Below are 115,343 nucleotides of genomic sequence, written 5' to 3' on the forward strand. Positions count from 1 at the left end.
AGCTAACTTGGTAGAAGAACCCGTTGCAGAACTAACTACCGTAAAAGCTTACCCCAATCCTTTTCAGGATAAAGTAATCGTAATTTTTACTTTACCCGAAACGCAAGCGGCTACCGTGCGGGTACTCGACAGCCAGGGCCGGGAAATTAATACTTTGTTCCAGCAGGAAGCCAAAGCCAACCAAACCTATCAGGTAGAGTGGCAAGCCGGTAAACAAGCCAGTGGCATGTACTTGCTGCAACTGCAAACCCCTACGGAGCAAAATACCCAGAAACTACTCTTAACCAGGTAATTTTTTTAAAATCTTACTTTGTTTAAAGCCGGCCCGGACACCTCGGACCGGCTTTTCTATGCAGGGGTCCTATCTATTTTTAAATTAATCTCCTTTAAAATTTTTACCCGGCAGAGGCATAAATACCTAAACTTAGGTATTGTGCTGGGCTTAGCGAACCGCTATATTTATCTGATTTATAGGGAATTTTAACCCACCCGTTAACCTGCTACCGGCCCCAAACATTTTGGTCAGTCGTTTACCTGCCGTTTTTTTAAAAAATATACTATGAGAAAACTACTTCTTACCCACTTGCTTTTACCTTTCAGATCCAACCGCCCGGGTAGTTGGGTAATTTTCTTTTTTTTAAATTTTAACCTGGTTTACCTGGCTTCGGCGCAAAATATTCTGTGGGAGAAAACCCTGGGCGGACCAGGTTCCGAGTACCTGAGTACTATCCGGTTAACCCGCGATGGCGGGTATATTCTGGGCGGAACCTCTAACTCGCCCGTTTCGGGGGATAAAACAGACCCGCGGCGGGGCGAAACCGATTACTGGATAATAAAGTACCATGCCGATGGCACCAAAGCCTGGGATAAAACGTACGGGGGCCATGGCGGCGACGGTTTACGATCTATCCAGCAAACGCAGGATGGCGGTTACATTCTGGGCGGCACTTCCGGTTCCGGCAATACCGGCGATAAAAGCGAAAAATCACGCGGGCAATCGGATTATTGGATGATAAAAATAGATGCCCAAGGGAAAAAGCAATGGGACAAAACCTACGGCGGCAGCCAGACCGATCAATTAGTTGCTATCCAACAAACCCCCGATGGCGGTTACCTGGTAGGCGGCGATACCTATTCGAACGTTAGCGGCGATAAAACTTTACCCAGTTTCGGTTATACCGATTTCTGGGTGTTAAAGCTAGATGCCGCCGGTAACAAGGTTTGGGAGAAAACGTTCGGGGGAAAACTTTTCGAAAGGTTTCGAGCTATTACGGCTACCCCCGATGGTAATTTTATTTTGGCCGGCGATTCGGATTCGAAAGTTAATGGCAATAAAACAGCTCCCGGCAAAGGCCAGGAAGATTATTGGCTAATTAAAATAAAACCCGATGGCACTAAAATATGGGAAAAAGCTTACGGCGGCAGCGACGGCGACAATCTGGCTACTTTGCAGCCCACGCAGGATGGCGGTTACATTCTGGGCGGCTGGTCTACTTCGGGTATTTCGGGCGATAAATCAGAAGAAAATAAAAGCATTGATTCCTTTGTGCAGGATTATTGGGTGATAAAAGTAGATGCCGAGGGTACCAAACAATGGGATAAAACCCTGGGGGGAGATGAAGCGGACCAATTAACAACGCTGCGCCAAACCCAAGATGGCAGTTACCTGGTAGGCGGAATTTCGGAGTCGGCCAAAAGTGATGATAAATCGCAATCCCAAATTGGTGGAGAAGGCACGGCCGACTTCTGGGTTGTAAAATTAAGCGCTACGGGTAAATTTATTGCGGATAAAACAATTGGCGGCAGTAAACGCGATATATTATGGGATTTGCAACAAACGCCGGATGGTAACTTTTTATTAGGTGGTTCTTCGGATTCACAAAAAAGCGGCAATAAATCGCAGAATAGCAAAGGAAATACCGATATCTGGCTGGTGAAAATAGACGATAAATTTAAAAAAAATCAAGCTATTTCCTTTCCGCCGCTTTATAACCAGGTATTAGCAAAGGCTCCGATAACCCTTTCGGCGAAAGCTAACTCCGGGTTACCGGTCAGCTTTGAAGTACGGTCGGGAGCGGCCACTATCCAGGGCAACCAGCTTACCTTAACTGGTCCCGGTCCGGTAAGAATAGCCGCGCTCCAACCCGGCAACGCAACGTATAATCCCACCGAAACTATTCAGACTTTTACCGCCACCCTGAACGGCCGGCAAGCCGATTATACTTTCGGGGGCAGCCAGGCCGATACGCTGGCCAGTGTAATTGCTACCCCGGACGGCGGTTACCTGCTCGGCGGCACTTCTAATTCAGGAGCTAGCGGCAGCAAAAGCCAGAACGCCCAAGGCAGCACCGACTACTGGATCGTAAAAATAAACAAAGCCGGCCAGAAACTCTGGGATAAAACGTACGGCGGTAAAGACCAGGATAAACTCACGGCGCTGGTAGCTACCCCCGACGGAGGTTACTTACTCGGGGGCTCTTCGGTATCGGGCCAAACCGGTGATAAAAGCCAGGCTGGTAAAGGCAAATCTGATTACTGGATTTTAAAAATAAATGCCACCGGCGAGAAAGTGTGGGATAAAACTTATGGCGGCCGTGAAACGGATCAGCTCGCGGCCATTATCGTTACCCCAAAAGGTTACTTACTCGGCGGCAGTTCTGCTTCGGGCACCTCTCCGGATAAAAGCCAGGCCAGTAAAGGCCTAATGGATTACTGGGTTCTGGAAGTGGACCACGCGGGTAACAAGCTTTGGGATAAAACCTATGGGGGCAGTAAAACCGATAAACTAGCAGCCTTGCTGGCCAGCCCGGCCGGCGGATTTCTGGTGGGCGGCAGTTCGGCCTCGGAGGTTTCCGGCGATAAAAGCCAGCCTGCCCGATCTTTAACGGATTACTGGGTTATCCGGATTAACGAGCAGGGCACTATTGTTTGGGATAAAACGTACGGCGGTAGTAAGGTGGCCGACCGGTATGTAAAAGGAGATTTCATTGAATCGGCTAATTCTTACCTGAGCGCTCTGGTACCTACCCCTGACGGCGGCTATCTGGTGGGTGGTTCTTCCAGCGCCGTTAAAGGTTTTGAAAAATCAGAAGATAACATTGAACCCCGGTACGAGGCTCCGGATTACTGGGTACTAAAAATAAACAGCCAGGGCGAAAAAGTTTGGGATAATACCTACGGGGGCGAATCGTATGGTAGTTCTTGGTTAAGCGCCATCGTAGCCGCGCCCACTGGCGGCTATTTACTGGCGGGCACTTCCGACCTCGGCAAAGGCCGGGATAAAACCGAAACTTCCATTATCGAAGATTTCTGGATAATTAATATAAACGAGCAAGGCAAAAAATTAACCGACCGGACTATTACTGGCAGTTACTTAGATTATTTATCGGCAGCAGTTAAAACTCCGGACGGAAACTTTTTGCTCGCGGGTTATTCCGAGTCCGAACCAGGTGCTGATAAAAAAGGGGCTAGTCTGGGTGGTACCGATTACTGGTTGGTACAGGTAAGTTCCACCGAAGTACCCGATCCGGGAGTGCTGGCCTGGGATTATACCATTGGCTGGGAAAACGGGGAACAATTAATGGATGTAATCCGGACCCGGGACGGTGGTTACCTGGCGGCGGGCACAACATTCTCCATCGATGAGTATTTTGGGGGTAAAATTGATTATTATCTGGCCAAAGTTAATAAAGCTGGCGAATACCAGTATACCACCACCATTGGGGGCACCGCGAACGATTACCTGAACCGGGTGATTCAAACCCAGGACGGAGGTTACCTTCTGGCCGGTACTTCGCTTTCGGGTATCAGCAAAAACAAAACCCAGGCGAGCCAGGGCAAGCAAGATTACTGGCTGATAAAATTAGATACGTTGGGTAACAAGCAATGGGATAAACGTTTCGGCGGCAGTGGCTCCGATGATCTGCGGAAAGTAGTACAACTCCCCACCGGCGAGTACGTGCTCGGCGGCACCAGCAATTCCTCCACCAGCGGCGATAAAAGCCAGAGCACTCAGGGGGGCACCGATTACTGGTTACTAAAAATTTCAAAAAACGGGAATAAAATCTGGGACAAACGCTACGGCGGCAGTGCCAACGAAACCTTAGGCAGTTTTGTGGTTACCGAGCAAGGCGGCTTTTTACTGGCTGGCACTTCCCAGTCGGGTAAAAGCGGCGACAAAACCCAGGCCAACCAAGGCAGCACCGATTATTGGCTGGTAAACACCGATGCGGCCGGCAACGTGCTGTGGGATAAAGCCTACGGGGGCAGCGGCGCCGATCAGTTATTTTCGCTTAGCCGCCGGGGCAATAGCTATTTTCTGGCCGGTACCAGCCGTTCGGGCAAAAGCGGCGATAAAACGCAGGCCGGTAAAGGCGGTAATGATTACTGGATTTTAAAAATAAATGCCACCGGCACCAAACTTTGGGATAAAACCTTTGGCGGCAGCGACGACGATGACCTGCGGGCCAGCACTTTCACTAACCAAGGTTTGTACGTAATAGCCGGTACCTCTTATTCCGAAATGAGCGGCGACAAAACGCAAAGCAGCCGGGGTGGCAGCGACTATTGGGTAGTAGCCGTAGACGATGCCGGCAACCCAGTATACGACCAGCGGTTTGGCGGCACCGGCAACGAAGAACTGCGCGCCGTTTTGCAAACCCGCGACGGTGGCTTTTTGCTGGGTGGCTTTTCCGATTCTGGTCAGAGCGGCGACAAGAGCGAAGGCAATTACAGCTACTCCGAATTTTACCTCGGCGGCGAAAGCACCGATTTCTGGTTGGTAAAAGTAGCGCCGATAGCCCGCAATTTAGCAGCCAGCCGGCAAACCAGCAGGGTAGAAGAAACCATTGTTCTGGATAAACACCATCCGCTACAAGCTTACCCCAATCCTTTCCGGGAGAAAGTAACGATCAACTTTATCCTTCCGGAAACCCAACCGGCTACTGTTAAAATACTCGATGGCCATGGGAGAGCCGTTACTACTTTGTTCCAGGATAAAGCGCAAGCCAACCAAACGTACCAACTAGAATGGCAGGCGGGTAAGCAAGCTAGCGGTATGTACCTGCTGCAACTGCAAACTCCTACGGGGCAAAACACGCAGAAACTGCTCTTAACCCGGTAAGTTTTTTTAAATTTTTCTATTTCCCCAGGCCAGCCCCGGGCATCTCGGGCCGGCTTTAAACCTTCCCTGAGAAGAGAATGCAACTGGCAAAAAGTTGTATTTAAATCGGGGAAACTTAATCGAAGCCATGCTCCGAAAATAGTTAAAATTTAAAAAACAGCTCCCCTCAGCCGGAACAGCACCCTTTCATAACCCGTTTAACTACCTGAAAATACCTAAACCTAGGTATTGTTTGTTGTAGTATATAACCATATTATTGTAAAACTGGTATATATTCTTCCGTAAATAGCAACTAACGGTTGTTGTATTTCTATAAAAGACCAGCCCTGGTTGTTGCGTACACCATACCCTTAAAACTCCTTTTACCTCTCCCCTTTTATGAGAACACGTTTTACTTCCTTTACTCTTTTTCTTCCAGCATGGCTTTTTTTTAAAAAATGGGCCAGCCTAGCGCTCTTCCTTGCCCTCTGGTTAAGTCTTTCTTTCTTAGCCCAAGCGCAAACCATTGAATGGCAACAAACCATTGGCGGGAGCCAGGAGGATCAATTAACTATTACGCAGCAAACCAGCGACGGCGGCTATATCTTAGGGGGCACTTCTTATTCCGGTAAAGGCGGCGACAAATTCGAAAATAGCAGAGGCAATCTAGATTATTGGATTGTTAAGCTCGACTCTACAGGGAAAAAACAATGGGACCGAACCTTTGGTGGCAACGATTACGATCATCTCATGGCACTACAGCAAACGAGTGATGGGGGTTATATTTTGGGGGGATCTTCCAGATCCAACGTCAGCGGGGATAAATCGGAAAAAAGTCAGGGGGAAGCAGATTATTGGATAATCAAACTAAATCCGAATGGTCAAAAAATGTGGGATAAAACCTTAGGTGGGAACTTTACTGATTTACTGGTTTCTGTACAACAAACCCACGATGGGGGGTATATCCTGGGCGGTTCTTCTTATTCGGCTAAAAGCGGCGATAAATCCGAAGGTAGCAAAGGTAGCGATGATTACTGGATTGTTAAGTTAGATGCGGCGGGTAAAAAGCAATGGGACAAGATTATTGGTGGCAGCGATTACGACCGGTTAAGAGCATTACAACAAACCCCGGATGGGGGCTATATTCTGGGAGGCACTTCTGGATCCAATAGCAGCAGTGATAAATCCGAAGATAGCCGAGGAGGTAATGATTATTGGATAGTAAAGTTAACTGCGGCCGGTGTAAAACAATGGGACCAAACATTTGGCGGCAGCAGTGACGACTATTTAACGGCACTACAACAAACCCAGGATGAGGGCTACATTGTAGGCGGGGAATCAAGATCTGATAGTAGTGGGGATAAATCACATGGTCGTAAAGGAAATACTTCTAACTCGGACTACTGGATTTTAAAGCTAAAAGCTGATGGGACTAAAGATTGGGACAAAACCTTTGGGGGGAGTAATTCTGATGCATTAACCTCCATTCAACTCACCAATGATGGGGGGTATATTCTGGGGGGTAGTTCGGATTCTCGTATTGGTGGAGATAAATCCGAAGATAGAAGAGGAGGAGCTGATTATTGGATTGTAAAGTTAACTGGAGCCGGTAAAAAACAATGGGACCAAACCCTGGGCGGAACGGGTTATGATATATTAACCTCGGTAGAGCAAACCCAAGACGGCGGCTATATTCTGGGAGGCTATTCTGGTTCTGGTATAAGTGGTGATAAAACAGGAGCCTCCAGAGGCAATACAGATTACTGGGTAGTGAAACTGAAAGCCGGCAGTAATAAGCCCCAGAAAATCACCTTCGCTGCTATTCCTCCTAAAACTGTTTACGATAAACCTTTTGCGCTGCAAGCCACCGCCAGTTCCGGATTGCCCGTTATCTTTCGGGTAATTTCGGGGCCGGCTACCATTAAAGGCAACCTAATTACCCTTACGGGCGGTGGTACGGTTACCATCGAAGCTTCCCAGCCCGGCAATGCCGAATTTAGAGGCGCTCCGGAAGTTATTCGCTCGTTTCTGGTGGATGTAGATTATACCCGCCTCTGGGATCGTACCCTGGGTGGTAGCCATGCCGATAAACTAAGCGCCATGATTCCTACGCCTGATGGGGGTTACTTACTCGGCGGCACTTCCAACTCCAGCAGCACCTGGGACAAAAGCCAGTCCCGTCAGGGGGGCACCGACTTCTGGATCGTAAAACTCGACAGTAGCGGCTACAAACTCTGGGATAAAACGTACGGGGGCGCAGCTAACGATAACCTACAGGCTCTTGTAGCCACCCCAGATGGCGGCTTCTTACTGGGCGGCACTTCCGCCTCGGGCAACACTGGTGCTAAAAGCCAACCTAGCCGAGGGAAAGAAGATTACTGGGTCGTAAAAATAGACAGTAGCGGTACCCAGCTTTGGGATAAAACTTACGGCACCGACCAGAGTGATACCTTTACGGCCCTAATTATCACTCCGGATGGAGGTTACTTACTCGGCGGGTATACGGGTGGGGGCATTAACGGCGATAAAACTGAAGCCAGCCGCGATACTACCGGCACCCCTTACGTATACAACGACTTTTGGGTATTAAAGCTCGATAGCCAAGGGGCAAAACAATGGGATAAAACCATCGGGGGTAAATCCGTAGAATTGCTGGGCGGACTAATCAATACCCCCGGTGGCTACTTACTCGCTGGTAAGTCCAGTTCCAATAGCAGCGGCGATAGAACCGCGCCCAATTATTACACCATAGATGGCGGCCGTTCGGATGTGTGGGTAGTAAAGATAAATGAAGGCGGACAGATTCTGTGGGATCGGGCGTATGCGCACGGTATTTTATACGATAACTACCAAGCTAATATTTTTGCGACCACCGATGGCAACTACCTGGTGGGGGGTTACACCTACGACGATGATTTTGGCGTGTATTCGGTATTTAAAATAACCCCGGCCGGAGAACAACTTTGGTCAAATGCCTATGGGCAGGGAGATTACGCTACCAACCTTCCCATGTCCATGGTAAATACTCCGGATGGGGGGTATTTGCTGGCGAATACCAACGGCGACTATTCTTACAGCGGTTCCTATTGGCTACAAAAAGTGGATAAGGACGGCAATAAAATGTATACCAAATTTTTCGGGAATGGGAAGTACAATGCTAGTGAGAACTACTTAACTGCTTTACTCGCCACTGCGGATGGTAGTTACTTGCTAGGTGGGTATTCTAATTCAAACCAAAATGCCGTTAAAAGCGAAACCAGTAAGGGTGATTTTGATTATTGGATATTGAAAATTAAAGAAGCCGACATGCCGCCGGTAACAGATACTAGCTGGAACTATCGCTACGGGGGCAGCTGGCACGATAAACTAACTTCTACCATCCGCACTTTTGACGGCGGGTACGTAGCCGCCGGTTATTCCCGCTCGCCGAAGAACGGCGACAAAACGCAGTCGCGCATTGGCCTGGAAGATTACTGGCTGTTGAAAACCGACCAACAAGGTAAAAAGCTCTGGGACAAACGTTTCGGTGGACCGCGGCACGACTTTCTTAACCAAGTTATTCAAACCAGTGATGGCGGCTATTTACTTGCTGGGAGCTCAGACTCGGGTATCGGGGGCGATAAAACTCAGAACAGCCAGGGTAACCGGGATTACTGGGTAATCCGGCTGGATAAGAACGGCAATAAACTGTGGGATAAACGTTACGGCGGCTCGGGTTACGATGAACTCCGGCAAATCAAACAACTGCCTTCGGGTGGTTACCTGTTGGCCGGTTACAGCAATTCGCCCGCTAGCGGCGATAAGAGCCAGCTGAGCAAAGGCGGCATGGATTATTGGATCGTGCAGATTGACGCGAATGGAGAAAAACAATGGGATAAAACTTACGGCGGCTCCGCCGATGATTACCTGCAAGATGTAGCGTTCACCAGCAGTTTGGTGCCCGATACGGGCTATCAACCGGACGGAGGTTTATTTTTAGGGGGCAGTTCTAACTCCGGTCTAAATGGCGACAAAAGCCAGGCAAGCCGGGGGGGCCACGACTACTGGATTATCCGCGTGGACAGTACGGGTCAGAAAGTGTGGGATAAGCGTTATGGCGGTACAGGCCAGGATAAGTTCTTTGCTTTTGGTAGTAATAGTTTAACGAGTGCTGGCATTAGATTAGCCGGAAACAGCGATTCTCCGAAGAGTGGCGACAAAAGTCAACCCAGCAAAGGTGGCACCGATTACTGGTTAGTAGTAATAGATGCAGCAGGAGAGATAGAAGAGAGTTTAGGCAGCATAAGAGGGGATTACACCTACGGCGGCAGTGGTCGGGAGGAGTTGCGTTCTTTAAGCTATGTCTATGATCAGGATTACTTAGAAGATGGATTTATGCTGGGCGGTACCTCGTACTCCGGCAAGAGCGGCGACAAAAGTCAGGAGAGTCAAGGCGGTGCGGATTACTGGGTAGTGCGCGTTGATATTTACGGCAGAAAGCTGGCCGACCAGCGCCTGGGCGGCAGCGAATCTGATGAACTACGCGCTGTAGTGCAAACCGGTGAAAACCAATTCCTGTTAGCCGGTCGTTCCGAGTCCGGGGTAAGCGGCGATCGTACCCAGCCCAGCCAGGGCCAGAGTGATTACTGGCTCATTCATACTACGATTGGCACCGAACCACTCGCCACCGAAAAAGCCGCTGCTGTAGCGGCTCGTGCGGAAACTGCTATTCAGAGAACTGCTCTAGATACTTTAGCAACCAACTTCGTGGCTTACCCCAATCCGTTCCGGGAGAAAGCAACCGTCCGCTTCTCGGTAGAAACTACCCAACCCGTGAGTTTGCAAGTGCACGATAGCCAGGGCCGGCAAGTAGCTACTTTGTTTCAAGGTCAGGCGCAAGCGAAGCAGCCGTACACAGTAGTATGGCAGGCTAAAAACCAGGCTGCTGGCTTATACTTCCTCCGCCTGCAAACTGCCGGCAAAGTACAACACCAGAAAGTACTGCTGGCTAAGTAATTTTTTTAAATTTTTCTATTTCCCGAAAGCCGGCCGGAGCTACTCTGGCCGGCTTTTGTATTTTTTATAAAGAAATACTTAGCAGAAACTAGCCTTGCAAATCTGTAAAACTTAAGCGGAACCCATATCAACGAAATACAGCATTTCAGTAGTACTTCAAATTACCCCTCCTATCAGAGTCTAACTTTATAGTTATAAATCAACTTGAACACCCTTATTAAAATACCTAACCTTAGGTATTGCTTGCTGTATCATATAACCATACTATTGTAAGAGGGGTATACTCTTTAGCAACAGGTAACCCCATGCTGTTGCACGCCCATCCAAACTACTTTCTGGTTGTTGTTTATTTTAAGCCATTAAATACATTTTGCTCCTATGAAAACAAACACTACTTTCTCCCTTTACTGGCTTTCAGTGTTTTATTTTTTTAAAAATTGGCAGCGATTCACCTTCTTCCTACTTGTTTACTTGTGCTTTACTCCTTTGGTGCAAGCTCAAATTATGGAGTGGAACAAAACCTTTGGAGGAAATAAACCGGATAATCTTAGTTCGCTGCAATTAACCCAAGATGGCGGCTATATCTTGGGTGGCACTTCGTTTTCTAATAAAAGCGGGGAAAAAACCGGAGGCAACCGCGGACAAAACGATTACTGGGTAGTGAAGCTGGATGCAGCCGGTAACAAACAGTGGGATAAGACCTTGGGCGGTAGCAGCTACGATAACTTAACTACTCTGCAGCCAACCCAAGATGGGGGCTATATTTTGGGCGGTTCTTCTGATTCTAAGAACAGTGGTAATAAATCGGAAAACAGTAGAGGCTCTGAGGATTATTGGATCGTAAAGTTGGATGTTAATGGCAATAAACAATGGGATAAAACCTTTGGGGGCAATCAGCGTGACTATTTAAATGCCGTGCAACAAACTAGTGATGGTGGCTATATTTTGGGTGGCTACTCTTTTTCATCCAAGAGCGGTGACAAATTGGAGGATAACAAAGGTGATTCCGATTATTGGATAGTTAAAATAGATGCGCGCGGCACCAAGCAGTGGGATAAGACCTTGGGCGGTAGCAAGTATGACTATCTTACAGCGCTGCAGCAAACGCAGGATAATGGTTATTTGCTGGGGGGATATTCTGATTCAGGGAAAAGTTTCGATAAATCACAAGCTTCTAAAGGCTATGAGGATTTTTGGATAGTAAAGCTAGATGGTTCCGGTAATAAACAATGGGATAAAACTATTGGTGGCGATGGAGGAGAACAATTACAATCACTCCGGCAAATGCGCGACGGTGGGTATATTTTAGGTGGAACTTCTTCTTCGGGAAAAGGCCGTGACAAATCCGAAGAAAGCAAAGGTTATAATGATTACTGGTTGGTTAAACTTAATATAACCGGCAAGAGGCAATGGGATAAAACCTTTGGCGGTAGCAATACCGATGATTTAGTTTCCCTGGAGTTTACCAGTGATGGGGGATACTTGCTAAGCGGTTATTCTTATTCGCCTACAAGCGGTGACAAATCGGAAAATTCAAAAGGTTCCTGGACAATAGCGGTAGACGCCGCTGGCACAAAGGTCTGGGATAAAACCTTTGACTTTGATTTTCCCGTACGACTCGTTCCGGCTGGTGGTTATATTGCGGCCGGTAGCAGCAACGTGAGTAGAGTAGATTACCAAATAATAAAGCTAAACCTGTCGCAACAGGTTCAAACCATTGCTTTTACTCCTATTCCGGATCAGCCGTATAATGCGGATCCTTTTGCTCTGAAAGCTAAGGCAAGTTCCGGCTTGCCGGTTACTTTCAGTTTGGTTTCGGGTCCGGCCACCTTAAAAGACAGTATCCTTACCATTGCCGGCGAGGGTGCCATTACCGTAAAAGCTATTCAGGCGGGTGATTCTACCTATTTTGCTGCCCCGGACGTAGTGCAAACCTTTAAAGTAATCGATAGCCGGAAAACCCAGACGATTACTTTCCAGTCTATCCCCGGTAAAACAATTTACGATAAACCTTTCACCCTACTAGCTACAGCTAGTTCAGGCCTACCGGTTAGTTTCCGGGTAATATCGGGAGCCGCTACAATCAAAGGCAATACCGTTACTTTAACTAACCACCGGAGTGGCACGATTACTATTGAAGCCTTGCAACCAGGTAATGAAAACTATAAACCAGCACCGGCAGTTACGCAAACATTCGGTGTAGTAGCCCCTTTTACCAAAATCTGGGATCGCACCATCGGAGGAAACAAATCAGATGGGCTAAGTGCCATGGTTCCTACCGCCGATGGTGGGTACTTGCTGGGCGGCACTTCGGATTCAGACCAAAGCGGTGATAAGTCACAGGCTAATAAAGGGGAAGTCGACATAAATGGGAATCCTACAACCGATTACTGGATCGTAAAGGTGGATGCCGCGGGTAACAAAGAGTGGGATCAAACCTATGGTGGTAACAGCTATGATGGTTTAACTTCTTTGGTACAAACCAGTGATGGCGGTTACTTGTTAGGCGGAATATCTAGTTCTAACAAAAGTGACGATAAATCCGAAGATAATAAAAGCACAGGTTCGTATGACGGCGACTATTGGATTGTAAAGCTAGACGCTACCGGAAAGAAAATGTGGGATAAAACGATTGGTGGTAATAGCTATGATGAATTAAAAACCGTCCGGCAAACCAGCGATGGCGGCTATATCTTAGGCGGAACTTCTACTTCTGACATAAGCGGGGATAAGACAAAAGCAAATAAAGGGTGGAAGGATTACTGGATCGTAAAACTCGATGCAGCGGGCAACAAACAATGGGATCAAACCTATGGCGAATTTTATGTTTATGATGGTCAAGTATATGGAGGAACTAGTGAATTGACCACCGTGCAACAAACCCCGGATGGCGGCTATATTCTCGGGGGATCTTCTACGCCGGAAGATGAAGAATATACCAAATTTTGGCTAATAAAGGTAGATGCGAGCGGCAACACACAATGGGCAAAACGTATAGGAGGAGGTAGTGAAGGGGATTATCTTACTACCTTGCAACAAACCCAAGATGGTGGCTATATTCTGGGGGTGGTACACCTTCTTACGGAAATAGTGCCGGTGGAGACAAATCGGAAGATGGCAAGGGAGGCAACGATTACTGGGTGATTAAGCTGGATAGTAAAGGCAACAAAGAATGGGATCGAACAATTGGCGGAAGATACCAGGATCAATTATCCGATATACAACAAACCCCCGACGGCGGGTACATTTTAGGTGGTAGTTCTTTGTCGGGCATCAGTGCAGATAAATCGGAAAACAACTATGGCGATTATTTCGTCTTCCAGGGCGTTGTTCAATATTCCAACTCCGATCTCTGGATTGTGAAGCTAAACGCTACCGGTGAAAAGATATGGGATAAAACCATTGGCGGCACTGGAAATGAAGGTTTAGCTTTCCTGCAACAGACTGGCGATGGCAGCTATATTATAGGTGGTAGTTCTGCTTCCGATGTTAGTGGCGATAAATCCGAAGATAATAAAAGCACAGGTTCGTATGACGGCGACTATTGGATTATTAAAATTCAAGAAAACCAGCCTGTTACGACTGCCTGGAACAGGCGCTACGGTGGCAGTGGTACGGATAACCTTACCTCCACCATTAAGACCCAAGATGGCGGCTACTTAAGCGGCGGCTACACCAACTCCGGGGTAAGTGGCGATAAGTCGCAGAACTCGCAAGGTAAGAACGATTACTGGATTGTGAAATCCGACAAAAATGGCAAGAAACTCTGGGATAAACGTTATGGCGGCTCCGGTGAGGATTACCTGAACCGGGTGATACAAACAGCTGACGATGGTTACTTACTAGCGGGCTCTTCTTTTTCGGGCAAGAGCGGCGACAAGTCCCAGGCCAGTAAAGGTAACCGTGACTACTGGCTGGTGAAAACCGATCAGCTGGGCAACAAAGAATGGGATAAAACCTACGGCGGCTCCGGCGAAGAGGAACTCGTCAAAGTCATTCAATTAGCTTCCGGTGAGTACGTGTTAGGCGGCTTCAGCAACTCCCCTATCAGCGGGGATAAAACCCAAGCGCCTCAGGGTAGTTCAGACTACTGGCTCGTCAAAATTTCCAAAAACGGTACTATCATCTGGGATCAACGCTATGGTGGTTCTATGGAAGAAAAGCTAGGGAGCTTTATCGAGACTCCGGATGGCGGCTTCTTACTCGGAGGATCTTCCTTGTCCGGGAAAACCGGCGATAAAACGCAAAGTAGCCAAGGAGCGATTGATTACTGGGTGGTAAAAACGGATAAACAGGGGAGATTAGTCTGGGAGAAAACCTATGGTGGCAGTAAAGCGGATCAAGTTTACTCGGTAGGTATGAACTCCGCTAAGAACTACTTTATTTCCGGAACGAGCAGTTCGGGTAAGAGTGGCGACAAGACACAAGCCAGTCAAGGCGGGAAAGATTACTGGTTAGTTACTTTAGATGAGAATGGCAATAAGCTGTGGGATAGAACCTATGGCGGAGACAAGGATGACGAACTCCGGGCCAGTACTTTCACCAGTAAAGGACATTACATACTGGCGGGCCACTCCTCCTCCGAGGCAAGCGGCGATAAAACCCAGGACAGCCAGGGCGAAAGTGATTACTGGGTCGTAGCCGTAGACGAGCAAGGCAATAAAGTACAAGATTTACGCTACGGCGGCAGCGGTACGGAAGAACTCAGAACCGTAACCCAGACCAAGGATGGCGGCTTACTTTTAGGTGGCAGATCTAACTCGGGGGTAAGTGGCGATCGTACCCAACCTAGTCAAGGCAGCACCGATTACTGGCTCGTGAAAGTTGCGCCCACCCCTAACTCCTTGGTAGCTGCCAGAACCGCTTCTCTTTTAACAGAGGTAACCGGTGCCGCAGCGCCACTGGGCAACTTCCAAGCTTATCCCAATCCGTTCCAAGACAAAATAACCATCAGCTTCTCTCTGGAAACTACCCAATCCGTACATTTGGAAGTCCTCGACAGCCGGGGCAGAAAAGTAGCTACTTTGTTTCAAGGCCAGGCTCAGGCGAACCAAGTTTATCAGATAGAATGGCCCGCTAAAAACCAGACTAGTGGCTTATACTTGCTGCGTCTGCAAACACGAAATAAAATCCAGCATCAGAAAGTGCTCCTCACCCAGTAAGCATTTCCTTGATACACGCCTCGTTCAGCTACTTTGTGTTTGGCAGAGGCGTGTATTACTAGAAAATACAACTTATAAGGGAGAGCCCCCTAAGTTTTTTTAAAAAAGAGTCGAAATACTAGCCATAAAAGCCATTTTAACTTAGCTTTTAAGATCCACATCGGCGTATACTTTCTTTTCTACACAATTTAAGACACAACGGTATCCGGGTTAGGTGGTTATCCAGGTTTCCCAACTTCTCCGTAAGGCCTACCAACCCGAAAGAAAAATTTGTTAAAATTGAGGAAAGCTTATTATTGGCGGGTTGTTTTTTCCGTTTGGTTAGGAAGTATCTTTTTGCTTGTAGCCTGCCAGCCGGGCAGTGAGCGACCCGTAACGAATAAAAATACTTTAAACAATTGCTTACCTATGAAAGCTACCTTTATTCGTCAGAAAGTATTGGCCAACCTGCCTTCGGGCTCTGGTATGGAAGTAATCGATCATCAGCTATTTGTTATCGGCGACGATTCGCCGTTGCTGTACCAATTGCAAGCCGATACCTGGGAACAAAGGGCTACCTATCCCTTATTTCAAACCAATTATTTTGCTACTGGCCGCATTCCCAAACCGCTGAAACCTGATCTGGAATGCCTGGCAAGCTTAAATTTTAAAAATAATACTTATTTACTGGCTTTTGGTTCGGGATCTACGGCGATTCGCCATACGTGTTATCAAATACAATTATCTTCTGCCCCGGAAAAAAGCCCTGTTATTCAGGCTATATCGCTGCCATCTTTATACGAAGCCTTGCAAACCGATGTAGCCGTAACGGCGGGAGGTATTTTAAACCTGGAAGCCGCCGCCGCCTCTCCGGAACATTTGTACTTGCTGCAACGGTCGGTAAGTAACGGGCCCGATGCTTTGCTGATCTTTGCGCTGCCTGCGTTTATGGCTTACCTACAGCAGCCAACGGGGCCCGTGCCGGCGTATACCGTTATCCGGTTTCAATTACCGACGATTGATGGTTTTAAAGCCGGCTTTTCCGGCGCCAGCTATTTCGATGATAAAATATTTATAACGGCTTCCGTAGAAAATACAGACAACGCCTACCTGGACGGGGAGGTGCTGGGTAGTTTTATCGGGTATATTCCCGTGCTGCAAGCCTCCCATCCAAAAGTACATACTACCCGCCTGCAGGATAGAAGCGGCCAATTTTACCCGGGCAAAGTAGAATCTATTAGCATTATCCGGAAAAGTGGCAACCATCAATACCGGGCCTTTGCCATCACCGACAACGACAATGGCCAATCGGAGTTGCTGGAACTGGAACTCACCTTACCCTAATCGGCAAAATTTATCTTTGTCAGAAATTATAAGGCTACGTACGCTGTACCAAGCAGTAAAATTTAAAAATTTCAAGACTTTCGCCAAAACATTAATGCAAACCTTGCCCAAAGGCGGGGCTATTGCTTGTGTTTACATCCCTAACGTAAGGTATCTTTTGGCGGAAGGCCTAGTTTTACTTATGTCCGGTTCGGCTATAGGTACTACCCAAAAATAAACTGCTGATAGTAGTATAAGCCAAAACTACTCTCCGGAAAAAACAAAGGTTATTGGTTCTTTCCGGAGAGTAGCCCCACTACTTACTCGACTATTACTTTTGCTTGTTTGCTGCCCGAAGTACCCTGCGCTTTTACGATATAATACCCTTTCTGTAATCCATTTATTGGCATGGTAAGCGCGCCTTTGCCCTCATAATTGGTCTGTAAAGTAGAAGTGTGCACTACTTTACCTAAAGCATTATACATAACCAGGCTAACTTGTTCATTCTGAGTAAAATTTTCGAGCGTTACCTGTAGGTTTGTTCCGGACCCAGGATTCGGGTACACGTTTAACTTTATGCCGGCCGGTTTGCCCGGTTCCGGATTTTTCAGAGCTGCCGGCCCACTAGCCGTTCTGCCGGCGGAATTTACTACCTGAAAGGCAATAGATAAAGCACTACCCGCCGTACCACTCGCGCTGGTTCCGGAATAAGGCGTGGCTTTTAAAGTATAGTTTCCTAGTTTTGGGACCCAGGCGTTATAGTTAGAATTAGATTCGCCAAAAACCGCATAAGGCGCACTGCTTTCTATTTTAATTAAACTTTGCGCTCCGGTTAATTCTGCTTTTACACTGCCTACTGCGCTGGGGCTGGTATTAACCCGGATATTTAAATTTTTGGCAGGCAACTTCGCTATATCCAGGGTGGCGCCATCATTTAGCGTTTGAATATCTTTATCGCTGTCGGCGTTGATTAAGGTAAAGCTTACTACGCCCTGGCTGCCCGTGCTGGTACCCCCGACGGTTATATTTACGCAGAAGCTGGCGCTGCTGTAAGTAGTTCCGCTGCCGGTACTTTTGGCCGTAACGGTGGCCGAGTAACTACCAGCGGCCAAGCCCGAGGTGTTAACAGTAGCTTCTACATCTATCCCGGTTGGGAGGGCAGTACCGCTGCTATTTTTTGTAATAGTTAACCAGCCCGCATTAGAACTTAAGCTGTAGGTTTTTTGATTTTCAACGGTATACAATAGGTTTTTAACAATTATTGTGGCGCCGGAACTTACCGATTTACTAAAACACTTGGCCGTAAAACCAAATTTGTAAGGTGTATGGCGGGTAAAAGAAGCAGTATACGTTTCCCGGCGTTCATCGCTTACTAATTTTTGTGCACCATGCGAAATAATTAATTTAGTACCCACCACTTTTGCAGAAACGCCAAAGTAATACTTAGGCAAGGTATACTGCGTCGCATTAGACCAGGCACCGGAACCGCCGTTGGCATCGGGATTAAACACAAATACGGTTTTTTGCGCATCATCGCCCGAGCCTTGACCACCCACCTGGTAAATTTTTCCGTCAACCGGGAAAGTACCCATCTCGTTGTGCGAACGGGGGGCCGGTAAATTGCTCAGGCGGGCCCAGGAGTTATTTACCGGATCGTAGGCGTGCACGTAGTTTAGTTCGGTAGCGCCGCAATCATGCTTTACCTGCCCGCCAATGGCGTATATTTTCCCATTTAGCACTACCGTACTAAAATGATTCCGGGCCAGGGGCATAGGCGCGCTTTTATTTTCCCATCTGGTGCCGCTAGGGTTTGCCCGCCATTTATCTACATCCAGAGTTAAGTGATATTTCGTCTGGTCGAGGCAGATAGTAGGGGAAAAACCGCCAAAAACGTGCAAGGTACGGCCTACTAAGGCCGCCCCACCACCACCCAATGGCAAAGCTCTGCCGGTGGCCGGATCGATTAACTGCGGACCATTTAGCCAACGGTTGTTGGTTATATCGTAAATAATTACCTGGCTGGTAACTGGCCCATTGGTATCTACGGCCCGGCCACCAATGTGCCAGATTTTATCGTCAACCAACACCACGCCCTGGTGACTTACTTTTTTTCCGGAGGGAAAAGAGGCTCGTAAAGTCCATTTGTTAGTAGCCGGGTCGTACACTTCGCTGGTTTGTTCCAGGTTAGGAAACTCCCCGAAGCCGCCAAAAATGTAAATTTTATTTTTATACAAAACACTGGGGCACTCCGACCGCTTTTTAAGCGCATCGGCCCGGCGAGTCCATTGGGCAAAAGAAGAATTTGCTTGTAAAATCAACCAACAGGTAAGTAAAAAAATAACGCGAAATGGAGGGAGCCGCTTGCTAAGGGATCCTGTCAGGTAAACTTGTTTCATAATAAAAAATTAGTGATTGGTAATAAGTTGGTAGTAAAAATTAAAACTCAGACGATATAGAACTCTACTGCCATTAAGGATTAACACAGTACAACAACTGCAAACACCGCTAACAAGAATTGTTGCTGGATACAGATCAGGAGCGCAACACTAATAATACAATCAAAGTTATATATTTAATTTCAGTAATTCGACAGAATTATTATTTAATTTATAATAATTATATTTAATTTAATAAAAGTAGCTATTAATTATAATAATTCTGTGTTTCGTTGTGTATATTCCAACAAAACCTTTGTTCAGGTCGTAGCGGATTAGGATTACCTGGGTCCATTGATTTATATTGAATATCAAACTCAAACTTCATTTTATTTTCTTGTACTACATTCCGCAGGTTTACCTTAACCTTTTCAACTGTTTAAAGCCTAGTTTTTTAAAAAAACCTTCCTAAAGAATATTTGCCATTGTTTTTTTAAAAATTAAGCTCTTTTGTATTACATTTCCGATTCCAGTTCATTAAACTGCTACACCCGCACTATGATTATCGAAGCCCGTGCTTATGCCAGAGCTGCCATTGTAGGTAACCCTTCGGATGGCTATAATGGTAAAACAATCTCCTTGATTGTAAAGAATTTTGGCGCCCATATTTTACTGTACCAAACCCCGGAACTGGTCATCGAACCGCAACCGCAGGACATTAATCAGTTTAAAAATATTTACCAGCTGCAGGACCAAATAAATTTAACGGGCTACCACGGCGGCGCGCCTTTGCTCAAAGCAGCCATTAAAAAGTTTGTAGAATATTGCCAGCACGAAAAAATAAAGCTGGAAAATAAAAACTTTACCATTCGCTACAACTCCTCTATTCCGCGCCAGATTGGGCTGGCCGGCAGCAGTGCCATTGTTATTGCTACTTTGCGGGGTTTAATGCAGTTCTACCGGGTACAAATTCCGCAAGAAATATTACCGAACCTGGCCCTGGCTGTAGAAACCGAAGAACTAGGCATTAACGCTGGCTTGCAAGACCGCGTGATTCAAACTTACGAGGGCTGTGTGTACATGAATTTCGATAAACAGATTATAGCCGAGAAAAAACATGGTTTGTACGAACCGCTTGACCCGGATTTACTGCCAAACTTATACATTGCTTATAAAACAGAATTAGGCAAAGTATCGGGCAAAGTTTTAAACGACATTAAAACCCGTTACGATAAAGGCGATCCGCACGTAATAGATACGCTAAACCGCATTGCCAGCTTAGCCGATGCGGGTAAAAAAGCCTTATTGGAGCGCGACTACACGACCTTGCACCAACTCATGAACGAGAACTTCGACCAGCGTTGCCAGATTATGAAAATCAGCGACAGTAACATGGAGTTGGTAAACACGGCCCGTCAATGCGGTGCTTCGGCTACTTTCACTGGCTCGGGAGGTTCGGTTATCGGTATTTACCAAAACGACGACATGTTGAACAAATTAGTAGCCGAAATGCGTAAAGTAAACGCCCGCGTGATTAAACCAACGATTGTTTAGGGGTTGCAGGTTGGAAGGTTTAAAGGTTGGAAAGTTAAAAGGTTGAAAGGTTACAAGTTGCAGGTTGAAAATAAATATTAGGTAAAAAGTTCTTCTTTGGAGGGGGTTGGGGGAGGATAAACAAACGAACCTATCTCATAAAACTCAAAAAATTAAAATTTTTAAATTTTTCACTTCCATGGACCATCGACTGTGGACCGTGGACTAAGAACTATCGACTAAATTAAAAACTTATGGTAAAAAAAGCAGTAATACCGGCCGCTGGTTTCGGCACCCGTTTTTTGCCGGCCACCAAGGCCCAGCCGAAAGAAATGCTACCGATTATTGATACGCCGACCATCCAGTACGTGGTGCAGGAAGCCGTTGATTCGGGCATTGAAGATATCTTGATTATCACGGGAAAAGGCAAAGGCGCCATTGCCGACCATTTCGACCGCAGCTTTGAACTGGAGCAACGCTTGCAGGAGAAAAACGAAGAAACCCAGTACAAAGAAATGCGCCGTTTATCCGAAATGGCCAACATTTACTTTATCCGGCAAAAAGAAATTAATGGCTTGGGCGATGCCATTAACCACGCCCGCAACCATACCGGCGACGAACCTTTTGCGGTGCTGCTCGGCGATACGGTTATCGATTCCATTATTCCGGTTACCCAACAGCTGATTGATATATACCAGCAATACCAGGCTACCGTAATTGCCGTGGAAACGGTGCCGCACGATAAAGTAAACCGCTACGGCATTGTGGGCGGCCAATCTATCAGCGATTCGATTATGGAATTAAACACCTTAATCGAAAAGCCCGCCGTAGAAACGGCGCCTTCTAACCTGGCCATTGCCGGTCGGTATATTTTAACCCCCGAGATTTACCGCTCCCTGGATGCCACACCGAAAGGTAAAAACAACGAAATTCAGCTAACCGATGCCATGTTGCATTTACTTTCTACCGAAAAGGTTTACTCCTGTTCCATCGAAGGCAAACGCTACGACATTGGCAACAAGCTCGATTTTTTAAAAACCAACGTGGAATTCGCCTTAAAACGCAAAGAATTCGCCGCGCCATTTTTAAAATACCTCCAGGAAATTGTGCGCAGCCACGAGTCGCTGCATAAGTAAGTTTTTTTGTTTAGGCGCGTGGCGCAGCTTGGCAATTGGTAGCTTGTTTTGATAGAGTTATAAGAATAAGCTAGAACGCGTACGCGCCAACAATTTCTCTTTTTTTCCATCATTTAAGCGCAGCAGGTTACCAAACTTGTTGCGCTTTTTTATTAATCTCCCACCCGATATAAACAAATTTTAAAATTTAGAATTGCTTAACCTGGCAACAATAATCCGGGGACCACGCCAGCCACTAAAAAATTTAAAAAAATGCCATAAAATCCGCTAAATAACTGATTACTTGTATCTTTATATTAAACTCTAACAAGTAACCCACCATGATTAATCCAACTATCGACTTCAGTTATCCTTCCATCCGCCGTCGGCTGTTGAGCTACTCCGTGGACTTGTTTATTGTAATTTGTGTGTTTATGCTGGTGGGAGTAATAATTGATTTGGCAGGCACAGCCCCGGATTGGCTGCGCGGGTTTATTTTACTTTTTATGCTGTTTTTATACGAACCCGTTTTTGTCTCGATCTTTGGCGGCACCCTGGGCTATCAGCTATTCCGGATGCGGGTGGTAAATGAAAAAACGTATGAAAACCTGCCCTTTCTACTGGCAGTCTGGCGCTTTGTAGTGAAACTCTTTTTTGGTTGGCTGTCTTTTTTAACGGCTACCTTTAATCCGCGCCGCAGAGCCATTCACGATTTATTCGCTGGCGCTTTAATGGTTCAAGTTGGTTAAGCCCTTTTAACAGACTATCTTTACTTAGCCAAATTCTGATTTTTGTAGTTTAGTTACTATAACAATCCAGGCCGCCTACTTAATTCTGGTTAAGTGAAAAGTGTACTTGGGATAACCTTCCTGACCGCCTTCCGGATGATTAGTGGTAACAAACACCATTTTTTGGGGCGTTAGTAAAGTAATTTTCCGGTGCACCTCGCGAGTACCGCTATAGTTTTTCAGCTGAAGATCAGGAACCCGGATTAGAATAGAATCTTCTAATTTCCAGGTACCCGATCCCCGGAAAACGGCCATTTTATCGCTGCTCTTCCAGCGGCCATTTTTTTCTATGGTAAGAACCGAGGTAGCCTTGTTCCCCGATGGAGATCCGTTTTCGCCTACCGTTGTTTCTACTAATTGCCATTTACCAATTAGCAAACTTTTATCAATCCCTGGACTTTGGGCCTGCGCGTAAGCAAAAGCCAGAAATAAGAAAATAGCAAGAATTACTGACCGGGTATTCATAAGTTTTAAACTTTTAAATTAAGATGTATAAACAGCAATGATCCTCTCCGGGAATGACTTTAAGCTATTGCCGACCCACCTTAGCTGGCAGGTGCAAACTGTAATTCGGCCGCAGCGGCGCGGTCCAGGTACACGAGGGCATCCGGTAAAGTTTGCAAAATGCTGGCGGGAACCTGGTTGGTCACTTCCCCTTCCAGCGATTGCGCAATGATGGAAGCTTTTTTACCACCCGCCGCAATTAAGATCGGAATGCGCGCTTCCTGAAAATGTTTCAGGCCCAAGGTTATGCCATTGGTTAAAGGCGTTGGTTGTTTAAAGTATTTCTGACCGACCGTGATAGTCATTTCGGCCAGAGGCGCGTGGTGGGCGTACAAATCAAACGAAGTACCGGGTTCGTTCAGGCCAATGTGCCCGTTTAAGCCAATGCCTACCAGCATGATATCCAGCGGGCCGTTTTGTTGAATAAAGGTATTTACGCGTTGGCATTCCTGATCCAGATCGGCGGCTTTGCCGTTGAACACCATGACTTTTTCGGGTGCTAAGTCTAATGGATCAAATAAATTTTGTTGCAAAAAATACCGGCAACTGCCTTCGTTACTTTCATCCAGTCCAACCCACTCGTCTAAACCAATTAATGTACACTGGCTTACATCCACTTGGCCCGCCCGCACCGCTTGCACCAGGTACCGCAAAACGCCGGTCGGCGACTCGCCCGAAGGAAAACACAACAAGGCATTTGGTTTTTCCTTTACGTACTGGATGATGTACTCGGCGACAGCTTTCGACAAATCATCGAAATCATGCTGGATCATTATAATCATAGCGGGCTTTTATTTTACCGGTTAAACCTGATTAAATTATCAATTTACGTTTAATCCATTATTAAGTACAGATTACAACCAAGTTATAAATTTTGCCCGAATAATGTAGATCCGGAACTTTAAAGTACGGCGAAAAGGAAAATTTTTAAATTTTTTAAAAATTGAGTTAATTTTCAGGTGTCAGGTTACCCCAGTTTTTGCCGCAACTCGTAAGTAGCCCGTAATTTTTTCACCAGCCTTGCTGATTCGGTAAAGTTTAAGGTTTGCGCCCCATCCGAAGCGGCTTCTTCGGGCTTTTCGTGGGTTTCGTAAATAATGCCGTCGGCACCGGCCATTACGGCGGCTAAGGCCATGGGCTCAATATAATCCCGGATACCAATGCCGTGCGACGGATCCACGATAACGGGTAAATGCGTTTTGTCTTTTAAAATCGGCACAGCGTTTAAATCCAAAGTATTGCGGCTGGCCGTTTCGTAAGTCCGGATGCCGCGCTCGCAGAGCATGAGTTTTTCGTTACCCCCTGAAAACACGTACTCCGCCGAATACAGTAATTCATCGATGGTGCCGGAAATGCCGCGTTTAATCATCACGGGTTTATCCACTTTGCCCAGTTCGTCGAGTAAATTAAAATTTTGCGTATTGCGGGCACCTACCTGGTAAATATCGGTATAGTCGTACATGGGCGCAATTTGCGATACCTGCATCACTTCGGTGACAATTTTAATGCCGTGTTCCTGGCATTTGGCGTAGAACATTTGTAAACCGTCAATGCCCAAACCCCGGAAGGAATACGGCGAACTACGCGGTTTAAACACGCCGCCCCGCATCACCCGCACGTTGTTGGCTACCAAATGCGCAATGGTTTTTTCTACCTGTTCTTCGGTTTCGATGGAGCACGGACCGGCCATTAAAGTAAAGTTACCTTGCTTTATTTCCACGCTATCACCCAGGTCTACCACCGAAGGGTTTACTTTCCACTTCCGCGAAACCAGTTTATAATCATCCGACACAATGTGCAGGTCTTTAATACCGGGCATGTGGCCCAAGCTACGGATATCAAACTCCGCTTTGCCAATGCCAATTAGGTAATCGCCCCGCTGGGTTTTTACCGGGGTAACTTTGTAACGAAAGCTTTTAATCTTTTCGATAATGGCTTTTCTATCCGCTTCAGCAACTTGGTTTTGTAATTGAATGATCATGTGTTTAGTCAATAGTCCCTGGTTCACGGTCGATAGCCGATAGACTAGGTGGGTTAGTTAGATGAAATTTGTAATCTGATTTTTTAAATTTTTCTCATTTTAGAGAAAGCTGAAGAGCTAATATTAGTGACATAATAAGTTAAATCTTCAGGAAAGACTTAGAGCGGTCATTCAGGAAGAACCTATTTGGCTACGCAGCTAATCCGTTACTACCAGAAAAGCCCAGTCCGGATTAGCTTCCCGGATGAGTGCTTCTTTTGCTTCACGGCTTAAATCCTTGATTTCTTTTTCTCTTTCAATGGCCATAGTAGCATTTGAATATCGTTCGTAATACACCAATTTATAGCAGTAATATTTGCCGGCAAAAGTTTCCGGGTTTCCCCGATTTTGGTAATGCTGTTGTAAGCGCACTGTTAAGTTGTTAGTTACGCCGGTATAAAGCACCGTTTTCCGGGGATTAGTCGTAATATACCCAAAGTAATTCCCTTGCATCTGCCTGGACCCTTATTGCTGCGTAGCTAAATAGTTTCCTCCTGAATGACCCGCTGAGGTATTATGTTTATTACACTGCTATTAAGCCATCGACCATGGACTATGGACCATGGACTATTGTCTAACTAAATATCTCCTCGCCAGATTTAATCAGGTAGATAAAATCGCGGATGTTTTCCTGCAAGCCGGTGGGTTGCTGAATAACTTTGATAAAAGCGCTACCGATGATGGCGCCTTCGGCGTAGCGGCAAGCCAAATCGAACGATTTCTTATCGGAAATCCCAAAGCCGATCAGCTTCGGATTTTTTAAATTCATCTGTTTGATCCGCTCAAAATAAGCCAACTGGTTATCAGTGCCGGCTACGGTATTACCCGTGGTGCTGGCCGTGGAAACCATGTAAATAAAAGAATTAGTAAGCGCATCAATTTTGCGGATGCGATCCTCGGAGGTTTGCGGCGTAATCAGGAAAATGGCGCTCAGGTTATACCGTTCGAAAATAGCCTGGTATTCTTCTTCGTATTCGATCAAAGGCATATCCGGAATAATCAGACCATCTACCCCTACCCGGGCGGCTTCGCGGCAAAAGTTTTCGAAACCATACTGCAAAACCGGGTTTAAATAGCCCATCAGAATAATGGGCAAAGTAACGGTATCGCGTACGTTGTTCAGTTGCGCAAACAGTTTTTTAATGGACATGCCATTGCGCAGAGCTACCGCGTTACTCTGCTGAATAGTCGGGCCATCGGCCAGGGGATCGGAATACGGCATACCAATTTCTACTAAATCGGCGCCAGCTTCCTGCAGAGTTTGCAAAATTGTGGTGGTGGATTCTAACTCCGGAAAACCCGCCGTGAAGTAAACGTTTAAGTTTGGACCCGATTGATTTTTAAAAAGTTGGGCTATTTTATTTTCCATCTTGCTCGTCGAGGTAATTAATAATGGTTTGCAAATCTTTATCGCCTCGGCCGGATAGGTTTAATACCACAATATCGTCGGGCTTTAATTGCATGTAATGCAAAGCGGCAATGGCGTGTGCCGATTCAATGGCCGGAATAATGCCTTCCATGCGGCTGCATAATACAACGCCCTGCATGGCTTCTTCGTCGGTGATGGCGTAAAATTTAGCGCGGCCGCTGTCGTATAAGTGCGCGTGCATCGGCCCAATACCCGGATAATCCAGACCCGCCGAAATAGAATGGGGTTCTACAATCTGGCCGTCTTCGGTTTGCATGAGTAAGGTTTTACTTCCGTGAATAATACCCAGAGAACCCAACACCGAGGTGGCCGCGGATAAACCCGAGTTTACCCCGTGCCCGGCGGCTTCTACGGCTACCAGATTTACGGCCGGTTCGTTTAAGTAATGATAAAAAGCACCCGCCGCGTTGCTGCCACCACCTACGCAAGCCACCACGTACGTCGGGAATTCGGTACCTTCTTTGTAAAGCAATTGCTGCCGTACTTCGGCGCTGATGACCGCCTGAAAACGGGCGACCATATCGGGGTACGGGTGCGGACCTACCACCGAACCAATAATGTAATGCGTGTCTTCGGGGTTACTGATCCAGTCGCGGATGGCTTCGTTGGTAGCATCTTTTAAGGTTTGGCTGCCGGAAGTTACCGGTATCACTTTAGCACCCAGCAACTTCATGCGGGCCACATTGGGCTTCTGGCGTTCGGTATCAATCTGGCCCATGTACACAATGCATTCCAAACCGGCTAGGGCGCAAACCGTAGCGGTTGCTACGCCATGCTGACCGGCACCCGTTTCGGCAATAATGCGGGTTTTACCCAGGCGTTTGGCCAGTAAAATTTGCCCGACGGTATTGTTTATCTTGTGCGCGCCGGTATGCGCCAAGTCTTCGCGTTTGAGGTAAATTTTGGTGTTAAATTTTTCGGAAAGACGCTTGGCGTAATACAAAGGCGTCGGCCGCCCCACGTAATCGCGCAGCAGCTCATCTAATTCTTCCTGAAAGCTGGGTTCGTAGATGATATCCAGGTATTTCTGACGCAGTTCTTCTACGTTCGGGTATAACATTTCCGGGATATAAGCGCCACCGAACTTACCATAATACCCACGTTCATCAACAGAAAAATCCATATTTTTTTGGTTACAGGTTACAAGTTGCAGGTTACAAGTTGATTTTACTTAGTTTAAAGGTTGGAAGGTTTTAAAGTTGAAAAGTTGATCTTGTTCTTTGACTTAAAATTCCAGGAGTCCCCACTTCTTTTGTCATTCAGGAGGAACCTATTTGGCTACGCAGCAAGAAAGCTCCTCTTGAAAATCACTTAACTTACTTTATTTATTCTCCCATTACGCCTCTCTTACAAACCCACATTCTTTTTAAAATTTATTATTATCGAAACGCTTTTAGCATTTTTTTCACTTTGGAAATATTTTTTAAGCCGGGTTCCAGTTCAAACCGGCTGTTGATGTCGATGCCCCGGAGTTGGGGCCATCGGCCGGCCTTAATCGCGGGAGCATGTTCCAGATCCAGGCCTCCACTCAGGAAAAAAGGCGTATTTAAGTGATACTGCTCCAATATATCCCAATTAAAAGTAATCCCGTTGCCGCCGTGTTGCTGGCCTTTGGTATCAAACAAATAATAATCGCAGGTTCCCTCGTAAGGTTCTAAAATTTTAAAATCAAAAGCATCGTCCAGCGCAAAAGCTTTTAAAACTAAAAACCCAGCTTGCTTTAATTGACTACAAAATTCCGGGGTTTCGTGACCGTGGAGTTGCACCGCTTGTAAGCAAAACTTTTTCGTCAAAGTTCGGATGTTTTCCAGCGATTCATCCACAAACACGCCTACTTTTTGCACGGTTGCCGGCAGGTGTTTGATGTATTCGGGATTTAGTTTTTCGCCGGCGTACCGCGCCGATTTCCGGTAAAATATAAAACCAATGTAATCGGGTTGCAAGGCTACTAACGCCCCAATGTTTTCGGGCTCCCGCATGCCGCATACTTTTACTTGCAAAGTAGTAGGTTCCGTTTTTAAGAAAGTCGACACGGGAATAGCAGTCATTTTTTAAAATTTTAAAAATTTTTAAGCGAAGGCCGGCTTGGCGGTTTTTAAAGATTCAATGAGCGCGGCTAAAGTTTTTTCGGGTCGGCTGGTTTTCATAAAAGCTTCGCCCATTAAAAAACCGCGGTAACCGTAAGACCGCAAATCCAGAATGGTTTCGGCCTGGCCAATGCCGCTTTCCGAAACTTTCACGAAGGTATCGGGAATGAGCGCGGCCAGTTCTTTGGAAGTGTTGATGCTGACCGTAAAATCTTTTAAGTTCCGGTTGTTCACGCCAATGGCATCTACCTGGTCGGTTAAGGTGCGTTCCAGTTCTTCGCGGTCGTGTACTTCCAGTAAAATTTCTAAACCCAAAGATTTCGCGAAAGTGGCTAAGCGCGTTACTTCGTCGGCTTCCAGAATACCGGCAATTAACAAGATAACATCCGCCCCAATGGATTTAGCTTCAATAATCTGGTACTCGTCGATAATAAAATCTTTGCGTAAAATCGGGCAGAAATTATACTTCCGCGCAGTAGTTAAATCTTCGTTTTTCCCGCCGAAAGAAGGCGTATCGGTGAGCACCGATAAAGCCGAAGCGCCGGCCTGCATGTAACCAATGGTGGTACGCTCCACGGAAGCGTGCCCGTTAATTACCCCCAGCGAAGGCGATTTGCGCTTAAACTCCGCGATAATGCCGTGCAAGTCTTCGCGCAGCAGATACTTGCGGAAAGACACGGGCTGCGTTTCGAAATAAATGCTTTGCTCCAGTAATTTCACCGGAAACAAAGCTTTGCGTTCGGCCACTTCCTGTCGTTTATAAGCGGCAATTTGTTCGAGTATGTTCATGTTGGTTGCAGGTTGTTGGTTACAAGTTGCAGGTTACAGGTTGCGCTTTTATCTAATTTTCTAGTTTCTTAGCTCCCCGCCTAAGCTTAGGAGGGGTAAGAGGTGGTTGATTTTTTAAAAATTTTAAATTTTCGTAATTCCTGATCCTCCCCCTACCCTTTCCAAACGGGGACTTTTTACTGGATTTACGTTAGCCATTTTAGTTATGAATCTAGCATCTAACGTCTATTTTCTAGTGTCTTACATTTCAAATCCAACTAAGCTATCAACTTTTTAAACGACTCCAGGGCTTTGCCGGATTCTAATGATTCGCGGGCGGCAGCTACGGCTTCGTCAATCGAGAAATCTTCTTTCATTAAGTACAAACCCATAGCGGCATTGGCAATTACAGCATTGGCCTGCGCCGTGGTTCCGCGATTTTCCAGTACGTCGGTGAAAATTTTGGCCGATTCTTCTACGGTTTTGCCCCCGGCTAATGCCTCTTGTTTTACTTCTTTAAAGCCGATTTTTTGCGGAGTTAAAATTTGTTCGCCGTTTTCGGTTACCACTTTAAACGAGCCGGTTAACGAAATTTCGTCGTAGCCATCCAGGGCATGCACTACCATAAAGTGCTTGTCGGTTTGCTGGTATAAATAGGCGTACAAGCGCAGCAGTTCCAGGTTAAAAACCCCTACCACCTGGTAGTCGGGCTTAGCCGGGTTTACCATCGGGCCCAGCATGTTAAAAAACGTTTTTAAACCTAATTGCTTCCGGATAGGTCCTACGTGGCTCATGGCCGGGTGAAACGCGGGGGCGTGCAAAAAGCAAATATTCGAAGCATCGAGTTTGCGGCGCAAGTAATCGCTATCGGGGGTAAACTGGTAACCGAAATGCGCCATGATATTAGACGACCCGCAAACCGAGGATACCCCGAAATTGCCGTGTTTGGCTACTTTATAACCCGCTCCAGCTACCACAAACGACGCCAGCGTTGAAATATTAAAAGTGTCTTTGCCGTCGCCGCCGGTACCGCACATATCAATCACTTCATGCGTGCCCAGGTTGGGTTTAATGCAGAGTTCCAGCAAAGCATCCCGGAAACCTTCCAGCTCATGCACGGTAATGTTGCGCATCAGGAAAACCGTTAAAAAAGCGGCCATCTCGGACTGGTTGAACCGGCCCTGCCCTAAATCCACTAAAACGTTGTAAGCCGCTTCTTTGGTGAGCGCTTTCTGCTCGAATAACTGCTGTAGTATTTCTTTCATATCCAGCTTTTTTTAGGCGTGATAGAACCTTTTAACCAGCTGCGCATCAGGCTTTCGCCGTGTTCGGTTAAAATAGATTCCGGGTGAAATTGTACGCCTTTCACGTTGTATTGCTTGTGCCGCAAAGCCATAATTTGGCCGTCGGCATCGAGTGCGGTTACTTCCAGTTCTTTCGGCATGGTGGCAGGCACTACTACCCAGGAATGGTAGCGGCACACTTTAAATTCAGTGGGCAAACCCCGGAAAATGGTTTCGTTTTTAGAGGTAATTTTAATATTAGTAGCCACGCCGTGCATGGGCTCGGGCAAATTATATAATTCAGCGCCAAACACTTCGCCAATCGCCTGGTGGCCCAAACAAACGCCCATTATTTTTTTCGTCGGCGCATATTCCTTAATTAAGTCCATCATTATCCCGGCTTCGGAAGGCACGCCCGGCCCCGGTGACAGCAGAATGCTGTCGTATTCTTCTACGTCGGCCAAGCTGATTTTATCGTTCCGGTACACCTCCATGTTCATGCCGTAGCCCAGCTTTTTTACCAGCTGCACCAGGTTATAAGTGAACGAATCGTAATTATCTAAAACTAGTATTTTCATGGTAAAGGTTGCAAGTTGCAGGTTACAGGTTGCAAGTTGTGAATTACAAATTGCAGGTTGTAAGTTATTTAGTTGTTATTAGGTTGTCGGTTTTTTAAATATTTGCTAAAAGCTGCTAATTGCCGGGATAACTGAATCAATTCATCGTATTTATTTTGGTAATAAGCATCGTCTATCATTTTAAGTTCTTTTAAAACATACAGCTGGTTTCTTAGTTCCCCCGCCGATCCTTTCGCATATTTTAAAAATCGGATAAAATCGGCATTGTTGTCGTATTCAAATCCTTCCGCTATATTATTGGAAATAGACATAGCAGCTCGTTGCATTTGGTCCCGGGTACCGTAATCTATTTTTACATTTCCTTCAGCAAACATCTTATAGATATCAATCGCAATTGAAATTGCCTGTTGATATATTTTCAAATCTTCAAACCTTTCTACTTTTGCCATCTCCTAAAATCAACTTGTAACCTGCAACTATATCGAAGCTGCCTTTTCCATGGCGGAGCGGAGGGCGGCTAGTTTGTGGTGTACTTCGTTGAGTTCGGATTCAGGGTTAGATTTGGCTACCACGCCGGCGCCGGCCTGATAATGCAATTGGTTGCGGGTACTCAAAAAAGACCTAATCATGATGGCGTGGTTAAAGTCGCCGTTAAAGCCGATGTAGCCGATGCAACCGCCGTAATAACCGCGGCCGGTGGGTTCCAGTTCGTCGATAATGGTCATGGCGCGGTACTTGGGGGCGCCGGATAAAGTACCGGCCGGAAACGTATCGGCTACCATGAGCATGGGCGCTACTTCTTTAGACCGCTGACTGGTAACTTTCGAAACCAAATGGATGACGTGCGAGTAATATTGTACTTCTTTAAAAACCTCTACCGCTACTTGGTCGCCGTGACGGCCTAAATCGTTGCGGGCCAAATCTACCAGCATCACGTGTTCGGAGTTTTCTTTTGGGTCGTCGTAGAGTTTGCGGGCGAGTTCGGCGTCGGCGTTGTCGTTGCCGGTTCTTCTAAAGGTGCCGGCAATCGGGTAAATGCTGGCTTTGTTGCCTTTTAAGGTAATCTGGGCTTCTGGCGAAGACCCGAAAATTTTAAAATTTCCGTAGTCGAAGTAAAACAAATACGGCGATGGATTGATAGAACGCAAGGCCCGGTACACGTTAAACTCATCGCCTTTAAAGCCTTTCGAGAACTTGCGCGACAATACAATCTGGAATACGTTGCCCAGTTTGCAATGGCGCTGTCCTTCGTTTAAAACTTTTAAAAAATGGTCGTCGGTGAAGTTTGAAGTTTCGTCGGCATCGGGCGTAAAGGTAAAAGCCGGGATGTTTTTGTTTTTGATCAGCGCTTCTATTTGCTCCAGGCCTGGACCGGTGGTGTTTTCGTCAATGCTGTGTTCAAAAATATACAGCTCGTTTTTAAACGGATCTACCACCACAATAAACCGGTACAAGCGGTACAAGATTTCGGGCAACTCCGGGTAAGCCGTTTCTTTCGGCCGGAAAGCAATGTCTTCGTAATACGTAACGGCATCGTAGGTCATGTAGCCAAACAAGCCGTTGTTTATAAAATTATAGTGATTATTCCGGACGTAAAACGAATTAATAAACTGCTGCAAATGCTTCACGGCATCGCGCCGGTCTTCCAGCGGAATTTGCTCTTCGGTTCCATCCGGAAAGTACTGGCTGATGACCTGGTCTTTTAACTCAAAACCCCCGATCGGGTCGCAGCAAATGTAGGAAAAACTGTTTTCGTTGCCGTGGTAATCCGAGCTTTCGAGCAAAATGCAGTTGGGGTATTTGTCGCGCAACTGTAAATAAATGCCAACGGGCGTAACGGTATCGGCGAGGAGCTGTTTATGCGTATGGTACAGCTTGTATTTATTCATTTTTTAAATTTCTGGTTTTTCTCTGCTAATTATATAAAGGAATTTGGCCGGAGTACACCGGGTAAAAAGCAAATTAGCCTTGCCAATAATAATTAGTCCGGAAGAAAGAATAATGCATCCTAGATACTCTTTATAAAATGGTTTAAAATAAAAAAAGCCCAAGTGAACTTGGGCTTTTCTGCTATTTATAGCTGTATACAAACGTGCCGGTTCACTCTTTTAGCATTCTAAAAGGTGCCACCAGCCAGCAGTATATAGTTGTTTCATGGTCATGATGCTGCAAATATAGCACTCGTATTTAACCGTACAACTATTTTTTTAATTTTTTGCGTAGAGCCATTGAAAAGCTTCCGGAAATTCGCGGCGCCAGAACCATTCGCTGTGGTCGCCATCGGCCCGGGTCTGGTACCAAATATGTTCTTCCGGAAAGCCCTGGGCCATTAATTGTTCGTAAAGCTGGCGCATATTAGTTATCATTTCCTCGCCTTCCTGCTCGCCAGCCAGTAAAACTAGACGAGTATTTTTAAAATCTTTTTTAGCCACCTTAAAGATTTTATTTGAAAACCACAACGACGGCGAGAGCACCATGGCTTTGCCAAAAACCTGCGGGTAATGCGCTGCGGCGTACAAAGAAATCAAGCCGCCCAAAGAAGAACCGCCAATGCCGGTATGTTCGGCTTCTGGTTTAGTCCGGAAATGCGCATCAATGTACGGTTTTAAGTCCTGCACAATAAATTGCAGGTATTTTTTGCCGTCTCCGCCGCCGTATTCCGGGTTTTTGTACGGGGTTAGTTCGTTAATCCGTTCTTCGCCGCCGTGTTCAATACCCACTACTATTACTTGAGGCCCACCGGTCTGCGCCATTTGGTCCAGCGTTTCGTCTACGCCCCATTCGCCGCTAAAGCTGTAGTAAGCGTCGAATAAATTTTGGCCATCGTGTAAGTAAATTACCGGATAACGTTCTTTACTGGTAGCGTAGTGCAAAGGTAAATACAACCAGATGCGCCGGGTACGGCCCAGTTCGGGCATTTCAAAAGCCGCATCTAGCACTTGTACCTGGGGGCTGGCCGTGTGTTTGCGCGGTGGCCGGACTACCAGATCGGTCCAGGCGGCCACTTGCACCGCAACCGTTTCCGGCGAAGGCAATTTTATAATCCGGTTGGGCATGTCGCTGCCATCGGCAGCAGCTTCCACCGACTCCCAGGTACCGCGGGTTACTTTAAATTCTATCGGGCGGTTCATGAGCGGTACTTTTACTGCATAGGTACCGTCAGGTTGCGGTTTTAACTGGTAAGCCGGGGCGCCCGGTTGCCATCGGTTAAAGTTGCCCACCAGATACAAATGCGCATCAGCCGGTGTATTATCCGGTATTGTATCTATAATTATTTTCATGGGCACATTACCGGCAAAAGTAATACAGGGTAAGAATTAAGACCAAATTACTACTAGTAAGCAAATTACTTTCTTAAAACGTGTACTCCTTGCTAGCTAAATAGTTTGCCCCTGGTTTTTTAAAAATCTGTTATCCAACAGGGGCATATATCCGGTTTTTTTAAAATTTCAGGTAAAATGGAGGGTAAACCAGTTCTTATAAACCAAAAATTTAGAATAACAACCGATGTAAAGAAAATGGAAAACCTATGATTTATTATATAAAACTGATTCAGCTCTACTGATAAAATTGCCAAGGTAAAAACCATTTACTAGTACTTTGATTTCTAGATAGCTAAGTTTCCAGTATAGCCTTAAAAATTTAAAAATTAAAGCCATCTTTTACTTTCATCTAAAAAGAGAAAGGATTATTCCGGTAATTTTAACGCAATAGGGCCAGTTCTTTGCATAAAATGAAATATTTCTGGCTGCTTAGTTATTAAATTATTAATTATTTATCTTAAGTTTACAAACCTTTTACTTCCAGCAGGAGCAATTAAATATTTTCCAAAACCGAGCACTACGTATTTCATTAATAAACAGCTTAAACCCATATAACATATTTTTTTCACATGGTAATTATTGCAGATGGTGGTTCAACCAAAACAAGTTGGTGTTTGATAACAGACTCCAATACCAAGGTTTATTTCAACACAGAAGGTTATAACCCGTATTTTTCGGATACCCCTACTATTATTGCTTCGCTCCAAAAAAACTTACCGGAAAATCTTCGTAAAGAAGCCGTTAATGAAGTAAATTACTACGGTGCCGGCTGTTCTGTTCCTGAAAAAATTGAAGTTGTGGCAGCAGCCATGCGAGCTGTTTTTACCAATGCCAATGTGTACGTAGGCCATGATTTACTGGCTGCCGCCCGGGCCTTACTGGGAGTAGATCCCGGATTTGCCGCTATTTTGGGTACGGGTGCCAATACTTGCCTGTACGATGGCAAAAACGTTACCTTAAACATTGACTCGTTAGGTTATTTTCTGGGCGACGAAGGCAGCGGTTCGCACATTGGCAAGCGTTTGGTACGCGATTACATGCGCGGTTACCTGCCCGAAGGTATGCAGAAAATTTTCCGGGACACCTACGAACTAACCAACGAAGATATTTTTGATAATTTATACAACAAACCTTTACCCAACCGCTTTCTGGCCAGCTTTAGCAAGTTTTTGTACGAAAACAACAACTTCTCGTACTCCCGCGAAGTAGTAAAGGAATCTTTTGAAGCTTTTTTTAAAAATCTGGTTTGCCATTACCCAAACTACGAGCAGTATTCTTTAAACTGCGTAGGCTCCGTGGGTTATAACTTCCGCGATGTATTAGAAGAAGTAAGTGCCGAGCACAACATGGCCTTCGGTAAAATTATCCGCTCGCCCATAGATGATTTGGTATATTACCATTCCGTATTATCGCCCCAAACGCAGATATAAGTAGTTGGCTATTAGATGCTAGACTTATAATTATTAAAAAATTTAATTGTTACTATTATTGCGCTGATAATTTATAATTAAAATAAATAGCCAGTTATCTCTAGTCTTTTTAAAAGCTTCTGTTATCCGCAGAAGCTTTTTTGTTTTTCAGTCGGCCCGAATAAATCCGGTATATTTGCCCCGTGAAAATGCATCAGTACACTTTGTGGGTAAAAATGAGGTTTGTAAAAGCGTGGTTACTCGTTAGTCCGCTTTTTTTAATTTTCGGGCCAACCCTGGCGCAAACTGATTCTACCGTTATCTTTTACTCGCAAAACAAACAACCCTCCCGCACCAAATTAAAAATAGTGGGGATTAGCAGTGGGGTAGTTTACGGTAGTTTATTGGCCGCCGCCAGCCAGGCCTGGTACAAAGATATGCCGCGTACCCGTTTCCATTTTTTTAATGATAACCAGGAGTGGCGGCAAGTAGATAAAGTCGGGCATTTCTGGGGAGCCTTTCACCAGAGCCGGTTGGCGGTTGGTGCTTTGCATTGGGCCGAGGTACCCGCTAAAAAAGCCATTATCTGGGGCAGTTTAGCCGGTGTAATTTTACAAACGCCGATTGAGATACTGGATGGCTACGCCGTTAATTACGGCGCTTCTACTGGCGATTTAGTAGCTAATGCATTGGGGTCGGCGGCTGTTTTAGCGCAGTACCTGGCTTGGTCGGAGCTGCGCATGCAACCCAAGTACTCGTTTCATACCACGCGGTTTGCCCGCGAACGCCCAACGGTTTTAGGCAGTAATTTACCCGAACAAATGCTGAAAGATTATAATGGTCAAACGTACTGGCTGGCGGTGGAAGCCGCCGCCTTTTTACCTACCACTACCCGCTTTCCCACGTGGCTGAACGTAGCCGTGGGCTACGGTACCGAAGAAATGGTTTACAACGACCCAGCCACCAACCAGCAGGCAGGTTTCCGGGCCTACCGGCAATTGTACCTGGCCCCGGATTTAAATTTATCGGCTTTAAAAACCCGAAGCAAATTTTTAAAAACCGCGTTTTTTATTCTGGATATGGTGCATCTGCCGTTACCAGCCCTGGAGTACAGCTCTCGTCAGAAATTTAAATTTCATGCCTTGTATTTTTAAAAATCAAACTAGTCCGTAGCGTTGTTTATCAGTACAGGATGCAGTTGATTTAATTAATCAGTCTTGATTATTGTTTGTCCGTAAAAGATAAAACTGGGCTTATTACAAGTAAATTATAGAAAATTAGAAACTAGTAACATGAACATAGGTGATCGCGTGCGTTTGTTGCACGGCAAAGAACAAGGCATTATTACCCAATTTATTGGCCCCGACCAGGTTGAAATCGCCATTGACAATGATTTTACCATTCCGGTTTTGCGCCGCGAAGTGGTGGTGATTGCCGAGGAAGAAGATACATATTTAAAAAATAATGGTGTAGAGCAACCCACCAAAGAAATTCGCAAAAACGAACCGGCTCCTTTACCAGTAACGGCTACCGCCGGCATTTACGTGGCTCTGGTTCCGCAAACCGAAGAATTACAGGCCGTAACCATTCTTAACTTTTCGGATTTTGATTTGCTTTTTACGTACGGCGAAGAAACCAACGACCGGTACAGAGGCATCCAAAGCGATAAATTAACGCCGAAGGGTAGTAAGGTAGTAAGCCATTTGCATTTAAAAGATTTTGATAAGTGGCCGGATTTGGTTATCCAATACTTACAACACCGGGCCAGTGGCACTGCTTTGCTGGAACCCGTGGTAAAACGCATTAAATTTAAAGCTTCCTCGTTTTACAAAAGCAAAAAAACGGCCCCAATTATTAAGAAAGAAGCGTACTTGTTTTCCCTGGATCAAAAACCCGTAGAAGTAAATCCAGCCAAAATTCTGGAAAACTTAACGGAATCCGAAACCAAGAACCCGGAAGCCTATCAATTAAAAACGCCGTCGCACGAAGTAGATTTGCACATCGAAAAACTAACCGATCTGGACCCGGCATTGATGAGCAACAGCGAAATGCTGCGCACCCAATTAGCCGCTTTTCAGGATAACCTGGACCGGGCGTTAGCCACCAACATGCACGAGATTATTTTCATCCATGGCACAGGCAACGGCGTGCTACGCAAAGAAATTCATAAGATATTAAGCCAACGGCGCACCCAGATTAAGTTTTACGAAGATGCCCGCAAAGAAAAGTTTGGCTACGGTGCTACGCTGGTGCGTTTAAAGTAAAGTTGTATCTACTGGTAATAAAACGGACGAAATACTGCTAATTTTAAAAATAAGGCTTAAGAGAAAAATTAAAATAAGTCCTTAACCCTTATTTTTAATTTTTCTCCTAGTAATAAAAAGAGCTGATGCTGCGCGTTTAGTTTTGTATTTACTTGCTGTTTACAAATCCGAATAAAAACGAATACTTTTAAAAATAAGCGCAAATCTGCGTCAGTTATAGAATTGGGTGTTAGTGAAAGCACCCCACTACTAACAACCAGACAACAATGGCCAATAACTTCTATTACAAATTCATCAAACCCGATTCGGCGCTTTCTGATTTTGTAGAAAGTATCGGTATGTTTCACAATCAATCAGCGGAAGAAAAAGCAGTGGTGGTCATGCCTGATGGAAGAGTTGATTTGTTTTTTTCGCAATCTGCCTCAGAGCCTTTTCATGTTACACTGATTGGCTTAGAAACTTTACCGGAACAAAGAAGCATTCTGCCGCACACACTCGCATTTGTTATTAGTTTTAAACCGTTGGCCGTTGAGTATATTTTATCTACTTCTATCGCTGATTTATTAAATACTGCCAAAGATGTTGCACCTGATTTTTGGGGTTTTAATACAGATGATTTAAAAGATTTTGATGTATTTTATCAAAAAGCAGCCAGGAAAATTACAGAACTTTTACCTGATGAAATAGATGAAAGAAAACGCACACTTTTCGAGTTAATTTATTCTTCCAACGGCCAAATGAGCGTAACAGAGCTTTCTCAAAAAGTGTGTTGGAGCAGCCGGCAAATTAATCGGTATTTTAATCAACAACTCGGGCTTTCCTTAAAAGCTTATTGCACTATTTTGCGTTTCCGGGCATCATTAGAACATATTGCCCAAGGCCAACTTTTTCCGGAGTTAAAATTCACGGACCAAACCCATTTTATTAAAGAAATAAAAAAGTTCTCAGGCGCCGCACCAAAGGAATTATCAAAAAATAAAAACGACCGATTTGTACTATTATCCGTCTTAAAGCAGCAATAGTTTTGCGTTTGTAAAACTAAATTTTAAAAAATGCTGCTAGAACAGAAATCAATCGCCATAGTTGGCGGCGGCCCCGGCGGACTTACTTTAGCGCGATTGCTGCAAATGCAAGGCGCCCATGTAAAAGTGTACGAAAGAGATTTTCATGAAAATGCCCGGGTGCAAGGCTCTCCGCTGGATATGCATCAAGAATCCGGGTTAGCGGCTTTAATTAAAGCAGGTTTGTTAGACGAGTTCAAAAAGCATTTCCGACCGGGTGCAGACAAAATGGTTATCGTGAATGAATGCGCCGAGCTGTTTTTCAGTGACCCCGAAGCGAAACCCCAAGAAGATTTCGGGAGTGCGTATTTCCGCCCCGAAATAGATCGTGGGCCCTTACGGAATATGCTGCTGGCAGCATTAAAACCAGCAACCGTGGTATGGGACAGCCATTTTCTCTCTCTGGAGAAACAAAATACGGGTTGGTTGTTGCATTTTAAAAATGGCTTATCAGCTTATGCTGATCTGGTAATTGCTGCCGATGGGGCAAATTCTAAAATCCGCCCGTACATTACCCCTGTCAAATCTTTTTACACCGGCATTACCATGTTGGAAGGTAATGTTTATAATTCTAATAAAACAACGCCTCGTATTGCTGCGCTGCTAAACGGCGGGAAAATAATGGCTTTCGGGAACGCAAAAAATTTACTGATTGGCCAAAAAGGCAACGGCGATTTAGGTTTTTACGCCAGTTTTAAAGCAGATGAAAATTGGCACCTAAATAATAGCGTAGATTATGCGGATAAAAACCAACTGTTAGCGTGGTTTAAAACAGAATATGCTGAATGGAGTGTTGTTTGGTACGAACTGTTTGAAAATGCGGAAACGCCCTTCGTGCCGCGGCCCCTTTATTGTATGCCCTTAGATCAAACCTGGGAAACCTTGCCCAACTTAACCATGTTGGGCGATGCTGCCCATGTAATGCCGCCTTTTGCCGGCGAAGGGGCCAACATGGCTATGCTGGACGCGTTGGAATTAAGTGCCTGTTTAACTTCTGGTAAATACGCTACTTTACCAGAAGCTATTTCGTTTTTTGAAGTAAATATGCGTAAAAGAGCCGCCCTGGCTGCCCAGGAATCGCTGGAAAATGGGGAGCGAATGCACTCGGAGAATGCATTGCATACGATGGTGCATATGTTCCAGGGCCATTAAAAACAGAATACATAACCAGAAAACAGGATTCGGTTTTCTGGTTAAATGCTCCACTGAGCGCTTTTATTAAACTTTTTGAGCTAAACCGGGATCTTGCAATACTATTTTCGCCACACGGCAGACACTTAACTGGTTCGTAATTCTATTTAATGAAGTAAGTTAACATCAATAGTAGGTGTACTTGTCCGTATTTACGTTTTCCAGAACAAGAATTTATTTTTAATTCAATTTTTTGCAATTATCTCTACAGGAAGATGTATAGACGAAGCAAATACTGTAAATAATAGTTAAATTTGTAAAAATATAGCAAGCCGTCTTATCGCTGCGCCGCAGGGCGGAGAGGAAAGTCCGGGCAACGTAGAGCAGCCTACTTCCTAACGGGAAGGGTTCCGGAGCAATCCGGGATACAGCCAGTGCCACAGAAAATAACCGCCGCTACATTTACCAGGTATCATTTACCATTTACCGAACTTTGAACTGGTAAATGGTAATTTGGAAAATGGTAAATGCAAAGGTAAGGGTGAAAAGGTGCGGTAAGAGCGCACCAGTACGCGGGCGACCGTTGTAGCTGGGTAAACCTTAGGCGTTGAAAGACCAAATAGGCTGGCAGCTTTTTTACTTTATTAATCGGCTAATTACTTCGGTAATTGGTAAACGATAATTGGTAAATGATAAGGGCGGCTCGTCCGATGCCAGTGGGTAGGTTGATGGAGCCCCGCTGCGAGGTGGGGCCTAGATAAATGATAAGACGTGCCGGAGTTTACTTTGGCGCGACAGAACCCGGCTTACAGGCTTGCTATATTTTTAATTTTTTAAATTTTCGGCTGGCTGCCAACGCCAGGAGAACTTTTTCTTGCCTCCAGTAATCTTTTTATGGCTGTTAACCTTGTTTTTTAAATAAGGAAACGAGATCAGCATGCATCTTTCCGGGAATAATCTACCAGCAGAAATTACCAATAATGTTATCCGAAAAAGAATTGGTGCGGCTTAGTAAATTGCTAAGTTTGGTGCCGCGGCATCAACCCGAAAAGATTGGCATTGCGCTGGATGAAAACGGCTGGATCGAAATAACTACATTAATTGAACAAGCCAATAAAAACAACGTGAAACTCTCCCGGGAGATTTTAGAGGAGGTAGTAGCAACCAATACTAAAAAACGATTTGCTTTTAATGCGGATAAAACAAAGATCCGGGCCAGTCAGGGGCATTCTATTGCGGTATACCTGAATTACACACCACAGACTCCACCCGCTATTCTCTACCACGGTACCAGCGAGCGCGCCTTAAAATCTATTCTGGAGAATGGGCTGCAAAAACAAAACCGCCACCACGTGCATCTATCTACGGATGTAGTTACGGCCCGAAACGTAGGCCAACGGCACGGCCGCCCCATAATTTTGCGCATCGACGCCGCGGCAATGACTCAGAATGGCTATTTATTTTATTTATCCGAGAACCAGGTTTGGCTCACGGATCAAGTACCAACCAGATACCTGCACGTTCAAGCTTCCTAAACGCATTCTGTCTTTCTCTTTTCTGCTCTTGCTGCCGGTAAAAAGCTGGTAAAAATTTAAAATTTTTAAAATTTCTCAATCAGTTAACAAAATAAAATACAATTCCGGCGTTATAGCCACATTAAGAACCACAATACTTTAAAGTTGGCCCTTATAACCTGGCTAAAGTGGTTCTTTAACTCCTTCCTCTACTACTTTTAAAATTTTTCATTGCTATCAGGCCTTTAGCTGCTGGCTATGGCTTTAGCTTAGTAAGATTTGTAACCGTTTATCGGCTTTAAATTTTTATAAATAAATCTTTATCCAAACTAAGTTTATGAGAAAAGTAGTTTCCATGGTATGCTTGTTTTTGTTGGTTTCCACGATTAGTTACAGTCAGAAATCTTATGGCGTGAAAGCCGGACTCAATGTAACCAGGATGAATGTAAATGAAGCTTACACCTTAAAAGTTAAAAATCGGTTAGGGTATCACCTCGGTTTATGGAAGGAATCTACCTTTTCGCCTAAAGTCTTTTTACGGATAGAATTATTTTATACCCAAAAAGGAAGTAGGTATTCCGATACTTTAACCTTGCCTTTTACTAAGGAAACGATCCGGAGTAAGGGAACGCTCATTTATAACTATCTTACTCTTCCCTGGCTACTCGGCTATAACCTTAATAGCAAAACAGCCATTTTCCTAGGTCCGGAACTTAGTCTTTTAATCGCTCCTCTTGCCAGAAGCAATGGGGGAAAGGCCCATAACATGCGGCATATTTTAAGGTATAATGCTCCGGATTTAGGACTCACGGCTGGCTTCCGGTACAATCTAAACAATAAGTTAAGCGCAGATCTCCGGTACACTTATGGTTTTAGCACTATGCTGCAATACGAGGCTACCGATGCGCAGGGAAATACTTACCTATCCAAACAAAGCCATAATCAAGCAGCTCAGTTAGGTTTAAGCTATCGGTTAAAAACAAAGCCAGGAAAAATCTAAATTCGCTATTTTTTCTTTCGAAATCTAACTGGGATGAAGCCTTTGCTTTAAATAAAGACACGTACTTATTTTATTGTTGCCTATTGAAACAATATAATAAATACGTGTCTGAAACTCACACCTAAAACTAACTACTTCTTTTTGGGCGCACGCTGTTCTAAATCTTTAATGGGTAAAGTTATTAAACGACCTACTGGCTTGTTACCTCGGTAGGTAATTAATTTTAACATAGCCGCATCTTTGGGCGGTACCAGCGGTTCCAGGTACTTCGGGTAAAAACGGTCCGGGAAAGAATTGTCGAAGGTGTAGTAAATATCCAGGCCTTCTACTTCAGTGCTTAACTCCAGACGCAAATAATCGTCGGGGGTGCGGGTTACGTTTACAATGGGTTCGTACACGCTGGGCGCGTAATTTTTTTCGGCAAATTCGTAGCGGGTAAAATGGTTTTCGACGCGGTTAACGAAGTCGGGCCAGCTTTTTGTTTCTTTCGGCGACCACAACGATTCAGCAATGGCAAAGCCGCGGGGCCAGGTCATGTACTGCGCGTGGCGCATGTTGTACACTTGCTCGGTCCAGAGATTGGCCTGACCGCCTTTAATGTACTTCGGATCTACGCTGTCGGGCAGGGGCTCAAACTGATACGCTTTGTTTAACCGGAGCGAGGCGTAAACCTTGGGTTCAATGGCGGGGTCGCCTTGCATGTAATCAATGTACGCAAAGTCGGTGGGGCTCATAACGACATCGTGTTTCTGGCGAGCCGCTTGAATGCCCCCTTTCATGCCGCGCCAGCTCATAACGGCCGCACTCGGTGCCAAACCGCCTTCCAGAATTTCGTCCCAGCCCATAAACTTTTTACCTTTTGCCAGCACTATTTTCTCCAGCCTTCTTTCGAAGTACCCCTGCACTTCGTGCATATTTTTTAAATTTTCTTTCTTCATCAGGCCTTTAATGGCGTCATTTTTCTCCCAGAAGTTCTGGGGTGTTTCGTCGCCGCCCACGTGGATATACTCGAACGGGAACAGCTGGGCAAGTTCGGTAATTACCTTATCTAGGAACTCGTATACCTTTTCGTTGGCGGGGCACAGCGTATTATCTACCAAAGCAATGGGCGGGGCGCCGCGCGACCAATCCATAATTTGTTCGCCGGAGCGTACCCGGTAATTCTCCACGCCGGGCGTGCAGGACAACTCCGGATACGAAACCACCGCGGCCAAGCTATGCCCCGGCACATCTATTTCGGGCAAAATATTTACGAAACGATCTTTGGCGTACTGCACTAATTCTTTAATGTCGGCTTGGGTATAGAAACCACCGTAGGTGCGCGGTTCTTCGGGCGTAGGCGGCGCGAACGAACCAAAGTAACCTACTTTTTTTACACTCCAGGCACCAACCTGGGTCAGTTTGGGTAAACTCTTTATTTCGATGCGCCAGCCTTCGTCGTCGGTTAAATGCAGGTGCAGCAAATTATACTTATAGCGCACCATATCGTCGATGTATTGTTTTACTTCGTTTTTAGTGAAGAAATGCCGCGACACATCGAACATTAAACCGCGCCAGCCAAACCGCGGATGATCCATTACGGTAACGCAGGGAATCTGCCAGTTTACATTTTTCACTAGCGTAGCACTTTCGATTTCGGCCGGAAACAGCTGCACCAACGATTGTGCTCCGTAAAACAAACCCGCCGGCTGGTTGGCCCGGATTAAGATACTTTTGGGAGTAACCGTTAACCGGTAGCCTTCTTTGCCAATAGCATTATCGGTGGTTTGGTTTAGAATTAACCGGATAGTAGCGGAAGCCGAAGGTTGACTAACAGTTACGTTCCGGCCAGTGGGGGTAGCTAAACGATTTTTTAAAAAAGCGACCGTTTGCTTTAGCTCCGGGTGCGTACTGGCGGCAATGACTACGTTTTTAGGCAACAAAAACTGACCATTATCCACGGTCATCGAAACAGGTTGGGGAATAATGGCTGGGGTAGTTTTACTCGCGGAAGTTTGGCCGAAAGAAGTTAAAGCTACTAAGCAAAAAGCCAGCTGCAGGTACATTTTTTTCATGAATGCGTTGGGTTATTCGGGTATTTGTTTTTTCTAAAGTTAATAATAGGGAATAAATCTGTAGGATGGAAAATAAAGAACTCGGATATGATAATAGTTTGCTCGGCTGAAGCTATAGTTTCCTAATTTAGGTATTTACCCTTCCGCCCTAAAGGGCACCTTCCCTAAAAACAGGGAAGGAAATGCTGCTTTCCTTTAAGATAGTAGAAATCAAGCCGTTTAATAAGGGCTGAATAACAGAGCCGTTTAGAGCTATTACTCAAACCAAGCTTATCCTATTAAGTGTATGGCTACTAAAATCATAAAAATTTTAAAAATATGGTTTTTCAGGAGGAATTTATTTGGTTACGTAGCTAAATAGATGCCTCCTGAAGGACGCCTAAAAAGAAGGGTTTAGTTAAATCAATAAGTGTAGGATGTACCTATGAATGCTAAACTTCGTTCTCACTAAGAGAGTCAAAAAAGCAGTAACCGCATCTCCTCCCCTGTTTTTAGCTTGCCTTTAGGCGGAGGGATCAACCAAAGCTCAGAGATTTGAAAAGGCTCCAAGTAGATCAAATTAAAAATTACATCAAAAACACGATACAAATTTCATTTAAGAAAATCTATTCCGCTTGGTTTCTCCGTACGTACCACCTTATAAACTAAACCCAACTAACTATGAATTTTATCTTGAATAAAAACGTCAGTACTGGCGAAGAAATAAAAATAGCTTATGCCGACTACGGCAGCGGTAGACCCGTAGTGTTGATTCACGGCTGGCCTTTAAGTAAAGACATGTGGGAATACCAGGTAGGTCCGCTGGTAGAATCGGGGCACCGGGTAATACAATACGACCGCCGCGGTTTTGGTCATTCCGAAAAACCGTGGAGTGGTTACGATTACGATTCCCTGACCAGCGATTTACACGCGCTCATCGAAGAATTAGATTTAAACGATGCGGTGCTGGTAGGCTTTTCCATGGGCGGCGGCGAAGTAGTGCGGTATTTGAGCCGCTATGGCAGCAGCCGGGTTTCCAAAATAGTATTGGTTTCAGCGGTTACGCCTTACCTGGGTAAAACAGAAGATAATCCGGATGGCGTAGATCAAAGCGTTTTTGCGGAAATGCTTACCCAAATAAAAGAAGACCGCATTGGGTTTCTGGATAGTTTTGGCAAAAAGTTTTTCGGTGTAAATTTAATTAATCACCCGGTGAGTGCGCCTTTACTGGATTATTACCGCATGCTGGCTTCCGTGGCTTCGCCGCGAGCTACCGAGCAATGCGCCATTGCTTTTGCGCAAACGGACTTCCGGCAAGATGTGCAAGCCATTTCGGTACCTACCTTAATTATTCACGGCGACGCCGACCAAACCGTGCCCATTGAGGCCAGTGGTAACCGCACTGCCAGCATGATTCCGGCGGCTCAGTACCTGGTATACGAAGGGGCGCCGCACGGACTTTTTTACACCCACAAAGAACGCTTAAATCAGGATATCCTGCAGTTTATCGCTTCTTAAGTTTTTTAACTTTCCGTTTTGCCAAAAAAGGTTCTGTAATACAACAGAGCCTTTTTTTGTTTTACAACAGGTACTAGAGCCATTTTTTAAATTTTAACATTTTCCGGCTGCTATCGGGCTTACAAATTTTAAAAAATTTAAAAATCTGCTTTTAAAATCACATAAGATAAAATACTATCTTAAAGAGTTTTACCGAAAGCCACTGCCTATGCCAACTCTACCGGAGCCCTCTGTTCCCGAGAATCAACTAATATTCCAGGACCCCTACGTTATAACTAACAGCAAAATTCAGGAACCGCCCACTACCCTGCGCGGCATTGCCCGCCACTTAGGGCCAGGCTTTGTGTTGTCGGCGGCGATAGTGGGTTCCGGCGAGCTAATTGCCACTACCGCTTTGGGGGCGCAAGCGGGGTTTGTTACGTTTTGGGTAATAATTTTAAGTTGTTTGGTAAAAGTAGCCTTACAGCTGGAATGGGGCAAACACGTTATTCATTCCGGCGAAACGTCCATGGCCTCGCTGAACCAACTGCCGGGTTTTAAAATGGGCAAAGCCAATTGGAGCATCTGGTTGTGGTTGTTCATTCAACTATTTAAACTATTGCAGGTGGGCGGCATTGTGGGCGGCGTGGCCATTACGCTGAACATGATGGCACCGGCTATAAGTATACCGGTGTGGGCCGTGGCTATTACCTTAATCACGGCTTTACTGGTTTACAAAGGCTACTACAAAGTGGTCGAGCAGTTTTCGCTTATCATGATGGTGTTTTTTACGGTTTTTACGTTGGCTTCGGTGTTTTTTCTGCAATACACGCCTTTTGCGATTTCGTGGGCCAATATACAGGAAGGTTTGCAACTAAAGCTGCCGCCCAGTACGGTAGCGATTGCTATTGCGGCTTTTGGCATTACCGGCGTGGGCGGCGACGAAATTATGTATTACAACTACTGGTGCATCGAGAAAGGCTACGCCGGATTTACCGGCGTGCGGCAAGACACCCCGGAATGGCAGAAAAGAGCCAAAGGCTGGATTAAAATTATGTACTACGATGCTTTACTGGCCATGGTGGTTTACACGTTGGTAACCGCGGCTTTTTACATTCTGGGCGCGGCCGTGCTGCACAACCAGGGCCAGGTGCCCGAAGGCTACAACATGGTAAAAGTATTATCGGGCATGTACACCAAAACGTTAGGGCCTTGGGCCGAAACAATTTTTATGATCAGCGCTTTTATGGTGTTGTACTCTACCATGTTTACGGCTACCGCCAGTTTCACGCGCATCTTCGCCGATGCTTTTGGGCAATTGGGCTGGCTGTCGTTTACAAATTATACTACCCGCAAAAAAACCATTGCCGTGTTGGCCTGGGCCTTTCCGATTAGCTGGTGCTTGCTGTTTCTTTTTATAAAGCTACCCATGAGCATGATTTTACTGGGTGGGTTTATGACTTCCATTTTACTATTACTGGTGGTATACGCGGCTATTTATTTCCGGTATTGGCGTTTACCGGCTGCCCTAAAACCTACCCGCTGGTACGATGCGGCTTTTTGGCTGAGTTGTACTACAATTTTGGCTATTGCGGTGTACGGCATTGTGCAGGCTGTAAAATTGTAAACCATAAAATCATTTGATTTCAGCCCCTCCTTCTGCGGCTTAAACCTGGATTATGCTTATAAAAGTAAGGTTAATCTCTTACAGAAAGATTTTGGAGTGTGTAACTTATTGCAAACTTTTGTTTAATTTTCAACCCGATAAAAATTTTAAATTTTTTAAATTTTCTATGAACGTGTATAGCTCTTTTTCTAAGAAGTTTATTCTGGCTAGTATGGCCCTGGGGATTTTTGCCATTAACCAAACCCAGGCCCAAGCGCAACAAACCGTACCTACGCCGCCTAAAATGGTACCCGAAATGACCGAATTCTGGGAACCGGAAGTAAAGGTAGTAACCCCAGGCACCGGCGCCGGTATTGCCGCTCCTTCCGATGCTATTATTTTGTTCGACGGCAAAGATTTATCGCAGTGGGTTTCGGTAAAAGATCCGGCAGCTCCTGCTGGCTGGACCGTGAATAAAGGAGCCTTTACCGTTAAAAAAGGTACCGGTAACATTCAAACCAAGCAATCTTTCCAGGATTACCAATTACACATCGAGTGGCAGATTCCGGCTAATATTACCGGCAAAAGCCAGGGCCGGGGTAACAGCGGTATTTTCTTAGCTTCTATTGGCAACGGCGACGCTGGTTACGAATTGCAGGTACTCGATAGCTATAACAACCGGACTTACGCCAACGGCCAGGCCGGTAGTATTTACAAGCAATTCCGTCCGTTGGTAAACGCCATGCGCAAACCCGGCGAATGGAACGTGTACGACGTAGTATTTACCGCGCCGCGTTTTAAAGAAGATGGTACTTTGTTCAGCCCGGCCCGGGTAACGGTTATTCATAACGGCGTGTTAATTCAAAACAATACCCAGATTAAAGGCCCCACCCAGTACATCGGTATTCCGGATTACAACCAGCCGCACGGCAAAGCGCCCATTAAATTACAAGACCACGGCGATCCCAGTGAGCCCATCAGCTACCGCAACATTTGGATTCGCGAATTATAATTTTCTACGGTCAGTAATCGGTAAAAATTAAAAAATTTAAAAAAGCAAGGTTCCTGTTAACAGGAGCCTTGCTTTTTTAAATTTTAGCCCACTGGCAAGGTCTACCGCGGCGCCTCAGCCATCAACAGCAATTTCTTCTCGCAATTTTAGTTCAGATGTAAGCAAAAGGAAAAAATTATTTTTCAGTAGATGATGCCGCTGTTTTCGTTATAAAACATTAATATATAATACTTTACTAAAACAAAAGTCTAGCAGCTAATATCTTGATACTGGTGTCTTTTTACTTATCTATTTAAAAAATTGCTTTTCCAGAATTATCTTCTTTTACTTGTTGGTTTAAATTTTTTTAAAATACCGGGCGGTACAAACTTTAACTCTTACTTAAAATTTAATTAATTCCAGTATGGCTTTATTTGATTTATCTGGTAAAACAGCCGTGGTTACGGGCGGCGGCAGTGGCATTGGTAAAAGTATTGCGCAGTTATTTGCGCAGCAGGGAGCGCACGTTTTTATTCTGGAACTAAACGCCGAGGCTGGCGAAGAAACTATCCGGGAAATTACCACAACGGGCGCTAAAGCTACTTTACGCACCTGCAACGTAGCCAAACAAGCCGAAGTACTGGATGTTTTTGCTGGCATAGAACAAGAAGTGGGCACCATTGATATTTTAATTAACAATGCGGGTATTGCCCACGTGGGAAATTTAGAAAACACCGCTGAAGAAGATATTGACCGCATTTACGCCGTTAATATCAAAGGCATGTATAATTGCATGCTGGCCGCGGTAAAAAGTATGAAAAAAGCCAACAAAGGCGTTATCACCAACATGGCTTCGGTGGCGGGTTCGTTAGGTATACCCGACCGCTTTGCCTACTCCATGAGCAAAGGTGCCGTTATCGCTATGACTTATTCCGTAGCCCGCGATTATTTAACGTCCAACATCCGGTGCAACTGCATTTCGCCGGGCCGGGTGCATACGCCTTTCGTAGATGGGTTTATCGCCAAAAACTACCCGGGGCAAGAGCAGGAAATGTTCGAGAAACTATCCAAAACGCAACCCATTGGCCGCATGGGCACTCCTAACGAAATTGCACATTTGGCCCTTTATCTCAGTTCCGAAGAAGCCAGCTTTATTACTGGTACCGACTACCCGATCGACGGTGGTTTTATTACTTTAAACAGTTAACCCCTCCGGCCTAAAGGCCACCTCCCCTAAAAACAGGGGAGGAGATGCCGGTAATGCTGCGTAGCTTATTTAGTTCTGTTTTGCTACACCGCATCAAACAATTTTTTAATTATAAATATCTTAAAAGAGTATTGTTTTGCATACTAAAACAAACAAAATTATTCTCTTACCAGAAGCAGTAACAAAATTAAACGCAACAAACCGCCTCTCCTCCCCTGTTCTTAGGGGAGGTGCCCTTTAGGGCGGAGGGGTAAAATAAACTTTTATAACTCACTGTATAAACTAAATGAAATTAATTCGTTTTGGAGAGCCCGGCCAGGAAAAGCCCGGTTTGCAATTGCCCGATAACCGCCGTATTGATGTTAGCGCTTTCGGCGAAGATTATACCGAACAATTTTTCGCCACCGATGGCTTAACCCGCCTGCAGGCCTGGGCCGATGCTAATGGTGCTACGGCTCCCGAAATTGGCAACAGAGTTCGCTTAGGTCCGCCGATTGCCCGGCCCAGTAAAATTATATGCATTGGTTTAAATTACTCCGACCACGCCAAAGAAACAGGCGCGGCCACGCCAGCCGAACCTATTGTTTTCTTTAAAGCCACTTCTTCTTTGGTTGGCTCCCATGATGATTTAATTATTCCGAAAAACAGCGAAAAAACCGATTGGGAAGTAGAACTGGCGGTAATAATCGGCAAAAAAGCTTCTTACGTAGACGAAGCCGATGCCTTGGATTACGTAGCCGGTTACGCCTTACATAATGATTACAGCGAACGGGCTTTTCAGCTGGAGCGCGGCGGCCAGTGGGTAAAAGGCAAAAGCTGCGATACATTTGCCCCTTTAGGACCTTTTCTGGCTACCAAAGACGAAATAGCGGATGTGCATAACCTGCGGTTGTGGCTCACTTTAAACGGCGAGAAAAAGCAAGATGGCAACACCAGCAACCTTATTTTTAACGTGCCTTTTGTAGTGAGTTATTTAAGCCAGTTTATGTCGTTACTGCCCGGCGATATTATATCTACGGGTACTCCGGCCGGCGTTGGTTTAGGCTTTAAACCACCGCAGTACCTAAAACCCGGCGATGTAGTAGAGTTGGGCATAGATGGTTTAGGCTCTTCCAAGCAAGTAGCTAAAGCCTATAGCTAAAACAATTTAATAGTAAGTAACGCACGCCGGTTATATAATCTTCTAAGATTATATAACCGGCGTGCGTATTTAATTACCTGAGCCGGGAGTTACACCCCTAACTTTTAAATTCAACTTAATAACAGGTAAGTAGTTGTTGGTTATTAGTTGTTCGTTGTTCGGTTTGTATATATTTGATGATCAGTACGATATCACCAATGATAGTCTAAATTAATTTCGGCAAAGCACTTATTTTGAATTATTTTTATAATATTTAAATTTCAGTGAAAAAATATTAAATTTAATTTATCTACTGTCAATTTACATCCATCTTGCATTTTTAAAATATACACGCTCAAATACCACAATAATAAAGGTTTATTCCTAATCTAAACTCGCTGCGCAACTACCTTTATTTTAAATACTCTGAATTATTTTCTAATTTTGTCTGTAATATAAATTATAACTCTTCTAATAAAGCACAGTTATTGCTAAGGAACCAAACATCCAACTCTAAACCTGAATGCCTGAAAACAATTTTCCTTTTCTTTCTGAGCAAGAAGAAGCAGAACGATTAAATGCGTTGTACCAGTACGACGTACTAGACACCGAAGCAGAATCTGACTTTGATGCTATAACTCAATTAGCCGCTTACATTTGCGATACCCCCATTGCCCATATTTCGCTAATTGATCGAGACCGGCAATGGTATAAATCTAAAATCGGACTGAATCATACCGAATTTCCACGGGAAGTATCTTTTTGCCAGCATAGCATTTTAAATGACAGCATTCTGGAGATAAATGACATGCTGCAACATGATTTATTTTGCACTTACCCAAATGTAACCCAAGATCCTCATATCCGGTTTTATGCCGGCGCTCCCCTTATTAGTCCGGGTGGCTACCGGATAGGAGCGCTCTGCGTGATTGATACGAATCCTAAAACCTTAAACGAAGCGCAACGCCAGGCCCTGCAAACACTAGCCCGGGAAGTAGTATCGCACTTAGAACTGCGGCGCCACCGTAAAATCCTGGAAAAAGAAAACCAAAAGCTGCATCTCTACCAAATGCTGTTTAACCACAGTAACGAGATGATGTGCATTATAGAGCCCAAATCCGGGTTATTTTTAGAAGTAAATGCCGCTTTTAAGCTGTTTATGGGTTACGAAACGCATGAACTGGTAGGCAAATCGTTTGCAGAATTTATTTATCCCGAAGATTTACTTCACTGCCGAAATTTACTGGGAACCCTGCCCATTAATCAGGTGGTAGAATCCGAATCAAGGTATTACGCGAAAGACGGCACCCTCCGGTGGATTGGTTGGCGCGCCCAAAGTATTCACGGAATGTTGTTTTTTACCGCTCGCGATATTACCCAATTGCGCAAAACAGGCAGCGAAAACCTGAATCTGGAAAATTTACTTATTAATGTACTGGACAATTCACCTTCCGGCGTTTGTGCTTTCCATAGCATCCGGAACGAGGCCGGAGAAATTGTAGATTTTAAATGGCTGATGCTTAATCAGGCAGTGGAGAAAATTGTTGGTAAAACAGCCGGCGAATTAATTGGCCACTCCCTTTCCGGTTCAACGCATCCCGAAAATTTAAAAAATCTACTGCCTTTAGCCAATCGGGTTATTGATCAAAATCAGCCGCTGCAACAAGAACTGCATTTTTACGGGGAAAACAACCAGCGAAAATGGTACTATCTCATCGCCAATAAAATGGCCGACGGTTTGGTATTGGTGTTAAATGATATTTCTGAACGGAAATCCAGTGAAGAAGAACTGCAGCACCAACGCACTTTTTACGAAAGTATCCTCAACAACATTCCGTCGGATGTAGCCGTGTTCGACCAAGAAGGACGTTATTTGTTCGTTAATCCCCAGGCCATTAAAAATCCGGAAATACGGCAATGGATTATTGGGAAAAACGATCAGCAATACGTTACCTACCGCAAACGCGATCCCAAGATTGCGGAACAACGCAGGCAACGCCTGGTAAAAGCCGCTGCTACCAAACAGATTATACACTGGGAGGAAATGATGACCACCCCGGAAGGAGAAATCAAGCATTTTTTACGACGTTTAAATCCAATTTTTAATGAGGCCGATAAGCTGCAGTATGTAGTGGGTTACGGTTTTGATATCACGGATCGTAAGGCCGTAGAAATTGAGTTGCAATACCAAAGAGGGTTAGTGCAACAAGTAATTGATACAAGTCCTAACTTATTATACCTGAAAGATGAAGCAGGCAAATTTACTTTAGTGAATAAAGCTTTTGCCAACTTTATCGGACTTTCTGCCGAACAGTTGATTGGCCAGGATTCGCAAAATTTTGAAATTTCCACGGAGGCAGCGGCATTAAGTCGGCAACAAGACTGTCAGGTACTGGCATCTCACCAGCCTCTGGAGATAAAAGAAATGCACCTGACGCATCCGGGCAACGGGGAACCCGTATGTTTTAATTTAGTTAAAATACCTTTTATTCAGCAGGACAAACAGCCCCAGATACTCTGCATTGCTACTAATATTACCGAAGCCAAACGCGCCGAACACAAGCTGCTGGAAAGTCAGAAAATATTAACCGAGTCGCAGCAAATTGCGCATTTAGGTTCCTGGTCCTGGGACATAAAATCAGACAAAGCGATCTGGTCCGACGAAACGTATCACATTTTTGGTTTAGAGCCTCAGGAAGAAGCTCCTCCTTTTGAAGAGTACCTTCAACTACTGCATCCGGATGACGCCGTGGCGCTATCGGCAAAGGTGCAGGATGCCATAACGCAACAGACCTCTTTTGCTTTAGAATTACGGGTACTGCTCCCCGATGGCCCGATACGTTATATTTACGAGATGGGCCGCTTGGAGTATAATGCAGCCGGGGAACCTTGTCGCTTAATAGGTACTATCCAGGATATTACGGACCGAAAGAAAATTGAGCAAGAGTTAATTCTGGCCAAAGAACAGGCCGAAGAAGTAGTACGGGCCAAGGAAATGTTTTTATCTATGATGAGTCACGAAATCCGGACTCCGCTGAACGCCGTGATTGGCATGTCGCACCTACTCTTACAAAACAGTCCTAAGCCCGAACAAATCGAAAATTTAAAAGTTTTGCATTTTGCCGGCGAAAACCTGCTTATTTTAATTAACGATATCCTGGATTTTAGCAAGATAGAGGCCGGCAAAATTAATTTTGAAGCTGTAGATTTTAGTCTGTCCGATTTAATTACGAGCGTACGGCAGTCGTTCCGGTACCAGGCCGATGAAAAGAATTTAAAAATAAAGGCCCGCTTTGATGCCGCTTTACCCCAAATTCTGGTGGGTGATCCGGTTCGCTTAAATCAAATTATAACTAATTTACTTTCCAATGCGTTTAAGTTTACCGCCCAAGGCGGTATTACCATCGACATTCTGCTGGAAGAAGAAACCACTGAGCAAGCTACCTTATCAATTGTAGTAACAGATACCGGCATTGGCATTCCGGAAGATAAGTTATCCCTTATTTTCGAAAGTTTTACCCAGGCGCAATCCGATACTACCCGTAAATATGGCGGCACCGGCTTAGGCTTAACTATTACGAAACGTCTGGTAGAATTACAAAATGGCACCATTGCGGTAACTAGTACTGTAGGAAAAGGCAGTGTATTTACAGCAACCATTCCGTTTAAAAAAAGTCAGCAGCAAGTAGCGCCACCGGATCAGCATTACTTTACCAATACCTTCCAGAATTTAGAGCACGTGCGTTTGTTGCTGGTAGAAGACAATGAAATAAATCAGTTTATTGCCCTCCAGTTTTTAGAAAAATGGGGCATTCGCACGGATTGTGCTTTAAACGGCCAGGAAGCCGTAGAAATGGTGCAACAGCAAACGTATGATGTTATTTTGATGGACTTACAAATGCCCGTAATGGATGGCTTTGAGGCCACCCAGCGCATCCGGGCTTTAGATGGTAAAAACGCCACTGTTCCCATCATTGCTTTAACGGCTTCGGCCATGCTGGATGTTCAAAATAAAGCACTGCAATTGGGTATGAACGAATATGTGAGCAAACCTTTTAATCCGAACGAGCTTTACCTGAAAATTGCCAAGTATACGGTGTCTGAAACTTTACCTACCGTTACGGGCAATTATAATTTTTAACGCTGCCAACTCTGTAAATAAGTTGCTGGTTGTTCGTTATTCGGCAAAATAATGCTGTGTTCATTCATACGGCTTTATTAAGTTAGTTTATGTATAGCTTAAATTGCTGGCTTATTAATAATTTAATAAATCTAACAACCAGAAACCAGCAACTAACCACTAAATTCAAGAGCCTTTCGCCCAAAAGATTAAGCTATTAAATTACCCCGCTAACCAACAGGCCGACAACCCGTTTACGTAGTTTACGCTAAGTAAAAAGGTTTAAACGCGTACTATATGCCATTAAAACGGGGCTTAATCGGACTATTTATTAAATTTTTTCTTTTATTTCTGTTTATAACGGTTCGTATTGCCTGGTCGCAAGAGAAAGGCGCACTGGTAGCTTCACCGGTCAATGCTGTTCCTTCGCCTCGCCCGGATCGTATTGTTTTAAGTTGGGTAGCCGATCCCACCACTTCATTTACCGTAACCTGGCGCACGAATAATGCGGTAAAAACGCCCAAAGCCGAAGTAGCCGTAGCCGATGCTTCTCCTTTGTTTACCCAGCAAGCGCAGGAAGTACTGGCCGAAACAGAATCAATTAAAACGGAAAGCGGCGCGGCTCTTTACCACCAGGTTACTTTCCAAAATTTAAAACCCAACACTCAGTATGCTTACCGGGTAGGCGATGGCACTTACTGGAGCGAGTGGTACCAGGTAAAAACTGCCAATAATCAACCAGAACCGTTTTCTTTTATTTATTTGGGCGATGCGCAAAACGAGCTTTTTTCTTTGTGGTCGCGTACTATCCGGGCAGCTTATGCGGCAGCTCCGCAAGCTAAATTTATAGTTCATACCGGCGATTTAATTAACCACGCCGAAGCCGATGCCGAATGGCAGGAATGGTTTAGCGCCGGCAGCTTTATTCATGCTACTATCCCTAGTTTACCTACGCCGGGCAACCACGAATACACCCGCACGGTGGGTATCCCGACGCTTACCCGTTTGTGGCAACCGCAATTTACTTTGCCCAGCAACGGCATAAAAGATTTAAAAGACACCAATTATTACGTGGATTATCAGAATGTCCGGATAATATCGCTTAATTCTATGATGCACGTACCCGCTCAGGCCGATTGGCTCGAAAAAATTTTAAAAAATAATCCGCAGCAATGGACCTTTGTTTTTTTTCATTACCCGGTTTTCTCTACGTCCGGCCGCAACGAAATTGGCCATTTAGAAAAACACTGGAAACCTATTTTTGACAAATACCAAGTAGATTTAGTAATGCAAGGCCACGAACATAATTACGCCCGGGGCACCAATTTGCCTTTTGGCGTGAACTACCGGGATAACCAAACCGGTACAGTGTACGTGGTTTCGGTAAGCGGCCCTAAAATGTACGAACTTACCCCCGAGCCCTGGATGAACCGCACCGCCGAGAACACCCAATTGTACCAGGTTATTACGGTAAATAACGACCAAGTACTATTTAAAGCCATAACCGTTACCGGCGAGATTTACGATCAGTTTGAACTGCGTAAAAAACCGGGTCAGCCAAATACCTTAATCAATATAAAAAACAGTTGGAACCCAGAAAGGCATTTTAATAACACCTTATCTAAACCCCAAAATTAACCCATGAAAATAGACGCGCACCAACATTTCTGGCAATACTCCCCCACTACTCACTCCTGGATTACTCCCGCCATGGCCGTATTGCAGCGCCATTATTTACCCCAAGATCTGGAAGAAAATTTAAAAAAATGCGGCTTTTCCGGCTGCGTAGCTGTGCAAGCGGCTCAAACCGAAGCCGAAACCGAATTTTTATTAAACTTAGCGGCGGCGTATTCTTTTATAAAAGGCGTAGTAGGCTGGGTAGATTTGCGTGCCAAAAACGCACCGGAAAGAATCGCTTCCTTTGCGCAAAATCCATTGTTAAAAGGTTTGCGCCACGTAGTGCAGGACGAGCCCGATGATTTGTTTTTAGTACAACCCGCTTTTTTGCGGGGTATTTCTTTATTGCAACCCCTGGGTTTAACTTACGATATTTTAATTTTTCCGCGCCATTTACCGGTAGCAGCGCAATTTGTGGAGCAGTTCCCGGAGCAACAGTTTGTGCTGGATCACTTGGCCAAACCATTCATTAAAAAAGCCACGTTACAACCCTGGGCCGAAAATTTAAAAAAACTAGCCGCTTACCCAAACGTCAGCGCCAAACTATCCGGACTGGTTACGGAGGCCGATTGGGATAACTGGCAACCCCAGGATTTAAAACCTTACCTGGATATTGCTCTGGAAGCTTTTGGTTCGGAGCGCCTCCTGATTGGCTCCGACTGGCCCGTTTGCCGGCTCGCGGGTGCGTACGACCAAGTAATGCAGGTTGTAATCGATTTTATCGCTAAACTTTCGCCGACCGAACAAGCCGCTATAATGGGTAACAATGCCGTACGTTTTTATAATTTAAAAATGTAGTTTAGCGTTTCAAACACGTACGTACCCTTTTTTTAAATTTTAACCGCGTTGCTCGCCGGGTGGCAGCTTTTAATTAATTCTTTATTCTCTCTTTGTGAAATACTTCATCTATCTTTCGATAAAAATAAGAAATAAATTTCTCTGCTATTTTGCTATTGTACTAAGTGCCGGAATAGTAACTGCTTGTAACAACGACAACAAGGAAACTACCCAATCCGACACAACAGCGCAAGCCCCGCCACCGGTAGTAAGTCCGGTTAATTTAAATTACGAGGTGGTAAACACCTTTCCGCACGATACCAGCGCGTTTACCGAAGGCTTTTTACTGCACCAGGGCCAGCTGTATGAGAGTACCGGCTCTCCCACCGAAATGTCCCAAACCCGCTCGCTGATTGGCACCGTTGATCTAAAAACTGGCAAAATCGACAAAAAAATAGAACTGGACAGAAGCAAATACTTCGGGGAAGGCATGGTTATATTAAACGATAAAATATACCAACTAACCTATACTACCAAGGTAGGTTTTGTGTACGATGCCAAAACTTTTAAAAAACTACAGGAATTCACTTTCCCGAACCAGGAAGGCTGGGGCCTAACCACCGATGGCACCCATTTAATTATGAGCGACGGTACCAGCCAGCTCACGTACCTCGATCCGACCACTTTCAAAACCATTAAAACCTTACAGGTAAAATTCAACTACGACCCCTTAGTAAACTTAAACGAACTGGAATACATTAAAGGGGTAATTTACGCCAACATCTACACCACCAACAGTATTGTTCGCATCGACGAAGCTACCGGCCAGGCTACCGGCATTTTAGATCTTACCGCCTTAACCAATCAGGTAAAAAGTAAATATCCCCCTGCCTTGGAACTAAACGGCATTGCTTTTAACCCAACGGCCGGCACTATTTACGTTACCGGTAAACTCTGGCCCAGCATTTTTGAACTGAAAATCAAAGCTTAGTAAAAGCCCCAATGCGAATAGCCTAAGAGCCATTTTCGATAAAAATTTTTAGAAATTACTTACCGGAAAACGATTTATCAGTAAACTAAACCGTTGTTTTTTTAAAGCATATAAAAGACAAGGAATAAAATCAATGATTTGCTGCCAACTCTCCCCCGAAATACCTCACCAGAAATTATTGCAAATCCTTTGTAGCTTGCTTACCTTAGCTATTCTTACGTATTTAATAAATAGTAAATAATTCAACAGAATCAATCCAGGGTATATTTATTAATAAACCCTGGATTATTAGCCCCTTATTATTCGTATAGCGAATAACGAACAACTAATTACTATTTTTTATTAAGCTATTTCACTTTTAAAGAAAAAAGCACTTTGACGAAGATAAAACAGTTTTTGCAGGATTCAGAAACCAAGTCGTTTGACCTGAACCACCGGCAGATTATAAAATACAACATTGGCAAGTATAACCTGGCCGTAAAGCAAGGTTTACAGCAATACCACAACCACGAGCTGGCGCGCGACCGGGCTTCTTTTATTAAAACCAATGTTATCAATAACCTGGATAAATACCTGATTGAGTTCGAGAACAACTTTACGCAACGCGGCGGCAAAGTTATCTGGGCACAAAATAAAGAAGAAGCCTTGCGCGAAATTGGGCAGATTATGAAACGCAAACGGGCTAAATCGGTGGTAAAATCCAAGTCGATGACCACGGAAGAAATTCACTTAAATGAGTTTTTGGAGAAAAATGGCATTGAAACCGTAGAAACCGATTTGGGCGAATACATTGTGCAACTCGCCGACCAGCGGCCTTACCACATTGTAACGCCAGCCATGCACATGTCGAAAAAAGATATATCGGACCTTTTCGTAAAAAAATTAAAAACCCAACCTACCGACGATGCGCAGGAATTAGTACTAACGGCTCGCCGGTTAATGCGCGATAAATACACTGCCGCCGAGGTAGGCATTACCGGGGGCAACTACATTATTGCCGATATTGGCGGCATTGCCGTTACCGAAAACGAAGGCAACGGCCGCTTATCTACGGCTTTCCCCAAAACGCATATTGCGGTAGTAGGTATTGAAAAAATAATTCCGAGCATTATGGATCTGGATTTGTTCTGGCCGTTGCTGGCTACGAGTGGCACCGGCCAAAATGTAACCGTTTATAATACGATCTTTACCGGTCCCCGGCAGCCCCAGGAGAAAGACGGTCCGGAAGAAATGTACGTAGTTTTGCTCGATAACGGCCGCACCGATTTGCTGGCTTTACCGGACAAACGCGAAGCCTTAAATTGTATTCGGTGCGGCGCTTGTTTAAACGTGTGCCCGGTGTACCGCAACATTGGCGGGCATACCTACGAAACCACCTACAGCGGTCCGATTGGCTCGGTAATTTCGCCCCACTACGATGGCATGGCCGAGCACAAACACTTAAGTTACGCCAGTTCGCTGTGCGGAGCCTGTACCTCGGTGTGCCCGGTAAAAATTAATATTCACGAGTTGTTATTGCTTAACCGCCAGCAAAGCGTAGCAGAAGGTTTAGCCGACAACCAGGAAAAGCTAACCTTTAAGATGTGGGCCCGGGCCATGAAAAACCGGCGCATGATGGACTTAGTGCCTACCCGGATGAAGAATATGGCCTTACGCTTTATTTTAAAAGACACCTGGAGCCGCAAACGCGAACCCTTGCAGGTTGCGCCTAAGTCGTTTGGTAAGCTGTACAAAGAATACCAGAAAAAGAAAAAGTAAGCCTGTTGCTAAACTAATAAACAACGCAAAAGCCTCCTGGAACGGAGGCTTTTTGTGCCCAAAATAAACAGTTTTTTCTGCCGATTAAGCCCAATACTACTGGAACAGAAGCTAAAATTTTTTACCTTAACCACAGAAATTTAAAAAACAAGCAATTCCTACATGCCTCTTCTCTGTTTCCGGTCATTGCTTAAAAAGGCTTTTACATTTAACGAAACAGGCCCAAAACATTTTTTTTTAAATTTTAATTATCCTGCTCGCCGCAAAGCTAACTTTTTCTATTGGGAACATCTTTTTTTTAAAAATTTGGCTTTACTGGGATTACTCTTGGCAGTAAACGTGCTTTTAACCGGTTGTTCTCCCGACACTCCGGAAAAAATCCGGTTGGTGCACCAGAAACGGAAAGTAATGCTCACCGCCCATCGCGGAGCTTCCGGCGTAGCGCCCGAAAATACCTTAGCCGCTATTCAAAAAGCGCTGGACTCCCCGGCCGATTTCATCGAAATTGATATTCACCAAACCCAAGACTCGCAGTTAGTTGTCATGCATGATGCTACCCTGGATCGTACTACCACCGGCCAAGGCGCCATTGCCGCACATACCTTAGCCGACATTAAAAAACTGGATGCGGGCAGTTGGTTTAAACCGGAATTTAAAAACGAACAGGTGCCTACCCTCGAAGAAGTACTGCGATTGGTAAAAGGCCGTAAGAAACTGCTCATTGAGTTAAAGAAAGGTCGTGATTTTTACCCCGGTATGGCGAACCAGGTAATTGCCCTACTCCGGCAATACCGCGCCCGGGAATGGTGCGTGCTCCAATCTTTTCACGACGAAATCTTACAGCAAATCTGGCAGAATGAGTACCACGTACCTACGCATAAATTAATGGTAGGGAAACTGCCCCTCTTACCCGTTTACTTTGATACATCTTTGCGTTTTGGCTCGTTCGATAAATACTACCGGGCTTCGGCTATTAATGTACACTATTATTTTGCCAGCCGCCGCTTCGTAAAAATGGTGCATAACGCCGGCTTTAAAACTTTCGTCTGGACGGTAGATGATCCCGCAGAAATTAATAAATTAGTAAACCGGGGCGTAGATGGTATTATGAGCAATGCCGCTGCTACTTTAGCCGTAGAGTAAATTTACTTTCTCCGATTAATAGCAAACTTTAAATATTACCGAAGAATCCATCTTTTAATTTGATAGATGAGATTAACTAATCCGGAATCAATGCGTTTAATTCTATGCTCCACATCTTAAACGGCGATGCTACGGCGGCCATTTTCCGGCAAACTGGTATACCCGGAAAGTTACTGGTCTGGCGGGAAATTCTTTCGGAGGGCCCCATTGGTGGCCATGCGTTACCCGCGGATTTCTGGCAGGCTCGTCAGCATTATCTCACTCAAACGTATCAGGAAGACGCTGTTAGCTGCTTCATAAAAGTTACCGCCGAAGTAAAGTTGCTGGCAACGTATCCGCAGCATGATGCGGTAGTCTTGTGGTTCGAACACGATTTACTTTGCCAAGTTAATTTATCGTATATTTTACATTGGTTTGCGCAACACGATTCAGAATCCACACCGCTTAGTTTAGTGTGCATTGGGGAGCATCCGGATAAACCCAACTTTAAGGGTTTGGGAGAACTGGTGCCCTTCAACTTGCGACCTTGTTTCCAGCTCGCCAAGTACTTTCGTTAGAAGATATAGCTTTAGCAAACAGGGGCTGGAATGCTTATGCCACCGAAACACCCGAAGCACTTGTATACTTTTTACAAACCGAGGATTTTAGCCGGCTTCCCCTCCTACCTAAAGCGCTGCAAGCGCATCTCACGCGTTTTCCGTCGGTGCAAAATGGCTTAAACGCAATGGAGCAATTGTTACTGGCACCAGCAGCAGATCATAATCTTTTGCTCATTGAACTAATGGAAGAATATTGGCAACGTACCAGTTTGTTCGGGATCGGCGATGCCCAGATTATTAATTACCTGCAAGAACTCGAACAGGCCGGATTAATTCAGTTGCAAGAAAAAATAACGGTAACTGCTTTAGGTTTTAAAATTTTGCGCGCCGAAGCCGATTACGGGCAATGAAAGCCTTATGACCGCTGGTTGGGCGGCGTACACCTACAACCTGGTTTATCGCGGTGGCGCTGAGATACGGTTCTGGAAAAAATAGTAAAAATTTAAAAAATCAATCTTCAAACGGTTACCAGCCAAGGGTGCGGGCTCTATTTTGTTCCTCCGGAAAAGGCAACTATTAATTAGTTTAGACTTTGTTGCAACGTTGAGAATGGGATAGGTAAAAAAGGGATTGCAGTCTATCTTTGTAGTGACGAAACCATAAAGAAGAGATGTTACCATCGCCTACAATCCCGGCTAAAGATAGGTATAAAGTTAAAAATTGGAAAGCCTATACTAGCAGTTTAGTTCAAAGAGGTAGTTTGACTTTATGGCTGGAAGATTCCGTGTTAAGAGCGTGGCGCGAGATTGATCCGAGCCAGAAAGTAGTAGGGGAATGCTTATATGCTGATTGTGTAATCCAATGCTGTTTGTTGTTAGGCCAGGTGTATCATCAGCCGCTGCGGCAGACGACCGGCTTTGTTTCTAGTTTGCTGGCGATGTTAGGCTATAAAGATTATGCCGTACCAGATTATACTACTCTTTGCCGCCGACAAAGCTGCCTGCCAGTAGAAGTAAGTAAAGCATTAGCCCGCAACCGAAAGCTAGCTATTGCGCTCGATTCTACCGGTTTAAAAGTATACGGGGAAGGCGAGTGGAAAGTAAGAAAACACGGGGCTTCCAAGCATAGAACTTGGCGCAAATTGCACATCGGTATTGCTGTTGATACCCAAGAGATCGTTTTTGTGGCGTTGACTACGAATGGGGAAGATGATGCGGTGGTCGCGGGCAAGTTGCTGCAAGGCAAGACTGCTCAGCTGAGTAGTTTTATAGGGGATGGCGCTTATGATGACTTTAAGTTGCGAGAGCTCCTAGCAGGGGGCATTAAGCAAATTATACCCCCGTCCAAAGATGCAGTGGTACATAAAGGTACCCAGAAGAAGCCGGTACCAGAATACCTACGGCAGCGCAATGAGGCAGTCGAATATAGGCAAGAGCACGATCGAAAAGCCTGGAAAATCCAAGCTGGCTATCATCGCCGAAGTTTAAATGAGGTAGCTATGTTTCGCTACAAAACTACTTTCTCCGCCCAGATGAGGACCCGGAAAATAGAAAATCAGAAAACAGAAGTAGAACTAAAATGTAAAATCTTAAACATCTATCGCCACCAGGGAATGCCTCTGGCCTACCTAGTAGCTTAGCTACTGCTCGCTATAAGCGAGCTAGTAGAAAAGAGTCCCGTTGCAACAAAGTCATTCTCATACCATATTTTAAACTACCGGCAGATTACTGCTATTTTATAAAATTCTCGCTTTGTTACAACAATGCATACAGTTTATTTACAACAACTTACAACTTCTATCCGCGTCGTATTTATAATTTAAAATTTTCTACCCGCTTAAAATTACGAATATATACGTATTAATATTTACATAAATTTTAGTAATTTGCATAGTTCTTAAATAGTGCCTCACGCCATTAACAATTAATCACGCTTATGAAAATTCTTTACGTATCCGTCCTTTTTACCGGCTTGTGCTTGTTGCAGCACCAGGCCTCCGGTCAGTTACTCAACAAAATGCGGCAAAAACTTGAAAATGCGGCCGAGCAATCCGTGAATAAAGCTTTAGGAACCGACAAAAATACCATCAATACTTCTACGGGCACTTCTACCTCGTCGGGGAGCCGGGCCCGGAACAAAGGCGGTGCCGGTTTGGTAACTACGCCCCCGGACGTAAAAGAAAACTTAACCGATGCCGAAAGCAAATACAAAGCGGGCCAATACGCCCAAAGCCGTTCGGCCTTACAGCAAGCCATGTTGGGGGTTGAAATGGAAATCGGGCAGAAAATTTTAAAATCTTTACCAGAATCCATTGCGGGCTTAAAGAAAAATGCCGAAGCCGATCAGGTTACCAGCACCGGCTGGGGTTGGGTAGGTCTTACCATTCAACGCCAGTACACCGATGGCAACGAGAAAGAATTAACCACCACTATCGCCAACAATGCGGTTTTGCTTTCGGCGGTAAACCTGTATTTAACCAACGGCGGTTACAGCCAAACTACGGGCGGCAAGCAAGATTGGAAACAAACGAAAGTAAAAGGCAACAAAGCCGTGATTGAGTACGACGAAAGCACCGGCTACAAACTTACCGTGCCCTTAGGGCAATCGTCGATGCTGGTGTACGAAGGTGTGAATTTTAAAAACGAAGCCGAACTAATGGCAGCCGCTAACGCGGTGGACATTGCGGGCATCAAAAAAATGTTAGGCGAAAAATAAGCAGTTGGTTCTAAGTAGTTGTTCGTTTTTAGTTGTTCGTTGTTCGATCGTTAAGAAGTTGATTATTAGATGCTTAAACTTAGGTTTTTATCAACTTAATTTTGTCCAAGTACTTATTATTCCTTTTTAATTCTATTTATTCATCATGAAAAAGATATTTAGTTTATTTGTTATATGCGCTTGTGCCCACGTGTCGCTGGCGCAGGATTTTAATAAAAATTTAACCGAAGCCCGTTCTTCTTACGCGGCCGGTAACTTAAGCAATTCGCGGTTTGCCATGGAACAAATGCTGCATACCTTGGATGCCGCCATCGGGAAAGATATTTTAAAATTACTGCCCACCAAAATGGATGCCTTAACCGCCAATGTAAAAGCCGACAACACTACTGGTACCGGCACCAACGGCGGTTTGGGTCTTTATGTGCAACGCACTTACGGTAGCGGTGCCAAAACCGCCACTGTAGATATTATTAATAACTCGCCCTTAATTACGTCTTTAAATGCGCTGTTGTCGCTACCCTTTATCGGTCGGGGCGGCGATGGTAACCAGAAAGTAATAAAAGTGCAGGGTTACAAAGCGGTACTAACTAAAACTGAAAATACGGATACGAAAAAGTTAGATTACGACTTGCAAGTTCCTTTGCAAAATACTTTAGTTACTTTTAAAGTAACCGAAACCCAGGAAGCCGAGGTGCTGCGGATGGCCAATACTATTCCGTTGGAGAAGATTGCGCAAATGGCGCAGTAGGGTTGTTTTTTAAAATTTTGTTGGATTTACGGCTCAGTAACTGGAAAAATTGCCTGTTGTGTTTGGAGCTGGTTTTGGGCTTAATTCAACTGGCGTCAACGTTTAGCATAGCGGCATTGGTAACTTTTGGACAAGAGCCAGTCTTCTGATTGGCGAATCTGCTTTGTTTATCTTTGGAGCCTTTTCAATACTCCATGCATGGGTGCAATCTAACTTGCTGAGTTCAAGGTTTGCCTCGTGGCCGGCGGGCCTCGTTTGGCTCTTTCGGGCGGTCTAAGCTCTCTTTCCTCGACTCCGTCTGCGGAATGCTGCTGCGCAGAACCAGAACCTTAGAAGGCCCTCCTGAGCCAAACTGGTGTCTTTGCGCTTAGCTACTGCTTTCCTGATTCACTTTGTAAAGAATGGGCATAGTTATGGGTAGAGTTCGCGGTAGCGGTCTCTACCCATTTTCGGATGGCCAATCTCTGATTGGCTTAGGAAGGAATTTAACTAAAAGCCAATCTAAATTTAGTCATACCCAAAGTGCTGCGAGTAATTCGCTAACTTTAAACATCCATCACCTAGATTCTATATTTTTTAAATTCTCTGTCATCCAGGAGGGACCTATTTAGCTACGTAGCCAAATAGGTCCCTCCTGGATGACAGTATATTGGTAAATTTGTGGATCAGATAATCATTAGTAGTTTCAGCTCATCATCAACCTTTAACTGCTACTTTCAGTAGTTTGCAGCAATAACTCATAGCATTGCTTCGCGATTTCCAATTCCTCGTTGGTCGGGATTACGAGTACTTTTACCCGAGAGTCTGGTTGATTGATTTCGCGTGGTTCTTTGCTGCGGATTTTATTTTTTTCTTCGTCCAGGTGTATGCTCAGGTAATCTAGGTTGCGGCACACGCGGGCGCGTACTTCGGGGTCGTTCTCTCCTACGCCGGCGGTAAATACTACGGCATCTAAACCGTTTAACACGGCCGCATAAGCGCCTAGGTATTTTTTAATGCGGTACGCGTACAAATCATACGCCAAATCAGCGGCAGCATTGCCTTCCTGAATAGCTTTGGTAATATCGCGCATGTCGCTGTAGCCGGTTAAACCCAACATGCCGCTACGTTTGTTGAGTAAAGTATTTACCTGTTCCGGGTCGTAGCCCAACTGATTTATCAAATGAAAAACGACCGATGGATCAATATCACCGGATCGGGTACCCATTACTAAACCGCTTAAAGGCCCAAAACCCATGCTGGTATCCAGTGATCGATTAGCTTTCACCGCGGCCATGCTGCAACCATTGCCCAGGTGAATGGTAACCAACCTGGCTTCCGGATTTTTTAAAAATTGGGTGGCCTGCTCGGCTACGTACTTATGACTGGTGCCATGAAACCCGTAAGTCCGGATGCCTAAATCGGTGTAAAAAGCTTCGGGCAGGGCGTAGCGAAAAGCGTATTCGGGCAAAGTTTGGTGAAAAGCAGTATCGAAAACGGCTACCTGCCAGGATCTTCTAAACGTTTTCTCGGCTACTTCAATGCCCAGGTAGTTCGAGGGGTTGTGCAAAGGGGCTAGCGGAAACAATTTTTTAATTTCGGCTTTTACCTCTGGGGTAATAATAACGGTCGCCGCAAAGCTTTCGCCGCCGTGTACCACCCGGTGCCCTACCACATCAATTTCAGCCGGATCCTGAATAACCCCGGATTCTGGATCGGCCAGCAACTGACCTACTTCCTGTAAACCAGCGGCATGATCGGGCAAGTCTAAGTTGCGGCGAATCGTTTTTTCCTCGGCACCGGTAAATATTTGGTGCGTAATAACGGCATCTTCTAAACCAATTCTTTCTACCAACCCGCTACAAATCGGCTTCTCGGAAGGCATCCGGAACAGCTGGTATTTAATAGAACTACTGCCAGCATTTACAACAAATATATTCATGTAGTTTTAAGTAATAAGTATTCCGTATGATGTGATACGTTTTTATAAGCGAGCTTATTTATAGGCGAACTCCTTTGGCTTACTAGGTTTATTATCAAATCTTTAATTAATAGAATTATAATTTTACTTCCTCGTAGCTCAGGTTCTTCGGTTCGCCCGGCCAGAGGCCTACCAAATAGTAAACACGAGCGAAGACGCTCGCGCCAGCAATCTGCCAACAAAAATTTAAAAACTTTAAATTCTTCAACCTTTCAACTGGTCATCCTTCAAATTTCCAACTTCAAAACCTTCTAACCTTCTAACTTTTCAATCTTCCAACTTGTAACTTGCAACCTGCAACCAAATTACCCCATGCTTTGGATAGCGGTAATAACCACGGTATTGAATATATCATCGACGGTGCAGCCGCGGCTTAAATCGTTTACGGGTTTGTTCAGGCCTTGCAGCATAGGGCCAATGGCTAGTGCACCGGTTTCGCGTTGCACGGCTTTGTAAGTGTTGTTACCGGTATTTAAATCCGGGAAGATCAACACACTCGCCTGGCCGGCTACTTCGGAGTTTGGTAATTTTTGTTTCCCTACTTCCGGGTCTACCGCCGCGTCGTATTGGATCGGTCCTTCTACTTTTAAATCGGGCCGCTTTTGTTTGACGATTTCGGTGGCTAAGCGCACTTTTTCTACCTCGGTGCCTTCGCCGGAAGTACCCGACGAATACGACAATAGGGCAATGCGGGGCTCAATACCAAAACGCTGGCTGCTCTCGGCCGAAGAAATCGCAATCTCGGCCAGTTGCTCGGCGGTGGGGTTGGGATTGACGGCGCAATCGCCAAAAACCGAAACCCGGTCGGGCAAACACATAAAAAAGACTGATGACACGATAGAAACACCCGGCTTGGTTTTCACGAACTGCAAAGCCGGCCGGATGGTGTGCAAGGTGGTGTGCACCGCGCCCGACACCATGCCGTCGGCGTGGCCTTTGTACACCATCATCGTCCCGAAATACGACACATCCGTCATCAGATCGTAAGCCATTTCGAGCTCTACGTTTTTGTTTTTCCGGAGCTCGTACAAGGTTTGCACGTATTCTTCGTAGTATTCGGATTCCGCTGGGTTAATAATGCGTACGCGGCTCATATCTAAAGGTAAGCCCATGCGTTTTACCGCGGCGGTAATATCGACCGTGTTCCCCAAAATGGTTAAATCTACCACTTCCTGGTTAATTAAACGGGCGGCGGCTCGCAAAATCCGGTCGTCGTTACCCTCGGGCAACACAATGTGCTTTTTCTGACTTTTAGCCCACTTTACCAATTGGTACTGGAACATGTGCGGCGTAATACCTTCGGCGGTAAACGTAACTATTTTCTCGTCCAAGGCGGCTACGTCCACGTATTTTTCAAAAGTATCAATGGCCAGCTCAATTTTTTTTAAATTATCCGGGCTTATCTGCGATTTAATGGCCCCAATTTCGGTAGTGGTCTGGAAAGTACCGGTTTTTACCGCGATAATCGGCACTACTGTTTGTAAACCTTCTATCAGCCGCAGAATTGGTTCTTCGGGTTCGGAGCCGGCGGTCAGTACAATACCGGCTATGCGCGGGTAATTCACGGATAAGTTGGCCTGCAAGGCGCAAATGATAATATCGCCCCGGTCGCCGGGCGTTACAATCAGTACATTATCTTTAATGTGTTTCAGAAAGTTAGGCACCTGCATGGCTCCGGTTACGAAATTATCGACCTGGTTGCTGAGTTGCTGCTCCCCGAACAAGAGTTTACCTCCTAAAATCTGGTAAATTTCCTGCATCGTCGGGTTTTTTAAACTTTTATCTTCCGGAATTACCGCCGAAATTAATTCTCGGGGTAGTTGGCCGTGCAATAGTTCCCGCACGTCATCAGTTTGGGCCGGGTTCACCTTATTAGCGATAATTGCAATAATCTGTACTTCGCGGGCTTCGAAATTCCGCAACGTGGTAAATACCGAATTTATAACCTGGGCGGTCGTTTTATTTTCGCCGGATACCACCAGCACCACCGGAATACCCAGGTTTTTAGCTACTGTTACGTTAATATCAAATTCAAAAGCCGTACCCTCGCCGGTAAAATCGGTCCCTTCTACCAGGGTAAAATCGTAATTTTCTTCGAACTGCTTGTATTTACTAATAATGGTGTCAATAATTTCCCCTTGGTTATTGGCTTCAATCAAGCGCATCACTTCGCTGCCGGTAAAGGCAAACGTATCGGCGTACTGCACCGGTAAATTAAAATAATGCACGATGGTTTCGATGTGCACGTCTTTTTTATTCGTCGGACTGCTATTGATGATGGGTTTAAAGTAACCAATCTTTTTGGCCTTGCCCAGTAACATGTTTACCAAACCCAACGCCACCATGGATTTGCCGCTGTAGGGCTCTGCTGACGCAATAAAAATCGTTTTTGTCATAGTTGTAGAGGATAGGTTAGCTGCTAAACCGGCTTGGCCCGCAATATAACCGGATACAAGACATACTAGCGAACCTTAGTTTTAGTTTTTTAAAGAAACACTTCCGCCAAGGGCCAACTGCTGGTAGGGGTACTTTTGGGATTGCCGAAATTTTAAAATTTATAGGATGAGGAAAGGAAAAAATTTAAAAATTTACGCTGCTATTCCAATGCAGGCCGGTTCCCGAAGCGAACCGAATTACCAGCGTAAATGTTTTGAAGGTTGCTGGTTATAGTCATACGTTTTTAGCAGGGTCTTAAACAGACTAGGCGCTCACAAATTAAAAAATGGTATATCCAATCTCTTTCACTATCTTTTTACACTTGCTGCCACATCTTTTTAGAGTAAACCGGCTGCCTTACAAAAGCGTTGGTTTTTGCTTTTTTTTAAATTTTTGCCTTGCGGGCAGCCTTATGGCCCAACCCACGGTAAAAGTTACGCCCATTACGCTGCGCACCGAACCGTTAAAATTTACGCCTAAAGAGTTTTATATTGCCGAAGTGGTTGACGACCGGACCGATAAAAAAGCCGTAACGTATTTAATTCCCCCACCTACTTCGTCCACCGCTCCTTTAACCGCCACCGCCCAACCCGCTGATTTGCAAGGCGGCGGTTTACAAGCCATTCAGGATTTTATAAAACAAAGCTGGCCCCAGAACTCCAAGCTGCGGCCACTCATTATTCGTTTAAAAGAATGCCAGGTACTGGAAACAACGAATGGCAAAGGGCGCGTAGAGGGGCGGGTGCGAATAGCCATGGCTTTTGAATACCGCCGCGCCGGTAAACCGGTGCATTTGGTAGAATACCGCGGGGGAGCGCGTTACGGCCGGCCCACTGGTTCGCTTACCGTGGTGGAACCTACGCTGCGGCAAGCTTTAATAGCGGGGCTCAGTTATATAAATACCTGGATGAATCAGGAAGCTGGTAAAAACGAGAAACTGGCGACGGGTATTCAAGTAAACTTCACCGATTACGTCCGGAATGCTGAGGACGATACGGTTTTTTACGCGCCTAACCGCCCGCTGAACTGGAACGATTTTACCGCTACTCCCCGGGGTACCCGCTATGCCGCGCTGGTTTTTCCGGGCTTTGCCTACCAAGGCGGCAGTGAGGTAGTAAACGGCGTAATTCAACTGAATTTAACGGTAAAAGTGTACGTTATCCGGAGTTCGTCGTGGGTAAAACCCATTGCCCGCGATCCGTACAGCTTAAATCACGAACAACGCCATTTTGATATTGTAAAAATAGTAGCCGAGCGTTTTAAGCGCAAAATTCAACCGGATAGTTTAACGCTGGAAGATTATAACAGCATAGTGCAGTACAAGTTTATCGAATCGTACCGCGAAATGAACCGGCTGCAGGAAAAATACGACAGTGAAACAGGCCACGGCACTAATCACGGCGCGCAGGAAGCTTGGAATAGCCGCTTAGCAGCTGATCTACGAAAATATGGTATTAAAGAGTAATTGCTATCATACCAACTTACCGGAATGGTAAAAAATTTAGAAATTGGTATTAAAATAAAAAGTTAATAAAGTTTAAGTTTAATAAAATCAACCGGTTAAGTAAAAATTTAAGGGCAATTTTGGAAAAACAGGTACTTTTAAAGTAATTAGCTATCTTATAATAACCAATGCTTTAATAATTTGTGCGTACATGTCCGCTTCTTTGATGATTAATTCTCCAATTAAATGCCTAATTATAGACGACGATATTTTTTCGGCTAGAATTATTCAAAAATTTACGGCGGATACAGATATTCTGGAGTTAGTAGGTACGGCCAACGGGGGAATTGAAGCAGCTAGTATTTTACGGGATACGTCCGTGGATGTCTTATTCTTAGATATAGAAATGCCGGACATGTCGGGCTTGGATTTGCTTACTACCATCCAGAATAAAGATTTACTGGTAATTGTTACCAGTGCCAGCCGCGAATACGCCGTAGAAGCTTTTGAGCAAAATGTTATTGATTATCTGGTAAAACCTATTACGTACTCCCGTTTTTTAATTGCCGTTCAAAAAGCGCACGAGCGGTTAAACCAACGGCAGCAAACCAGTGCGCCCGCCGATTTCACTTTTGTAAAAGTAGAACAGAAACTCATTAAAATTTACTTTGCCGATATCCAGTACATCGAAGCGCTGGGCGATTACGTGCACATTGTATCGAACGGCAAAAAAACAATTGTATACGCTACTTTAAAAGCCACCGTGAGCCGGTTTCCGGCCAGTAAGTTTATCCGGGTACACCGCTCCTTTATCGTGAATATAGATGCCATTACGGCCGTAGAAGGCAATAATGTAGCTATCAGCAATAAATTTATTCCGATTGGGGCTACTTACGCCAAAAGCGTATTGCAACTGCTGAGCAAATACTAAATACTCTGGTTTTGCTCGTATAAATTATTTAAATCGGCGTGAGCTAGTTCTACTAAATAACGGGCAATGTTAGCGGCCGTTGCTGCCAAAAATCTTTCACCTTTCTCGGGAGTAGAGCGAGCTGGGTTTCCCACACCGGTGTCGTTGGTTGCTTTGGTCCAGGCCCGGGGAGTCCAAGCCCAACCTTCCTGATGCGCTTTTAATTTTATCTTGTTGCTTTTTCCCAAGCCGGCTTCCGATAAAGGTAAAACCAAATCGGGAGCAATATGCATCACGGCACTGGTTTCAAGTTCGCCGGCATGGTCGCCGGGTTCCTCGAAAAAGTCGGTGTCTTTAGCCGTTCGCCACCAATTTACCGTCGACACAAACATATCCGGGCAAGTGCCCTGTAACTCCCGGATCATCTGCCGGAAATCATTACCTCCGTGGGCATTTAAAATCACCAGTTTTTTAATATTTTGCCCCGAAAGCGAATCTACAATGTCGCGTAGTACTAAAGCTTGGGTGGCTGGGTTCAGGTTAATAGTAAAAGCAATATCTAATTGGCCGGTATTTACGCCAAAAGCCATGGCAGGTAGTACCATTACTTTCGCCTCTTGTTCCCAGGCTAACCGGGCAGCTTCGGCGGCCACGTGTTCCGCCAGAATAGTATCGGTGGCATAAGGCAGGTGGTAATTGTGGGCTTCGGTAGCTCCCCAAGGTAAAACCGCTATTTTATACCGGTTTTCTTTTACCGTTTTCCAATTTGTTTCGCTTAAGATGTAAGGTCTGGGCGGCATCATTTTTAATTTTTTAAATTTTAACGGGCTCTCCGGGCCAAATTACGGATTTTGCTTTAGCTATTACTACAACGGCGGGTAAATTACAACTCTATATCACCTAAATTTAAGCCTCTTCAAGAGCAGATTTCTCTTAGAACAACATTGGAAACAAGTGTTTTTTTGACAATAAATATTTGTATTATTTTGTACTACATTTTCTTTAAAACTGGTTCAACCACCAGTCTGCTGGCGAATATTTGTACCCGGGCGCATTTAACAGAAAGTAGCTATGGGTTTACTGGTTTAAAATACCTAAAAAAAAAGGCTAACTTTATCAGTTATACAAAAACAAGCTTCGTTTAAACAAAACTCATTTTGGAAATTAATTTTTATTTAAAAAATTATAAGTTAAGTAATAAATTTTCACTTTATCAGGCTTCTTCTTAACAGCTTTTTACTGAATTCTTACTTGTACTCAAATTTTTGTATCTCAACTTTTTCGCCCGATATACAAAGGTTGCTTTTTTTAAAATTAGCGGTTAAATAGCAGTGTGAACGGCAACATTAAAATAAGGAAATAAAAGTTGCTTAGGTGCCTTAAATTCTAATAGTGGTACTGTAGCGTATTCCGGTAAGTGAAAGCTTGGTTTTAAAATTAACTTATTAGACATATTACTATTATCAGAGCTTATTTTTTAATCTCTTTTAAGAACAGCTGATTGAGGGTACTTTTTACCAGTAATATTTATTTAAAAACCAGTAGATGCATCATCAATTAGCTTTAATACAAGAGGGGTTAAAGCTAGTATTTTAAAAAATCTGATGGTGTTTATACGAATACAATAAAATTTTAAATTTATAATTATTCTAATAAATTAAATAATGATTTTTAACCTAACTAAGCCATATATGTAAGACACAGCGACTAACTACTTTACGATGGCTGAATACTCTTGACACGCTTACCCATTCTGTCCATCTTTCACATCTTTTAAAAACAGGGTACTTTTATTTATTACTCCTTCTCTCGTCTCGTTCGGGTTATAGTTTGCAACCTGCCTTTTCTATGTGGTTAGATAAAGAATAAAACCACAGCTATACATAACATGCATTACTACATCAGAAAACAAACAATAACATGAAGATTAGTTTACCCTTTCAAAATAGGAGCCGCGCAGATGTACACGAATTACATTTACCGCTGAGGACTATGTTAAGATTTACTTGTTTCGTTTTAATTTTTTTCTGGACCACCGCGTTTACATTTGCCCAAACCGCAATTTCGGGTAAAATATCCGACGAAAAAGGCGAAGGAATCCCGGGAGCCACTGTTTTAGTGAAGGGTACCACCGCCGGGGCAACCACCGACCCTAACGGCAGTTTTACCCTGAATGCCCCGAATGGCACCGGCGTTTTAGTAGTATCTTTTATCGGGTATCAAACCAAAGAAGTGCCTATTAATAACCAGTCTACCATTAACGTAACCTTAGCTCCCGATACCAAAGCACTGGACGAAGTAGTGGTAATTGGTTACGGTACGCAACGTAAATCTGATTTAACCGGAGCAGTAGCTACTGTAAAAGCCGAGCAATTGCAGGAACGGCCATCTCCTTCGTTAAACCAAGCTTTAGCCGGTCGTATGGCAGGAGTACAAGTTAACAACAACTCGGGGCGCCCGGGTGGCCGTACTACCGTGCGGGTGCGGGGCTTTAGCTCTATTAACTCCTCTAACAACCCATTATATGTGGTAGACGGCGTAATGCTGCCCCAAGGGAACCAGGCGCAGTTTAGTAATGCCATCGACTACATTAACCCGAACGATATCGTATCGGTGGAAGTTTTGAAAGATGCTTCTTCTACGGCTATTTACGGTGCCAGAGGTGCCAATGGGGTTATTCTGGTAACTACGAAACGCGGCAAAGCCGGCGAAGGCCAAGTAACCTATAATGCGGATTTTAGCGTGAACACCATTGGTCCGAACCGCCCAGAAGTACTAAATGCCCGGGAATACCTGGCTACTGAGGATTTAGCCTATGCCAACATAGCTAAGTACGATCCTAAAGGTTGGGCTGAAGGTAAATATGCTAATTTGGATCCCATAAAGAGAAGAACAGATTTCAGTAAACTTTATCCAGGTGTTTTCGACGCAAACCTACAACCTTTGTACGACACCGACTGGATGAAAGAAATTACCCAAAACAAAATTTCTCAGAACCATCAGTTAGGCTTTAGTGGCGGTAACGAACGCACCACTTATTCCTTCTCTTTAGGTTACCGCGACGACGAAGGCTTAGTAAAAACGTCGTACATGAAGCGCTACTCCGGCCGGTTTAGCATTGATGACCAGGTAAAAAAATGGTTAAAAGTAGGCGGTACCCTGAGCTATAATACGCAAACCGAAAACTTAGTGGATATTAACGATGCCGTAGCTCGCCAAATGGTAGAAGATTTCCCTTTCTTACCGGTAAGATACGCGGATGGCACTTACGCCAATAACCGGGATTATCCGCAGGCGGAAGGTACCATGAGTTCGTATCACCGTTTAATGGGTCGCCGGTATATTTTAAATACCCAAACCACCAACGGTAACGTGTACTCCAATATTACCTTCTTCCCGGGTTTAGAAATGCGTACGGTATTGGGTGCTAATATCCTGACCCAGGAAAACAATGAATCCAGCACCCGGACTTTATCTATCGCGGATCAAGGCTTTGCCGCGGCCCGTAACCGGAAAGAAACTTTCTGGTCTCTGGAAAATTATTTAACCTACAATAAAAAGTTTGCCGAAATCCACTCTATTACCGCATTAGCGGGTATTTCGTGGCAGGAAACCAACTTTTTTAATGTGGAAGCATTGATAAGAGGGTTTGCCACAGACTATTTTGGCTTTAACAATTTAGATGCTGGTTCCCTCCGGCCAGAAGTTTACTCAGATGCCAACCGGTTTGCCTTTAGCTCTTACTTTGGCCGGATTAACTATAGCTTAATGGACAAATACCTCCTTACGGTAACTGGTCGGGCCGATGGTTCTTCTAAATTTGGAGCTAATAATAAATTTTCTTTCTTCCCTTCGGCGGCTTTAGCCTGGCGGGTATCCGAAGAAGAGTTCCTGAAAAGCAATCCCGTTATTTCTAATTTAAAAGTACGGACCAGCTTTGGTTTAACTGGTAACTCTGAAATCCCACCTTATCAATCCTTAGGTACGTTAAGTTCTTCTTACAACACAGTGTTTGGTGATGTACGGGTAGGGGGTACTGGCCTTGGTCGCTTGGCTAACCCCGATTTGCGTTGGGAAAAAACGGCACAATATGATGCCGGGGTAGAATTAGGATTATTACAGAACCGGATTAGCCTGGAGGCCGATGTGTATTACCGCAAAACTACCGATATGTTATTGGATGCTCCGGCACCCCGTACCAGCGGATTCCCTTCTCTTCGGAAGAACGTAGGTTCCATGGAAAATAAAGGAATTGAATTAACCTTGAATACCGTTAACGTGAATTCCGGCGATTTCTCCTGGAATACTACTTTCAACATTTCTTTAAACCGGAATAAGGTACTTACCCTGGCAACTCCGGCTGATATATTTGGCGTAGGTGGACCTAACTTCACCAATCAAACCAGCATTATCCGGATTGGCGAACCCGTAGGTTCTTTCTGGGGACTGAATCGTTTGGGAGTTTGGAGCGAAGCCGAAAAAGACGAAGCTGCTAAATTCCGTAGCTACCGCAATGGTTTAACTATTTTACCGGGCGATATTAAATACCAGGATGTAAATGGTGACTATGCGATCACGGATGCGGACCGGATGATTATTGGTAATGGTACGCCAAAAGCCTGGGGAGCTTTTATTAACACTTTCCGGTACAAAAACTTTGATTTAACCGCTGAATTGCAATACAATTACGGTAATGATATTTTGGATTTAACCTTGCACCCCAGCGAAGACCGACAGGCTTTAGCCAATAGCTACAAGACTGTATTGGATGCCTGGACTCCGCAAAACCAGAACACTGACATTGCCGAAATCCGGGATACCCGGGCCGGTTACGTTACCAACGTAGACTCCCGCTGGGTAAAAGACGGTTCCTTTATCCGGGGACGTAATATTTTACTAGGCTATACTGTACCTGCAACTGTGGCTAGTAAAATTCGCTTAAACCGCTTGCGCGTGTATGGTTCCGTGCAGAACGCTTTCCTGATTACGGGTAAAGACATTATCGGCGACCCGGAAGCTACGCCCACTAATCAGGCTAACGAAAGCAGCGCTTTCTCACAAGGCATCATCTGGCACGGCTATCCCAAGCCCCGCACCTTTATGCTTGGTTTACAGGTTACATTGTAGTTCATTGATTTAAAAAGAGATTCACCATGAAGTTGAAAATATTTAAAAAAGTAAGCACCGCCTTGTTATTAGGTGCTATTTTACTCGGGCCTACCTCCTGTAAAGATTTTCTGGAAGAAGAACCACCTGCCAACTTAACCCCCGAAAACTTTTATGATATCCCGGACCATGCCGAAGCCGCTTTAGCCGCTGTTTATGCCGATTTACGTCTACCTTACGACGGAGCGGGTATTTTTTCGTCGAGTTGGCAAATGCTGGAAGCACCAACCGGTACTTCTACTACCGAGACCGCTCAGAACTCGGATTTAAACAACCTGTATTCCCTGGTATACGATGGCAATACCCAGCACATTATAAACTGGTGGAACGGTATGTACCGGATAATTGCCAATGCTAATTTGCTTTTGGCGAATGTACCAGCTATCACCCCCATGGACGAAGGTCAAAAAACCAGAGTATTAGGACAGGCTCGGTTCCTGCGTGCCTGGGCATATTTTAATGCCGTGCGCTTATGGGGTGATGTACCTTTAATTACTGAACCACAAACCATTGAGTCCAAAGATTTCTTTCCGACCCGTGCTCCTCAGCAGGAAGTTTACAATTTAATTATTGAGGATTTGAAAGCGGCGGAAGCAGCTGGCTTGCCCTGGATGGATGCGAGTGGCCGGGTTTCTACGGCGGCTGTAAAATCGCAATTAGCCCGGGTATACCTAACTATGGCCGGCTTTCCTTTAAATAAAGGGGCGGAATATTATAAATTAGCGGCGGATAAGGCATTTGAGGTAATTACTTACGCCAATGCTAATCCCACCATGATCAACCTGTTTCCTACCTACATGGATGTGCATAAAGAAAGTACCGAAAACAGGTTGGAGCACATTTTTATGATCCAGTATAATACTTTGATTACAGGAACACCTGGGGGCGGTAACCCTATGGAAAACATGTATCCAAACTTTAAACCGGTAACCTTTTCAGGTCCTGGCGGTACGGGGAGCACTATTCCTACCCGAGAATTTTATAATTCGTATGAGCCCAATGATTTACGGGCTAAGAACCAGGAAGGCTATTTTTACACCAGCTATTACACCAATGGTAACGGTGCTCCTTTCGATTTAGGTGCTCCTTACATCTTCAAGCACTTTAACACTACCTCCAGTGGTTTTAACGGTGTAGCTGGTACCCGTAATAACAACCTGAATGTGCCATTAATCCGTTACGCCGAAGTGCTTTTAATGTACGCCGAAGCACAGAACGAAGTAACTGGCAATCCTACTCCAGAAGCCTACGCCGCATTTAAAAAAATCCGGGACCGGGCGCAATTAACCACGCCGGATATAGGTACCTACACCCAAGCTAGTTTCCGGGAAGCAGTTTGGAAAGAACGCTGGCACGAATTAGCGTACGAACAAATTACCTGGTTTGATATGGTTCGACTGCGTAAGGTTTATAATGAGAGCACTGATAAATTCGATGAATTTGTTGGCCACTTGAATCAAGGCCGTTTTCCATTGCAGGAAAAACATCTCTTATTCCCCATTCCAATACCAGAAATTCAAAATAGCCCGAATCTGGTTCAGAACCTTGGGTATTAATTAAAACCAACACGACAACCTCGTAAATTGGGCAACAAAGAAGCTATTACTTTTAAAAAAGTAATAGCTTCTTCTTTTTTTAAATCTAGAACTTACCAACGCAAACTAATCTCCTCTTAATAAACACTTCTAGTATACCGGTTGCGTAAAAATTGTATTTGTTAATTTTAGTAATTAACTTGTTACAATTTTATAATAGAATTATAATAATTAGCTATTAATAAATTTCGTTCCCTTGGTTGCCTCTACCGCAAAACAAACCAGTAACCCTTTATCTTTAAAAGATTTAACTGATTTCGACCAAATTTATCGCCACTACTGGTCTGAGTTGTTTGATAGGGCATACAAACGAATTCAGTCTGTGGAAAAAGCCGAAGAAATCATCCAGGATCTTTTCGTGGAACTTTGGGAAAAAAGGGAGCAAATCGAAATTCGGGAATCCTTAGAAGCTTATCTGTTTGGCGCTTTAAAATTCCGAATCTTAAATTATCTGCGACACGAAAAAACCCTGGAATCGCACTTACGGATTATCCGGGAGCACGCCGTTAAAACTACTAATAACCTGGAAGAAGAAATTTATATAAATGATTTAGAAGCTGCTTACAAAAATCAAGTAGATAATTTGCCTGAAAAATGCCGGGCCGTTTTTGAATTAAGCCGGCAAGAACAACTTTCTTTTAAAGAAATTGCCCTTCGGTTAAATGTCTCGGTTAATACAGTAGAAAAACACGTTGGTAAAGCTTTACGAGTTTTGCGGCTCCATTTAAAAGACTTTACTTTTTCCCTGCTGCTATTTTGGTTAAGCTAAAATTCAAACGCCAGATAACAGCGCCACTACTGCCCGCTTCTGATTACAAATAAACTTCTTATCTACCACAAAAGCCTTATTGCGTCTAAACAACGTAGTAAGGTTTTTTTAAAAAAATTAAAATTTTTATTCATTGCAATGGCGGTAAGTAGTTGCCAAGCGTGTCCTGTAAATAGAACGCTAACTACGGGCAATGAAACCGGCCATTCAAGATCTCATTCAAAAATACCTGCAAGGACAAGCTACTGCTGAAGAACAAGTTTTAGTAGAACAATATTACAATTCGTTTTCGAACCAGAGGAATTATACGGAAACCTTATCCCCACGCGACAAAAAGCTTTTAGAAGAAAAAATTTTAACCCGAATTCTAACAAAAGTTCAATCTGCTCCGGAAACGCAGCCAGCAACTCTCGTTAAACCCATTAAGGTATCTTTAAATAATTACTTAAAAGTAGCGGCCATATTTGTAGGTTTAGTAGCACTGGCTATTTCTTATAAATACTTTCTTGCTTCCGATAAAGTGGTACTCACGACTCATTTCGGGGAAGTAGCCACCTTTACCCTGCCCGATAGTTCTAGAGTTACTTTAAATGGCAATTCTGTGTTGGAATACACTACCTGGAACAAAATTCAAGACCGCGAAGTAACGCTGCAAGGAGAAGCTTTCTTTTCGGTGAAGCACACCCAAAATCACCAGAAGTTTTTGGTGCATGTACCAGGCAAAATGGAGGTGGAAGTACTGGGCACCGAATTTAATGTACTGGGACGGCAGCATAACTCCCGGGTAGTATTAAGCTCCGGTAAAGTACAATTACACCTCCCTGCCTCCAACACCTCCGCTCAAACCGTTGTTATGCAGCCCGGCGAAATGGTTGAGTTAAAGCCACAAACCGCTCACGTTATTAAAACAAAAGTAAATCCCGAAAAATATACTTCGTGGAGCGGCCGGATGCTGGTTTTAGAACAAACTTCATTGCGCGATCTGATTCAGGATTTAGAAGATACTTATGGCTTACAAGTAACCGTGAACGATACTAGTTTGCTCAGTCATACTTTCTCGGGCCGCTTACCTTCCCAGGATGTAGAGGTGCTGCTACTAGGTTTAAGCAAGGCTTTTGATTTAAAAATAACCAAAACAAACAACCAAGTAACCATTATCAAATAAAATTTTAAAAAACACGAGGGCCGCAAGGCCCGAAAGGCTTTACTTACTCATATAACCGTTGTAAATCTTTAATCTAAATTTTAATTATGAAAGTTAAAATTCCCTACAAAAGCATGGTTTGCCTCACGGCACTCCTCAGCTTTCAGGTAAATGGGCAACACTTACTATCTTCCCAGCTTACCGCTCAAAACAAACAAACAAAAAATGCTGTACCGCTGGAAAAAAAGAGCAGTCTGATAGAAGCACTGCGTTTTCTGGAGAAGAAATACGATGTTGCCTTCTTCTACAAAGATGAGTTTGTGCAGGACAAATCGGTTTCATTTACCGAAGCGGCACAAACCGATGTAGAGGTTACTTTATTCTGCATGTTACTTAATAACCAAGAATCAGGTGGAAACACTTAATTTCTACACATGCCAGCCTTGTTAAAAAAGTATTATTTTCTGATAAATTTAGATTAGGTTACAATCTTTCGCGATTAAGTAATAAATTTAAGTCTTGTTTATTTTCAGTCATTTTTAATTTCTAATTCACCTTTTATGACCATGACTATTTCAGTGAAGGGCATCCGGCAAAAAGCAGCATTATTATGTGCGGGCTTACTGGCGCCACTTTACATGCAGGCGCAAACAGCTGCTACCAGCCAGCCCGCTACCATTCCGCTTACCGACTTATCTGCTTTTAAAAATCCGGGTAAAACCTGGCAGTTAGCAGGCGATGTTTCGGCGGATTTAGGTAAAGACAATAGCCTGTCTCTTTCTAAAGGAACAGGCGTATTAGTAAATCTTCCCGACAAAAAGAACCATGGCGAAGATTTGTACACTACCGCCGAGCACGGCGACGCCCAAGTGGAATTTGATTACATGATCGCCAAAGGCTCCAATTCTGGCGTTTACTTACAAGGCCGTTACGAGTTACAATTGCTCGATAGCTGGAATGTAAAAACCCCTAAAGCGAGCGATAATGGCGGCATCTACGAACGCTGGGACGACAGCAAGCCCGAAGGCCAGAAAGGTTACGAAGGTTACCCGCCCCGCCAGAATGCCAGCCGGGCACCCGGTTTATGGCAGCACCTGAAAGTAATGTTTCAGGCTCCCAAATTTGACGGCAGCGGCAAAAAAATGGCGAACGCCCGCATGCTGCGCGTAGAATTAAACGGCGTAGTAATCCACGAAGAATTAGAACTGCTGGGGCCCACCCGGGGCGCCATGGCCAACGACGAAAAGGCTACCGGCCCCTTGCGCTTCCAGGGCGATCACGGAGCGATTGCTTTCCGGAACATTTCTATTTCCAACCTTCCGGCCACGCCAATGCAGGCAAATTCCAGAAGAAACGATAACCCCGTAGATCCCATTCTGGTGGAAGCCCCTACCAATACCATTTTACGCAGCTTTATGGATATTCCGGGCCAGCCGCGCACCCGGGTGGTACACGCCGTTTCGGTGGGTAGCCCGCAAAAAGTACATTATACCTACGATTTAGATAAAGGAGCCGTTATACAAGTATGGCGCGGTAACTTTTTAGATGCTACTCCCATGTGGCACGACCGCGGCGACGGTTCTTCGCGCCCGGCTGGCGCGGTGCAACGGTTTGGCTTACCTAAGTTTGCCCTGGCCAAGTTAGGCTCCGCCCAAGCTGCCTGGATTGCCGACAGTGCCGGTACCAGCTTCCGCCCGAAAGGCTATACGCTCGACGAAAATGACCAACCCACCTTCACCTACCGCATATACGGAGCCACTGTTTCTGATGCCATTCGGGTAATGGATAATGGGCAGGGTATTCACCGCGAAATTACCGTACAAAATCCGGCCGGTGGCGAATTATACGCCCGTTTAGCCGAAGGTACTACCATTGAAGAAGACAAATCGAATGGTGCCTATTTAGTAGATGGCAAAGCGTATTACCTGCGTTTAGATGATGCGAAAGGAACCAAGCCGGTAGTACGCGACGCAGATGGCCGCAAAGAACTAGTGGTACCGGTAAAAGGGAAAGTTGGCTATTCTATCTTATTCTAGATTTTTAAATTTTTGCATGCATGAAGTATTCTAGTAAATATATCCGAAACAAATTTTTGCGCCGCACGGCTCTGCCGCTGTTGCTGGGCGCTTTTTCTTTAGCCAGTGTTTCGCCGGCCCAGGCGCAGAACGCGCCCAAAGAAGAAGATTTTTATAAAATAGTAAAAGTATCTGCTCCCGAAGGCACTATTCTGGAAGTAGGTGGTTTAGCCATGTTACCGAACGGTGACCTGGGTATTTCTACCCGTCGGGGCGATGTTTTTATCGTGGAAAATCCTACTGGTCCCCGTCCTTATTTCCGGAAGTTTGCCTCCGGGTTGCACGAAGTACTAGGTTTGGCTTACAAAGACGGAGCGCTGTATTGCGCGCAACGCGGCGAGCTTACTAAACTGGTAGATACCAACAAAGATGGCAAAGCCGATGTATTCGAAACGGTATACGCCTGGCCCCTTTCGGGTCATTACCATGAGTATTCCTTCGGACCGAAAATTGCGCCGGATGGTTCGTTTTTCGTAACGGGTAACGTGGCCTTCGGCGATGAGCAATGGTGGCGCGGCGAAAGCCGGGTGCCGTGGCGCGGCTGGACTTTAAAAATCAGCCCCGATGGTAAAGTAGAGCCTTGGGCTACCGGTATGCGTTCACCGGCGGGTTTGGGTATGATCGACGGAGAATTGTTTTATTCGGATAACCAAGGTGAATACGTAGGTTCAGGTGGTATCTGGCACGTAAAAAAAGGTATTTTCGCGGGGCACCCGGCCGGATTAAAATGGACCGGTTTACCCGGTTCACCGGTTAAATATACTACCGAGCAGTTTAATGCCAAGTTAGATCCGCGCGATAAACGCGATGCGAACGACCGGGCCATTAAACCCGAAAACGTAGTCGACGAAAAGTTTGTCACCAAAGCCGATATAAAAAAGGACTTCCCCCAGTTGCAATTACAATCAGTAATATTACCGCACACCATTTTGGGTATTTCTAACTCCGAAATGGTAAAAATTCCGGAAGGCGCTTTTGGTCCGTTTGCGGGTCAAATCTTAATCGGCGACCAGGGACAAAGCAAAATCTCCCGGGTTATGATGGAAAAAGTAAAAGGCGAATTCCAGGGTGCGGCTATTGAGTTCCGGAACGATTTTCAATCGGGCGTTATGCGCTTAGCCTGGGGACCGGATAATTCTTTGTTCGTAGGCGAAACCAACCGGGGTTGGGGATCGGCCGGCGAAGAAAACCAAGGCTTGCAGCGCTTGGTGTATAACAACCAGGTTCCTTTCGAAATGCTGAATGTACGCGCCATGCCCGATGGTTTTGAGATTGAATTTACCAAACCCGTGGATCGCAGCTCCGCCGAAGATTTAGCTTCTTACGCCGTAGAAAGCTTTACCTATAAATACCACCCGGTTTACGGTAGCCCCCCGGTAAACATCGAAAACCCGAAAGTAAAAGGTGTTAAAGTATCGGAAGATGGCATGAAAGCCCGCATTATTGTGGATGGTTTACGCGAAGCTTACGTGCACAACATTTCCTTAGAAGGTGTACGGGATAAAGAAAAATCGATGCCGCTGTTGCACACCAACGCGTTTTACACTTTGAACAACATTCCGGATGGTGCGAAGTTACCGTTGGCGCAGGCCAGCACGAAAAACTCCGGTAAATCGGTCGCCATGAAAACGGTGCCCACCGAAATTATGGAAGACCGCTTTAATTTTAAATTACAATCGGCGGTAGTAGAAAGCGGTTTGAAAAACAATAACAAAACCGCGGCGAAAGGTGGCGCTAAAGGCAGCGCCAAAGGTACCGGCATTGTGGCCAAAGGCAGCGTACCATCTCAGCAACCGGTACTTTCTTTTGACCAGATTAAACCTATTCTGGCGAAAAACAACTGTTTAGCTTGCCACAACGCCGAAAAACGCCAGGTTGGTCCGGCTTACAAAGATGTAGCGAAACGTAAATACACCAACGAGCAAATAGTGCAATTGATTTACAACCCGCAGCCTAAAAACTGGCCCGAGTACGCGACCGAAATGCCGCCCATGCCGCAGGTCCCCCGGGCTGATGCTTTAAAAATTGCCGCCTGGATTAATTCCCTCGACGGTAGCAATAATCAATCAGCTTCTAAGGCTACGATTAAAAATTCCGATAATCCTAATAATTAATGTTTAGTCCATAGTCGATAGATTACAGTCCACAGCTATCCTGGTAGTGTAGGTCTGTTTGTTCTAAGCTCTATGAAATATTAGTAAGTATAATTTCAGAAAGCATGAAGAGAAGCAAAATCTTTTCATGCTTTCTTTTTTAAAATTTAAAATTCTTTTGGTTTAGCAGCAAATTAAAACTGGCGCAAGTCTTAGCGAAGCGTGACTTGTGCCCAAATTACAAAAGAAAGTCTCCAGACTTCCGGATGTGAAAGAATGCAAGTCTGATAACTGTTTTTTTATATTAGGCACTAGTAGATCTATTTTAAATTGACACCCAACTTTTAGAAAAAACGTAATAACCCCAACTATTTCTTCCCAAGATCACCTCACCATGAAAAAGCTATTTGCCGTTCTATTTTTTTTAAATTTTTTCTCTTTTGCGCAAGCGCAGGAAGGCACTAAAACGCACCCTAATACCAAACAGGCGGGCTGGCGCAACTTATTTCAGCCGGATTTAACCAATGCCATTAAACCCGATAATGTCTGGACTTTTGAAAACGGCGTTTTAACGGCTTCCGAAGACAACAGCATTTGGTCAAACAAAGAATACAATGATTTTATTCTGGACCTGGAATTTAAAACCGCCAATGGTACCAACAGCGGCGTAGTAGTACACGCCAGCGACATTAAAGATTGGATTCCGAACAGTGTGGAAATTCAGATTGCCGATGATTACAGCGAAGAATGGTCGAAGGCGCCGAAAACCTGGCAGTGCGGCGCTATCTTTGGCCGTTTAGCTCCCAAGAAAAGTAACGTTAAAAAGCCCGGCGAATGGAATCACTACACGGTTACCTGCAAAGGCAAAAAAATCTATGTAATTCTGAATGGCGAACTGGTAAACGAAATAGACATGAATCAATGGACCGATCCGAAAAAGAATCCCGATGGTTCCGACATTCCGGCCTGGCTGAACAAGCCATTGGCTACTTTACCGCTGAAAGGCTACGTGGGTTTACAAGGCAAACATGCCGGGGCGCCTATTTACTTCCGGAACGTAAAAATCAAAGAGCTATAATCCGCCAACAAGCTATAATCCGCCAACATTGTTAATAATTTTAAATAAAAATGCCTAAGACCACCTTAGGCATTTTTATTTTTGCGCATCTTTAAAAAAATTGTTTGTTCTTTATGGTTCAAGTATCCTGCCTTCAGCTGATTTGTAAAAAGTTTTGGCTATTCCTGATTTTTTCGATTATTTTTTTAAAAATCGAGGCGGTTGCTCAAACCCAGGACACCGTGGTGGTTCAGAAAGTATTTGTTCCTACTACTTCCATCGGGTTTAAAGCCGGCTACAATCTTGCGCAAACCGGCTTTAAACCTACTATCAAGCAAGAATTTACCAGATCAATCACCGCGGGTTTCATTTTAAATCATTTTGCGCAACCTTACGCCGGCATTCAGGTGGAATTAAACTACATCCAAGCCGGCTGGACATTTTCTGACGTGGACCATTCCCAAGATATCAGCTACTTGGAAGTACCCGTATTTACGCATATTCAAATCGGCAAAAAAAACGGGGCTTTTTTGCTAAATCTGGGTCCGTACATTGCTTTTCTACTTACTAAACGCGACTCTCTTTCTATTCCCGAAACTCCGAACACGGACCTAATTACTACGGCACCTAACCGGTTGCACTACGGGCTTGCTTTTGGCTTGGGATATTTACAAAAAACCGCTATTGGCAACTTTCAGTTAGAGGCTCGTTATAACTTCGGGCTCGGCAATTTATTAAGCGCTACTACTTCGCCTAGTCAGGCCATAACGGCTACTGTAGGCTACCTGCTGGAACGCAGAAAAAAATAACTTCTTATGGGTATATTGTTGATTCCCAGAAATCTTACAGATTTTAAAAAATCATTATTCCAGTAGCTACGAATCGGCCCGGAAGATTGGTGAAGTAAGCAAAAAAACCTTATTTTTGATAATTGTAAATTCTACAATAATCAACTAATATTAGTTTGCCACTAATCGTCTTACATGTTTACGAAAAAAACTACTTTTAAAATTTGGTTAAGCTTTTGCTGCTTATTAAGTGCCGGCAGCGTGTTTTATTCCTGTAAAACTACGAATGGGGTAGAGCCTAATAATGCTGCTAAGCCGCAAACTCCCCGCATCTTGGTTTTTTCAAAAACCAAAGGCTTTTACCACAACTCCATTCCGGAGGGCACCGCCGCTATCCAAAAAATGGGGCGTGATAACAACATTCGGGTAGATACGACTAAAAACGCCGCTTATTTTACGGAAGATAGTTTAAAAAACTACCGGGCTGTTATTTTCATGAGCACTACCCAGGATGTTCTCAACAACGAGCAACAGGTTGCTTTTGAACGCTACATTCAGGCGGGCGGTGGTTATGCGGGCGTACACGCCGCGGCTGATACGGAATATGAATGGCCCTGGTACGGCAAATTAGTAGGCGGTTGGTTTTTAAGTCATCCGGGTAATCCCAATGTTCGGGCCGGAGCCATTGACGTGGTAGATGCCACTAGTCCCATGATGGCGGGCATACCGGCGCGCTGGGAACGAACCGACGAATGGTACGATTACAAATCAGTAAGCTCCAACATCAAAGTTTTAGCAAAACTCGACGAAAGCACTTACGGCAACGTGGGCAAAATGGGCCGTAATCACCTGATTGCCTGGTACCAGGAGTTCGATGGCGGTCGCTCGTTTTACACCGGTGGGGGCCACACCAAAGAATCGTTCAGTGAGCCTTTATTTGTAAATCATTTGTGGGCCGGCATTCAATACGCCATAGGCGACGGCAAACCGCTGGATTACAGCAAATCGTACAGCATTGTAACACCCGAAGAAAACCGCTTTACCCGCAGCATCTTGGCCAACGACCTGAACGAACCCATGGAGCTAACCGTAACCCCCGATGGTCGCGTGTATTACGTGGAACGGACCGGTAAATTCTCGGTGTACGATCCCAAAACGAAAAAAAACACGGTGGTCCGCGAGTTCCCGGTGTTTACCGATGAAGGGAATGGTTTACTGGGCATTACCTTTGATCCGGATTTCGCCCAAAACCATTGGTTGTATTTCTTCCATACGCCCGTTCCGAAAGATAAAACCAAGTTAAAACAACACGTATCGCGGTTTACCTTAACCGATCAAGGATTAGATTTAGCCTCTGAGAAAGTATTACTGGAAATTCCGATTGACTTAGAATCGAGTGCGCATACCGGGGGTTCTTTAACTTTCGACCGCAAAAAAGATTTATTTATTTCGGTAGGCGATAACACCGTACCGTTTAAATCGGATGGCTTTGCTCCTATCGACGAAATCCTGGGCCGGCATACTTTTGATGCCCAGCGTTCGGCAGGTAACCCGAACGATTTACGCGGAAAGATTTTACGCATTCACCCCTTAGCCGACGGTACGTACACCATTCCGGAAGGAAACTTATTCCCGAAAGGCACGCCGGGCACTCGCCCCGAAATTTACACCATGGGCTGCCGCAACCCGTACCGCATTTCCGTAGACCCCGCTACGTCTATCGTGTATTGGGGCGAAATTGGTCCGGATTCCGGCAAAGATAGCTTGGCGGTATTTGGTCCGCGGGGTTACGATGAATTTAACCAGGCTAAAAAAGCGGGTAACTATGGCTGGCCGTATTTTGTAGGCGACAGTAAACCTTACCGCGATTATGATTTTGCCACTAAAAAATCTGGTGATTTTTTTAACGTAAACGCCCCTGTAAACAATTCGCCCAATAATACCGGTGCCAAAACTTTACCGCCAGCTACCAAAGCCATGGTGTGGTATCCGTATAATGCCTCCAAAGAATTCCCGATTTTAGGTACCGGTGGTCGTAGTGCCATGGCCGGACCGGTGTACCATTTTGATCCGAACTTAAACTCGGCGGGTAAATTGCCGCAGTTTTACGACAAAGGCTTGTTCGTGTACGATTGGATGCGGAACTGGGTAATGGTTATTCGCCTGGATAAAGACAACAACTTCGAACGGATGGAGCCCTTCTTACCTGGCACCGGCGATTTTAAACGCCCCGTAGATATGGAACTGGGTCCGGATGGAGCTTTGTACGTGCTGGAATACGGCTCGGTATACGGCATTGATAACGACGATGCCCGGGTAGTAAAAATTGAATTTAACGGCGGTAACCGTGCCCCATTAGCCGTAGCCGGTACCCGCGATAGTGTAGGCGTGGCCCCACTAAAAGTAGCCTTCTACAGCCGTGGCACCAAAGACCTGGACGAAGACGATAAAATTACTTACGAATGGTTGTTTGATGGTAAAACGGTAGGTTCTACCGAGCGTAATCCAACCTATACCTACACCCAAAATGGCGTGTACCAGGCTATTATGCGCGTAAAAGATAAGGCGGGTCTAACTAACGCCGATACCGTTCAAATTAAAGTAGGTAACACTTTACCCGAAGTAGCCATTAACTTACCCGGTAATCAATCGTTTTATTGGGATAACAACCCGGTGAAATACGCGGTAAAAATCAGCGACAAAGAAGACCAGAAAGTAGATCCCAAAAATATAAAAGTGTTCTTCGATTACATGGCGCAACCACCCAAGAATCAGCCGCAAATGGGTCACCAGATCTTAACCACTGTCGAGACGAATACTTTAGGTAAATCCTTAATTGCCGGTTCCGACTGCAAAGCCTGCCACCAGATCGAGAAAAAATCGGTAGGTCCGGCTTTTGTATTAGTAGCCCGCCGTTATAAAGGCCAATCCGGAGCAGTGGACAAACTGGCTACTAAAATTATTAACGGTGGCGGTGGTAACTGGGGCGAACACGCCATGAGCGCGCACCCGCAGTTATCTAAGTCCGATGCTTCCGAAATGGTGAAGTACATCTTATCCTTAGGCGATGTAAAGAAAGAAAAAGCGAACCTGCCATTGCAAGGAGCCTTAGCGTTTAAAGAACACAATCCGAAAGAGGCGAAGGGCATGTACACGCTACTGGCCGCTTACACCGACAAAGGTGGTAATGCGGTAGGACCATTAACCAATAGCGCCGTTATAACTTTCCGGAGCCCGAAACTTTCCGCCGTAGATGCTGACGAAATTTTCCAGATTGACCGTTGGGGAAATTCTCTGGGTGATGCCAGCAACGGTTCGTATTTGCTGTTTAAAGGGATTGATTTAACCAACATTAAAGAACTCTCTTACCGCCTAGCACCCAAAGGCCAGGGAGCCCGCTTGGAGGTGCACCTCGATTCGCCGGGTGGTCCTGTTGTTAGTTCGGCCGAGTGCCAATCTACCGAAAGTGGCGACAAGAAAATAAACATCACGGCCCCGGTAAAACCAACCACTGGCCGCCACGATTTGTACTTTGTTGTGGCGAAAGATACTCAGCCCGATAAGAACCTGCTGGCTCTGGAATCGATAGAATTTAAAAAATAACTTATTTTTAGTATTAAGCTGAATAAAGAGCCGCTATTTTAAAAATAGCGGCTCTTTCGCGTTTAGGTGCGCTTTAGGGCAAAGGGGTTTACTATTTTAAAAAAGTATAGGCCGAATTTTCCTTAAAAAATAGTACATTTAAAAACTGTAAATCTGTATCTATCGCATTAGTCTTTACACATGAACCTTCTTAAACTTACCTCTAAGCTTTGGCTGTATTTCTTTGGCTTATTAGGAGCCAGCATTGGTTTATACTCTTGTTTAAATACCAAGCAGCAAACGGCAGGTCAGGCAAAAAAGCCCGCCCGCGTGTTAGTTTTTTCAAAAACCATGGGCTGGAAACATACTTCTATTCCGTTCGCCAATAAAGCCATCCAGAAAATGGGCCAGGATAATAACTTCCGGGTAGATACCACCAAGAATGCCGCTTATTTCACCGATGATAGTTTACGAAATTACGAGGCCGTAGTATTTAACAGTACTACCGGCAATGTCTTAAATCCGGAGCAGCAAGCCGCCTTTGAACGATACATTCAGGCGGGCGGCGGTTACTTGGGCATTCACTCGGCCGCTGATACGGAGTACGAGTGGCCCTGGTATAACAAGTTAATGGGGGCTCATTTCTCAAGCCACCCCTTGCAACCCGGCGAACGTAAAGCCACCGTGGAAGTACTCGATAAAAGCCATATAGCCAGCGCCGGTTTACCCGACAAATGGGAACGCACCGACGAGTGGTACAGCTACCGATCTTTTTACCCTGGCTTAAAAGTATTGGCTAACCTCGACGAAAACACCTACGATGCCGGAACCAACGGGGCTAACCACCCCATTATGTGGTATCACGAATTTGATGGGGGCCGGGCCTTTTATACTGGGGGCGGCCATACACCGGAGAGCTACGATGAGCCTTTATTTTACAATCATTTACTGGGCGGTTTAAAATACGCCATGGGCACCGGCAAGCCGCTGGATTACAGAAAATCGTACGCCGTGGTAGTGCCCGAAGAAAACCGTTTTGTAAAAACCATTCTGGTAAATGACTTAGCCGTACCTATGGAACTGGCTGTGGCGCCGGATGGTCGGGTATTCTTCACCGAATTTGCAGGTAAATTGTCCGTTTACGACCCCCAAAATAAGCAACTAACACAGGTACATAAATTTGATGTAGTACAGAAAGGCGGCACAGGTTTAATTGGCTTAACCCTGGACCCTAATTTTGCTACCAATAACCAGTTGTATGTGTATTACAGTCCGCCTAAAGCCGAAGAACCCTATTTATTTAACTTATCCCGATTTACTATAAAACCCGATAATACGTTGGATGTAGCTTCGGAGAAAGTGTTGTTGCAAGTACCGGTGCAGGAGAAAAGCGGCGCACACCACGGTGGCTCTTTAGCCTGGGACAAAGAAGGAAACCTATACTTGTCCACCGGCGATGGAACCACTCCTTTCCCGTCTTTGGGTTATGCACCTATTGATGAACGGCCCGAGCCGGAACATTATAGCGAAGATGCCCAGCGCTCCGCTTCTAATACCAATGATTTTAAAGGTAAAATATTACGCATCCATCCGGAGGCGGATGGTTCCTATACCATTCCGGCAGGAAACTTATTCCCGAAAGGCACACCTAAAACCAAGCCGGAGATATTTGTAATGGGCTGCCGCAACCCCTATCGAATCGCGTTAAATCCAAAAACTTCCGTATTATACTGGGGTGAAATCGGTCCGGATGCCGGCGTCGATAGCTTACGCGGTCCGAAAGGTTATGATGAATTTAACCAAGCCAGAAAAGCAGGTAATTACGGTTGGCCTTATTTCGTTGGGAACAATATTGCTTATCCCGAATGGGATTTTGCTACTAAAAAAGCAGGCGCCCTTTATGAGGCCAAAGCTCCCGTAAACAATTCACCCAATAATACTGGTTTAAATAAATTACCGCCAGCCGTTCCAGCTATGATTTGGTACCCTTATGATGCATCCAAGGAGTTTCCGGAACTTGGCATTGGCGGCCGCAGCGCCATGGCAGGCGAGTTTTATACGTTCAATAAGAGTTCAACCTCTAAATTCAAATTTCCAGAATTTTACGATGGCACTTTGTTCGTGATGGATTGGATGCGGAACTGGGTAATGGCGCTCCGGTTTGATGCGAACGAAAACTTTGTCCGGGCCGAACCTTTTATGGCTCTGAACGGCGATTTTCGTCGCCCGATAGATTTGGCTTTCGGTAAGAATGGGGTAATGTATATGTTGGAATACGGTTCGGTTTACGGAGCTGATAACGAAGATGCGCGCCTGGTTAAAATTGAATATAATACGGATAATCGAGCTCCTATTGCCAAAGCCTATGCTACCGATTCTGTTGCTATGGCCCAAGCTAGTGCCCGTTCGTATCTTACTTCAGACCCGCGCATGGGGCCGGAATTAACCGAAGTAACCGGGCCGGCACCACTCCGGGTTAAATTTGCCAGCCGTGGCACCCGCGATTTGGATGATAACGACAAGTTAACTTACCAATGGTTATTCGATGGCAAGACGGTAGGCGCTACTTCGCCTAATCCAACTTATACTTACACCCAACCCGGTATTTACCAAACTGTTTTAAAAGTAACTGACAAATCCGGTTTGTCCGCGACCGATACTGTTGCGGTTAAAGTAGGCAATGCCTCGCCGGAAGTAACCATTGCTACTACGGGTAATAAATCTTTTTACTGGGAGAATAAGCCTTTTGCCTATAACGTTCAAATAAAAGATAAAGAAGACAAAACCATTGATCCGAAAAATTTAAAAGTGTATTTCGATTACAATCCGCAGCCCAGCACCAGCACTAAAGAACCGGTAGCGGGCCACCAGGTAGTTACTACCATCGAAATTAATTCTTTAGGTAAAACGCTGGTAGCAAACAGTGATTGTAAGGCCTGCCACACCATTGATAAAGTTTCGGTAGGACCAGCTTTTGTTGCCGTAGCTACCCGTTATAAGAAGCAAAGCGGCGCCGTAGAAATGTTAGCGAAGAAAATTATTGCGGGCGGTGGCGGTAATTGGGGTACCGAGCACGTAATGAGTGCGCACCCGCAAATTGCCGAGAAAGATGCGCAGGAAATGGTAAAATACATCTTCTCGCTTACGGACGCCAAAAAGCAAAAAACCAACTTGCCAGCTAAAGGTACGGTTGCTTTAAAAGAGCATAAAGAAGACGAACCACGGGGCATGTACACCTTGCTCGCTACCTACACCGATAAAGGAGGTAAAGCCGTAGGCCCCCTAACCGGCACCGAAGTAGTAACACTGCGCAACGCTAAAGTTAGAAGCATTGATGCCGATGCCTATACTGGGTTCCGACGTTTTGGCAATAACCTGAGTACCGGCGACCACAAAGCTTTTATCTTGCTAAAAAATACCGATTTAACCAACATCAAAGGATTTACCTACGATTATTCAGCCCCGGACAAAGACGGCGAAATAGAACTACGCATTGGCTCTTTTGCCGGTCCCGTAATTAGCCGAACAGCCTTTAAAGCAAATGGTGGTGGCAAAGGACCCAAGCAAGTAACCGGCACCTTAGATAAGCCAATCACCGGCAAACACGACTTGTATTTCATTATTGTGAAACGCGAAAAACCCAACGATAAACTAGCGGCACTATCGGCTATTACATTTAATGAGTAAATAAATCAGACGCTAGTATCCAGACACTCGATGCTAGCGTCTAGATGCTGTGTTATTAGATAATTGATGGTACTGGTATCAATAGTAATAAGACAACAAGAAGCCATTTCAAATGCAAGAAAAGGGCTAAACCGTTTTGTTATTTAGTATTCTTTGGTAACTGGTAAATGGCACTTGGTAAATGTAAAAAGCGTCCTCTCCTTCCCTGTTTTTAGGGAAGGTGCCCTTTAGGGCGGAAGGGTAAAACAGCTAGCTATGCCAACTAAAATTTAAAAAAATCACCTACTATAATTCCAAAATCACCAAGCTTATTGTTATAAAAACAATAACTATATTTGTAAAATTAACTAATTTATTCTCTTTACTTTATCGCATGAAATTCAAAATGAAATTAAAATTCCTGCTTACTGTTTTATGTTCTTTCTTATGGCAGTATTCAGGAATGGCTCAAACCGGTTTGCCAACCGCTACTTTAACGCCCATTCCGCTAACGGATTTAAGCGCCTTTAAACCGGTGACCAATAACTGGAAGTTGGCAAAAGATGTGTTTTTTGACCCGATAAAAGGGGGAGACGGCAAAATAACGGATGGTACTGGCATTTTGGTAAACACTCCGGGTAAAGGCACCAACGGCCATTTATTTACCACCATGGAGCACGGCGATGTAGAACTGGAACTAGATTTTATGATGGCCAAAGGTTCTAATGCGGGCGTTTACCTGCAAGGCCGTTACGAAGTGCAAATGTTTGATTCCTGGGGCGAAAAAGACCCTAAATATTCGGATGCCGGCGCTATTTACCAGCGTTGGGATGAGAAACGCGGTGCTGGCCGGGAAGGATACGAAGGGCACCCCCCGTTAGTAAACGTAAGCAAAGCTCCCGGACTATGGCAACATTATAAAATTATATTTCGGGCCCCGCGGTTTAACGCACAAGGCCAGAAAATTCAAAATGCCCGTTTTGTAGAAGTATACCAAAACGGTGTGTTGGTGCAAAAGAACATTGAAGTAACCGGCCCTACCCGCGCCGCCGCTTTTGAAGATGAAAAACCACTGGGCCCACTCATGATTCAAGGTGATCACGGGGCAGTAGCCATTCGGAATATTAGATATCAAGCGTATGGCACCGAAGAAGTAAAATTGATCGACCTGAAATTAACGTCTTATGACAATATTAAAGCTTTAACCGATTTCACGACGAGTGCTCCTAAATCCGAAATGGATATTGACGTATTGGCGCACCTGGCTCCGGCTACCCGCGACCAGTTTGCCGGTAAAATCACCGGTACCATTCAGGTGCCAGCTTCTGGCGATTATAATTTTAATTTAAACTTGGCCTGGATTCCGATGGATACTAACCCCAATTACATTAACGGGGCGGGCGAATTAACCATTGGCGATAAAAAAGTTTTAACAGTAACGGGTAAAACCGGCATAGCTACTGGTACTGTAAATTTAGCAGCCGGTACGTACCCCCTTACTTTAGCTTATTTTAAAAGTTCTTCGTACTGGTACGCCCGCCGCAACGATATTATCCTGACGGTAAGCGGTCCGGGTGTGGCCCTAACTACTTTAAAAGCACCATTAAAAGTAGTGGAACCAGTAGGAGCCATAACCTTAGCCGTAGAAGATGAACCGCGCATGCAGCGCGGCTTTTTAGAACACCTGGGTAAAAAGAAAACCCACGTTATTTCGGTAGGAGAACCGGGCGGCGCTAATTACGCTGTGGATGTGAGCCGGGGCCAGTTTTTACAAGTATGGCGGGGCGATTTCCTGGAAACCACTCCTATGTGGTACGGTCGCGGCGAAACGCAACTAGAAGTACCCATGGGCAGTGTTACCTCCTTCCCAGCCAAACCTTCCCTCACCTTTTTAGCCGACCAAAATGCCGTCTGGCCCGATTCTAACGCCGCCTACAACAATTTAGGGTACGATGTAAGCAAAGCAGGCCGCCCGGTATTTAAATATACTTTAGGCAGCGCAAACATTCGGGAAACCTTGGAACCAGAAGATAATGGCCGCAAGTTAACGCATACTTTCACCGTAACGCCAGGCCAGGAGAAACAAGCCATCTGGTGCCGGGTAGCCGAAGGCAGCACCATTACCAAGCTGCCGAATGGCCTATATGCAGTTGGTGATAAAGAGTATTTTGTGGAACTAGTTGGCAAAGAAAAACCCGTAATTCGTAAAACGGCCCAGAACACCGAAGAAATGCTGCTACCAGTTAAAGCCAAAGATGCTACGGGTGTAGTAAAATACGCCATTGTGTGGTAAGTCCGGAAACTTGGGAAAGATTTAAAAATATCATGAAAAGAATACACAGAATTAACCATATAGCCAAAGCTACTCTGGTAGCCGCGGGACTTTTATTTTTACAACATACCGGCGAAGCCCAGACCAAGATAAATCCGGCTACGGGCAGTAAACAACCCGCACCGGCTCCTAAAGGCTTAACTAAAGTAGAAGCGGCTCCGGCCAAAGAAGAGGACTATTATACCTTAATTTCGTTGCCGGTACCGGAAGACGTTATTCTGGAAGTAGGCGGTATGGCTACTTTACCCGATGGCAGTATTGCTATTTGTACCCGCCGCGGCGAAGTATGGATCGTAGCGAATCCGACTGTATCCGGCGAGGACCGGCCTACCTATAAACGCTTTGCGCAAGGTTTGCACGAGCCGCTGGGTTTAGCCTATAAAGATGGTGATATTTATGTAACGCAACGTAGCGAAATTACGCGTTTACGCGATGCTGACGGTGATGGCAAAGCCGATTCGTACGACAAAATATATTCTTGGCCTTTATCGGGTAATTACCACGAATATTCTTACGGACCTACTTTTTTACCGAACGGCAATATGTTAGTGACGCTTAATGTGGGTTGGAGTAACAGTTTAGGTCACGGCGTAAGCTTGGTGCCTTGGCGTGGCTGGACTTTAGAAATCACCCCGGATGGTAAAATGACCCCGTTTGCAGCGGGCATGCGGTCGCCGGCGGGTTACGGTTTTAACGCCGCTGGCGATTTCTTCTACACCGAAAATCAAGGCGACTGGGTTGGTTCCGGCCGGCTTTCACACGTGGAAAAAGGCGATTTCCTGGGCAATGCCGAAAGCTTAAACTGGTCGGGCTTGCCTGGTTCGCCGTTGAAATTAAAACCAAAGGATGTACCAAATACCGGCGAGCCTTTGTACGATGTGGCTAAGCGGGTACCGGAATTAAAAGCGCCGGCTATCTGGATGCCCCACGGCATTTTTGGAATTTCTACTTCGGCGTTCTTAAGCGACAATACCAACGGTAAATTCGGACCTTTCCAGAACCAGATTTTCGTGGGTGACCAGGGACAAAGCAAAATCATGCGCGTTGACCTGGAAAAAGTAAAAGGCGAATACCAAGGCGTAGCTTTTGGGTTCCGCGAAGGTTTTTCGTCGGGAATTCTGCGGCAGATTTGGGGCAACGATGGCTCTATGTTTGTAGGCATGACTAGTCGCGGCTGGTCTTCTACGGGTAAAGAACTATTTAGCTTGCAACGTTTGGTTTGGACGGGAAGAACCCCTTTCGAGATGAAAACCATTCATGCCATGCCCGACGGTTTCGAAATTGAATTTACCCAACCCGTTGACAAAGCAACGGCCGCGGCTTTAGCTTCTTATAAAGTAACTGGCTTTAACTATAAATACCACGCTACTTATGGCAGCCCGGTAATCAACAACAAAGAATGTTCGATAAGGGGCGTAGTGGTTTCGCCGGACGGTATGAAGGCTCGCCTGGTAGTAGACGATTTACGCTTAGGTTACATCCACGAAATTAATACGGACGGGGTTCGCTCCGCCACTGGTCAGCCTTTGTTGCACAACGTGGGTTATTATACCCTAAATAACCTACCAGACGGTGAAAAATTAAGTATTGCCCGAACTGCTGCTCCAGCTCACGACCATGCGGCTATGATGGCTTCGGCGGGTAAAGCTGCTGGTAGTACCAAAACGGCTACTAAATCCAGCACTGCCGCAACCGCTTCGGCCAGTACAACCGCAACTGGCACAAAAATGGCCAAACGTATAACCGAAATGCCCGCTGAGTGGAACGGTACCGCCGATTATACCATTAACCTGGGTACAAAGCCCGGCCTTAAATTTGAGCCGGCACAGTTTCAAGTAAAAGCTGGCAGCAAGATTCGGGTTGTGTTTCAGAACGACGACGACATGCTGCATAACTTCGTAGTGGTAATGCCCGGTACCGCCATTGAGGTAGGTAACTTAGCCATGAAGTTAGGCTTAGAAGGCCAGCAACGAAACTACATTCCGTCTACCAACAAGGTGTTGTATCATACCAACTTGCTGCAGCCCCAATCTACCGAAACTATTTATTTTATTGCGCCTGACAAGCCCGGTAATTACAACTATGAGTGCTCCGTACCCGGCCACTTCTACTCCATGCAAGGCACCATGAAAGTGTTGCCAAAATAAAAATTTAAAAAAGTAACGCATAAATTATTTTGGAAACCCGTTAAGACTTCACTCTGACGGGTTTCATTCTTTATAATACTATAATTACTTTAAACAGAAAAGTTAAGTTTGTACCATGTACCTATTCTTCTAAAGGAAACTATATAGTCTTGTACTAAAAAATTCCGGCGGAAGAACCTTATGGTAGATTACCATTTTTTTATTAACTCATTAAATGTACTTAAATCAGTATGGCGTTAAAATTTACCATTCGTATGTCCGCGGTTAGATATTTATTTCTGTTCTTTATTTTTTTAAATTTTCATGCCGTTCAGGCCGCGCATGTAGATACTTTAGAAATAAATAGTAGCGCTATGAACACCAGGCTGCACGCGGGTATTGTGGTGCCGGATAGTTATAAAAAACAAAAAAAGACTACTTACCCGGTGCTTTATTTACTACATGGTTACAGCGGCAACTTCCGGGATTGGTTAACCAAAGTACCGGATAAAACAGTATTAACCAGCCTCGCGGACCAGTACCAAATGATTATTGTTACACCGGATGGCGGATTTGGTAGCTGGTACCTGGATAGTCCACTGGATAAAGCAAGCCAGTACGAAACTTTTATTACCAAGGAACTGGTGCAGGAGGTTCAAACAAAGTATCGCACCATTACAACGCGCGAGGGCCGATTTATCTCTGGTTTAAGTATGGGTGGCCACGGCGCACTGTACTTATCGGCCCGCCACCCCGATTTATATCTGGCGGCAGCCAGCATGAGCGGTGCCCTGGACATAGCCTCTATTCAGGGAGATTTAGTAAAAAGCATGGAAACATTGCTGGGTCAGAAAGCGCAGAACTACGAAAAATTTGCGCAGAACTCCGTTGTAAATATGGTGCCGCAATTAAAAGCCAGTCCGGTAAAAATCTTATTTGATTGCGGCGTAGATGATTTTTTGATTGAAAGCAATCGTGAACTACACCGGCGTTTAGTAGTGGAAAAAGTGCCGCACGAATACATAGAACGGCCGGGGGCTCATACCTGGCCATACTGGGGCAATGCCTTACCTTATCACTTGTTGTTTTTCCAGAAAGCGCGGCAAGAAGCTGCGAGTAAGTAAGGTGCTAATCTCTTCCCTTGCTATTCGAGATTCCAATTAATCGTAACTTATTTGTGGTTAGCATCTTGGTTTAAGCTCTTTTTTTAAATTTTTGCCCCGAAGCACCTGAAACATGTACCGGATTTTACTTTTTCTAACTTTCTTTTCCGTACTGCAATGGAAGCCGGCACCAATTCCTAAAAAGGTCTTGCTCGTTTATGACCAAACTTTTTCTAACCAGATTCCGCACATCGATCGCATCCAGGCCATACAAAAGTTAGCGAAAGAAAATAACTTTATTCTTGATACCATCCGGATAAATGCTAAGTTCTCCGAAAAATATTTAAAAAAATACGCTGCCCTGATTTTTATTAATCCAATAAATGAACACCTAAACTACCAGCAACGCAACCAACTGGAACGCTATTTACAGGCCGGTGGCGGCCTACTCCAAATAAGTTTGCCTCCTGCCTCAGATTCAGACTGGCCCTGGTACACCCGCTTACAGGAAGCCGGCTTAAAAGCGCAATACGTAAAAAGTTTCCAGGTGGCGGATAAAGATCAATTAAAGTACTGGCGCACAGCCTTCGACGGGGGACTTTATTCTCAAATTACTTTAACCAACAACAGCCAATCTTTCCCAGACAGTAACTGGTTTGAGTTTCTGCCGGATGAGTTAGATTTTGTAACCAATCACCCGCCACTAAACTACCAAAAAGCAACTCTCCAAGAAATCCCGTAAAATACTGTTTTAGCTAAAATTCTTTAAAACTTCGCAAATGAAATAAACTGGCAAGTAACAACTTATGGAAATAATAAAATTAAGCCCGATAGATATTGATAAATTTGTTCAATTGATTTTAGTTTTTGCGGACGTTTTTGAAATGCAAAACTTTACGATACCAAAGCAAGAGCATCTGGTGCATAATTTAGGAAAATCCGACTTTATCGTTTTTGTTGCGCAGAAAGATGATTGTATTATTGGTGGCTTAACCGCATATACGCTTCACTCCTATTATTCCGAGAAACCGCTCGCCTACATCTACGATCTGGCTATCCAGACGCATTATCAACGACAAGGAATAGGCAAAAAATTAATAGCTGCTATAAAAATGTATTGCCAGGAAAATAATTACGAAGAAGTTTTTGTTCAAGCAGATAAAGTAGATGGCTATGCCCTAGATTTTTATCGTGCAACCAAGCCAACCGATGAGGAACAAGTGGTTCACTTTTATTACACGCTAGGTTAAATAAGTAAGAATTTTCACGAACCAATATCAACTGCAAAAAACATTAAAACAAAGTTCAGCTGCAGCCGGCCTGGTTAACGCTGCAATCTCCAGGTTCTGGAAGGATCTACACACTAGTTGCATGGGAATGGTACTGCCAACTACCGAAATTTTAAATTTTGATATGGCTACAGCTAAAATAATTCACCTTGCTACAAGAGCCTTCGGTGAATGAATTACGCCAAAAGAGCTAAAGTGATTTTTTCAAAAATAACAGGTAACTATTACCTTAAGACGAGCAGTTGATTTGGTACAGAATAAGAATAATTAAAAAAACCATTCTATACGTATATAGAATGGTTTTTTTAAATTTTGAGCCGGTTTTTCTTTTTAGTGATGGCTCATCAACTGGCTATTATCTTATTAATTCCAGCCACCACCTAAGGCCCGGTAAATATTAACTACAGCATTCATTTGCTGCATTTTAGTTTCTACCAAATCAAATCTAGATTCTAAGGCATCTCGTTGCGTCATTAGCACTTCCATGTAATCGGCCCGGGCTGAGGTAAACAAGGTGTTTGAAATAGCAACCGACTGCGTGAGTGCCTCCACTTCTTGCGATTTTAAGCTATAACTTTTTTCCAGGTTGCCAATTTTTGCCAGTTGGTTGGCTACCTCCATGTTGGCGTTTAAAATGGCCCGCTCGTAGTTGTATACTGCTTGTATTTGTTGCGCATTGGCCGTAATGTAAACCGATTTTATCGCATTTCTGTTAACCAGTGGAGCAGCCAAATCACCGGCCAGCGTATAAAGCAACGATTCGGGTTTTAGCAGATAAGTGGGATTAAAAGCTTGATAACCAATACCCGCCGAAATGCCTAAAGATGGATAGAACCGGGCTTTAGCCACTTTCACATCTAGCTTGGCCGCCGCTAGGTTCAACTCAGCCTGTTTAATATCCGGGCGGTTAAATAATAACTGCGCTGGAATACCCGCTTGGATGGTAGACGGCACTAAATTTTCAAAATTTTGAGTACTTCTTATTACCGGTTGCGGATACCGGCCTACCAGAAAGTTGATCCGATTCTCGGTTTCGGTAATTCTTTGCTGAATGTCGTACTGCAAGCTTTGGGTGTTCAGTACCTGAGCCTGAAAACGGCGGACGGCCAGCTCCGTTACCCGGGTAGATTCTTTTTGCAGTTTTACAATTTGCAAGGCATTGCTTTGAATCTCAATGTTCTGTTTTACAATTGCTAATTGGTTATCCAGTGCCAATAATTCGAAATAAGAATTAGCTATTTCGGAAATAAGGTTGGTAATCATAAAGTTTCTGCCTTCTACACTGGCTAAATACCGGCTTATGGCCGATCTTTTGGCATTGTGCAGCTTATTCCAGATATCTACTTCCCAAGTAGCATAGGCTCCGATCAGAAAATCCGGCAGTGGTTCGGGCATTTCTTTTTCCGGTTTTATTTCGGTATTCGCCTCCATGGCGCCTATGTTGGTAAACCGGGCCACTTTGTCGAGGCCAGCGCCTGCCTTTATACCCACAAAAGGCATGTACTCGCCTTTTCTGGCTCGTATTTCGTTTCGGGCAATCTGAATTTCCTGTAAAGTAATATTTAGTTCCTGGTTATGCTGCAGGGCGGTATCAATCAGGGCTGTTAAGTTGGGGTCAGTAAAAAAATCTTTCCACCGGAGCTTGGCCGTATTTACAGTATCCTGCGAGTTATTATAACTCGCAGGTACTATTGTATTTGCATTTCTTTGCACTAAAGCCGGCACACTACAAGCCGTATAGGTTAGGGAGATAAAAGCTAGTCCTACCCATTTTAATATATCTTTCTTAAACATGATTTACTTTTTCTTCAACTTGGGGAAAACTATCCATAACATAATTATAATCTTCCGTTAACGGAGTTTCATGCTCATCTTTAATCAGATGACGGCCATCTGCCAAATGAGCAAATATATAGTACAATCCAGGAATGATGACCACTCCGAAAATTGTTCCGAATAGCATGCCACCTAAGGCAGAAGCACCAATGGTGCGGTTACCAATGGCTCCGGCACCAGTAGCACCAATCAACGGTATCAAACCAGCCACAAAAGCGAAAGAGGTCATTAGGATAGGACGGAAACGCACCTTGGCGCCTTCAATAGCGGCGTCGAGGATAGTGGCACCCTGTTGGCGCTTCTGAACGGCAAACTCTACAATCAGTACGGCATTTTTACCCAGTAAACCAATCAGCATGATTAAACCTACCTGGGCATAAATGTTGTTCTCTAAACTCATCAGCTTAAGCAACAGAAACGAACCAAATACCCCTACTGGTAGCGAGAATACCACCGCCAACGGAATAATGAAACTCTCGTATTGGGCCGCTAACACAAAGTAAACAAATACCAGTACGATAATGAACACGTAAAGCGATTCGTTTCCGCGGATGGATTCATCGTAAGAAAGGCCTTCCCAAGCAATATCGTACCCTTTTGGCAAAGTCTTAGCGGCAACTTCCTGGATGGCTTGGATAGCATCGGCGGTGGTATACCCTTTAGCCGGCAGCCCTTGGATGGAAGCGGAATTGTACAAATTGAAACGGGTAACTTCATTAGGCCCCTGGGTTTTTTTGAGCTTCATAAAGGCCGAGTAGGGCACCATTTCTCCTGCCTCATTTTTAACAAAAAGGTTTAAAACATCGGATGGAAGCCTTCTGAATTTAGGATCGGATTGCACGTAAACTTTAAAAAACTGATTAAATTTTATAAATCCTTGTTCGTAGGTACTGCCAATTAGAATATTGAGGTTTTCCATCGCTTTTCCGATCGATACCCCTTTTTGCATAGCCAGGTTATTGTCTATTTGTAATTCATACTGCGGATAATTAGCCGCGAAAAAGGTAAATAAGCCCGTAAGCTCTTTACGCTTGCTTAAATTATCCATGAACTCCTTGTTTATTTTATCAAACTCATGATAATCGGTATCAGAATTTTTATCCAATAAACGCATAGAGAAACCACCGGAAGAACCGAATCCCGGGATGGCCGGTGGTTCGAAGAATTCTATAACGGCTCCCAGGCCTCTCGACTTTTCTTCTAATTCTTCCATGATTTCTTTCACGGTATGTTTCCGGTCCGACCAACCTTTCAGGTTGATCAAACAAGTACCCGCATTAGATCCCCGACCTTCCGTCATAATCTCGTAGCCGGCCAAAGAAGATACGGACTCTACCCCCTGCACTTCTTCACAGACTTTCTGAAGGCGTTGCGAAACCTGGTTGGTTGTTTCCAGAGTAGAACCCGGTGGGGTTTGAATAATGGCATAAATGGTACCTTGGTCTTCATTAGGAATAAAGCCGGCCGGAAGAACTTTATTTTCGTAGAATATTCCCGCCCCAAAGGCCAGCAATATTCCAAAAGTAAGCACTCTTCGACTCACGATGGCTCTTAACAAGCCTACGTATTTTCCGGTAAGTTTTTCAAACCCACTATTAAAACTATCGAGCGCTTTGGAAAGCAGGTTTTTCTTTTTTGGTTTACCATGATTATTTTTTAATAACATGGCACATAATACCGGGGTGAGCGTAAGCGCTATCACGGCCGAAATAATAATGGAACTGGCCATGGTAATGGAAAACTGCTTATAGAAAATACCTACCGGGCCTGACATAAACATTAAAGGGATAAATACCGCAGTCATTACCAATGTAATAGCAATAATAGCCCCTCCTATTTCCCGCAGTACCTCTATGGTAGCTTTATATGGAGAAAGATTTTTTTCTTCCATTTTGGCGTGTACCGCCTCCACCACCACAATGGCATTATCTACCACAATACCAATGGCCAGTACCAGTGCAAATAAGGTAATCAGGTTGATAGAAAGTCCAAATAATTGAATTACAAAAAACGCTCCTATCAAAGATACCGGAACCGCCAGGATCGGGATTAAGGTAGAGCGCCAATCACCCAGAAATATAAAAACAACGATGGCAACCAGTATAAAGGCATCCCGCAACGTATGAAGTACCTGCTCGATAGAAGCATCCAGGAACTGTGACACATCATAACTGATCTTATAATCCACTCCCGGAGGAAAGGATTCTTTCATCACATCTAGCTTGGCTTTTACTTCCGCAATTACATCACTGGCATTACTGCCATAGTTCTGCTTTAACACGATGGCGGCCGAAGGATGACCATCCAGGTTAGAATAAATATCAAAAAACTCACTTCCCAGTTCTACTGTGCCTATATCTTTCAGGTGGATGCTCTCGCCTTCCGCATTAGCCCGGATGATGATATTTTCATATTCTTCCGGTTTATTGTACCTTCCTTTATACGTGAGTACATATTCCAGCGATTGAGCGGCTATACCGGAGCTTTGCCCTAACCGACCCGGACGGCCAATAATACTTTGCTCGCCTAAAGCCTCCATTACTTCCTCTACGGATATTTTATAGGCCCGCATGCGGTCCGGATTGAGCCAAACGCGCATTGCGTATCTCCGGCTACCCAAGATCTGGGCCCGAGCTACCCCTTTGATCCGCTGTATTTCCGGAATCATTTTAACGGTGGCGTAGTTAAACAAAAACTTTTCGTCTATACTTTTTTCCTTAGAATAAAGATTGACGTACATCAACATACTGGGCTGAATGGGAGTAATTACTACCCCTTCCCGCTGCACCAATTCGGGCAAGAGCGGCATTACCTGATCCACCCGCGTTTTCACCCGGATAACGGCATCATTAGGATTGGTTCCCGGTTCAAAAATTATCCGGAGGGTAGCCTCGCCAGCACTGGTTGCATCTGATGCTATATACCGCATTCCTTCCACGCCATTAATAGCCTGTTCTAAGGTAATCAGGGTGGACTGCACCAATACATCCGCACTGGATCCGGGGTAAGCAATAAAAATATTTACGGTGGTGGGGGCAATATCCGGGAATTGAGAAATAGGCAACTTCTTGATAGCCAATCCCCCTATAAAAACAATCATGACCGATATTACAATAGCGAATACGGGCCTATGCATAAATTTACTAAACATGTCTTCTGCTTTTTAGAATGTTTTATTATTCAGCGTATAATTCCAACTGCGACATAGCAGAACTAGGATCCACAAACTTGTAGTGGATTTTTTCATTTTCTCTTACCAGACGTAAGCCTTCCAAAAGGATTTTATCATCTTTAGCTAAACCTTTTTGAACTACATAGATGTGCGGCAACTCCGCCGCGATGGACACCTCCTTAGAGCGGATTACATTGTTTTTATCCACCACATACACATACTTCTTTTCCAGTACCTCATAAGTGGCTTTTTGCGGAATTAACAAGGCATTCTGCATGGGCACTTCCATTAAAATATTACCGGTTTCGCCGTGGCGCAACAGGCCTTTATTGTTAGGAAAGGTTGCCCGGAAAGCAATGTTACCGGTTTCATTGTCGAAGTTAGCTTCAATGGTTTCTACCACTCCTGGGTACTCGAACAATTTATTATTAGCCATTAACAGATTTACTTTAGTTTTGCTTTCTTTTTTAAATTGCGATTGAAAATCCAGGTACTCTGCTTCCGGTACATTGTAGTAAACCCACATTTTGCTATTGTCGGAGAGTTCGGTTAACAATTCGCCTTCTTCTACCAAACTGCCTGGGCGTACATGAAAGCGGTCGATGATGCCACTAAACGGAGCCCGGATTTCGGTGAACTGTAAATGCACCTTGGTTAAAGCTAGTTCGGCTTTTGCTTTATCCAGTTTAGCTTTCGCCATGGCTAATTCATTGGGAGCCACTACCTTACTATCGGCCAGCTTTTTAGTGTTTTGGTATTCAATATCCGCGAAACTAGCTTCAGCCTGCGCTCTTTGCTGCTCGGCTTCGTACAGGTTGGGCATAATTTGAAATAACAATTGCCCTTCTTTTACAAACTGGCCTTCGTCCACGTAAATTTTTTGTAAGTAGCCTTTTTCCTGGGCTCTTAACTCAATGTGGCGGATAGACCGGATTTGGCTAACGTACTCTTTAGTAAGTAAGGTGTCTTTTTTTAAGGGGCTGGTAACTAAAAAATTAGTCTCTTTTTCCCCTTCTGCTTTTGCATTTTCTGATTGACAACTTGTTTGAAAAAAGACGGCAACCAAGCCCATAAGCAGCAGCATGGGCATGAATATTCTTTTCATGATAATTTAAGTTTAAAACAATATGAGTTTTTGGAAATTCTTGTGGGAGTATGTGTAACACCATACCATGGTGCATTCCTGGAAAGGTATTTAACACAATACAATGGCGTAGTCTTTTTAGCTTAATGTGCTATTAGGACGAGGAATAATTGAAAAAATGAAAGGAGAAATGAATAGGCAATGTTGATGCGCCTATTTGCAGCATGAAATCATATTCGGATAACCCGAAATAGAAGATACCACTTATAAGAAGAGAAATACAGAGCGTGCTTACCAGAAGGTAAGCGTTTTTTTAAAAAAAGACCGAAACAGCTTAATGTTAAGCCATAAAGAAGCGTAGTAAAGTAATTACTAGTGGCTAAATATTTTTTAAAAGAAACCCATCCGTGTTTTTCTTCTTCAATTTCCGCCGCAATTAGTTTACAATTTTCGTTTTCCGTACCGGATAAGGTAGCTTTGATGATCTTGGAAGAGCCACCATTAGCAATACCATCGCTGACATGAGCATACCTCGCCAGAGTTCTTTTCGAAGAATGACAGATACACTCCTGACTCGTAGAGGCATACAGCTGGCTATATACACTCAACAGGAGTATACATAAGCTAAGGAGATATTGGAGTACTGCCCTTGACATTCTAGTTGCAAAACTATAACAGGTTAATGATAAAGGCAAGTAATTTAACATTAAAAATTGTAGATATAATTAAAATTTTATTTATTCCGGCGTAAATTGTTACAACATTACCAATCAGGGCACTAATTAAATTAAAAAATTTAAATATTATTGTTTAACATACTGGTAATAAAAGTAAAAAATAAAGTTGCTACTTGTTTAATAAGAAAAATAAACAGTGCTAATGCTAATACTTGCTTTAACAAAATTAGCCAGCCTTATTATCTCTCCGTTGGAAACCAATACACGGGTTGGTTTACAAAAGAGCAAAAGCCCGTAAAGAATAATATTTGCCTGTTGCTTAATTTTTTAGGCTTTCCGGCAGCAGCTTTAAAGCCTTATGAAAAAAGACATTTGGTAAGTAAATTACAGACAAGTGTTTTGCAAGATACGAGAAAACAAAGTAAACTGATCTTTGCTGGTACATAAATAGGATTGGCAAAACGATGGCTGGTTGCTTGATTGCCGCCGCTAGGCAACCAACACGCGAAATTGTTATTATCTGGAAAAAAAAGCTTTGACAAACAGAAAGATCAATCTGAAAAAGGTTTTCCGGACATTTTTAATAAATTTTATTGCCTTAAATAGTGTGGCTTTTTTTCATGCTTACAGATTCACCCACTTCGTGGATAAAGCAGCCGAAAAAACAGAACAATCCAGTAATCTCTCGGCATTTGAGAAAGGTAAAACTTTACTATTGGGGGTAAATAACCCGAGGCCAGAGAATAACGAACTTCCTTTACAAGCTTTCCAGAATATAACTTTAAAAAGTAATCGAAGCATTGCCTGTTGGCATATTAAAACAAACCACTCTAAAGGCACTGTTATTCTTTTTCACGGTTACGGTGGTCAAAAATCTACCATGCTCGATAAATCTAACAAATTTATTAAACTCGGCTATAGTACTCTACTTGTTGATTTTATGGGTTCCGGTGGTTCTGAAGGAAACCAAACAACCATCGGGTTTTTAGAAGCAGCGCAAGTAAAAACTTGTTTTAACTATTTAAAAGACCAAGGAGAAAGCCCAATTTATTTATTCGGGACTTCTATGGGGGCAGTGGCCATTTTAAAAGCTATTAAAGATTATTCTATTTCGCCTAAAGCCATTATCCTAGAATGTCCGTTTGGTTCTATGTACGAAACAGTAGGTGCGCGATTTAAAATGATGAATGTCCCAATTTTTCCTATAGCGGGTTTTCTGGTTTTTTGGGGTGGCGTACAAAATGGTTACTGGGCTTTTAGCCATAATCCGAAAGAATATGCAAAAAGTATTAGTTGCCCAACCTTACTATTATACGGCGCGCAAGATCTTAAAGTAAGCAGAAGAGAAATCAAGGAGATATACGCTAACTTAAACGGCAAGAAAAAATTAAAAATATATCTAGAAGCAGGACATGAAAACTATTTAATAAAATACCAAAAACAGTGGCTTGCAGATGTACAAAATTTTCTGCTCCAAAACTCCTAAAAGTCAACTAAAACAGTTTACGAAAAACATAGTACTTGTAAGCAAAGCTCTTACATTAAGTTCCTGCGGGATCAGGAGTAAAGTGAACTACTTACTCTACAATCGCAAAAACAAGTTTTAAAATAGCAAAATAAAGCATACGTTATTTTAGCAAGAACAATAACCAAACGAACTTTTCTTCTTTATTTTGCCAGTGGCTACGCACTCAACTTTTCTAGATACCGCAGGCATTATACTTTATTTACGCTTACCGCCACAGAAAAATTTAAAAAAGCAGTTAATACGGACAAGATTCTGCAAAAAATAATACCTTTCACAAAAGGGTACTGGGGTATTTTAAATCCTCACTCCAAGATAAGTACTGGCAGTACTAGCCCAGAACAGCTAACAGCAAGAAATATAAAATAAACCTGAAAGCAGCAATACATGAAAATACATAGCACCAACTACCAAAACACTTTTATACAAGTCGCCGACGATTGCCCGGCTACCAAGGGAGAAATTCCGCTGGGGAAAAAAGACACTAAAACGGTAGCCCAGCTGCAATTTGAATTAATAAGCCAAAACCCTTATAGATTCACCTCCGACGACGTGCTTTTTCAAGTTTTTGCCCAACGTAACAACTTAACCGCCACCGAACAACCAACAGCCCGGGAACAATTCTTTGCAAAAGGGCAACCATGCTTTCGGGCATCTCCTTTAACGAAGCAATATGGCTGGGGTATTCACCACAACCAAGAAAGTAAAATTGCCCTGTACGGGCGGGAAACCACCGCGTACGAAGCGTTTACAACCGATAAGGCGCTTAAAGTGGTAAAGGCCATGAAGATCAGCAAGTAATTTGGCGGCAATATTGCCGATGATTATACAATATAATTTTTTAAAATTTTCACAAAAAATACTGAAAGCCGTTTATAAAGACACAAACAACGGCACCAGCTAGGAGCAAGACCTACTTAACTTGCTTGTGCGAAAGGCATTTTTTAATAGATCATCTCCGGAACCTAAACGCCCTCACAAACCTGACCGAAGCACCCGAAATGGGCCTTATTCTACTTTTTTTACTCACTTAATAATTGTTTTCCGTCGTTACTGGCGCAAAGCAGAACAATACGTTACTACTACTAATAGTAACGCTTACCATTACCGGCACTTCTTGTTTTGCTTGCGGCGTAAAACAGTAGTTTAAAAAGAAATAAGGCTAAGCCGATTAAATAAAAGCTAGCGGAAACTGCCCCCATTCTAAGTTTTTTTTAAATTTAAGGGGAATACTAAAGCAACCCACCATGGACGAAATAAAAAAAGAAGCTATTAAACAAGAAGTTTTTGACCTATATGACGATTACGCGCACAACCGGGTAGACCGGCGCGAGTTTATGCAGCAGTTATCCGCGTATGCCGTGGGTGGTTTAACTGTGGCCTCCCTCATGAGTTTTCTGATGCCTGATTACCAGGGTGCCGTTCAAATTAAACCTAATGATCCGCGTTTAAAATCGGAGTACGTAAACTACTCTTCGCCGCAAGGGGGTGGCACGATAAAGGCTTTATTATCGCAACCCGCCGATGTTAAAAAGAAACTAGGCGGCATAGTGGTAGTACACGAAAACCGGGGCTTAAATCCGCACATTAAAGATGTAGCCCGGCGGGCTGCGTTGGCCGGGTTTGTTTCCATAGCGCCCGATGCCTTAACGCCCCTGGGCGGTTATCCGGGTAATGACGACCAAGGCCGGGAACTGCAAAGTAAACGCGACCGCAACGAAATGCTAACTGATTTTATTGCGGCCGCTGATTTTTTAAAAAATCATAAAGATTGTAATGGCAAAGTAGGGGTAGTTGGCTTTTGTTTTGGTGGCTGGATCGCCAACATGATGGCCGTGCGCCTACCCGATTTAGGAGCAGCCGTGCCGTTTTACGGTGGCCAACCAGCTGCCGAAGATGTACCTAAAATTAAAGCGCCGCTCTTGCTGCACTACGCCGCCTTAGACACCCGGGTAAACGAGGGTTGGCCGGCTTACGAAACCGCACTTAAAAACAATAAAAAAGCTTATACCGCTTACATGTACGAAAACGCGAACCACGGCTTCCATAACGATACCACGCCCCGTTACGACAAAGCCGCTGCCGAACTAGCCTGGAAACGAACTATTGACTTTTTCCACGATAAGTTGAAGTAATATTAGAGAACGTAGGCGTTACAAAATGAACAGCCATTTTTCCGGGAGGAAAAATGGCTGCTTTTTAAAAATAAGCTAAGCAGGGTTAATATTCGGTAGAATTTAATAGAACTACGTTTACAAGTTCTGTTAACGCTTGGTAAGTAATTGTTCGCTAGTAGTTACTCGTTTTCGGCTCATTAAGTTTAGTACTAGACCGGGGTTATTACACTTAATTCGCTAATTCTTTATAAGTAAGGCATTAAATTTTTCCCAGGAAATCTCACCGCAGGCCAATCTGTTTTCCAGCATTATTCTGTTTTCTGTTCCGGACAAAGGTCTCGCATAGATTGATTTAATCAAACTTTCTTCCTTTTCTAAGGGCTCTAATACATGCCTTTGATTATTGAAAGCTTCAAAATATCTTATACCAAATATGCGCTGTGACACCGCATTAAAATGAATCCCGACCGGGTTGAAGGTGAGACCTGAAGCTGTTACAAAAAAGCAGTTAGGCTGTGCGGTGGCAAACGCCTGAAGGGCCTGGTTAACGTTTGAATATGCGGTAAAATATTACCCTAACCTTCCACTGGTTAAAAAATCACCTAACCCACCTACAATAAGCGGAATGTCCGGCACCCGGAGTTCCTGGCGAAAGGCATTGACAATAACACTAAATTTTTTACCGTATTGGCTGGCAAGCTCTACCGAGCAATCGTTTTCGCCCTGATGCCATAAAATGCCGGCCAACTTGCTTTCCCGTTGAGCCAACTTTGCCTGAAACAGCGCATTTTCAAAAAGCGCTTCTTCAACCGCCCATCATCCAGACTCGTACCACCGTCGGCACAGGGAATCAGCCCGATTTTTTCTTTCCCGTTTTTTAAACGCCAGGCGGCCGCGAAAGAAGCAGCCAAGCCAACACCGGAAGATGGGCGATCATAGCTGATGGGCTCAAACATTGTTTGCCAGCGTCCGTTTCGCAGTATTTTTATATGTTCATCACAAATAGAGCGTAATATCCTTGAGAGAACCACGTCCAGCCATATTTAATTGCCCGATCATCAAGCAAGAATAAATCATGTTTTGTGTCTCTTGATTATATAGATAAATACGTACACGTAGAAACAGTCCAACTCCGCTACGACCAGATCTATGCGGCCATGATTGCTCCTGTTTTTTAAATTTTACTGATGATCGTGTTTTCTTTTGGGATCGCTGTTGCTGGTGTTGCCCATGAGCCTGAATAATATAACCCGGAAGTAAGCATATGATTCAGGTTAAATTTGGCCGTTTTATACGGCAGCCCGCAAAAATAATAAATACCCGAACAATGCATTTACTCCGCGGTTATTATGTTTCCTGGAAAACAATAGTTATTTACCCTATCCTATGTCCATAACCAAAGAAGCCGAACTAACCGGCCTGAAAATAATCAGTGAAGCTGTGGCAACTACTTTAAAAGAAATGCGCGAGTACGCCCGCCCCGGCCTGACCACCAAACAAATAGATGCTTTTGGCGGTAAAATTTTACAAAAATTTGGGGCGAAATCGGCCCCGGCGCTTACATATAATTTCCCCGGTTGGACCTGCATCAGCGTGAATCACGAAATTGCACACGGTATTCCCTCCGCTAGTCGGGTACTACAGGAAGGTGATTTAATAAACATTGATGTATCGGCGGAGCTAAACGGTTTTTGGGCCGATAATGGCGGTTCCTTTGTTTTGGGTCAGGATATAAACCAACACCAGCCCTTGGTAGAAGCTTCTAAACAAATACTGGCAAAAGCTATTAACTCCATTAAAGGCGGCATGCGGGTAGCCGAATTAGGCCGTTTAATTGAGACGGAATCTAAAAAAGCCGGCTATAAAGTAATTAAAAATTTAACGGGCCATGGTATCGGTCGTAAACTGCACGAAGAACCACACGAAATTGCGAACTACTACGACCGGTTTAACTTAACCCGTTTCCGGAAAAACGCCGTAGTGGCCATCGAAACTTTTATCTCCACCAGCTCTACCTACGCCGAAACGCAAAACGATGGCTGGACATTAATGGGCAACAAAGGTGGTTTTGTGGCGCAGCACGAACATACCATTGTTATAACCGACGATAAACCCTTGGTGCTTACCCACATGAACGGGATTTAAAATAACTAATGCCCTTAGTAGTTGTTAGTTGTTTGTGGTTAGAATTTTACATACTGTACTGTACTGTACTTAGGTTTAAGTAATTATTGACCTTTTGAGGCCGTCTTTCACAGATTTCCCCGTGATACAGCTCAAAAACAGAAGATAAAAAAGTAATTTAGCGTATGGCTCCTACCGAAACTTTAATTGAATTTTATCAACACAAAATACACGATTTACCCGCCAACTTACCGAAAGAAACCGGGCATTTTAATGTATTCCGGATGGAGGATTGTCCGGTAAATACCCCGGTAACGTACAACCGACGCGATTTTTTTAAAATTACGCTCTTGCGCGGACATTTTATTTATCATTATGCCGATAAAAGTATTGAGCTTTCGGGCGCCAATCTGCTTTTTTTTAACCCAAAAGTGCCTTACACCTGGGAAATGGTAGCGGGTACGGCAACGGGTTATTTTTGCATTTTTACGGAAGCTTTTTTCACCGAAAAAATACGCGGCAGCCTGCACGACTTACCCATGTTTGCTTTAGGCGGCAAAACGGCTTATTCTTTAACCGAAAGCCAGGACCAGGAAGTAAGCCAATTTTTCGAGAAGATGCTCGCGGAAATCAACTCCGATTATTTATTTAAATATGATTTATTACGCAACTACGTAACCGAACTTACCCACTTTGCGCTTAAAACGCAGCCTTCCGAAACGCTGTACGAACAGACTGATGCCAATGCCCGGCTCACGGCGGTGTTCCACGAGTTGCTGGAAAGGCAGTTCCCCATTGAAACCCCGGCGCAACGTTTTCGCATGCGATCGGCCAAAAACTTTGCCGACCAGTTAGCCGTGCATGTTAATCATTTAAACCGAGCCATCCGGAAAGCAACCGGTAAAACCACAACCGAGCTTATCTCCGACCGGCTGGTGAGCGAGGCCAAAGCCCTGCTCAAACACACCGACTGGAATGTTTCGGAAATCAGTTACAGCTTAGGTTTTGAAGAACCGGCGCATTTCAGCCATTTTTTTAAAAAACATACTTCCTTCCCGCCTTCTTATTTTCGGCGTGTTTGAATTTTGTAAGCTTTGGTTTGAAAGGCGCAAACACTAGCGCCAAAGAGGCCCGTATCTTTGTTCTGTACAAAAATTAAACGCCTTATGAATAAGCAAGAGAACAAAGTATGGTTTATTACGGGAGCTTCGCAAGGGATAGGATTATCGTTAACCCGCCAACTCCTGCAGCAAGGGCAAATGGTAGCGGCCACGTCCCGGAATGTGACCCAGTTGCAACAAGCCGTTGGTACCTACCCGCAATTTCTACCTTTAGCCCTAGATATAACCGACGAAACCAGCGTGGCGCAGGCCATTACTCAAATCCTGGAGAAATTTGGCCGGATAGACTGCGTGGTAAATAATGCCGGTTACGGCTTAATCGGTAGCCTGGAAGAACTTACCGACCAGGAAGCACGGCAAAATTTCGACGTAAATGTGTTTGGTTCTTTAAACATTATCCGGGCTGCCTTGCCGCACTTACGCCAGCAAGCCTCGGGGCATATTTTTAATATTTCGTCGATTGGCGGTATGTCCGGCGATTTTCCGGG

The 115,343-nt window shown here is 44.6% G+C and carries 78 protein-coding genes, 1 other RNA gene and 1 pseudogene (2 of these 80 cut by a window edge); 58 read left to right on the forward strand and 22 right to left on the reverse strand.

Features of this window, described 5'->3' with window-relative positions; all coding sequences use genetic code 11:
* The 6 genes from AHMF7616_RS17025 to AHMF7616_RS17050 all read left to right on the forward strand — a co-directional run.
* On the forward strand, nucleotides 1-292 hold the final stretch of the coding sequence (locus AHMF7616_RS17025) for a T9SS type A sorting domain-containing protein (protein WP_115373974.1). 4,292 nt of this gene lie to the left of the window's left edge; the window shows 292 of its 4,584 coding nt (coding positions 4,293-4,584); the start codon falls outside the window, past its left edge; its stop codon occupies nucleotides 290-292.
* 267 nt (nucleotides 293-559) lie between these two features.
* Complete coding sequence (locus AHMF7616_RS17030; protein WP_115373975.1) at nucleotides 560-5,122, forward strand: T9SS type A sorting domain-containing protein; 4,563 nt, start codon at nucleotides 560-562, stop codon at nucleotides 5,120-5,122.
* A gap of 378 nt (nucleotides 5,123-5,500) precedes the next feature.
* Complete coding sequence (locus AHMF7616_RS17035) at nucleotides 5,501-10,096, forward strand: T9SS type A sorting domain-containing protein (RefSeq protein WP_115373976.1); 4,596 nt, start codon at nucleotides 5,501-5,503, stop codon at nucleotides 10,094-10,096.
* A gap of 378 nt (nucleotides 10,097-10,474) precedes the next feature.
* Nucleotides 10,475-13,240 (forward strand): hypothetical protein, encoded by a 2,766-nt coding sequence (locus AHMF7616_RS17040; RefSeq protein ID WP_115373977.1) that lies wholly within the window; start codon nucleotides 10,475-10,477, stop codon nucleotides 13,238-13,240.
* Nucleotides 13,237-15,258: a T9SS type A sorting domain-containing protein gene (locus AHMF7616_RS17045; RefSeq protein WP_115373978.1), complete on the forward strand. Its 2,022-nt coding sequence runs from the start codon at nucleotides 13,237-13,239 to the stop codon at nucleotides 15,256-15,258. The genes AHMF7616_RS17040 and AHMF7616_RS17045 overlap by 4 nt, the downstream gene beginning before the upstream one ends.
* Before the next feature lie 408 nt (nucleotides 15,259-15,666).
* A complete protein-coding gene (locus AHMF7616_RS17050; RefSeq protein ID WP_147275715.1) occupies nucleotides 15,667-16,581 on the forward strand; it encodes a DUF6929 family protein in 915 nt (304 codons plus the stop codon).
* Between the two features lie 299 nt (nucleotides 16,582-16,880).
* Here the strand turns inward: AHMF7616_RS17050 and AHMF7616_RS17055 are convergent, their stop codons facing one another.
* Nucleotides 16,881-18,878, reverse strand: a complete 1,998-nt coding sequence (locus AHMF7616_RS17055) for a Kelch repeat-containing protein (protein ID WP_158546194.1) — start codon at nucleotides 18,876-18,878, stop codon at nucleotides 16,881-16,883.
* Between the two features lie 615 nt (nucleotides 18,879-19,493).
* On the opposite strand from AHMF7616_RS17055, the gene AHMF7616_RS17060 reads away from it, so the two are divergent.
* The 3 genes from AHMF7616_RS17060 (at nucleotide 19,494) to AHMF7616_RS17070 (ending at nucleotide 22,332) form a co-directional block, all read left to right on the forward strand.
* Nucleotides 19,494-20,489, forward strand: coding sequence for a mevalonate kinase family protein (locus tag AHMF7616_RS17060; RefSeq protein WP_115375665.1), 996 nt, complete (start codon nucleotides 19,494-19,496; stop codon nucleotides 20,487-20,489).
* Between the two features lie 233 nt (nucleotides 20,490-20,722).
* Nucleotides 20,723-21,604 carry a UTP--glucose-1-phosphate uridylyltransferase GalU gene (gene galU / locus AHMF7616_RS17065; protein WP_115373981.1) on the forward strand — a complete coding sequence of 294 codons (882 nt, stop codon included), beginning with the start codon at nucleotides 20,723-20,725 and terminating at the stop codon, nucleotides 21,602-21,604.
* A gap of 320 nt (nucleotides 21,605-21,924) precedes the next feature.
* Nucleotides 21,925-22,332, forward strand: coding sequence for an RDD family protein (locus AHMF7616_RS17070; protein ID WP_115373982.1), 408 nt, complete (start codon nucleotides 21,925-21,927; stop codon nucleotides 22,330-22,332).
* Nucleotides 22,333-22,407: 75 nt separating this feature from the next.
* Here the strand turns inward: AHMF7616_RS17070 and AHMF7616_RS17075 are convergent, their stop codons facing one another.
* The 13 genes from AHMF7616_RS17075 to AHMF7616_RS17135 form a co-directional block, all read right to left on the reverse strand.
* The gene (locus AHMF7616_RS17075) at nucleotides 22,408-22,836 is read right to left on the reverse strand and encodes a lipocalin-like domain-containing protein (RefSeq protein WP_115373983.1); all 429 of its coding nucleotides are present in this window, start codon (nucleotides 22,834-22,836) and stop codon (nucleotides 22,408-22,410) included.
* Between the two features lie 80 nt (nucleotides 22,837-22,916).
* Nucleotides 22,917-23,657, reverse strand: a complete 741-nt coding sequence (locus tag AHMF7616_RS17080) for a glucosamine-6-phosphate deaminase (RefSeq protein ID WP_115373984.1) — start codon at nucleotides 23,655-23,657, stop codon at nucleotides 22,917-22,919.
* A 185-nt stretch (nucleotides 23,658-23,842) separates the two neighbouring features.
* Nucleotides 23,843-24,856: a 3-deoxy-7-phosphoheptulonate synthase gene (gene aroF / locus AHMF7616_RS17085; RefSeq protein ID WP_115373985.1), complete on the reverse strand. Its 1,014-nt coding sequence runs from the start codon at nucleotides 24,854-24,856 to the stop codon at nucleotides 23,843-23,845.
* A 198-nt stretch (nucleotides 24,857-25,054) separates the two neighbouring features.
* Nucleotides 25,055-25,348, reverse strand: coding sequence for a GIY-YIG nuclease family protein (locus AHMF7616_RS17090; RefSeq protein ID WP_115373986.1), 294 nt, complete (start codon nucleotides 25,346-25,348; stop codon nucleotides 25,055-25,057).
* 121 nt (nucleotides 25,349-25,469) lie between these two features.
* Nucleotides 25,470-26,264: a tryptophan synthase subunit alpha gene (trpA, locus tag AHMF7616_RS17095; RefSeq protein WP_115373987.1), complete on the reverse strand. Its 795-nt coding sequence runs from the start codon at nucleotides 26,262-26,264 to the stop codon at nucleotides 25,470-25,472.
* Complete coding sequence (gene trpB, locus AHMF7616_RS17100) at nucleotides 26,254-27,447, reverse strand: tryptophan synthase subunit beta (protein WP_115373988.1); 1,194 nt, start codon at nucleotides 27,445-27,447, stop codon at nucleotides 26,254-26,256. The genes trpA and trpB overlap by 11 nt, the downstream gene beginning before the upstream one ends.
* A gap of 256 nt (nucleotides 27,448-27,703) precedes the next feature.
* The gene (locus tag AHMF7616_RS17105) at nucleotides 27,704-28,372 is read right to left on the reverse strand and encodes a phosphoribosylanthranilate isomerase (protein ID WP_233507616.1); all 669 of its coding nucleotides are present in this window, start codon (nucleotides 28,370-28,372) and stop codon (nucleotides 27,704-27,706) included.
* Between the two features lie 21 nt (nucleotides 28,373-28,393).
* The gene (gene trpC, locus AHMF7616_RS17110) at nucleotides 28,394-29,200 is read right to left on the reverse strand and encodes an indole-3-glycerol phosphate synthase TrpC (RefSeq protein WP_115373989.1); all 807 of its coding nucleotides are present in this window, start codon (nucleotides 29,198-29,200) and stop codon (nucleotides 28,394-28,396) included.
* 257 nt (nucleotides 29,201-29,457) lie between these two features.
* Nucleotides 29,458-30,444, reverse strand: coding sequence for an anthranilate phosphoribosyltransferase (trpD, locus tag AHMF7616_RS17115; RefSeq protein ID WP_115373990.1), 987 nt, complete (start codon nucleotides 30,442-30,444; stop codon nucleotides 29,458-29,460).
* Nucleotides 30,441-31,040, reverse strand: a complete 600-nt coding sequence (locus AHMF7616_RS17120) for an anthranilate synthase component II (protein ID WP_115373991.1) — start codon at nucleotides 31,038-31,040, stop codon at nucleotides 30,441-30,443. The genes trpD and AHMF7616_RS17120 overlap by 4 nt, the downstream gene beginning before the upstream one ends.
* A 68-nt stretch (nucleotides 31,041-31,108) precedes the next feature.
* Nucleotides 31,109-31,489 carry a four helix bundle protein gene (locus AHMF7616_RS17125; protein WP_115373992.1) on the reverse strand — a complete coding sequence of 127 codons (381 nt, stop codon included), beginning with the start codon at nucleotides 31,487-31,489 and terminating at the stop codon, nucleotides 31,109-31,111.
* Nucleotides 31,490-31,516: 27 nt separating this feature from the next.
* A complete protein-coding gene (locus AHMF7616_RS17130) occupies nucleotides 31,517-32,929 on the reverse strand; it encodes an anthranilate synthase component I family protein (RefSeq protein ID WP_115373993.1) in 1,413 nt (470 codons plus the stop codon).
* 318 nt (nucleotides 32,930-33,247) lie between these two features.
* On the reverse strand, nucleotides 33,248-34,321 hold the full coding sequence (locus AHMF7616_RS17135; RefSeq protein ID WP_115373994.1) for an alpha/beta hydrolase: 1,074 nt from the start codon (nucleotides 34,319-34,321) through the stop codon (nucleotides 33,248-33,250).
* Nucleotides 34,322-34,932: 611 nt separating this feature from the next.
* On the opposite strand from AHMF7616_RS17135, the gene AHMF7616_RS17140 reads away from it, so the two are divergent.
* From AHMF7616_RS17140 to AHMF7616_RS17175, 8 genes are all read left to right on the forward strand, one after another.
* Nucleotides 34,933-35,793 (forward strand): N-acetylglucosamine kinase, encoded by an 861-nt coding sequence (locus AHMF7616_RS17140; RefSeq protein WP_115373995.1) that lies wholly within the window; start codon nucleotides 34,933-34,935, stop codon nucleotides 35,791-35,793.
* A 188-nt stretch (nucleotides 35,794-35,981) separates the two neighbouring features.
* Nucleotides 35,982-36,926 carry a DUF2279 domain-containing protein gene (locus AHMF7616_RS17145; protein ID WP_233507618.1) on the forward strand — a complete coding sequence of 315 codons (945 nt, stop codon included), beginning with the start codon at nucleotides 35,982-35,984 and terminating at the stop codon, nucleotides 36,924-36,926.
* 138 nt (nucleotides 36,927-37,064) lie between these two features.
* Nucleotides 37,065-38,036, forward strand: a complete 972-nt coding sequence (locus tag AHMF7616_RS17150) for a Smr/MutS family protein (protein ID WP_115373996.1) — start codon at nucleotides 37,065-37,067, stop codon at nucleotides 38,034-38,036.
* Between the two features lie 266 nt (nucleotides 38,037-38,302).
* Nucleotides 38,303-39,058: a helix-turn-helix domain-containing protein gene (locus tag AHMF7616_RS17155; protein WP_115373997.1), complete on the forward strand. Its 756-nt coding sequence runs from the start codon at nucleotides 38,303-38,305 to the stop codon at nucleotides 39,056-39,058.
* A gap of 30 nt (nucleotides 39,059-39,088) precedes the next feature.
* Nucleotides 39,089-40,249 carry an FAD-dependent oxidoreductase gene (locus AHMF7616_RS17160; RefSeq protein WP_115373998.1) on the forward strand — a complete coding sequence of 387 codons (1,161 nt, stop codon included), beginning with the start codon at nucleotides 39,089-39,091 and terminating at the stop codon, nucleotides 40,247-40,249.
* Between the two features lie 303 nt (nucleotides 40,250-40,552).
* An RNA gene (gene rnpB / locus AHMF7616_RS17165) (RNase P RNA component class A) lies at nucleotides 40,553-41,053 on the forward strand.
* 155 nt (nucleotides 41,054-41,208) lie between these two features.
* A complete protein-coding gene (locus AHMF7616_RS17170) occupies nucleotides 41,209-41,763 on the forward strand; it encodes an RNA 2'-phosphotransferase (protein WP_115373999.1) in 555 nt (184 codons plus the stop codon).
* Between the two features lie 316 nt (nucleotides 41,764-42,079).
* A complete protein-coding gene (locus AHMF7616_RS17175) occupies nucleotides 42,080-42,742 on the forward strand; it encodes a porin family protein (protein WP_115374000.1) in 663 nt (220 codons plus the stop codon).
* Between the two features lie 131 nt (nucleotides 42,743-42,873).
* On the opposite strand, the gene AHMF7616_RS17180 is transcribed toward AHMF7616_RS17175, so the two are convergent.
* The gene (locus AHMF7616_RS17180; protein ID WP_115374001.1) at nucleotides 42,874-44,796 is read right to left on the reverse strand and encodes a beta-N-acetylhexosaminidase; all 1,923 of its coding nucleotides are present in this window, start codon (nucleotides 44,794-44,796) and stop codon (nucleotides 42,874-42,876) included.
* A 660-nt stretch (nucleotides 44,797-45,456) separates the two neighbouring features.
* On the opposite strand from AHMF7616_RS17180, the gene AHMF7616_RS17185 reads away from it, so the two are divergent.
* From AHMF7616_RS17185 to AHMF7616_RS17260, 16 genes are all read left to right on the forward strand, one after another.
* Nucleotides 45,457-46,293, forward strand: a complete 837-nt coding sequence (locus tag AHMF7616_RS17185; RefSeq protein ID WP_115374002.1) for an alpha/beta fold hydrolase — start codon at nucleotides 45,457-45,459, stop codon at nucleotides 46,291-46,293.
* Nucleotides 46,294-46,501: 208 nt separating this feature from the next.
* Complete coding sequence (locus AHMF7616_RS17190) at nucleotides 46,502-47,899, forward strand: Nramp family divalent metal transporter (RefSeq protein WP_199474258.1); 1,398 nt, start codon at nucleotides 46,502-46,504, stop codon at nucleotides 47,897-47,899.
* Nucleotides 47,900-48,065: 166 nt separating this feature from the next.
* Nucleotides 48,066-48,890, forward strand: a complete 825-nt coding sequence (locus AHMF7616_RS17195; protein ID WP_233507620.1) for a 3-keto-disaccharide hydrolase — start codon at nucleotides 48,066-48,068, stop codon at nucleotides 48,888-48,890.
* A gap of 403 nt (nucleotides 48,891-49,293) precedes the next feature.
* The gene (locus tag AHMF7616_RS17200) at nucleotides 49,294-50,076 is read left to right on the forward strand and encodes an SDR family NAD(P)-dependent oxidoreductase (RefSeq protein WP_115374003.1); all 783 of its coding nucleotides are present in this window, start codon (nucleotides 49,294-49,296) and stop codon (nucleotides 50,074-50,076) included.
* 286 nt (nucleotides 50,077-50,362) lie between these two features.
* Nucleotides 50,363-51,217, forward strand: coding sequence for a fumarylacetoacetate hydrolase family protein (locus AHMF7616_RS17205; RefSeq protein WP_115374004.1), 855 nt, complete (start codon nucleotides 50,363-50,365; stop codon nucleotides 51,215-51,217).
* A 502-nt stretch (nucleotides 51,218-51,719) separates the two neighbouring features.
* Nucleotides 51,720-55,337 carry a PAS domain S-box protein gene (locus AHMF7616_RS17210; RefSeq protein ID WP_115374005.1) on the forward strand — a complete coding sequence of 1,206 codons (3,618 nt, stop codon included), beginning with the start codon at nucleotides 51,720-51,722 and terminating at the stop codon, nucleotides 55,335-55,337.
* 276 nt (nucleotides 55,338-55,613) lie between these two features.
* Nucleotides 55,614-56,954 carry a purple acid phosphatase family protein gene (locus AHMF7616_RS17215; protein ID WP_115374006.1) on the forward strand — a complete coding sequence of 447 codons (1,341 nt, stop codon included), beginning with the start codon at nucleotides 55,614-55,616 and terminating at the stop codon, nucleotides 56,952-56,954.
* Between the two features lie 3 nt (nucleotides 56,955-56,957).
* Nucleotides 56,958-57,791: an amidohydrolase family protein gene (locus AHMF7616_RS17220; protein WP_115374007.1), complete on the forward strand. Its 834-nt coding sequence runs from the start codon at nucleotides 56,958-56,960 to the stop codon at nucleotides 57,789-57,791.
* A gap of 94 nt (nucleotides 57,792-57,885) precedes the next feature.
* Nucleotides 57,886-58,761: a glutaminyl-peptide cyclotransferase gene (locus tag AHMF7616_RS17225; protein ID WP_158546195.1), complete on the forward strand. Its 876-nt coding sequence runs from the start codon at nucleotides 57,886-57,888 to the stop codon at nucleotides 58,759-58,761.
* A 375-nt stretch (nucleotides 58,762-59,136) separates the two neighbouring features.
* Entirely contained in the window at nucleotides 59,137-60,519 is a 1,383-nt protein-coding gene (locus AHMF7616_RS17230) for a LutB/LldF family L-lactate oxidation iron-sulfur protein (RefSeq protein ID WP_115374009.1), read from the forward strand.
* 306 nt (nucleotides 60,520-60,825) lie between these two features.
* The gene (locus AHMF7616_RS17235) at nucleotides 60,826-61,662 is read left to right on the forward strand and encodes a glycerophosphodiester phosphodiesterase (protein WP_158546196.1); all 837 of its coding nucleotides are present in this window, start codon (nucleotides 60,826-60,828) and stop codon (nucleotides 61,660-61,662) included.
* 104 nt (nucleotides 61,663-61,766) lie between these two features.
* Nucleotides 61,767-62,219, forward strand: a complete 453-nt coding sequence (locus AHMF7616_RS17240; RefSeq protein ID WP_115374011.1) for a DUF1835 domain-containing protein — start codon at nucleotides 61,767-61,769, stop codon at nucleotides 62,217-62,219.
* Nucleotides 62,189-62,611, forward strand: a complete 423-nt coding sequence (locus AHMF7616_RS17245; protein ID WP_115374012.1) for a hypothetical protein — start codon at nucleotides 62,189-62,191, stop codon at nucleotides 62,609-62,611. Before AHMF7616_RS17240 ends, AHMF7616_RS17245 begins: the two co-directional genes overlap by 31 nt.
* A 260-nt stretch (nucleotides 62,612-62,871) precedes the next feature.
* Nucleotides 62,872-63,840, forward strand: coding sequence for an IS5 family transposase (locus tag AHMF7616_RS17250; protein WP_115372075.1), 969 nt, complete (start codon nucleotides 62,872-62,874; stop codon nucleotides 63,838-63,840).
* Nucleotides 63,841-64,136: 296 nt separating this feature from the next.
* The gene (locus AHMF7616_RS17255) at nucleotides 64,137-64,916 is read left to right on the forward strand and encodes a hypothetical protein (RefSeq protein ID WP_147275716.1); all 780 of its coding nucleotides are present in this window, start codon (nucleotides 64,137-64,139) and stop codon (nucleotides 64,914-64,916) included.
* A gap of 145 nt (nucleotides 64,917-65,061) precedes the next feature.
* Nucleotides 65,062-65,664: a hypothetical protein gene (locus tag AHMF7616_RS17260; RefSeq protein ID WP_115374014.1), complete on the forward strand. Its 603-nt coding sequence runs from the start codon at nucleotides 65,062-65,064 to the stop codon at nucleotides 65,662-65,664.
* Nucleotides 65,665-66,367: 703 nt separating this feature from the next.
* Here AHMF7616_RS17260 and AHMF7616_RS17265 read toward each other — a convergent pair.
* A complete protein-coding gene (locus AHMF7616_RS17265; protein WP_115374015.1) occupies nucleotides 66,368-67,585 on the reverse strand; it encodes an acetate/propionate family kinase in 1,218 nt (405 codons plus the stop codon).
* A gap of 344 nt (nucleotides 67,586-67,929) precedes the next feature.
* The gene (gene pta / locus AHMF7616_RS17270) at nucleotides 67,930-70,020 is read right to left on the reverse strand and encodes a phosphate acetyltransferase (protein WP_115374016.1); all 2,091 of its coding nucleotides are present in this window, start codon (nucleotides 70,018-70,020) and stop codon (nucleotides 67,930-67,932) included.
* Between the two features lie 452 nt (nucleotides 70,021-70,472).
* On the opposite strand from pta, the gene AHMF7616_RS17275 reads away from it, so the two are divergent.
* Complete coding sequence (locus tag AHMF7616_RS17275; RefSeq protein WP_233507623.1) at nucleotides 70,473-71,525, forward strand: hypothetical protein; 1,053 nt, start codon at nucleotides 70,473-70,475, stop codon at nucleotides 71,523-71,525.
* 190 nt (nucleotides 71,526-71,715) lie between these two features.
* On the forward strand, nucleotides 71,716-72,435 hold the full coding sequence (locus AHMF7616_RS17280) for a LytR/AlgR family response regulator transcription factor (protein WP_115374017.1): 720 nt from the start codon (nucleotides 71,716-71,718) through the stop codon (nucleotides 72,433-72,435).
* On the opposite strand, the gene AHMF7616_RS17285 is transcribed toward AHMF7616_RS17280, so the two are convergent.
* Nucleotides 72,432-73,217: a creatininase family protein gene (locus AHMF7616_RS17285; RefSeq protein WP_115374018.1), complete on the reverse strand. Its 786-nt coding sequence runs from the start codon at nucleotides 73,215-73,217 to the stop codon at nucleotides 72,432-72,434. The two genes, AHMF7616_RS17280 and AHMF7616_RS17285, sit on opposite strands and share 4 nt — an antisense overlap.
* Nucleotides 73,218-74,406: 1,189 nt before the next feature.
* Between AHMF7616_RS17285 and AHMF7616_RS17290 the strand changes: the two genes are divergently transcribed.
* The 16 genes from AHMF7616_RS17290 (at nucleotide 74,407) to AHMF7616_RS17365 (ending at nucleotide 101,160) form a co-directional block, all read left to right on the forward strand.
* A complete protein-coding gene (locus AHMF7616_RS17290) occupies nucleotides 74,407-77,541 on the forward strand; it encodes a SusC/RagA family TonB-linked outer membrane protein (protein ID WP_233507625.1) in 3,135 nt (1,044 codons plus the stop codon).
* 26 nt (nucleotides 77,542-77,567) lie between these two features.
* Entirely contained in the window at nucleotides 77,568-79,136 is a 1,569-nt protein-coding gene (locus AHMF7616_RS17295) for a RagB/SusD family nutrient uptake outer membrane protein (protein WP_115374020.1), read from the forward strand.
* A 235-nt stretch (nucleotides 79,137-79,371) separates the two neighbouring features.
* Nucleotides 79,372-79,944: an RNA polymerase sigma-70 factor gene (locus AHMF7616_RS17300; RefSeq protein WP_158546197.1), complete on the forward strand. Its 573-nt coding sequence runs from the start codon at nucleotides 79,372-79,374 to the stop codon at nucleotides 79,942-79,944.
* Between the two features lie 193 nt (nucleotides 79,945-80,137).
* Nucleotides 80,138-81,109 carry a FecR family protein gene (locus AHMF7616_RS17305; protein WP_115374022.1) on the forward strand — a complete coding sequence of 324 codons (972 nt, stop codon included), beginning with the start codon at nucleotides 80,138-80,140 and terminating at the stop codon, nucleotides 81,107-81,109.
* Nucleotides 81,110-81,195: 86 nt separating this feature from the next.
* The gene (locus tag AHMF7616_RS17310; protein ID WP_115374023.1) at nucleotides 81,196-81,513 is read left to right on the forward strand and encodes a hypothetical protein; all 318 of its coding nucleotides are present in this window, start codon (nucleotides 81,196-81,198) and stop codon (nucleotides 81,511-81,513) included.
* Nucleotides 81,514-81,648: 135 nt separating this feature from the next.
* Nucleotides 81,649-83,124 carry a 3-keto-disaccharide hydrolase gene (locus AHMF7616_RS17315; RefSeq protein ID WP_449489619.1) on the forward strand — a complete coding sequence of 492 codons (1,476 nt, stop codon included), beginning with the start codon at nucleotides 81,649-81,651 and terminating at the stop codon, nucleotides 83,122-83,124.
* A gap of 20 nt (nucleotides 83,125-83,144) precedes the next feature.
* Nucleotides 83,145-85,277 carry a c-type cytochrome gene (locus tag AHMF7616_RS17320; protein ID WP_115374024.1) on the forward strand — a complete coding sequence of 711 codons (2,133 nt, stop codon included), beginning with the start codon at nucleotides 83,145-83,147 and terminating at the stop codon, nucleotides 85,275-85,277.
* A 373-nt stretch (nucleotides 85,278-85,650) separates the two neighbouring features.
* Nucleotides 85,651-86,334 carry a 3-keto-disaccharide hydrolase gene (locus tag AHMF7616_RS17325; protein ID WP_115374025.1) on the forward strand — a complete coding sequence of 228 codons (684 nt, stop codon included), beginning with the start codon at nucleotides 85,651-85,653 and terminating at the stop codon, nucleotides 86,332-86,334.
* 113 nt (nucleotides 86,335-86,447) lie between these two features.
* Nucleotides 86,448-87,122: a porin family protein gene (locus AHMF7616_RS17330; RefSeq protein WP_115374026.1), complete on the forward strand. Its 675-nt coding sequence runs from the start codon at nucleotides 86,448-86,450 to the stop codon at nucleotides 87,120-87,122.
* Between the two features lie 174 nt (nucleotides 87,123-87,296).
* Nucleotides 87,297-90,704: a ThuA domain-containing protein gene (locus AHMF7616_RS17335; RefSeq protein WP_115374027.1), complete on the forward strand. Its 3,408-nt coding sequence runs from the start codon at nucleotides 87,297-87,299 to the stop codon at nucleotides 90,702-90,704.
* A gap of 180 nt (nucleotides 90,705-90,884) precedes the next feature.
* Entirely contained in the window at nucleotides 90,885-94,370 is a 3,486-nt protein-coding gene (locus AHMF7616_RS17340; protein WP_115374028.1) for a ThuA domain-containing protein, read from the forward strand.
* A gap of 385 nt (nucleotides 94,371-94,755) precedes the next feature.
* On the forward strand, nucleotides 94,756-96,642 hold the full coding sequence (locus tag AHMF7616_RS17345) for a 3-keto-disaccharide hydrolase (protein WP_115374029.1): 1,887 nt from the start codon (nucleotides 94,756-94,758) through the stop codon (nucleotides 96,640-96,642).
* A 32-nt stretch (nucleotides 96,643-96,674) separates the two neighbouring features.
* Nucleotides 96,675-98,828 (forward strand): plastocyanin/azurin family copper-binding protein, encoded by a 2,154-nt coding sequence (locus tag AHMF7616_RS17350; RefSeq protein ID WP_115374030.1) that lies wholly within the window; start codon nucleotides 96,675-96,677, stop codon nucleotides 98,826-98,828.
* Between the two features lie 230 nt (nucleotides 98,829-99,058).
* Nucleotides 99,059-99,931, forward strand: coding sequence for an alpha/beta hydrolase (locus tag AHMF7616_RS17355; RefSeq protein ID WP_233507627.1), 873 nt, complete (start codon nucleotides 99,059-99,061; stop codon nucleotides 99,929-99,931).
* 112 nt (nucleotides 99,932-100,043) lie between these two features.
* Nucleotides 100,044-100,652, forward strand: a complete 609-nt coding sequence (locus AHMF7616_RS17360; RefSeq protein WP_115374031.1) for a ThuA domain-containing protein — start codon at nucleotides 100,044-100,046, stop codon at nucleotides 100,650-100,652.
* A 64-nt stretch (nucleotides 100,653-100,716) separates the two neighbouring features.
* Nucleotides 100,717-101,160, forward strand: a complete 444-nt coding sequence (locus tag AHMF7616_RS17365; protein WP_115374032.1) for a GNAT family N-acetyltransferase — start codon at nucleotides 100,717-100,719, stop codon at nucleotides 101,158-101,160.
* A gap of 402 nt (nucleotides 101,161-101,562) precedes the next feature.
* On the opposite strand, the gene AHMF7616_RS17370 is transcribed toward AHMF7616_RS17365, so the two are convergent.
* The 3 genes from AHMF7616_RS17370 to AHMF7616_RS17380 are packed head-to-tail and all read right to left on the reverse strand — an operon-like array spanning nucleotide 101,563 to nucleotide 107,312.
* The gene (locus AHMF7616_RS17370) at nucleotides 101,563-102,993 is read right to left on the reverse strand and encodes a TolC family protein (RefSeq protein ID WP_115374033.1); all 1,431 of its coding nucleotides are present in this window, start codon (nucleotides 102,991-102,993) and stop codon (nucleotides 101,563-101,565) included.
* The gene (locus tag AHMF7616_RS17375; RefSeq protein ID WP_115374034.1) at nucleotides 102,986-106,186 is read right to left on the reverse strand and encodes an efflux RND transporter permease subunit; all 3,201 of its coding nucleotides are present in this window, start codon (nucleotides 106,184-106,186) and stop codon (nucleotides 102,986-102,988) included. Before AHMF7616_RS17375 ends, AHMF7616_RS17370 begins: the two co-directional genes overlap by 8 nt.
* 25 nt (nucleotides 106,187-106,211) lie before the next feature.
* Nucleotides 106,212-107,312 carry an efflux RND transporter periplasmic adaptor subunit gene (locus AHMF7616_RS17380; protein ID WP_115374035.1) on the reverse strand — a complete coding sequence of 367 codons (1,101 nt, stop codon included), beginning with the start codon at nucleotides 107,310-107,312 and terminating at the stop codon, nucleotides 106,212-106,214.
* A 785-nt stretch (nucleotides 107,313-108,097) separates the two neighbouring features.
* Here AHMF7616_RS17380 and AHMF7616_RS17390 point away from each other — a divergent pair.
* The 4 genes from AHMF7616_RS17390 (at nucleotide 108,098) to AHMF7616_RS17405 (ending at nucleotide 111,628) form a co-directional block, all read left to right on the forward strand.
* A complete protein-coding gene (locus tag AHMF7616_RS17390; RefSeq protein ID WP_115374037.1) occupies nucleotides 108,098-108,415 on the forward strand; it encodes a hypothetical protein in 318 nt (105 codons plus the stop codon).
* Nucleotides 108,416-108,683: 268 nt separating this feature from the next.
* Complete coding sequence (locus AHMF7616_RS17395; protein ID WP_199474259.1) at nucleotides 108,684-109,454, forward strand: alpha/beta hydrolase; 771 nt, start codon at nucleotides 108,684-108,686, stop codon at nucleotides 109,452-109,454.
* A 426-nt stretch (nucleotides 109,455-109,880) separates the two neighbouring features.
* A complete protein-coding gene (locus tag AHMF7616_RS17400; protein WP_115374038.1) occupies nucleotides 109,881-110,294 on the forward strand; it encodes a DUF6157 family protein in 414 nt (137 codons plus the stop codon).
* A gap of 446 nt (nucleotides 110,295-110,740) precedes the next feature.
* Nucleotides 110,741-111,628: a dienelactone hydrolase family protein gene (locus AHMF7616_RS17405; protein WP_115374039.1), complete on the forward strand. Its 888-nt coding sequence runs from the start codon at nucleotides 110,741-110,743 to the stop codon at nucleotides 111,626-111,628.
* Between the two features lie 552 nt (nucleotides 111,629-112,180).
* Here AHMF7616_RS17405 and AHMF7616_RS27760 read toward each other — a convergent pair.
* Nucleotides 112,181-112,566: pseudogene (locus tag AHMF7616_RS27760) on the reverse strand (sialate O-acetylesterase).
* Nucleotides 112,567-112,996: 430 nt separating this feature from the next.
* On the opposite strand from AHMF7616_RS27760, the gene map reads away from it, so the two are divergent.
* The 3 genes from map to AHMF7616_RS17425 all read left to right on the forward strand — a co-directional run.
* Entirely contained in the window at nucleotides 112,997-113,755 is a 759-nt protein-coding gene (map, locus tag AHMF7616_RS17415; RefSeq protein WP_115374040.1) for a type I methionyl aminopeptidase, read from the forward strand.
* 164 nt (nucleotides 113,756-113,919) lie between these two features.
* Nucleotides 113,920-114,816 carry a helix-turn-helix domain-containing protein gene (locus AHMF7616_RS17420; protein ID WP_115374041.1) on the forward strand — a complete coding sequence of 299 codons (897 nt, stop codon included), beginning with the start codon at nucleotides 113,920-113,922 and terminating at the stop codon, nucleotides 114,814-114,816.
* An 84-nt stretch (nucleotides 114,817-114,900) separates the two neighbouring features.
* Nucleotides 114,901-115,343, forward strand: partial view of an oxidoreductase gene (locus AHMF7616_RS17425; RefSeq protein ID WP_115374042.1) — the 5' portion only. It continues 412 nt past the right edge of the window; 443 of the gene's 855 nt are visible here — the first part of the coding sequence; it begins with the start codon at nucleotides 114,901-114,903; its stop codon lies off the right edge, out of view.

This window comes from Adhaeribacter pallidiroseus, assembly GCF_003340495.1.
Taxonomy (GTDB): domain Bacteria; phylum Bacteroidota; class Bacteroidia; order Cytophagales; family Hymenobacteraceae; genus Adhaeribacter; species Adhaeribacter pallidiroseus.

Coding starts and splice junctions, on each gene's coding strand:
- AHMF7616_RS17160 (WP_115373998.1), top strand. CDS start 39,089: ATGCTGCTAGAACAGAAATCAATCGCCATAGTTGGCGGCGGCCCCGGC.
- pta (WP_115374016.1), bottom strand. CDS start 70,020: ATGACAAAAACGATTTTTATTGCGTCAGCAGAGCCCTACAGCGGCAAA.
- AHMF7616_RS17130 (WP_115373993.1), bottom strand. CDS start 32,929: ATGAATAAATACAAGCTGTACCATACGCATAAACAGCTCCTCGCCGAT.
- AHMF7616_RS17250 (WP_115372075.1), top strand. CDS start 62,872: ATGTTACCATCGCCTACAATCCCGGCTAAAGATAGGTATAAAGTTAAA.
- AHMF7616_RS17240 (WP_115374011.1), top strand. CDS start 61,767: ATGCTCCACATCTTAAACGGCGATGCTACGGCGGCCATTTTCCGGCAA.
- AHMF7616_RS17280 (WP_115374017.1), top strand. CDS start 71,716: ATGTCCGCTTCTTTGATGATTAATTCTCCAATTAAATGCCTAATTATA.
- trpD (WP_115373990.1), bottom strand. CDS start 30,444: ATGAAAGAAATACTACAGCAGTTATTCGAGCAGAAAGCGCTCACCAAA.
- AHMF7616_RS17350 (WP_115374030.1), top strand. CDS start 96,675: ATGAAAAGAATACACAGAATTAACCATATAGCCAAAGCTACTCTGGTA.
- AHMF7616_RS17340 (WP_115374028.1), top strand. CDS start 90,885: ATGAACCTTCTTAAACTTACCTCTAAGCTTTGGCTGTATTTCTTTGGC.
- AHMF7616_RS17050 (WP_147275715.1), top strand. CDS start 15,667: ATGAAAGCTACCTTTATTCGTCAGAAAGTATTGGCCAACCTGCCTTCG.
- AHMF7616_RS17400 (WP_115374038.1), top strand. CDS start 109,881: ATGAAAATACATAGCACCAACTACCAAAACACTTTTATACAAGTCGCC.
- AHMF7616_RS17155 (WP_115373997.1), top strand. CDS start 38,303: ATGGCCAATAACTTCTATTACAAATTCATCAAACCCGATTCGGCGCTT.
- AHMF7616_RS17310 (WP_115374023.1), top strand. CDS start 81,196: ATGAAAGTTAAAATTCCCTACAAAAGCATGGTTTGCCTCACGGCACTC.
- AHMF7616_RS17145 (WP_233507618.1), top strand. CDS start 35,982: ATGCATCAGTACACTTTGTGGGTAAAAATGAGGTTTGTAAAAGCGTGG.
- trpA (WP_115373987.1), bottom strand. CDS start 26,264: ATGGAAAATAAAATAGCCCAACTTTTTAAAAATCAATCGGGTCCAAAC.
- AHMF7616_RS17335 (WP_115374027.1), top strand. CDS start 87,297: ATGTTTACGAAAAAAACTACTTTTAAAATTTGGTTAAGCTTTTGCTGC.
- AHMF7616_RS17170 (WP_115373999.1), top strand. CDS start 41,209: ATGTTATCCGAAAAAGAATTGGTGCGGCTTAGTAAATTGCTAAGTTTG.
- AHMF7616_RS17150 (WP_115373996.1), top strand. CDS start 37,065: ATGAACATAGGTGATCGCGTGCGTTTGTTGCACGGCAAAGAACAAGGC.
- AHMF7616_RS17090 (WP_115373986.1), bottom strand. CDS start 25,348: ATGCAAGGGAATTACTTTGGGTATATTACGACTAATCCCCGGAAAACG.
- AHMF7616_RS17030 (WP_115373975.1), top strand. CDS start 560: ATGAGAAAACTACTTCTTACCCACTTGCTTTTACCTTTCAGATCCAAC.
- AHMF7616_RS17380 (WP_115374035.1), bottom strand. CDS start 107,312: ATGAAAAGAATATTCATGCCCATGCTGCTGCTTATGGGCTTGGTTGCC.
- AHMF7616_RS17220 (WP_115374007.1), top strand. CDS start 56,958: ATGAAAATAGACGCGCACCAACATTTCTGGCAATACTCCCCCACTACT.
- AHMF7616_RS17265 (WP_115374015.1), bottom strand. CDS start 67,585: ATGAATATATTTGTTGTAAATGCTGGCAGTAGTTCTATTAAATACCAG.
- AHMF7616_RS17070 (WP_115373982.1), top strand. CDS start 21,925: ATGATTAATCCAACTATCGACTTCAGTTATCCTTCCATCCGCCGTCGG.
- AHMF7616_RS17370 (WP_115374033.1), bottom strand. CDS start 102,993: ATGTTTAAGAAAGATATATTAAAATGGGTAGGACTAGCTTTTATCTCC.
- AHMF7616_RS17360 (WP_115374031.1), top strand. CDS start 100,044: ATGTACCGGATTTTACTTTTTCTAACTTTCTTTTCCGTACTGCAATGG.
- AHMF7616_RS17125 (WP_115373992.1), bottom strand. CDS start 31,489: ATGGCAAAAGTAGAAAGGTTTGAAGATTTGAAAATATATCAACAGGCA.
- trpC (WP_115373989.1), bottom strand. CDS start 29,200: ATGAACATACTCGAACAAATTGCCGCTTATAAACGACAGGAAGTGGCC.
- AHMF7616_RS17135 (WP_115373994.1), bottom strand. CDS start 34,321: ATGAAAATAATTATAGATACAATACCGGATAATACACCGGCTGATGCG.
- AHMF7616_RS17105 (WP_233507616.1), bottom strand. CDS start 28,372: ATGACTGCTATTCCCGTGTCGACTTTCTTAAAAACGGAACCTACTACT.
- AHMF7616_RS17200 (WP_115374003.1), top strand. CDS start 49,294: ATGGCTTTATTTGATTTATCTGGTAAAACAGCCGTGGTTACGGGCGGC.
- AHMF7616_RS17295 (WP_115374020.1), top strand. CDS start 77,568: ATGAAGTTGAAAATATTTAAAAAAGTAAGCACCGCCTTGTTATTAGGT.
- AHMF7616_RS17120 (WP_115373991.1), bottom strand. CDS start 31,040: ATGAAAATACTAGTTTTAGATAATTACGATTCGTTCACTTATAACCTG.
- AHMF7616_RS17355 (WP_233507627.1), top strand. CDS start 99,059: ATGGCGTTAAAATTTACCATTCGTATGTCCGCGGTTAGATATTTATTT.
- AHMF7616_RS17345 (WP_115374029.1), top strand. CDS start 94,756: ATGAAATTAAAATTCCTGCTTACTGTTTTATGTTCTTTCTTATGGCAG.
- AHMF7616_RS17320 (WP_115374024.1), top strand. CDS start 83,145: ATGAAGTATTCTAGTAAATATATCCGAAACAAATTTTTGCGCCGCACG.
- AHMF7616_RS17205 (WP_115374004.1), top strand. CDS start 50,363: ATGAAATTAATTCGTTTTGGAGAGCCCGGCCAGGAAAAGCCCGGTTTG.
- map (WP_115374040.1), top strand. CDS start 112,997: ATGTCCATAACCAAAGAAGCCGAACTAACCGGCCTGAAAATAATCAGT.
- AHMF7616_RS17255 (WP_147275716.1), top strand. CDS start 64,137: ATGAAAATTCTTTACGTATCCGTCCTTTTTACCGGCTTGTGCTTGTTG.
- AHMF7616_RS17185 (WP_115374002.1), top strand. CDS start 45,457: ATGAATTTTATCTTGAATAAAAACGTCAGTACTGGCGAAGAAATAAAA.
- AHMF7616_RS17275 (WP_233507623.1), top strand. CDS start 70,473: ATGGCCCAACCCACGGTAAAAGTTACGCCCATTACGCTGCGCACCGAA.
- AHMF7616_RS17330 (WP_115374026.1), top strand. CDS start 86,448: ATGGTTCAAGTATCCTGCCTTCAGCTGATTTGTAAAAAGTTTTGGCTA.
- AHMF7616_RS17215 (WP_115374006.1), top strand. CDS start 55,614: ATGCCATTAAAACGGGGCTTAATCGGACTATTTATTAAATTTTTTCTT.
- AHMF7616_RS17080 (WP_115373984.1), bottom strand. CDS start 23,657: ATGATTATAATGATCCAGCATGATTTCGATGATTTGTCGAAAGCTGTC.
- AHMF7616_RS17190 (WP_199474258.1), top strand. CDS start 46,502: ATGCCAACTCTACCGGAGCCCTCTGTTCCCGAGAATCAACTAATATTC.
- AHMF7616_RS17365 (WP_115374032.1), top strand. CDS start 100,717: ATGGAAATAATAAAATTAAGCCCGATAGATATTGATAAATTTGTTCAA.
- aroF (WP_115373985.1), bottom strand. CDS start 24,856: ATGATCATTCAATTACAAAACCAAGTTGCTGAAGCGGATAGAAAAGCC.
- AHMF7616_RS17305 (WP_115374022.1), top strand. CDS start 80,138: ATGAAACCGGCCATTCAAGATCTCATTCAAAAATACCTGCAAGGACAA.
- AHMF7616_RS17060 (WP_115375665.1), top strand. CDS start 19,494: ATGATTATCGAAGCCCGTGCTTATGCCAGAGCTGCCATTGTAGGTAAC.
- AHMF7616_RS17315 (WP_449489619.1), top strand. CDS start 81,649: ATGACCATGACTATTTCAGTGAAGGGCATCCGGCAAAAAGCAGCATTA.
- AHMF7616_RS17040 (WP_115373977.1), top strand. CDS start 10,475: ATGAAAACAAACACTACTTTCTCCCTTTACTGGCTTTCAGTGTTTTAT.
- trpB (WP_115373988.1), bottom strand. CDS start 27,447: ATGGATTTTTCTGTTGATGAACGTGGGTATTATGGTAAGTTCGGTGGC.
- AHMF7616_RS17175 (WP_115374000.1), top strand. CDS start 42,080: ATGAGAAAAGTAGTTTCCATGGTATGCTTGTTTTTGTTGGTTTCCACG.
- AHMF7616_RS17405 (WP_115374039.1), top strand. CDS start 110,741: ATGGACGAAATAAAAAAAGAAGCTATTAAACAAGAAGTTTTTGACCTA.
- AHMF7616_RS17035 (WP_115373976.1), top strand. CDS start 5,501: ATGAGAACACGTTTTACTTCCTTTACTCTTTTTCTTCCAGCATGGCTT.
- AHMF7616_RS17180 (WP_115374001.1), bottom strand. CDS start 44,796: ATGAAAAAAATGTACCTGCAGCTGGCTTTTTGCTTAGTAGCTTTAACT.
- AHMF7616_RS17290 (WP_233507625.1), top strand. CDS start 74,407: ATGTTAAGATTTACTTGTTTCGTTTTAATTTTTTTCTGGACCACCGCG.
- AHMF7616_RS17285 (WP_115374018.1), bottom strand. CDS start 73,217: ATGATGCCGCCCAGACCTTACATCTTAAGCGAAACAAATTGGAAAACG.
- AHMF7616_RS17420 (WP_115374041.1), top strand. CDS start 113,920: ATGGCTCCTACCGAAACTTTAATTGAATTTTATCAACACAAAATACAC.
- galU (WP_115373981.1), top strand. CDS start 20,723: ATGGTAAAAAAAGCAGTAATACCGGCCGCTGGTTTCGGCACCCGTTTT.
- AHMF7616_RS17075 (WP_115373983.1), bottom strand. CDS start 22,836: ATGAATACCCGGTCAGTAATTCTTGCTATTTTCTTATTTCTGGCTTTT.
- AHMF7616_RS17325 (WP_115374025.1), top strand. CDS start 85,651: ATGAAAAAGCTATTTGCCGTTCTATTTTTTTTAAATTTTTTCTCTTTT.
- AHMF7616_RS17195 (WP_233507620.1), top strand. CDS start 48,066: ATGAACGTGTATAGCTCTTTTTCTAAGAAGTTTATTCTGGCTAGTATG.
- AHMF7616_RS17210 (WP_115374005.1), top strand. CDS start 51,720: ATGCCTGAAAACAATTTTCCTTTTCTTTCTGAGCAAGAAGAAGCAGAA.
- AHMF7616_RS17260 (WP_115374014.1), top strand. CDS start 65,062: ATGAAAAAGATATTTAGTTTATTTGTTATATGCGCTTGTGCCCACGTG.
- AHMF7616_RS17375 (WP_115374034.1), bottom strand. CDS start 106,186: ATGTTTAGTAAATTTATGCATAGGCCCGTATTCGCTATTGTAATATCG.
- AHMF7616_RS17140 (WP_115373995.1), top strand. CDS start 34,933: ATGGTAATTATTGCAGATGGTGGTTCAACCAAAACAAGTTGGTGTTTG.